The 115,343-nt window shown below is 57.5% G+C and carries 106 protein-coding genes and 1 tRNA gene (2 of these 107 cut by a window edge); 67 read left to right on the top strand and 40 right to left on the bottom strand.

The genetic code is table 11. From position 1 onward, the window contains the following. Together BLS30_RS00795 and BLS30_RS00790 are read left to right on the top strand one after the other, a co-directional pair. Window positions 1–659, top strand: the 3' portion of a protein-coding gene (locus BLS30_RS00795) for an FkbM family methyltransferase (RefSeq protein WP_090225928.1). The gene continues 91 nt to the left of window position 1, outside the view; the window shows 659 of its 750 coding nt (coding positions 92–750); its start codon lies off the left edge, out of view; its stop codon occupies window positions 657–659. Then, window positions 640–1,689, top strand: coding sequence for a hypothetical protein (locus tag BLS30_RS00790; RefSeq protein ID WP_090225926.1), 1,050 nt, complete (start codon window positions 640–642; stop codon window positions 1,687–1,689). The genes BLS30_RS00795 and BLS30_RS00790 overlap by 20 nt, the downstream gene beginning before the upstream one ends. 24 nt (window positions 1,690–1,713) lie before the next feature. On the opposite strand, the gene BLS30_RS00785 is transcribed toward BLS30_RS00790, so the two are convergent. Further along, on the bottom strand, window positions 1,714–2,604 hold the full coding sequence (locus BLS30_RS00785) for a TIGR01459 family HAD-type hydrolase (protein WP_090225922.1): 891 nt from the start codon (window positions 2,602–2,604) through the stop codon (window positions 1,714–1,716). 313 nt (window positions 2,605–2,917) lie between these two features. On the opposite strand from BLS30_RS00785, the gene BLS30_RS00780 reads away from it, so the two are divergent. The 8 genes from BLS30_RS00780 to BLS30_RS00745 all read left to right on the top strand — a co-directional run bounded on the left by BLS30_RS00780 (window position 2,918) and on the right by BLS30_RS00745 (window position 14,372). After that, window positions 2,918–3,724, top strand: a complete 807-nt coding sequence (locus BLS30_RS00780; protein ID WP_170832382.1) for an ABC transporter permease — start codon at window positions 2,918–2,920, stop codon at window positions 3,722–3,724. 12 nt (window positions 3,725–3,736) lie between these two features. Further along, window positions 3,737–4,903 carry an ABC transporter ATP-binding protein gene (locus tag BLS30_RS00775; protein ID WP_090225918.1) on the top strand — a complete coding sequence of 389 codons (1,167 nt, stop codon included), beginning with the start codon at window positions 3,737–3,739 and terminating at the stop codon, window positions 4,901–4,903. Between the two features lie 196 nt (window positions 4,904–5,099). After that, complete coding sequence (locus BLS30_RS00770; protein ID WP_139165272.1) at window positions 5,100–5,324, top strand: hypothetical protein; 225 nt, start codon at window positions 5,100–5,102, stop codon at window positions 5,322–5,324. A 282-nt stretch (window positions 5,325–5,606) separates the two neighbouring features. After that, window positions 5,607–5,975, top strand: a complete 369-nt coding sequence (locus BLS30_RS00765; protein ID WP_244512333.1) for a Crp/Fnr family transcriptional regulator — start codon at window positions 5,607–5,609, stop codon at window positions 5,973–5,975. A gap of 214 nt (window positions 5,976–6,189) precedes the next feature. Further along, complete coding sequence (aceE, locus tag BLS30_RS00760) at window positions 6,190–8,859, top strand: pyruvate dehydrogenase (acetyl-transferring), homodimeric type (protein ID WP_046478196.1); 2,670 nt, start codon at window positions 6,190–6,192, stop codon at window positions 8,857–8,859. 75 nt (window positions 8,860–8,934) lie between these two features. Further along, window positions 8,935–10,227: a dihydrolipoyllysine-residue acetyltransferase gene (aceF, locus tag BLS30_RS00755; protein ID WP_244466766.1), complete on the top strand. Its 1,293-nt coding sequence runs from the start codon at window positions 8,935–8,937 to the stop codon at window positions 10,225–10,227. Between the two features lie 20 nt (window positions 10,228–10,247). Next, window positions 10,248–12,035, top strand: a complete 1,788-nt coding sequence (gene lpdA / locus BLS30_RS00750; RefSeq protein WP_090225913.1) for a dihydrolipoyl dehydrogenase — start codon at window positions 10,248–10,250, stop codon at window positions 12,033–12,035. 45 nt (window positions 12,036–12,080) lie between these two features. Then, on the top strand, window positions 12,081–14,372 hold the full coding sequence (locus tag BLS30_RS00745; protein ID WP_090225910.1) for an NADP-dependent malic enzyme: 2,292 nt from the start codon (window positions 12,081–12,083) through the stop codon (window positions 14,370–14,372). A 19-nt stretch (window positions 14,373–14,391) separates the two neighbouring features. Here BLS30_RS00745 and infA read toward each other — a convergent pair whose 3' ends face one another. The 4 genes from infA to BLS30_RS18080 form a co-directional block, all read right to left on the bottom strand. Then, window positions 14,392–14,676 carry a translation initiation factor IF-1 gene (gene infA, locus BLS30_RS00740; protein WP_046478200.1) on the bottom strand — a complete coding sequence of 95 codons (285 nt, stop codon included), beginning with the start codon at window positions 14,674–14,676 and terminating at the stop codon, window positions 14,392–14,394. A gap of 100 nt (window positions 14,677–14,776) precedes the next feature. Next, a complete protein-coding gene (locus BLS30_RS00735; protein ID WP_046478201.1) occupies window positions 14,777–14,983 on the bottom strand; it encodes a cold-shock protein in 207 nt (68 codons plus the stop codon). A gap of 319 nt (window positions 14,984–15,302) precedes the next feature. Further along, window positions 15,303–15,716: a BA14K family protein gene (locus BLS30_RS00730; RefSeq protein ID WP_170832381.1), complete on the bottom strand. Its 414-nt coding sequence runs from the start codon at window positions 15,714–15,716 to the stop codon at window positions 15,303–15,305. A 279-nt stretch (window positions 15,717–15,995) separates the two neighbouring features. After that, window positions 15,996–16,550, bottom strand: coding sequence for a BA14K family protein (locus BLS30_RS18080; protein ID WP_170832380.1), 555 nt, complete (start codon window positions 16,548–16,550; stop codon window positions 15,996–15,998). A 493-nt stretch (window positions 16,551–17,043) separates the two neighbouring features. On the opposite strand from BLS30_RS18080, the gene BLS30_RS00715 reads away from it, so the two are divergent. After that, window positions 17,044–17,616 (top strand): hypothetical protein, encoded by a 573-nt coding sequence (locus tag BLS30_RS00715; RefSeq protein ID WP_139165271.1) that lies wholly within the window; start codon window positions 17,044–17,046, stop codon window positions 17,614–17,616. 20 nt (window positions 17,617–17,636) lie between these two features. Here BLS30_RS00715 and BLS30_RS00710 read toward each other — a convergent pair whose 3' ends face one another. The 3 genes from BLS30_RS00710 to hisC all read right to left on the bottom strand — a co-directional run bounded on the left by BLS30_RS00710 (window position 17,637) and on the right by hisC (window position 20,448). Beyond that, entirely contained in the window at window positions 17,637–18,308 is a 672-nt protein-coding gene (locus BLS30_RS00710) for a gamma-glutamylcyclotransferase (protein ID WP_342027526.1), read from the bottom strand. 65 nt (window positions 18,309–18,373) lie between these two features. After that, a complete protein-coding gene (locus BLS30_RS00705; protein WP_046478205.1) occupies window positions 18,374–19,318 on the bottom strand; it encodes a prephenate/arogenate dehydrogenase family protein in 945 nt (314 codons plus the stop codon). Beyond that, the gene (hisC, locus tag BLS30_RS00700; protein ID WP_046478206.1) at window positions 19,315–20,448 is read right to left on the bottom strand and encodes a histidinol-phosphate transaminase; all 1,134 of its coding nucleotides are present in this window, start codon (window positions 20,446–20,448) and stop codon (window positions 19,315–19,317) included. The genes BLS30_RS00705 and hisC overlap by 4 nt, the downstream gene beginning before the upstream one ends. Before the next feature lie 263 nt (window positions 20,449–20,711). On the opposite strand from hisC, the gene metX reads away from it, so the two are divergent. Further along, complete coding sequence (metX, locus tag BLS30_RS00695; RefSeq protein ID WP_090225899.1) at window positions 20,712–21,905, top strand: homoserine O-acetyltransferase MetX; 1,194 nt, start codon at window positions 20,712–20,714, stop codon at window positions 21,903–21,905. 31 nt (window positions 21,906–21,936) lie between these two features. Next, window positions 21,937–22,581 carry a methionine biosynthesis protein MetW gene (gene metW, locus BLS30_RS00690; protein WP_046478208.1) on the top strand — a complete coding sequence of 215 codons (645 nt, stop codon included), beginning with the start codon at window positions 21,937–21,939 and terminating at the stop codon, window positions 22,579–22,581. Window positions 22,582–22,592: 11 nt separating this feature from the next. Here the strand turns inward: metW and BLS30_RS00685 are convergent, their stop codons facing one another. Continuing rightward, window positions 22,593–23,351 (bottom strand): class I SAM-dependent methyltransferase, encoded by a 759-nt coding sequence (locus BLS30_RS00685; protein ID WP_046480236.1) that lies wholly within the window; start codon window positions 23,349–23,351, stop codon window positions 22,593–22,595. A 251-nt stretch (window positions 23,352–23,602) separates the two neighbouring features. On the opposite strand from BLS30_RS00685, the gene gloB reads away from it, so the two are divergent. The 3 genes from gloB (at window position 23,603) to BLS30_RS00670 (ending at window position 27,242) form a co-directional block, all read left to right on the top strand. After that, a complete protein-coding gene (gloB, locus tag BLS30_RS00680; protein ID WP_046478210.1) occupies window positions 23,603–24,373 on the top strand; it encodes a hydroxyacylglutathione hydrolase in 771 nt (256 codons plus the stop codon). Window positions 24,374–24,416: 43 nt separating this feature from the next. Continuing rightward, window positions 24,417–24,884, top strand: coding sequence for a cupin domain-containing protein (locus BLS30_RS00675; protein WP_090225896.1), 468 nt, complete (start codon window positions 24,417–24,419; stop codon window positions 24,882–24,884). A 330-nt stretch (window positions 24,885–25,214) separates the two neighbouring features. Beyond that, a complete protein-coding gene (locus tag BLS30_RS00670) occupies window positions 25,215–27,242 on the top strand; it encodes an NYN domain-containing protein (protein WP_090225893.1) in 2,028 nt (675 codons plus the stop codon). A 245-nt stretch (window positions 27,243–27,487) separates the two neighbouring features. Here the strand turns inward: BLS30_RS00670 and BLS30_RS00665 are convergent, their stop codons facing one another. Then, window positions 27,488–28,063, bottom strand: a complete 576-nt coding sequence (locus BLS30_RS00665) for a L,D-transpeptidase (RefSeq protein WP_046478213.1) — start codon at window positions 28,061–28,063, stop codon at window positions 27,488–27,490. Between the two features lie 278 nt (window positions 28,064–28,341). Then, a complete protein-coding gene (locus tag BLS30_RS00660; RefSeq protein ID WP_076605310.1) occupies window positions 28,342–29,559 on the bottom strand; it encodes an OpgC family protein in 1,218 nt (405 codons plus the stop codon). A gap of 535 nt (window positions 29,560–30,094) precedes the next feature. Between BLS30_RS00660 and mutS the strand changes: the two genes are divergently transcribed. From mutS to pnp, 27 genes are all read left to right on the top strand, one after another. Next, window positions 30,095–32,911, top strand: a complete 2,817-nt coding sequence (mutS, locus tag BLS30_RS00655) for a DNA mismatch repair protein MutS (protein ID WP_090225889.1) — start codon at window positions 30,095–30,097, stop codon at window positions 32,909–32,911. An 81-nt stretch (window positions 32,912–32,992) separates the two neighbouring features. Further along, entirely contained in the window at window positions 32,993–35,770 is a 2,778-nt protein-coding gene (locus tag BLS30_RS00650) for a [protein-PII] uridylyltransferase (protein ID WP_090225887.1), read from the top strand. Window positions 35,771–35,905: 135 nt separating this feature from the next. Continuing rightward, window positions 35,906–37,483 (top strand): murein biosynthesis integral membrane protein MurJ, encoded by a 1,578-nt coding sequence (murJ, locus tag BLS30_RS00645; RefSeq protein WP_090225883.1) that lies wholly within the window; start codon window positions 35,906–35,908, stop codon window positions 37,481–37,483. A gap of 103 nt (window positions 37,484–37,586) precedes the next feature. Continuing rightward, window positions 37,587–38,624, top strand: a complete 1,038-nt coding sequence (gene trpS, locus BLS30_RS00640) for a tryptophan--tRNA ligase (protein ID WP_090225881.1) — start codon at window positions 37,587–37,589, stop codon at window positions 38,622–38,624. An 86-nt stretch (window positions 38,625–38,710) separates the two neighbouring features. Beyond that, window positions 38,711–39,214 (top strand): universal stress protein, encoded by a 504-nt coding sequence (locus tag BLS30_RS00635; RefSeq protein WP_046478218.1) that lies wholly within the window; start codon window positions 38,711–38,713, stop codon window positions 39,212–39,214. 181 nt (window positions 39,215–39,395) lie between these two features. After that, a complete protein-coding gene (locus BLS30_RS00630; RefSeq protein WP_090225878.1) occupies window positions 39,396–39,950 on the top strand; it encodes a NifU family protein in 555 nt (184 codons plus the stop codon). A 114-nt stretch (window positions 39,951–40,064) separates the two neighbouring features. Beyond that, window positions 40,065–40,661: a malonic semialdehyde reductase gene (locus BLS30_RS00625; RefSeq protein ID WP_046478220.1), complete on the top strand. Its 597-nt coding sequence runs from the start codon at window positions 40,065–40,067 to the stop codon at window positions 40,659–40,661. A gap of 94 nt (window positions 40,662–40,755) precedes the next feature. After that, window positions 40,756–41,451, top strand: a complete 696-nt coding sequence (gene tsaB / locus BLS30_RS00620; protein ID WP_090225876.1) for a tRNA (adenosine(37)-N6)-threonylcarbamoyltransferase complex dimerization subunit type 1 TsaB — start codon at window positions 40,756–40,758, stop codon at window positions 41,449–41,451. Then, entirely contained in the window at window positions 41,448–41,948 is a 501-nt protein-coding gene (locus tag BLS30_RS00615) for a GNAT family N-acetyltransferase (protein ID WP_046478222.1), read from the top strand. Before tsaB ends, BLS30_RS00615 begins: the two co-directional genes overlap by 4 nt. A gap of 149 nt (window positions 41,949–42,097) precedes the next feature. Then, on the top strand, window positions 42,098–43,030 hold the full coding sequence (olsA, locus tag BLS30_RS00610; protein ID WP_090225873.1) for a lyso-ornithine lipid O-acyltransferase: 933 nt from the start codon (window positions 42,098–42,100) through the stop codon (window positions 43,028–43,030). 267 nt (window positions 43,031–43,297) lie between these two features. Continuing rightward, on the top strand, window positions 43,298–44,659 hold the full coding sequence (gene miaB / locus BLS30_RS00605; RefSeq protein WP_090225870.1) for a tRNA (N6-isopentenyl adenosine(37)-C2)-methylthiotransferase MiaB: 1,362 nt from the start codon (window positions 43,298–43,300) through the stop codon (window positions 44,657–44,659). 120 nt (window positions 44,660–44,779) lie between these two features. Then, window positions 44,780–45,793: a PhoH family protein gene (locus tag BLS30_RS00600; RefSeq protein WP_170832379.1), complete on the top strand. Its 1,014-nt coding sequence runs from the start codon at window positions 44,780–44,782 to the stop codon at window positions 45,791–45,793. Continuing rightward, a complete protein-coding gene (gene ybeY, locus BLS30_RS00595; protein WP_090225868.1) occupies window positions 45,790–46,365 on the top strand; it encodes an rRNA maturation RNase YbeY in 576 nt (191 codons plus the stop codon). Before BLS30_RS00600 ends, ybeY begins: the two co-directional genes overlap by 4 nt. Window positions 46,366–46,445: 80 nt before the next feature. Next, a complete protein-coding gene (locus BLS30_RS00590; protein WP_090225865.1) occupies window positions 46,446–47,516 on the top strand; it encodes a hemolysin family protein in 1,071 nt (356 codons plus the stop codon). An 84-nt stretch (window positions 47,517–47,600) separates the two neighbouring features. Beyond that, window positions 47,601–49,262, top strand: coding sequence for an apolipoprotein N-acyltransferase (gene lnt, locus BLS30_RS00585; protein ID WP_244512332.1), 1,662 nt, complete (start codon window positions 47,601–47,603; stop codon window positions 49,260–49,262). Window positions 49,263–49,495: 233 nt separating this feature from the next. Continuing rightward, window positions 49,496–49,948: a helix-turn-helix domain-containing protein gene (locus BLS30_RS00580; protein ID WP_090225862.1), complete on the top strand. Its 453-nt coding sequence runs from the start codon at window positions 49,496–49,498 to the stop codon at window positions 49,946–49,948. 98 nt (window positions 49,949–50,046) lie between these two features. Then, window positions 50,047–51,258, top strand: a complete 1,212-nt coding sequence (gene metK, locus BLS30_RS00575; RefSeq protein WP_046478227.1) for a methionine adenosyltransferase — start codon at window positions 50,047–50,049, stop codon at window positions 51,256–51,258. Window positions 51,259–51,414: 156 nt separating this feature from the next. After that, complete coding sequence (trmB, locus tag BLS30_RS00570) at window positions 51,415–52,125, top strand: tRNA (guanosine(46)-N7)-methyltransferase TrmB (RefSeq protein ID WP_090225860.1); 711 nt, start codon at window positions 51,415–51,417, stop codon at window positions 52,123–52,125. 186 nt (window positions 52,126–52,311) lie between these two features. Then, entirely contained in the window at window positions 52,312–52,938 is a 627-nt protein-coding gene (gene rimP, locus BLS30_RS00565) for a ribosome maturation factor RimP (RefSeq protein WP_046478229.1), read from the top strand. A gap of 5 nt (window positions 52,939–52,943) precedes the next feature. Then, entirely contained in the window at window positions 52,944–54,665 is a 1,722-nt protein-coding gene (nusA, locus tag BLS30_RS00560; protein WP_076605311.1) for a transcription termination factor NusA, read from the top strand. 36 nt (window positions 54,666–54,701) lie between these two features. After that, complete coding sequence (locus tag BLS30_RS00555; protein WP_244512331.1) at window positions 54,702–55,397, top strand: RNA-binding protein; 696 nt, start codon at window positions 54,702–54,704, stop codon at window positions 55,395–55,397. Then, window positions 55,394–55,597 carry a hypothetical protein gene (locus tag BLS30_RS00550; protein WP_046478231.1) on the top strand — a complete coding sequence of 68 codons (204 nt, stop codon included), beginning with the start codon at window positions 55,394–55,396 and terminating at the stop codon, window positions 55,595–55,597. The genes BLS30_RS00555 and BLS30_RS00550 overlap by 4 nt, the downstream gene beginning before the upstream one ends. Before the next feature lie 59 nt (window positions 55,598–55,656). Then, window positions 55,657–58,485, top strand: coding sequence for a translation initiation factor IF-2 (gene infB / locus BLS30_RS00545; RefSeq protein WP_090225857.1), 2,829 nt, complete (start codon window positions 55,657–55,659; stop codon window positions 58,483–58,485). 148 nt (window positions 58,486–58,633) lie between these two features. After that, window positions 58,634–59,041 (top strand): 30S ribosome-binding factor RbfA, encoded by a 408-nt coding sequence (gene rbfA / locus BLS30_RS00540; protein WP_046480242.1) that lies wholly within the window; start codon window positions 58,634–58,636, stop codon window positions 59,039–59,041. A gap of 59 nt (window positions 59,042–59,100) precedes the next feature. Continuing rightward, on the top strand, window positions 59,101–60,024 hold the full coding sequence (gene truB / locus BLS30_RS00535) for a tRNA pseudouridine(55) synthase TruB (RefSeq protein WP_090225854.1): 924 nt from the start codon (window positions 59,101–59,103) through the stop codon (window positions 60,022–60,024). Window positions 60,025–60,259: 235 nt separating this feature from the next. Next, entirely contained in the window at window positions 60,260–60,529 is a 270-nt protein-coding gene (gene rpsO / locus BLS30_RS00530; protein WP_046478234.1) for a 30S ribosomal protein S15, read from the top strand. 303 nt (window positions 60,530–60,832) lie between these two features. Further along, entirely contained in the window at window positions 60,833–63,022 is a 2,190-nt protein-coding gene (gene pnp / locus BLS30_RS00525; protein WP_046478235.1) for a polyribonucleotide nucleotidyltransferase, read from the top strand. A 109-nt stretch (window positions 63,023–63,131) separates the two neighbouring features. On the opposite strand, the gene BLS30_RS00520 is transcribed toward pnp, so the two are convergent. The 5 genes from BLS30_RS00520 to fabA all read right to left on the bottom strand — a co-directional run bounded on the left by BLS30_RS00520 (window position 63,132) and on the right by fabA (window position 67,672). Then, the gene (locus tag BLS30_RS00520) at window positions 63,132–63,740 is read right to left on the bottom strand and encodes a hypothetical protein (protein WP_139165270.1); all 609 of its coding nucleotides are present in this window, start codon (window positions 63,738–63,740) and stop codon (window positions 63,132–63,134) included. 138 nt (window positions 63,741–63,878) lie between these two features. Then, window positions 63,879–64,751 carry a glutamate racemase gene (locus BLS30_RS00515; protein WP_046478237.1) on the bottom strand — a complete coding sequence of 291 codons (873 nt, stop codon included), beginning with the start codon at window positions 64,749–64,751 and terminating at the stop codon, window positions 63,879–63,881. Window positions 64,752–64,805: 54 nt separating this feature from the next. Then, entirely contained in the window at window positions 64,806–65,675 is an 870-nt protein-coding gene (fabI, locus tag BLS30_RS00510) for an enoyl-ACP reductase FabI (RefSeq protein ID WP_090227259.1), read from the bottom strand. Between the two features lie 134 nt (window positions 65,676–65,809). Then, window positions 65,810–67,042 carry a beta-ketoacyl-ACP synthase I gene (gene fabB / locus BLS30_RS00505; protein WP_090225852.1) on the bottom strand — a complete coding sequence of 411 codons (1,233 nt, stop codon included), beginning with the start codon at window positions 67,040–67,042 and terminating at the stop codon, window positions 65,810–65,812. Between the two features lie 93 nt (window positions 67,043–67,135). Further along, window positions 67,136–67,672, bottom strand: a complete 537-nt coding sequence (fabA, locus tag BLS30_RS00500) for a 3-hydroxyacyl-[acyl-carrier-protein] dehydratase FabA (protein WP_090225849.1) — start codon at window positions 67,670–67,672, stop codon at window positions 67,136–67,138. A 354-nt stretch (window positions 67,673–68,026) separates the two neighbouring features. Here fabA and irrA point away from each other — a divergent pair, with 354 nt between their 5' ends. Continuing rightward, window positions 68,027–68,440, top strand: coding sequence for an iron response transcriptional regulator IrrA (gene irrA, locus BLS30_RS00495; RefSeq protein WP_046478240.1), 414 nt, complete (start codon window positions 68,027–68,029; stop codon window positions 68,438–68,440). A gap of 37 nt (window positions 68,441–68,477) precedes the next feature. Here the strand turns inward: irrA and BLS30_RS00490 are convergent, their stop codons facing one another. After that, on the bottom strand, window positions 68,478–68,966 hold the full coding sequence (locus tag BLS30_RS00490; RefSeq protein WP_046480244.1) for an SH3 domain-containing protein: 489 nt from the start codon (window positions 68,964–68,966) through the stop codon (window positions 68,478–68,480). Window positions 68,967–69,289: 323 nt separating this feature from the next. Between BLS30_RS00490 and BLS30_RS00485 the strand changes: the two genes are divergently transcribed. Next, complete coding sequence (locus BLS30_RS00485; RefSeq protein WP_090225844.1) at window positions 69,290–70,288, top strand: 2-hydroxyacid dehydrogenase; 999 nt, start codon at window positions 69,290–69,292, stop codon at window positions 70,286–70,288. Between the two features lie 31 nt (window positions 70,289–70,319). Here BLS30_RS00485 and BLS30_RS00480 read toward each other — a convergent pair whose 3' ends face one another. Together BLS30_RS00480 and BLS30_RS00475 are read right to left on the bottom strand one after the other, a co-directional pair. Continuing rightward, window positions 70,320–71,156 carry a HesA/MoeB/ThiF family protein gene (locus BLS30_RS00480; protein WP_090225841.1) on the bottom strand — a complete coding sequence of 279 codons (837 nt, stop codon included), beginning with the start codon at window positions 71,154–71,156 and terminating at the stop codon, window positions 70,320–70,322. 136 nt (window positions 71,157–71,292) lie between these two features. Continuing rightward, a complete protein-coding gene (locus BLS30_RS00475) occupies window positions 71,293–72,300 on the bottom strand; it encodes an NAD-dependent epimerase (RefSeq protein WP_090225837.1) in 1,008 nt (335 codons plus the stop codon). 302 nt (window positions 72,301–72,602) lie between these two features. Between BLS30_RS00475 and BLS30_RS00470 the strand changes: the two genes are divergently transcribed. Further along, window positions 72,603–73,433, top strand: coding sequence for a hypothetical protein (locus tag BLS30_RS00470; protein ID WP_139165269.1), 831 nt, complete (start codon window positions 72,603–72,605; stop codon window positions 73,431–73,433). Between the two features lie 131 nt (window positions 73,434–73,564). On the opposite strand, the gene BLS30_RS00465 is transcribed toward BLS30_RS00470, so the two are convergent. Beyond that, a complete protein-coding gene (locus BLS30_RS00465) occupies window positions 73,565–74,311 on the bottom strand; it encodes an RlmE family RNA methyltransferase (protein WP_076605312.1) in 747 nt (248 codons plus the stop codon). Window positions 74,312–74,357: 46 nt separating this feature from the next. Then, window positions 74,358–75,659: a Ppx/GppA phosphatase family protein gene (locus tag BLS30_RS00460; RefSeq protein WP_244512330.1), complete on the bottom strand. Its 1,302-nt coding sequence runs from the start codon at window positions 75,657–75,659 to the stop codon at window positions 74,358–74,360. Window positions 75,660–75,888: 229 nt separating this feature from the next. Here BLS30_RS00460 and BLS30_RS00455 point away from each other — a divergent pair, with 229 nt between their 5' ends. The 3 genes from BLS30_RS00455 (at window position 75,889) to BLS30_RS00445 (ending at window position 78,010) form a co-directional block, all read left to right on the top strand. After that, a complete protein-coding gene (locus tag BLS30_RS00455; protein ID WP_244512329.1) occupies window positions 75,889–76,686 on the top strand; it encodes a M15 family metallopeptidase in 798 nt (265 codons plus the stop codon). 100 nt (window positions 76,687–76,786) lie between these two features. Then, window positions 76,787–76,860 (top strand) — tRNA-Gln (locus BLS30_RS00450). A gap of 274 nt (window positions 76,861–77,134) precedes the next feature. Next, complete coding sequence (locus tag BLS30_RS00445) at window positions 77,135–78,010, top strand: hypothetical protein (protein ID WP_170832378.1); 876 nt, start codon at window positions 77,135–77,137, stop codon at window positions 78,008–78,010. 51 nt (window positions 78,011–78,061) lie between these two features. On the opposite strand, the gene BLS30_RS00440 is transcribed toward BLS30_RS00445, so the two are convergent. From BLS30_RS00440 to BLS30_RS00420, 5 genes are all read right to left on the bottom strand, one after another. Beyond that, window positions 78,062–78,532 (bottom strand): nuclear transport factor 2 family protein, encoded by a 471-nt coding sequence (locus BLS30_RS00440; RefSeq protein WP_090225830.1) that lies wholly within the window; start codon window positions 78,530–78,532, stop codon window positions 78,062–78,064. A 99-nt stretch (window positions 78,533–78,631) separates the two neighbouring features. Beyond that, window positions 78,632–79,072: a cyanase gene (gene cynS, locus BLS30_RS00435; protein ID WP_090225827.1), complete on the bottom strand. Its 441-nt coding sequence runs from the start codon at window positions 79,070–79,072 to the stop codon at window positions 78,632–78,634. Between the two features lie 38 nt (window positions 79,073–79,110). After that, window positions 79,111–80,022 carry an ABC transporter ATP-binding protein gene (locus BLS30_RS00430; protein ID WP_090225823.1) on the bottom strand — a complete coding sequence of 304 codons (912 nt, stop codon included), beginning with the start codon at window positions 80,020–80,022 and terminating at the stop codon, window positions 79,111–79,113. A 31-nt stretch (window positions 80,023–80,053) separates the two neighbouring features. Beyond that, on the bottom strand, window positions 80,054–80,884 hold the full coding sequence (gene ntrB / locus BLS30_RS00425) for a nitrate ABC transporter permease (protein ID WP_046480251.1): 831 nt from the start codon (window positions 80,882–80,884) through the stop codon (window positions 80,054–80,056). A 4-nt stretch (window positions 80,885–80,888) separates the two neighbouring features. Then, window positions 80,889–82,010 carry a CmpA/NrtA family ABC transporter substrate-binding protein gene (locus tag BLS30_RS00420; protein WP_425284131.1) on the bottom strand — a complete coding sequence of 374 codons (1,122 nt, stop codon included), beginning with the start codon at window positions 82,008–82,010 and terminating at the stop codon, window positions 80,889–80,891. Between the two features lie 513 nt (window positions 82,011–82,523). On the opposite strand from BLS30_RS00420, the gene BLS30_RS00415 reads away from it, so the two are divergent. After that, window positions 82,524–84,464 (top strand): sigma 54-interacting transcriptional regulator, encoded by a 1,941-nt coding sequence (locus BLS30_RS00415; RefSeq protein WP_090225820.1) that lies wholly within the window; start codon window positions 82,524–82,526, stop codon window positions 84,462–84,464. Window positions 84,465–84,468: 4 nt separating this feature from the next. Here the strand turns inward: BLS30_RS00415 and BLS30_RS00410 are convergent, their stop codons facing one another. Next, complete coding sequence (locus tag BLS30_RS00410; protein WP_090225816.1) at window positions 84,469–85,047, bottom strand: glutathione S-transferase; 579 nt, start codon at window positions 85,045–85,047, stop codon at window positions 84,469–84,471. Between the two features lie 191 nt (window positions 85,048–85,238). Here BLS30_RS00410 and BLS30_RS00405 point away from each other — a divergent pair, with 191 nt between their 5' ends. The 3 genes from BLS30_RS00405 to BLS30_RS00395 all read left to right on the top strand — a co-directional run bounded on the left by BLS30_RS00405 (window position 85,239) and on the right by BLS30_RS00395 (window position 88,888). Continuing rightward, the gene (locus tag BLS30_RS00405) at window positions 85,239–86,672 is read left to right on the top strand and encodes a multicopper oxidase family protein (protein ID WP_170832377.1); all 1,434 of its coding nucleotides are present in this window, start codon (window positions 85,239–85,241) and stop codon (window positions 86,670–86,672) included. 262 nt (window positions 86,673–86,934) lie between these two features. Further along, window positions 86,935–87,504, top strand: coding sequence for a TRAP transporter small permease subunit (locus BLS30_RS00400; protein ID WP_046478254.1), 570 nt, complete (start codon window positions 86,935–86,937; stop codon window positions 87,502–87,504). A 1-nt stretch (window position 87,505) separates the two neighbouring features. After that, on the top strand, window positions 87,506–88,888 hold the full coding sequence (locus BLS30_RS00395; RefSeq protein ID WP_046478255.1) for a TRAP transporter large permease: 1,383 nt from the start codon (window positions 87,506–87,508) through the stop codon (window positions 88,886–88,888). Here BLS30_RS00395 and BLS30_RS00390 read toward each other — a convergent pair. Next, window positions 88,885–89,823 carry a LysR family transcriptional regulator gene (locus tag BLS30_RS00390; protein WP_046478256.1) on the bottom strand — a complete coding sequence of 313 codons (939 nt, stop codon included), beginning with the start codon at window positions 89,821–89,823 and terminating at the stop codon, window positions 88,885–88,887. The genes BLS30_RS00395 and BLS30_RS00390 overlap by 4 nt on opposite strands. Continuing rightward, window positions 89,820–90,446: a carboxymuconolactone decarboxylase family protein gene (locus BLS30_RS00385; RefSeq protein WP_052743852.1), complete on the bottom strand. Its 627-nt coding sequence runs from the start codon at window positions 90,444–90,446 to the stop codon at window positions 89,820–89,822. The genes BLS30_RS00390 and BLS30_RS00385 overlap by 4 nt, the downstream gene beginning before the upstream one ends. A 277-nt stretch (window positions 90,447–90,723) precedes the next feature. Here BLS30_RS00385 and BLS30_RS00380 point away from each other — a divergent pair, with 277 nt between their 5' ends. The 5 genes from BLS30_RS00380 (at window position 90,724) to BLS30_RS00360 (ending at window position 96,268) form a co-directional block, all read left to right on the top strand. Next, window positions 90,724–91,824 (top strand): TRAP transporter substrate-binding protein, encoded by a 1,101-nt coding sequence (locus BLS30_RS00380; protein WP_046478257.1) that lies wholly within the window; start codon window positions 90,724–90,726, stop codon window positions 91,822–91,824. A gap of 189 nt (window positions 91,825–92,013) precedes the next feature. Beyond that, window positions 92,014–93,042: a PDR/VanB family oxidoreductase gene (locus tag BLS30_RS00375; protein WP_052743853.1), complete on the top strand. Its 1,029-nt coding sequence runs from the start codon at window positions 92,014–92,016 to the stop codon at window positions 93,040–93,042. A gap of 61 nt (window positions 93,043–93,103) precedes the next feature. After that, a complete protein-coding gene (locus BLS30_RS00370) occupies window positions 93,104–94,228 on the top strand; it encodes a Rieske 2Fe-2S domain-containing protein (RefSeq protein WP_046478258.1) in 1,125 nt (374 codons plus the stop codon). Window positions 94,229–94,256: 28 nt separating this feature from the next. Then, window positions 94,257–95,471 (top strand): CaiB/BaiF CoA transferase family protein, encoded by a 1,215-nt coding sequence (locus BLS30_RS00365; protein ID WP_046478259.1) that lies wholly within the window; start codon window positions 94,257–94,259, stop codon window positions 95,469–95,471. A gap of 44 nt (window positions 95,472–95,515) precedes the next feature. After that, window positions 95,516–96,268, top strand: coding sequence for an enoyl-CoA hydratase/isomerase family protein (locus tag BLS30_RS00360; RefSeq protein ID WP_052743854.1), 753 nt, complete (start codon window positions 95,516–95,518; stop codon window positions 96,266–96,268). A gap of 38 nt (window positions 96,269–96,306) precedes the next feature. On the opposite strand, the gene BLS30_RS00355 is transcribed toward BLS30_RS00360, so the two are convergent. From BLS30_RS00355 to BLS30_RS00345, 3 genes are all read right to left on the bottom strand, one after another. Beyond that, the gene (locus tag BLS30_RS00355) at window positions 96,307–97,680 is read right to left on the bottom strand and encodes a cation-efflux pump (protein ID WP_046480256.1); all 1,374 of its coding nucleotides are present in this window, start codon (window positions 97,678–97,680) and stop codon (window positions 96,307–96,309) included. Between the two features lie 154 nt (window positions 97,681–97,834). Continuing rightward, the gene (locus BLS30_RS00350) at window positions 97,835–98,764 is read right to left on the bottom strand and encodes an AEC family transporter (protein WP_046478260.1); all 930 of its coding nucleotides are present in this window, start codon (window positions 98,762–98,764) and stop codon (window positions 97,835–97,837) included. Between the two features lie 64 nt (window positions 98,765–98,828). Continuing rightward, window positions 98,829–100,208 (bottom strand): L-serine ammonia-lyase, encoded by a 1,380-nt coding sequence (locus tag BLS30_RS00345; RefSeq protein WP_090225810.1) that lies wholly within the window; start codon window positions 100,206–100,208, stop codon window positions 98,829–98,831. A gap of 390 nt (window positions 100,209–100,598) precedes the next feature. Between BLS30_RS00345 and BLS30_RS00340 the strand changes: the two genes are divergently transcribed. Continuing rightward, on the top strand, window positions 100,599–101,432 hold the full coding sequence (locus BLS30_RS00340; protein WP_090225808.1) for a GntR family transcriptional regulator: 834 nt from the start codon (window positions 100,599–100,601) through the stop codon (window positions 101,430–101,432). Window positions 101,433–101,438: 6 nt separating this feature from the next. Here the strand turns inward: BLS30_RS00340 and BLS30_RS00335 are convergent, their stop codons facing one another. Further along, complete coding sequence (locus BLS30_RS00335; protein WP_090225805.1) at window positions 101,439–103,010, bottom strand: bifunctional aminoglycoside phosphotransferase/ATP-binding protein; 1,572 nt, start codon at window positions 103,008–103,010, stop codon at window positions 101,439–101,441. A gap of 285 nt (window positions 103,011–103,295) precedes the next feature. Here BLS30_RS00335 and BLS30_RS00330 point away from each other — a divergent pair, with 285 nt between their 5' ends. Continuing rightward, window positions 103,296–103,730, top strand: coding sequence for a DUF3775 domain-containing protein (locus BLS30_RS00330; protein ID WP_090225802.1), 435 nt, complete (start codon window positions 103,296–103,298; stop codon window positions 103,728–103,730). 106 nt (window positions 103,731–103,836) lie between these two features. Here BLS30_RS00330 and BLS30_RS00325 read toward each other — a convergent pair whose 3' ends face one another. Continuing rightward, entirely contained in the window at window positions 103,837–104,613 is a 777-nt protein-coding gene (locus BLS30_RS00325) for a ferredoxin--NADP reductase (protein WP_046480257.1), read from the bottom strand. Between the two features lie 137 nt (window positions 104,614–104,750). On the opposite strand from BLS30_RS00325, the gene BLS30_RS00320 reads away from it, so the two are divergent. Beyond that, window positions 104,751–105,041, top strand: a complete 291-nt coding sequence (locus BLS30_RS00320) for a hypothetical protein (protein WP_090225800.1) — start codon at window positions 104,751–104,753, stop codon at window positions 105,039–105,041. On the opposite strand, the gene BLS30_RS00315 is transcribed toward BLS30_RS00320, so the two are convergent. After that, window positions 105,019–105,663 carry a L,D-transpeptidase gene (locus tag BLS30_RS00315; protein ID WP_244512328.1) on the bottom strand — a complete coding sequence of 215 codons (645 nt, stop codon included), beginning with the start codon at window positions 105,661–105,663 and terminating at the stop codon, window positions 105,019–105,021. The two genes, BLS30_RS00320 and BLS30_RS00315, sit on opposite strands and share 23 nt — an antisense overlap. A gap of 767 nt (window positions 105,664–106,430) precedes the next feature. Here BLS30_RS00315 and BLS30_RS18270 point away from each other — a divergent pair. Then, complete coding sequence (locus BLS30_RS18270; RefSeq protein WP_244512327.1) at window positions 106,431–106,928, top strand: C40 family peptidase; 498 nt, start codon at window positions 106,431–106,433, stop codon at window positions 106,926–106,928. 177 nt (window positions 106,929–107,105) lie between these two features. Further along, window positions 107,106–107,300, top strand: a complete 195-nt coding sequence (locus tag BLS30_RS00305) for a hypothetical protein (RefSeq protein WP_046478266.1) — start codon at window positions 107,106–107,108, stop codon at window positions 107,298–107,300. A 49-nt stretch (window positions 107,301–107,349) separates the two neighbouring features. On the opposite strand, the gene BLS30_RS00300 is transcribed toward BLS30_RS00305, so the two are convergent. From BLS30_RS00300 to BLS30_RS00285, 4 genes are all read right to left on the bottom strand, one after another. Beyond that, complete coding sequence (locus BLS30_RS00300) at window positions 107,350–108,540, bottom strand: NAD(P)/FAD-dependent oxidoreductase (protein ID WP_090227248.1); 1,191 nt, start codon at window positions 108,538–108,540, stop codon at window positions 107,350–107,352. Then, a complete protein-coding gene (locus BLS30_RS00295) occupies window positions 108,540–108,809 on the bottom strand; it encodes a thioredoxin domain-containing protein (protein ID WP_046478267.1) in 270 nt (89 codons plus the stop codon). Before BLS30_RS00295 ends, BLS30_RS00300 begins: the two co-directional genes overlap by 1 nt. A gap of 255 nt (window positions 108,810–109,064) precedes the next feature. Beyond that, the gene (locus BLS30_RS00290) at window positions 109,065–109,541 is read right to left on the bottom strand and encodes a YtoQ family protein (RefSeq protein WP_090225797.1); all 477 of its coding nucleotides are present in this window, start codon (window positions 109,539–109,541) and stop codon (window positions 109,065–109,067) included. Window positions 109,542–109,693: 152 nt separating this feature from the next. Then, window positions 109,694–109,972: a YrhK family protein gene (locus BLS30_RS00285; protein WP_076605313.1), complete on the bottom strand. Its 279-nt coding sequence runs from the start codon at window positions 109,970–109,972 to the stop codon at window positions 109,694–109,696. 384 nt (window positions 109,973–110,356) lie between these two features. Here BLS30_RS00285 and BLS30_RS00275 point away from each other — a divergent pair, with 384 nt between their 5' ends. Continuing rightward, on the top strand, window positions 110,357–110,719 hold the full coding sequence (locus tag BLS30_RS00275) for an ArsR/SmtB family transcription factor (RefSeq protein WP_090225795.1): 363 nt from the start codon (window positions 110,357–110,359) through the stop codon (window positions 110,717–110,719). Next, window positions 110,712–111,254: an arsenate reductase ArsC gene (locus tag BLS30_RS00270; protein ID WP_170832376.1), complete on the top strand. Its 543-nt coding sequence runs from the start codon at window positions 110,712–110,714 to the stop codon at window positions 111,252–111,254. Before BLS30_RS00275 ends, BLS30_RS00270 begins: the two co-directional genes overlap by 8 nt. A gap of 63 nt (window positions 111,255–111,317) precedes the next feature. On the opposite strand, the gene BLS30_RS00265 is transcribed toward BLS30_RS00270, so the two are convergent. Continuing rightward, window positions 111,318–114,767, bottom strand: coding sequence for an acyl-[ACP]--phospholipid O-acyltransferase (locus BLS30_RS00265; RefSeq protein WP_090225792.1), 3,450 nt, complete (start codon window positions 114,765–114,767; stop codon window positions 111,318–111,320). 309 nt (window positions 114,768–115,076) lie between these two features. On the opposite strand from BLS30_RS00265, the gene thiS reads away from it, so the two are divergent. Both thiS and BLS30_RS00255 read left to right on the top strand, forming a co-directional pair. Next, window positions 115,077–115,298, top strand: a complete 222-nt coding sequence (thiS, locus tag BLS30_RS00260) for a sulfur carrier protein ThiS (RefSeq protein ID WP_244466767.1) — start codon at window positions 115,077–115,079, stop codon at window positions 115,296–115,298. Between the two features lie 24 nt (window positions 115,299–115,322). Next, window positions 115,323–115,343, top strand: partial view of a thiazole synthase gene (locus BLS30_RS00255; RefSeq protein WP_046480262.1) — the 5' end (the start) only. Its footprint extends 825 nt past the window's final position; 21 of the gene's 846 nt are visible here — the first part of the coding sequence; the start codon lies at window positions 115,323–115,325; the stop codon falls past the right edge of the window.

Raw genomic sequence — 115,343 nt, 5'->3', positions numbered from 1 at the left:
CCACGTTCATCTCTGAAGGAGACTTGGCCTTTGATGTGGGTGCGCATGTTGGGGACCGCACAGGCGTCTTTCGGAGCCTTGGAGCTCGTGTCGTCGCGCTGGAACCCCAGCCCCTCCCCGGTCGCGCCCTGCGGTTGATCTATGCCCGCGATCCGGACGTAACCATTGTCTCCGCCGCAGCCGCCGACCATGACGGAACCGTTCGCATGCACGTCAATACGGCGAACCCGACGGTTTCAACCGCCTCAGGTGATTTTCTCGCCCAGGCCGAGGGAGCAGCAGGCTGGGAGGGACAGACATGGGATCAGGTCATTGAGGTCCGTGCAGTGACGCTTGATCACCTGATCGACCGGTATGGACACCCAGCCTTCATAAAGATTGACGTCGAAGGTTTTGAGGACCGTGTTCTGGCGGGACTGTCGGAGCCTGTGCCCGCGCTTTCGTTTGAATTCACGACCATCGATCGTGACGTTGCTTGCCGCGGCTTGGAACGGCTCGCGGCCCTTGGACCTTACCGCTACGACATAGCCCTAGGTGAGACGCAGCAACTGACGTTTGGCGAGGGCCGTGAGCTGGATGCGCGAACCATGGCTGCTCACGTGCGTGCATTGCCCCACGAGGTTAATTCCGGAGACATCTATGCCAGGCTCGCAAATTAAGATCGAGGCGCCGGTGAGGTTTATGTTCCTCCTGGCGACCGCGCTGATCTCCGGAGCTGTTGCGGTTAAAGCCGCTTCGCTAGACATGCTCGGGGTAAAGGTCGAGAACCTGAGCGAGCCGGTCCTATGCGCCGAAAAGGATAACGTCACGCTGACCTTTGCTTCGCCCGACGTGAAGCAGTTCCGCATCGAAGCAGCGCATCCGGCCTACATCAACGCTCTGCAGAGCGACAGCTTTCAGCCGGACTGGACTGCGTGCGACTTTGCAGAGGAGGCGTTGAGCCAGCCGCCGCCACCACGCAAGGTGACACTCTATGAGGGCATTGATGTTTGGATTACCGGATACACGTTTCCGAATTTTTGGCGGGACCGTAAGGTTCCGGTCCGGGTTGGTGACAAGGTTGATGATGGCTTTCACCTGATCCAGGTGTGGGTACGCCGCAATGAGCGCTCAGAGGAGGTTCTCGTGCTTTATCCGCCGGACGGATACTGGCGAGCACGCCCTTTGCCTCCGAAGCATCTTGGCTGGAGCGCCTATGGTTCATCGTTCCTCGTCGGGCCGGTCAAACAAGACGGCCGGCCGGTCGTAGATCTCGATGAAGTGACGTTCGACCCGGAAACGCTGACGTTCAATCTAAAGTTCTCGGGAGGCGGCAGCGCTAAGTTGAAGATCAGCCGTCTGGACAACAACGCACAGGTCATTGATGTGACTTTCGATAAGCCGATAACGGATCATCCCTTTGCCGCGTTACGCTCCATGTACGTGACCCGCTTCAATAATGACGCCGCCGACGTCGCGGTTCTGGAGAAGGGGGCAAAATCCTGGCTGGAAGAACCTGTCATGTCCTTCTCGGGCGCGAAGAGCGCAACAGACGTCTGGCTCGGCCGCAATGACTTTTCGCGTCACAATACGTCTGCGCCAGATATGGTGTTGGAAGCGTTCTCTGACGGTACGAAGCAGCCAAAGGATTGGGAACGGTCAGTCACCCATTCCGAAATATCTCGCCGAGAGCATCCTCCCGTCGAGTAGCGCGCGCTGCATTTTGGGACGGCTTTACCAAGCTAAAAACGGCATCGCGGCGACGGCGTTGGGCGACGCACCGTGAAGCAAGCCGTCCAGCCGGTCGCGGCAAATCACACCATCCGACATGGTATCTTCGCGGTGTATGCCGCCAGCAATAAACAGCGCGTCGACGCCGAAAATCTCTGCGGCTTTTAAATCCGTGCGCACGGCATCGCCGATCCCTAAAATCCGCTCCTTCGCGATCGACGCGTCACGTAGCTTTTCCGCGAGGCCATGCGCTGAGCCGTAGGCAGAGATGTAAGGTTTGCCCGCCCAGTAAACGTCTCCGCCAAGGTGCGCGTAAAGATCAGCAATAGCACCTGCGCATAGGTACAGCCGCCCCCCGACATCGACGACGAGATCCGGATTCGCACACACAAATGGTAGGTCCCGTGCCCGGGCTTGCTCGAGTATGGGCAAATAGCTTTCGGCCGTCTCGTGAATGTCGTCGTCAAGGCCGGAGCACAAAATGGCGTCTGCATCTTCGAGCGATGAGAATCGTGCCGGTACGGCCTCGAACAGTGCTGCGTCTCGATCGCGCGGGCCAATCGTATAAACCTGCCGATAAGACTGATCCCGCAGATGTGTGAGCGCGATATCACCGGAAGATACGATCGCGTCCCATGCTGTCCGCGAGAGCTTCCGGGAGTCGAGCATCGCCGCAACCTGATGATTGGGGACGGGCGCGTTGGAAACCAGAATGACGGTGCCGCCGGCGCGGCGAAACTTGTTGAGCGCGTCGTCGGCCGCCGGCAAAGCCTTGAAGCCGTCATGCACGACCCCCCACACGTCGCAGAAGAGGACGTCATAACGCGCGAGAAGGTCTTCCGCACGATTGAGCACGGGGACGGGAGCACGCTCCGCAGCGGTACCGTTTTGCATGAGTGGAATAAGGCCTTTCCTAGAACTGCAATGTGAGCGCCTGCCCGGATAGCTTTTAAATAGGCCACCCGCGGCGGCGTGGCCTGTTTCACCTTGCCGCAGCACTAGCGCCATTTAGGCACCTCCACGCAAGTGGAGACCTAAACTGCCTAAACTTCGCGAACGGTTGATTTCGCTCTAGCCGTTAACGAGAATTTCTGCATGCTGATCTTTCGCTGTGCAACGTTTCTCTCGAAGCGCTTCCAGAGAAAAGCCGGCACTTCGCTTAGCGGGCATGAGAGATGGGCACCAACAATGCCAAAGGGTGCGACCCATGACGAAGATGCACGAGCATGACCGATTGGGCAGGGTACGACGTTCCGTCGGCTTGGATCGCCTGCGCTACATCTATCATCTGACGGCATTGCGCATTCACAGCGAGATCAGAAACTACAGTCTCGGGTTTCTCTGGTGGTTTCTTGATCCGTTGATCAATACCGCGATCCTCTATGTGGTCACGGCCGTAATTCTCCAAATGCGCAATGAGGATACGGCACTCAATATTCTCATCGGCCTGCTCGTTTTTCGCTTCCTGCAGTCGGCGATCACAAAGGGGGCGGGCTCCTTGCGTCCGGCATTCAAGCTCTCGGAGCGGCTCTATGTGCCCAAGTATGTTTTCGTTATCAGCGATGTTTTGGCGGAGGCGTTTAAGTTTGTTATTGGCACGACCTTTGTCATCGCTCTCCTTTGGCTTTTAGGCGGCGGGGATGTTTCGGCCCCGCAGGTTCTTATCGTAACCGCAGTCGCGTTCCTGTTTAGCCTCGCATGTGCGTCGTTGGTCTCTGTTGCCGCCGGTCTGGTCCGTGATGTCCAGGTCGCCATCCAGTACGCGTTTCGGCTGCTGTTTTTTGTTTCCGGTACTTTCTTTAGTCTCGAACAGGTTCCGACAGAGTGGCAAACCACATTTCTGCTGAACCCCTTTGCGCTGTTGATCCAGGAATACCGGGTGGCGCTGATGCTGCCGGAACAATTGAACTACGCGTTCCTCGTCTTGTTGATGGCGGTTTCACTCATTCTGCTAGCGTTCGGTCAGTGGATACTCATCCGTTATGACCGCGTGCTGCCGAAATATGTGATTTGAGGGGGCAATAACGTGAGGGGGGGAAAGCCGAAGAAAGAAGAAGTGACGTCCGGGAGACCGCGCGAACTTAGCGCAAACGATATCGCTCAAGGCCTAGCCGTACGCGTGACGCGTATGGGCGTGAAGTTACCGTTAGGACGGGGCGCGTCGCGTTTGTGGGGGCGGCGCCACTGGGCGTTGCGTGACATCAACTTCGAAGTTCAGCGCGGCGAAGCGATCGGCGTTCTCGGCAACAACGGCAGCGGGAAATCGAGTCTTCTCCGCGCCATCGCAGGCATCATTTCTCCGGACGAAGGAGAGATCGGCGTGGCGCCGGATCTGTCGGCCGCCATACTCTCACCCGGGGCTGGCTTCCAACCCCACCTGACCGGCCGGGAAAATGTTTACAATTCGTCGCTCTATCAAGGGCATCTCCCCAAGACGGTGGTTTCAAAGTTTCAGGAAATCGTGGAGTTCGCTGGCATTGGTGCGTGGGTGGACCAACCCGTTGCAACCTATTCGGCTGGGATGCGGCTTCGCCTTGGGTTCAGCCTCGCGCTTCATCTTCCGCCGGATGTTTTGATGATCGACGAGACACTCTCTGCCGGAGACACTGCGTTCCGGGCTAGAGCGAAGGAGTTGATCGAACAGCTGATATCGAGTGAACGTACCGTTCTTATTGTTTCGCACAATGCCGATACCCTGCGCGGTCTGTGTACGAAAGGGGTGGTTCTGGATCGGGGTCGTCAGATCGCTGTTTGCGATATTAGCGAAGCCATTGAAACCAGCCAATCCATCTCATTGCAACGCGAGACACCGTCGCTTGCGATTAGGGGCGGATGTTCTCAAGCTAGCAAAGTCACTCAAGAGCTATTGGCACTTCAAAAACAGTTAGGTGCACTGCAAACAAAAGCGATGATGCAGGCGCAAGCGGTTCGTGAGTCTACCGAAGGCTACGTCGCAGCGCTCGAGGAGGTCATCCAGTTTGAGAAAAAGAGGACAGAGCGAGGCCGCGACGTTGCGCCTCCGTCATCTGGAGTAGCGCATGCTACTCAGACCAATGAGAAAGTTTACAGAAAACTGCACGACACCAAGGCCCAACGGCGGGAAGCCCTCGCTGAGGAACAGCGCTTGGACATGCAGTTGGCCGATTTGCGCGAGCACTTAGCCGGCCTGCAGGGGCAACTCAAAGGGCTTTGAGCCTACTTCCAGAGTTTTCTGTCGGCCAATATAATTTTTTTTGGCCCTCAATTCATACCAAAAAGCCCGAATTACGGGCATTTCGGAGAGATAGATAAAATTCGAGCGAAACTTGCACGGCTTAGCTAGCGTGATCGCAATTTGGCACTGTTACAAAGGCAGCATAGCAGACATAAAAAAATACAGGGCACGTCAAATGAGTAACGGTTCAGTAATGCGTCTCCTGGCCAAGCGCCAGGGCGAGGTTAGCGAGTGGCTCGAGAACGAGTCGCCCTACACGATGTTCGATCAGAAACATCTCGAATCCGGCACAGCTGAGCAGGCCTACTGGCACTACGGCTATGTTTCGGCGATCAACGATGTCATGCGCCTTCTCGGCGAGACATCCACGTCCGAAGGAAATTCACGCAGCTCCCACTGAGCGTTGCGTGCTGCGTTGTTGGGGCGGTCAGAAGATGATTCTGATCAGTCAGCGCAGCACGCTCGCCAGATGGGTCGATGAGGGTAACCGCATCTGCGACTACGGTTGCGCAGGCTGGGATAAGTGGCCGGCGCGAACGATTTTTTAGCATGCCTGTAAACTGCCGCACGTTCCGCTCTCCAGACGTGCGGCCTTTTTTGCTGGCCGCGTTATCGGGGCAGCACTAAAGTTCACGATCGGCTGGTCTTGCATTCATCGCCAGCCATGTCGGACAATACCGCCATGTATTTCGATTTTGATCATATGGAGCGGCTCGGAGCCCGTTCCCACTCGTTCGATGCCGGTGAGAAAATCTTCCTACAGAATGAGCACGGCAACGTCTTATACGTTGTGCGCACCGGCCGGGTCGAAGTCATCACGTTTGGCAAAGTTCTCGAAAAAGTTGGCGCAAACGGCATCGTCGGCGAGATCGCGTTTGTCGATGGTGGACCGCGCAGCGCCGCGGCGCTGGCGTCTGAGAAAACCGACGTCATGGTTCTCGACAAGGATGCCTTTTTCGCGATCATCCGCGAAGATCCGGATTTCGCGCTTCATGTCATGCGCGTGATGGCTGAGAGATTGCGCCGCCTTAACCTGGTTGGGCATCACTGATGTCTACACAACACCGCGCCACGTGCCGTAACGCGACCTGCACAGCAGGGTTGCGCGAGAAGATATGTTTCCGGCTCGCCGCCTCTGTATATAAGGCCAGCACAAGCCTATAGTATGATCACATCACGAGCCGCCGTTCGTTAGATGTCGGAGGGCCCCTGCAGCCGCAATGTGCTGGCGCGCGTTCGTGCCGATTGCCGTTTGGAGAATTTGAATGTCGAACGAGTACGAAACGGACCCCGCCGAAACCCGCGAATGGGTGGACGCGATCAATTCAGTGATTGCCTTTGAGGGGTCCGGTCGCGCCGACGATATTCTTGAGCACGTCGTCGCCACAGCGCGCCGCTCAGGTGCCAAGCTGCCCTTTGCCGCCAACACGGCATATATCAACACGATCCCGGTCGGTGAGCAGCCCGAGTATCCTGGTGTTTATACGCTCGAGCACCGCCTCCGTGCCGCAATCCGCTGGAACGCTGCCGCGATCGTCCTAAAAGCCAACAAGGAATCTAGCGAACTCGGCGGCCACATTGCGAGCTTCCAGTCCGCGGCGACGCTCTACGACACCGGATTCATGCACTTCTGGCACGCTCCCAGCGAAATGCACGGGGGCGATCTAATTATGGTGCAGGGGCACTCATCGCCTGGCATCTATGCCCGCGCCTTTATCGAGGGGCGTCTCACGGAAGAGCAGCTCCTGAATTTCCGTCAGGAGACGGATGGCAAGGGCCTGTCGTCCTATCCACATCCTTGGTTGATGCCTGATTTCTGGCAGTTCCCGACGGTGTCGATGGGATTGGGGCCGCTGATGGCAATTTATCAGGCGCGCTTTCTGAAATACCTGCATTGCCGCGGCTTGGCCGATACCGAGAACCGTAAGGTTTGGGTGTTCTGCGGCGATGGCGAGATGGACGAGCCCGAGAGTCTTGGAGCCATCACGCTGGCGGGCCGTGAAAAGCTCGACAACCTCATCTTTGTCGTCAACTGCAACCTGCAGCGGCTCGATGGGCCGGTCCGGGGCAACGGTAAGATCATTCAGGAGTTGGAGGCGGATTTCCGTGGCTCCGGCTGGAATGTGATCAAATGCATTTGGGGCTCTCAGTGGGATGAGCTTCTGGCTGTCGATCACACAGGGCGTCTGCGCCAGCTCATGGAAGAATGTGTCGACGGCGAGTACCAGGACTTCAAGTCGAAGAACGGCGCCTATATCCGCGAGAAATTCTTTGGCCGGTATCCTGAAACCGCGGCGATGGTTGCGGATTGGTCCGATGCCAAGATCTGGAAGCTGACGCGCGGTGGCCACGACTCGCGCAAGGTCTACGCCGCTTACAAGGCCGCTGTCAGCAGCAAGGGGATGCCGACGGTGATCCTCGCCAAAACCGTCAAGGGTTATGGCATGGGGTCTGCTGGCGAAGGGCAGATGATTACTCACCAGCAGAAGAAGATGGGCCGCGCGGACCTGATGCAGTTCCGTGACCGCTTTGAGGTCCCGGTCAGCGATGATGAAATCGATGAGATCCCGTTCGTACGGTTTGCCGAAGATTCCGAAGAGATGCGCTACATGCGCGAGCGGCGCGAAGCACTGGGCGGCTATCTGCCCGTGCGCCGCCCAAAATCTGATGTTGAGCTTCAGGTGCCACCATTGTCGGCCTTTGAAACACAACTCAAGGGCTCGGGCGAAGGCCGGCAGGTCTCTACGACAATGGCGTTCGTACGCATCCTGAATACGCTCTTGCGCGACAAATCCCTAGGCAAGCGGGTCGTACCGATCGTGCCCGATGAAAGCCGCACCTTCGGCATGGAAGGCATGTTCCGTCAGTTCGGCATTTTCTCCCAGGCCGGGCAGCTCTATAGCCCGCAGGATGCCGACCAGCTTATGTACTACAAGGAAGACAAGACCGGTCAGATGCTCCAGGAGGGCATCAACGAACCCGGAGCCATGTCGAGCTGGATCGCGGCGGCGACGAGCTATTCGACGTCCAATTGCCCGATGATCCCATTTTACATTTACTACTCCATGTTCGGCTTCCAGAGGGTCGGTGACCTTGCCTGGGCAGCGGGCGACATGCGCGCGCGTGGTTTCTTGATTGGCGGCACATCGGGGCGGACGACGCTCAACGGTGAAGGCCTCCAACACCAGGATGGCCACAGCCACATTCTCTCGTCCACGATCCCCAACTGCGTCTCCTACGACCCAACGTACGCTTACGAACTCGCCGTTATCATCCAGAACGGCCTAAAGCGCATGATCGGTGACCAGGAAGACGTGTTCCATTACATCACCGTTCTCAACGAGAACTACGAACACCCCGCGATGCCGGAAGGCGCTGAAGAGGGGATCATTAAGGGCATCTACTTGCTCAAGGCCGCTGATCCAGAGGCCAAGGGCTTTAAGGTGCAGCTGATGGGCTGCGGGGCGATCCTCCGTGAAGTCATCGCAGGCGCCGAACTCCTTGAGAAGGACTTCGGTATTTCGGCTGATATCTGGTCTGTAACAAGCTTCACCGAACTCGGCCGCGAAGCCAGAGCCATCGAACGTTGGAACATGCTTCATCCCTTGGAGCCTGCGCGCGTGCCGTTCGTCACTGAAACACTCGCCGGACGCGGTGAAGGCCCCTTCATCGCAGCGACCGACTACACCAAGGCATTCGCGGACCAGATCGGAGACTTTGTGCCAGGCGCCTATCGCGTGCTGGGGACCGATGGTTTCGGGCGTTCGGATTTCCGGCGCAAGCTTCGCCGTCACTTCGAGGTGGACCGCCACTTCGTCGCTGTCTCGGCGTTGAAAGCGCTGGCGGACGAAAACAAGGTGCCCTCTACCAAGGTCGCCGAGGCGATCAAGAAGTACGGCATTGATCCCGAAAAGCCCGATCCCGCTACCGTTTAGTTCCGATCCGTTTCCATCATCGGCCCTTTCGGCCGAACCTCACACAATCGCCCGTCAATGAAAGGCCAGCAGCCAGTGTCCCTGATTGATGTAAAGGTCCCAGACATTGGTGACTTCCAAGACATTCCAGTGATCGAAGTTTTGGTGAAACCAGGTGACGAGGTTTCGCCGGAAGACCCGCTCGTAACGCTGGAAAGCGACAAGGCGACGATGGAAGTCCCCTCTCCCGCAGCAGGCAAAGTCGTCGAAGTTCTTGTAAACATCGGCGACAAGGTCAGCGAAGGCAGCGCCATTATCAAGCTGGAGTCGGCAGCTGATGTCGCAAGTGCGGGCGGCAAGGCACCCAAGCAGAGCGCTGCCCCCCCTCCACCTGCGCCTGAGGTGGTCACACCGCCCGCTTCGCAGAAAACTGAACCGTCCACACCGCCCCCATCCGGCGGCGCCTCTTCGAGCGGACTGCCACCACCGATGGACTTCGGCGGAGTTCATGCAAGCCCGTCGGTCCGTCGGCTGGCTCGTGAGCTTGGTGTCGACCTGACCCAACTGAAGGGCACAGGCGAAAAAGGCCGGGTAACGAAGGACGACGTCAAACGGGCGCTGGCGGGTGCACCGGACGCGGGTATGTCCGGCCGCGGTATTCCCGATATTCCGGCTCAGGATTTCTCCAAATACGGAGAGATCGAAACCATCCCCCTGACACGCCTGCGGAAGCTTTCCGGACCCGCACTGCATCGCGCTTGGCTCAACATTCCGCACGTCACGCATACAGATGAAGCGGACATCACTGATCTCGAAAACTACCGTAAGACGATTGACGCGGCTGCCAAGGAGAAAGGCTACCGCGTTACCTTGCTCGCCTTCCTCATGAAGGCGGCGGTCGTCGCGCTTAAGGCGTATCCGACGTTCAATGCGTCTCTGAGCCCGACCAAAGACTCCTTGATCCTTAAGAAATACTACCACTTGGGCATCGCGGTCGATACGCCGGACGGCCTCGTTGTGCCTGTGATCAAGGACGTTGATCGCAAAGGCATCATGGAGTTGTCGCAGGAGCTGAGCGAAGTCTCCGCCCGCATGCGCGACGGCAAGATAACGCCTGCGGACATCCAGGGCGCAACGTTCTCGATTTCGAGTTTAGGCGGTATCGGCGGCACGAATTTCACGCCGATCGTCAATGCACCGGAAGTGGCAATCCTCGGTGTTGTTCGCGCGGCGATGAAGCCCGTTTGGGATGGGGCCGAATTTAAGCCGCGCCTGATGTTGCCGCTCTGCGTGTCCTACGACCATCGCGTTATCGACGGGGCCTTGGCCGCGCGCTTCACCAGAAAATTTGCGGACGTACTTGCCGATGTCCGTCAGCTCGTTCTCTGACGAACATCCCGGAGACCACAATGGCTAAAGAGACCGTCAAAGAAGTTCGTATTCCCGATATCGGCGACTTTAGCGATGTTCCCGTTATCGAAATCCTGGTGAAGCCCGGCGACACGGTTCAGCCGGAAGATCCGCTCATCGTCCTGGAAAGCGACAAGGCGACGATGGATATCCCGGCTCCAGAAGCCGGCACCGTTGCCGAGGTCAAGGTGGCAGTCGGCGACAAGGTGAGCAAAGGCTCAGTAATCCTGACGCTGAATGCGTCCGGAGAAGCAGCCGAAGCAAAGCCGGCAAAGGAAGCAGGTACTCCCGAAAAGGCATCGACCGCTGCGAGCCCTGAAGCCACAACTCCGGCACCAGCCGCTGCAACATCTGAATATGCGGGCAAAGCCGACGTCACCTGCCAAATGGTTGTGCTCGGTTCTGGACCAGGGGGGTACTCGGCGGCTTTCCGCGCAGCCGATCTTGGGATGGAAACGGTTCTGATTGAACGCTGGCCGGTTCTGGGGGGCGTTTGCCTCAACGTCGGGTGCATTCCCTCCAAGGCGCTGCTACACACGACCGCCGTGATGGAGGAGGCCCAAGCCCTCAGTGCACACGGGATCAAATTCGCCGCGCCCAAGATCGACCTACAGGTTCTGCGGGAACACAAAGATAAGGTCGTCTCTAAACTGACGACCGGCCTCGGCGGCATGGCTAAGGCACGTAAAGTCACGGTTGTGACGGGAAGTGGTCGCTTCCTTGATCCGTATCACATTGAAGTCGCTTTGAGTGATGGATCGGGCACCAAGATCGTAAAGTTTGAAAAGGCGATCATCGCGGCGGGTTCGGAAGCGGTAAAGCTGCCCTTCCTCCCCGAGGATCCGCGTATCGTCGATTCCACCGGCGCTCTTGAACTCCGCAAGATCCCCAAAAAGATGCTGGTGATCGGCGGTGGCATTATTGGCCTTGAGATGGCGACGGTCTATTCCGCGCTGGGCGCGCGCCTGGAATGCGTTGAGATGCTCGACGGGCTGATGCTTGGCGCTGACCGCGATCTGGTCAAGGTGTGGGAAAAGAAGAACGCCCATCGGTTCGATGCCATTATGCTTGAGACAAAAACGGTGTCTGCCGCCGCCAAGAAGGACGGAATCCACGTCACCTTTGAAGGCAAGAACGCGCCAAAGGATCCGCAGGTCTATGACATGGTGCTTGTCGCAGTGGGCCGCAGTCCGAACGGAAAACGCATCGATGCCGACAAGGCTGGCATCTCTGTCGATGAGCGCGGCTTTATCGCGGCCAACAAGCAGATGCAGACTAATGTCGCGCATATATATGCCATTGGCGATATTGCCGGGGGACCGATGCTGGCCCATAAGGCTGTCCACGAAGGCCACGTGGCCGCCGAGTCAGCAGCAGGCAAGCCGAGTTATTTCGATGCGCGTCAGATACCCGCCGTCGCCTACACCGATCCAGAAATCGCCTGGGCGGGGCTCACGGAGGCCGAAGCAAAGCAGAAGGGGATCAAGTTTACCAAGGCGGTATTCCCCTGGGCAGCTTCGGGCCGCGCCATCGCGAACGGACGCGATGAAGGTTTTACAAAGCTGATGTTCGATGTAGATGACCACCGGATTATTGGTGGAGGCATCGTTGGCACCCATGCCGGTGATCTGATTAGCGAGGTCGCTTTGGCAGTTGAAATGGGCGCTGATGCTGTCGACATCGCAAAAACGATTCATCCCCACCCGACGCTTTCCGAGTCCATTGGTATGGCTGCGGAGGTCTTCGAGGGGACTTGTACCGATCTACCTCCGGCGCGAAAGCGCTGAACCGGCGGCTAATCACCGACCGGTAGCCCACCTAAAGGGAGCCACATGGACGAGAAGCTTGCCGCCGCGGCGCTTGATTATCACCGCCGTCCGAAGCCGGGAAAGATCTCGATACAACCGACCAAAGATCTGACGAACCAGCTGGATCTGTCGCTCGCGTATTCGCCCGGCGTTGCCTACGTCTGTCTTGCAATCAAGGATGAGCCCGCCGAAGCCGCGACCCTGACAGCGCGGTCAAATCTGGTTGGCGTTATCACCAACGGGACGGCCGTGCTCGGCCTCGGGAACATCGGGCCGCTGGCCGGCAAGCCCGTGATGGAAGGCAAAGGCTGCCTGTTCAAGAAATTCGCCGGTATCGATGTGTTCGACATTGAGGTCGCCGAGAACGATGCCGACCGTCTGGTCGAGATCATCGCGTCGATGGAACCCACCTTCGGTGGCATCAACCTCGAAGACATCAAGGCCCCGGAGTGTTTCATCGTTGAGCGCAAGCTCCGAGAACGTATGAACATTCCTGTCTTCCACGACGACCAGCATGGTACGGCCATCATCGTTGCGGCTGCCGTCACGAACGCATTGAAACTAGTCGGCAAGAAGATTGAGGACGTCAAGCTGGCGGGCTCAGGCGCTGGCGCCGCGGCCCTCGCATGTCTGGACTTGCTCGTCAATCTTGGTCTCAAGCGTGAAAATATCACGATCTCCGACATCAAGGGCGTTGTCTACAAAGGCCGCACCGAACTGATGGACGAGTACAAGGAGCGGTTCGCGCAGGAAACCGAAGCCCGAACGCTGGCCGAAATACTGCCCGGAGCTGACATCTTCCTAGGTCTGTCTGCAGGGGGAGTCCTGAAGCCGGAAATGTTGACGGAGATGGCGGACAAGCCAATCATCATGGCCCTGGCCAACCCCGAACCGGAAATACGCCCGGAACTCGCAAAGGCGGTACGCCCCGATGTCCTGATCTGCACTGGCCGGTCAGACTATCCCAATCAGGTCAATAATGTTCTTTGCTTTCCGTTTATCTTCCGCGGCGCTCTTGATGTCGGCGCAACCGGAATCACCGAGGAAATGAAGGTGGCCGCCGTCAAAGCCATCGCGGAACTGGCACAAGCGGAAACCTCAGACATTGTCGCCAGCGCCTACGGGGCGGAGCCGCAGTCGTTTGGGCCGGAATACCTCATTCCGACGCCATTCGACCCGCGGCTTATCGAACGTATTGCTCCCGCCGTCGCCAAAGCAGCGATGGATTCGGGCGTTGCCGCACGACCGCTCGTAGACCTCGAAGCCTATCGCTTCAGCTTATCGCGCTTTGTCTATCGGTCCGGCCCGAGCATGAAGCCGGTTCTGGATGCGGCCAAGCGTGAAAAGAAGCGCCTGATTTTCGCAGAGGGCGACGATGAACGCGTTCTGCGGGCAGCTCAGACGGTCGTCGACGAGGACATGGGGTATCCCGTTTTCGTCGGTGCCCAGGAGGAAATCAACAAACACATTAGGTCGTTGGGCCTTAGGCTCGCCGCCGGCAAGGATTGCGAGATTATCGATCCCTCTTCCGATCCGCGCCAAGCCGAGATTGAAAGTGCGTATTGCGAGTTGATGCACGGGCAAGGCCAGAGCGAGGCGTCTGCGCGTCAGACAATCCGTGCGAACCCGACCCTGATTGCCGCGATGTACCTGCGCCGCGATTTTGCCGATGCGATGTTGTGCGGCGTGCGCGGAACCTACGATGAGCATATCTCGTGTATTCGCGAAGTAATCGGCACGAGACAAGGTGTGAACACGCTTGCTGCGCTCAACATGCTGATGCTGACGGATCGGCAGCTCTTTGTCTGCGATACCTACGTCAATCGCCAGCCGACAACCGAGCAAATCGTAGAAATGACGTTGTTGGCCGCCGAGGAACTGAAAGACTTCGGATTGACGCCGAGCGTGGCGTTGCTTTCACATTCAAGCTTCGGCAGTTCGGATACGCCGGAAGCTCGCGTAATGCGCGAAGCCGTTGCCATTCTCGATCGCAGAGCGCCGGAACTCGAAGTTGATGGCGAGATGCGCGCTGATGCGGCGTTGTCTATGGCGTTGCTGGGGCAGGTGTCACCAGACTCCCGGCTCAAGCACGATGCCAATCTATTGGTTATGCCGAATGTCGATGCCGCCAATATTGCCTACAACCTGATCAAGATGACAGCAGGCAACGGGGTGACAGTGGGACCTATTCTACTCGGGACAGCCAAGCCGGCGCACGTGTTGGAGTCCACGGCAACAGTAAGACGTGTCGTAAACATGGCCGCCTTGGCCGCTGTGGAAGCGGCCAAGGCGGCCACGAAGAAAGCTTCGCAATGATGTAAAGCTCTTGCGACTACTAGCGGCGGCGTTGTCCACCACCTGGCGGGCCGCCGGCTCCCGCAGACGGCGGAGCCGATCTCGCATCCTTATGTCGGAAGTTGATCCGTCCCTTGGTGAGATCGTAGGGTGTCATCTCGATCGTGACGCGGTCACCAGCCAGGATGCGAATTCGATTTTTCTTCATGCGTCCGGACGTATAGGCGACAACTTCGTGCCCATTGTCTAATATCACCCGACAGCGGGCATCGGGAAGAACTTCGTCCACGACGCCTTCGAATTCGAGCATCTCTTCTTTGGCCATCAAGTCTCCTAATTCTCAATATTTGCGTACAACCGATAATGGGGAGAGCAGTTGCTGCCCTCCCCGCTTAGTTGGCCTGACCTGAGACGGTCTAGACGAATTATTCGGCGCGCAAATTGACAGCTGCGTATTTGCCGTTACGGCCCTTTTCGAGCTCGTAGGCGACCTTCTGACCTTCGTTCAGAGTCGCCATACCGGCACGTTCCACCGCCGAAATATGAACGAAAACGTCGTTTCCGCCATCGTCCGGCTGAATGAAGCCGTAGCCTTTTTGCGTGTTGAACCACTTAACGGTTCCATTCGCCATGACTGCCTCCAAAAGCGTATGGCATTTCCCAGAAGCGGGATTGCTCCCGGGGATCAAATCGCGCGATGGAGACGTCTAGTGCAGGCCGTGTAGTGCCGTGTAGTAGAGTGTACCAAGGCGTATTCGATGGCGCGTATATGGCCCGAAATACAGCGAAGCGCAAGAGTTTTGCAGCATCCAGGGGCATAGTTCGGCCTCAAGTTATAGCGTGCCAAAGTAATTGTGCTGCAGTGCAAATTCGAAAATAATCATAGAAAGGCCGGACCTTAGAGCCCGGCCTTTCGACTCAGATTACAATTGGTAAATCGAAGGTGAACGATCAGCGTAGATACGGACAAACTCGAGTTTCACCACCATAGGTCGTATATGTGCCCGTTCGGCGATCAAAAGAACGAAAACGGTCTTCGCATCGCTCAATGGCCGAAGAACTGGCGCGGCCTTCGCGAATAGCTCCCGCGATCAGCGCTCCAGCAATAACACCTCCGATAATAGCTGCCCCGCGATTACGGTGCCGGTGTCGCCAGCCGTGCCGGTGTCCCCCTCGATGGTGCCGCCATCCGCGCCCCCGATGCCGCACCTGGACGACGCCGGAATTGCTATCGTTGGCGACGGCGTGGTTGAGCTGCTGAAGACCGGAGCTTACGGGGACCGCAGTCGCCGGCGAACTTATGCCTGCACCTGCGAGCCCGAGAGCAACTATACTAGCCATCAGTGACTTATACTTGAGTGTCATGTCATCTCCTTCGTAATTTGTGTCGTCGCACGCTGGCGTTCGACACATGCGACAGACTTTGACGCTGCTGCCGCTTCAAGGAGGCAACGAAAGAGGGAAGCTTCTGTTCCATGATTAATGGTATACGGAGCTAGCTCGCATCATTGTGAGGTCGGCGTACCGATGCTGCGAGACGGCAGATGTACTTGCCGCAGCGCCGTGACTTGAAGAAAGAATTCGGGCCCGCGTCGGGCCGGGTTCCGGACGAGACGCGGGCCAGTCTACCAGCCGTTGAACAAATCAGCGCAGATACGGACATACGCGCTTTTCGCCGCTGTATGTCGTGTACTTTCCAGTCCGAGGATTGAAAGAGCGGAACCGTTCTTCACAACGCGCGACGGCAGATGATGCACTCACGACATTCGGAGCATAGCCATAGTCGTCATAGTCATCGTAGTAATCGTCATAATAACCGTAGCCGCCTCCATACACTATGGGACCGCCATACCAATAGGGACCGCGCCAACCGTGGCCGCCATGCCTGTGGTGACCGCCACCGCCGTGCCACATGCCTCCATGCGGAACATTCGGGCCGCCAATGTGGCCGCCATGTCCGCCGCCACCCATGTGGCCGCCGCCTCCGTGACCTCCTCCACCGTGGCCCCCGCCACCACCGCCGTGACCTCCACCGCCACTGCGGACTTGGATCACGTTAAAACTGTTGGCGCCCCCGCCAGGGGTACTTAGGTTCGTTAGTCCGCCAGCAGGAGCTGCCAGAGCTTGCGCGCTCACCCCTGCGCCAAGAATACCCAAGGCAAAAACGCTGGCGATCAGCGATTTTGGTTTGAACGACATAATCTACTCCTTCGTTCTGATCCGCTTCGCGGGCGCAAATTGCAGCGGGGCGAATGCGGAGAATGGAGGGATAACTAATCTTCTAGATACGACGTTCCAGGTTTTGACTTGGGGGAGATTGTCCTCCCGAGAACCAAATTAGAAGATCTAACTACATAATTTGACTTATGTATTTCCGAGTGAGGTCTCCCTGGTGACACGGTTCGGTTTGCGATCAAACTCGTGTGACTTTTCTTTGAGCTTTTCGTCACGGGGGCGCCGGCATGCAGACGCTCAGTTGAGCGAGATAAAGGTTGAATGTTTTTAGAGTTTCTACCGCTTGAGCATTATTGATTGTAGCCGCGAGGTTCCTTCCCCCCTGCTGCCCGAATATTCAGCACAGTACTGCCAATCAAGCAGGCACAACCTCCACGCTTTTATGAAAAAACATTCAAAATTAAGCCCTTAACAATTGGCATATGTTTTGCCACGAAATCGCCGACGAGGGCGTGTTATGGCGAGGGACGATATGTTCAATTGGCTGTTGCGAAAAAAGAAAAGCCAACCGGCTAAGGCTCAGCCTAAGCCCACTGAAACTGTAGCTAAGCCCAAACTTACGCCTGCGGAATCCGCTCCAATGGCACCGGCAGCGGTGCTGGCGACTGAGCCGGTGGTACCTGAGAAGCCAGCCGAGGTGAGGCCAGAACCCGCCGTTGCCGAGGCTCCGGCTCCGGCCGTCGCTGAGACGCCCTCACCGACACCATCGGAAGCTGAGCCATCTGTCGCCCCTCAGGCTCGGCCAGCATGCGCAGGCATCAGTAGAACAAAGCGTTTGCTCGTACTTGATCGTTCGCCTGTTGAAATCATGCCATCTGCCGGAGCTACTGTCGTCGAACATGCCGGGAGGCGAAAACGCAGTGGCGTATTGGTTAGAGTTCGCGCCGATGGCAGACGCCTACTGGCGAAAGTCGGACCAGCGGGTGGCATTCGCGCTTACACCTTGAGATACGACGGGGCCTACCGCCTGGAGGGGGTGGTCGATGCCCGCGCGCCGGAACTTACGCTGGCGCGCGGGCATGATCAGTAAAATCGCTTTGCGCGAGCAAACTAATCTTGGCGGATCTTTTGGCGGTAGATAAAGCGGCGGCGCTCCGACAGGCGTAGGGGCTGGCGTACGCGGAACTGATTGCGGACCGCCCGGCTGAGGCTTGTCACGTGTGGGCATTGAGCGCCATTGATTGTCTGGCGCGATGCGACGAGCGGCCCGATTAAGGCGAGCAGGCGCTCCAATTGGCGCTCGCGAATGCCTAGGTCGCTCAAATGCGACATGGTGTTGAGCACATAAGTGATGTTGTCACCTGATGTCCCACACGCGCCTCGGATCAGTCGAGCCTGGATCTGGAGCGGCAACCGTGATGCGTAGCTGGGATGTGCGCGTTCGACGACGTAAGTAAGCGCGTGCACGTGCTGACGTTGTGTGTTGAGCAGAGTAATTGGCAACCGCACCTCGCGGTAGACGCCGCTGACCTGTTCGCGCTCACGTAGATAGGCGAGTGTCGCCGGGACATCTTCTTCAGCGATTTGGAAGGCCATGCCTTCGCAGGCCCCACCGCGATCAAGCCCGAGCACGAGCCCGGGCCGTGTCTCGCAGCCACGATGGTGCATGGAGAAAACACAGAACGACCGGCTAAATCCGACAAGGCGAGCGTGTTCGGCTCGTTGGAACCGGAACCCCGGCCGCCACATCAACGATCCGTAACCGAACACCCAAAGACTCAAATCTCTCCCCGGTCCTTCTTGTTGCTCACGTAAACCATCCGAATGAGGATCCGGTGTCCACGTTGTCAGCGTTGGTCGCTACCCATTCCGGTTGTCTTTCTAGCACGGCCGAAATCGGGTGCGGAGGTATCCTGCCCGGCTTCGATGATGCCGCGCCGCATCGCACGGGCGTTGGTGAAGAGCTTGAACAGAGTGTCGCCGTCACCGTAGCGGATCGCCTTTTGCAGTTCGGAAAGATCTTCGGTGAAACGCCCGAGCATCTCAAGGACCGCTTCGCGATTGTTGAGGAAAATATCGCGCCACATCGTCGGATCGGAGGCAGCAATACGGGTAAAATCGCGAAAGCCGCTGGCGGAGAATTTGATCACCTCCCGGTCCGCGACCCGCTCCAGATGTGCAGCGGTGTTCACGATATTGTAGGCGATCAAGTGCGGCACATGGCTGGTGATGGCGAGCACCATATCATGATGCTCCGGGTCCATGATCTCTACGTTCGCCCCAAGCTTTTGCCAGAACGTCGTGAGCTTGCGTAGGGCTCCTGCGTCCGTTTCAGGCACCGGCGTCAGGATCGTCCACCGCCCATCGAAGAGTTCGGCAAAACCCGACTCCGGCCCGGACTCCTCGGTACCGGCGATCGGATGACCAGGTATGAAATGTACCCCTTGGGGTACAGAGGGAGCCACATCACGCACAATCGCAGCTTTCACGGAGCCGACATCGGTCAAAATCGCACCGGGTTTGAGATGAGCCCCGATCTCCTGAGCTAGTGCCCCGCATACCCCGACAGGTGCGCAGAGAACAATGAGATCGGCACCGCGAACGGCCTCTGCAGCAGAGCCAAACCCTTTGTCGATCACGCCGATTTTGAGCGCTTTCGCGAGGGTCTCCGGCGTCCGCGCGGATCCCACGATGGACTTCGCCAATCCCGCGCGGCGCGTAGCATGGCTGATGGAGGAACCGATCAGCCCAAGCCCGATCAGCGCCACCTTGTCGAACAACGGGGCACTCATTTGCGCAAAGCCTCTTGCGGGTGGAGTTCGTCCTTTGCGGCCCTCGTCACGATCTCTTTGAGAGCCTCAACGACGGCGCGGTTTTCAGCTTCTGTTCCAACCGTCATACGAAGAGCATTCGGCAATCCATACCCCGCAACCCGGCGCAGGATGATACCTTTCCCCTTGAGCGCATCATCTGCGGCGCTGGCCGTAAGCCCGGCAATCCCATCGAAATGGATCAAAAGAAAGTTCGCAACGCTTGGCGTGACTTTGAAACCTAACGCCGAAACCTCCTCCGTAAGCCAAGCGAGCCAGCGATCGTTATGCATGATCGCCGCTTCCATGTGGGCTTGGTCAGAGATTGCGGCAACGCCCGCAGCAATAGCGGGTGCGGATACGTTGAACGGCCCGCGAATCCGGTTGAGCACGTCCGCGATGTCTTCTGGGCAATAGGCCCAGCCGAGCCGTAGTGCGGCTAGGCCGTGAATCTTCGAGAACGTGCGGGTCATCACAGTGTTCGCGGTGGTCGCGACCAGTTCGAGACCGGCTTCGTAATCGTTGCGCCGAACATACTCCGCATAGGCGCCGTCGAGCACCAGGACGACATTTTGCGGAAGGTCCGCGCGGAGCCGTCGCACGTCCTTAATAGGAATGTATGTGCCGGTCGGATTATTAGGATTGGCCAGAAACACGATCCGCGTCTTATCCGTGACGCAATCCAGAATGGCATCGACGTCGCACGTAAAGTCGCGTTCGGCCGCGACGACGGGTGTGCCGCCGTTTGCCCGGATCGCGATGGGATATACGAGAAACCCGTGCTCCGTATAGATGCCCTCGTCGCCGGCGCCCAGATACGCGCTGGTAACCAGATTCAAAAGCTCATCCGACCCGGCGCCGCAGACGATGCGATCAGGGTTGAGGCCATAACGCGCGCCGATCGCGGACCGAAGTGCCGAAGCCGACCCGTCCGGATAGCGTTCAAGACTGTCGGCGGCGGCCCGAAAAGCGGCGACAGCAGTCGGACTTGGCCCGAGCGGCGTCTCGTTCGAGGAGAGCTTGATTGGCTTCACATTGCCTATAGTGCGGCTTTCACCAGGCACATAAGCACTGATATCCAGGATTCCTGGCTTGGGTTGCGGCGCGGTCATGCGTTTTTTAACTTAGGTTGGCAATTCGGGTTTGGTGGCTTCTGCCCCTTGCGCCGGCTCTGACAGCCAAGCGATAAAGGGTGGCCATCGGCCGGGTACAGTTGATAGGCCTCGACATTCGCGAACGCAAAGAAAAGTTGACATTGGGCTGTCCGGCCTAGCAAACGTCGCGAACCGGAACCACTTTCGGATAAATCATGCAGACACCTCCCCATAGCCAACGAGCCTTGGGAGCAGAATTAACGGCCTCAGGACATAGCGGAATGACGGCACCCTTAAAGCACATCCCGGAAGAAAACGCGGCTGCCAAGGCCCGTGCGCATATGCTTGCGCCGGAGTGCGAAGTGTTGACCATCCCGGACTCTGAGCCGTTGAAGCTGGACGGGGAAAAGCTGCTTGCGCCGTTCTCTATTGCCTACAAGACCTATGGGCAGCTCAATGCCGACAAATCCAACGCCATTTTGATCTGTCACGCGCTGACGGCCGATCAGTACGTGGCAAGCCGTCATCCGGTCACTGGGAAGCCGGGTTGGTGGGAAAGACTGGTCGGGCCGGGTAAACCAATCGACACCGACCGCTTCTTCATTATCTGCCCGAATATTCTCGGGGGCTGCATGGGCTCCACCGGCCCCGCATCAATAGATCCCAAGACGGGGCACCCCTACGGCCTGAACTTCCCTGTCATCACCATTGGCGACATGGTCAACGCACAAGTGCGTCTTATTGATCATCTCGGCATCGACCAACTGTTTGCGGTCGTCGGCGGTTCGATGGGCGGTATGCAGGTGCTCGGTTGGTGCTCCCGTCATATGGAGCGGGTGTACTCGGCGATCCCTATCGCGACGGCCGCTTGGCATTCGTCGCAGAACATTGCGTTTCACGAGGTCGGTCGCCAAGCTGTTATGGCGGACCCAAATTGGTGCGGCGGCAACTACTACGAGAAGGGACTGGTGCCGCGCAACGGATTGGGCGTGGCCCGCATGGCGGCGCATATCACTTACCTCTCGGAAGACGCGTTGCACGAAAAGTTTGGCCGCAACCTCCAGAATAGGTCCGAGCGGACGTTTTCGTTCGATGCCGATTTCCAGGTGGAGAGCTACCTGCGCCACCAGGGCTCCACCTTTGTCGATCGGTTTGACGCCAACAGCTATCTCTACATCACACGGGCGATGGACTACTTTGATCTCGCCGCTGAGCATGGCGACGTGTTGGCCAACGCCTTCCGTGGAACGCAGACGCGGTTTTGCGTCGTGTCCTTCACGTCCGACTGGCTCTACCCGACGCGGGAAAGTCGCGACATAGTTCAGGCATTGAACGCCGTCGCGGCCAACGTCTCATTCGTTGAAATCGACTCCATCAAAGGGCATGACGCCTTCCTGCTGGAGGAGCCGGAATTTGCCGCGACCGTTGAAGGTTTCATAAATTCCTGCGCCAAGCGGCGCGGGCTCGCGCGCTAAAGCTCGAGAACACGGGGAAACAGTTTAATCGATGTCATCTGCCCATGCGGATTACGAGCCGACCCATCGCGTCGACCACTTGTTGATTGCGGAAATGGTGACACCGGGAAGCCGAGTCCTGGATGTCGGCTGCGGTGACGGCGCTCTCTTACATCTTCTGACCGAGACAAAAGACGTTGATGCACGCGGCGTCGAACTCGCACGCGATAAGGTCAATGCGTGCGTGACGCGTGGGCTATCGGTGATCCAAGGTGACGCCGATATCGATCTCGACGACTATCCCGATCAAGCGTTCGATTATGCGGTCCTCAGTTTGACGATCCAGGCCACGCAGTATCCGAAAGCTGTGCTGGAGAATTTGGTGCGTATCGGACGGCACGCCATTGTGTCGTTTCCGAATTTTGGGCACTGGCGCATTCGCACGGATCTGCTGCTCTACGGTCGTATGCCGCGCACGCGGAATCTGCCCGAGCCTTGGTATCTCAGCCCCGACGCACACTTGTGTACGATCCGCGATTTCTACGATCTCTGCGAAACGATCGACGCGGACGTCGAAGAGGCGGTCGCATTCAACAGCGCGGGCCGCCGACTACCGATCAAGAGGTCCTTAAGTCTCCAGAACCTGCTGGGAGAAAAGGCCGTCTTTCGATTGAAGAAAGCACAGCCGGCGCGGTGAAATCGGGTGGTTCAGGTATCGGTTTGCGACTTGTCCGAGCGCTTCGCTCCGGCGAGTTGACCCGGAACAGGGACCAGATCAGCCAATATCCGGGCCTTTCGAACTTTACCAATAGGCGCCACAAGCTGCTTGCTAGCTTCAACGATAATGACGCCGGCAAAGCCTGGCGTGATGCGTGCGCCCATGCGTTCCCACGCCACAGCTGTGCGCAAGAGCGTATCGCGGCTGAATGGCGGCACGTAGAGTGCTTCACCCCATTCAATGGGTGTAAAGAGCGCGTCCTTAAGCATTGTTTCGACCTGCCCACGGCTGTAGGGGCGCCCAAAGCCGAAAGGGGTTCGGTCGGTGCGGGCCCACATTCCGCGCCGATTGGGGACGATCATCAGCAACCGACCTTCTGGCGCGAGCACACGCCACATTTCGCGCAGCACCGGGCGCACACGCCCAGCCATCTCGAGCCCATGGACCACCAATAGCCGGTCGACGGAATTGTCCGGTAACGGAAGCATCTCTTCATCGATCAAGACCGATTGCTTGAGACCTTCGCGGGGCCAGACCAGCGCGCCTTGCGGCCCCGGCATCAGCGCGCCGATACGTCGGGCCTCGCCGCGAAAAGCACCCAGATATGGAATGGGATAACCGAGTCCGATCATGGTCCCCGAGGTGCCGTTGCGCCAGCGTGCACGAATACGTCCGGCGATCAGCCTCCGGACCACTTGTCCGAGCGGACTCGCATAGAAATCTCTCAGTACTGCGACGTCGATGTGCATGTAGGCATCAACCAAAAACGATGTCGGACGATCCGCTTACAACGGCGTCGAAATGAATTGATATGATTCGTCCCTGACGATTCGACCCTAAGACATGGAATGATGCACGATTTCAACGCGATGGCGAGCATGTGAGCTGTCTTTTGCTTGGAACAACAGCATCAGCCATAGTGTTTCCAGCTCAAAAGCAAGGTCGTCGAGCCGTTCGAAGTCGGCTCGATGATTGGCGAATAACACTGAAGGAAGCCGCCGTGACCAACCTTGAAACATATCAATTTCCCTGCCGTAGCGATAACTATGGCGTTCTGGTACATGATCCGGCCACCGGGTTGACCGCTTCTATCGACGCGCCGGACGCTGCAGCCGTCGAACAAGCTCTCGATCACACGGGCTGGCGTCTGACCCATATTTTTACAACGCATCATCACGCGGACCACACCGGGGGCAACGTCGTTCTCAAAGCGACGCACGAGTGTGAAATCATCGGCCCACGGGACGAAGCACAGAAAATCCCGGGTCTCGACAGACCCGTCGGTGGCGGTGAAACATTTCGCTTCGGCGATTTTGACGTGTCGGTTCTCGCGACACCCGGGCACACACTGGGCCACATCAGCTATCATATTCCTGCAGCCAAGCTAGCATTCGTCGGCGATACGATGTTCGCGATGGGGTGCGGCCGTGTCTTCGAAGGTGATGCCAAGATGATGTGGGCGTCCCTGGCCAAACTTCGTGGCTTACCCAAAGACACCGTTGTCTTCTGCGGCCATGAGTACACGTTGTCCAATGCCCAGTTCGCACGCACGATTGAGCCGGACAATAAGGCGCTCGAAGTGCGCGCGAAAGAGGTAGAGGCTTTGCGTAAGGACAAGAAACCGACGCTGCCAACCACGATTGAAGCCGAGCTCGAAACCAATCCGTTCCTGCGTGCCTGCGAGCCTGAGCTCAAAGCGGCAATCGGAATGAGTGACGACGAGGACTGGCAGGTGTTTGCCGAAGTCCGTACCCGCAAGGACAACGCCTGAAGGCGGGGCAAGCCGGGCCACGAAGATTGGGGAGGGCGAGGCGATGGACGGATTAACCGCCGACGAAATCATTGTGCTGTTGGGACTGGAGCCGCATCCCGAGGGGGGGCATTTTCGCGAAACCTATCGTGACCCTGCGGGTGTCGCACCATTTCGTGGGGGAGAGCGTGCGGCTTCTACGGCAATCTACTTTCTCCTGCGTGCGGGCGAGGTGTCCCGATGGCACACCGTCGATGCTGCTGAGGTCTGGCATCACTATGCCGGCGCACCGCTAGAGCTGGGCATTGCTCCACCGGATGGCGCGGCGACACGCACGATCCTGGGTAAGAATTTAGCTGCTGGTGAGCGCCCCCAAGGCGTTGTGCCGGCAGGTCATTGGCAACAGGCGCGGAGCCTGGGAACGTTCTCACTTGTTGGTTGCACCGTTGCACCCGGATTTGAGTTTTCCAGCTTCGTCATGGCACCCGAAGGTTTCGAACCGGGGAGCGAATCGCCTAGTGGCGCAGCTTAGGCATGACGAGAATGTTCCTGCACAGAGTTTTCCACGGGTTGTTCAGCTCAATTATAGTATGTAAGCCTCTGAAAAATATGAATTTTAAATATGGTCTTTAGGGGCTGTACGTGTGTGGCTGGCAGCGCCTTGTTCCGCATGTCCGACTCATAAAGACTGGATTGTGAGGGTTTCAGGGCCAGATGGCGAAGGGGCTGGAAGGTAGCGCGCTGAGTGCTGCTAATTGCCCCGTCACATCCGTTCCGGTCCGGCGTAGTGCATGTGTAGTACACCGGATTTGAGCGAGTGGCCCGAAGCGAAAAGTGTATCGCTAGCGGGGGCGGGTGTCGCATGAATCGGGAGTTTAAAGGGTCGTTGCTCAGTACGGTGTTCGTTGACTACGACAACATCTATCTGTCGTTGAAGCGAAAGAGTGAGGAAGCGGCTGTTCGGTTCGCAAAGGACGCCAGCCGCTGGGTTCAGGCGATCGCTTCTGGCAAACTGATCACGCCGACCAATGGCGTTTCTCTGGATATGCCACGTCGCATCGTGATGAACCGCTGCTACGGTAATCCGGTGCCACGACGGAACGCACAGGACAACGCGACGGATATGAATTCCTTCCCGTTTGTTCGCCACCACTATCTCCGCGCGGGTTTTGAAGTCATCGACTGCCCTCCGCTCACAGCTCAGCTGAAGAACTCGGCAGACATCCGCATGGTTATGGATGTCCGCGACTACCTGCTTCACGACACGTACTTCGACGAATTCATCATCTTGTCGGGAGACGCCGACTTCACTCCGTTGCTGCACCGTCTGCGTCAGCACGCGCGCCGCACCGTCGTATACGCGAACGACTATACGGCCGCGCCTTACACTGCGATTAGCGACGGTGAAGTGCGTGAAAGCGATCTTATCGCATTTCTAATGGAGGGAAGCGCCGAGGCGGAACCGAGCCCGGCAGCCGTCGCTCGCGCGGCGCCCCAAAAGGGGCTGCCAAGCCCCGAGATGCTGGCCGACGCCCGTAAGGCAATCATCGGCGAGGTGCTCGCAACGGTCCGCTCCGCTAGTCAGCCGGTTTTGCTGGAATCTCTGGCCGATCGCGCTGTGCGCGCGCTGGGGCACGAGCGCACTGTCGGTTCGGCTTGGGGCGGAGCTGGAAGCTTCCGCGATCTTCTGGCTGGCGCTTTACCAGCCGGCATCAAGCTGTCTGATTCTGCACCGTTTTACGTCTACGACACAAGCCGTCAGCTCTCACCGGCCCCCAGATCACACGCTGAGGAACGGCAAGAACAGCCACGCCAGCAGTTGCGTGCGGAGCCACGGTTCGATCAGTTGCCTGAAGGCTTCAGCGAGATACCACTCGACCGTGGCCAATCGGGAATGGCGGCTCACCACGCGCCTGAGCGTGAACCCGCACCCGCACAGCAGCCACGCCAGCGTTATTTGCCCGCTGCACAACCGACGTATGACGACCGCGCCCCGGCGCAGGACCGTCATGCGCCTGCACCTCGGGCACAGGCGCCGGCATCACGGCAACCTGCACCATCGCCACAACATCAGGATGCGGGGCGGCATGATGCCCGCCAGGACGCCGTGCGCCCGCAGTCTGGTCAGGTGGAGAGTGCGGAAAGCGCTTCATCTCTACAGCAGTCGATCGCACGTATTCATGAAGCCTGCCAGGCGCCTCCCCTATCGCCTCCCGAATACCGTGCGCTGTTCGATGTCATGGCGAAGGAAATCGAGACGAACGGCCTGACGGGCGCACGCACGCTGGTAAACATCTGCGACCGTGCACGCGAACTCGGCATTGAACTTCGCAAGGATGATGCACGCTTCATTCTCGAAGTTGTGAGCGAAGCTGACCCCTGGTTTGAACAAGGGGCTTCTGCAAGCCTGTTTGCGAGCCGCTTCCGCAACTTCGTCGTAGCGCGTTGCAAACGCCAAGGCCTGCAGTTGACCGCCGCCGAACTTGACCTCATCGAGGCATGGTTCACTGGAGGCGGGCAGCGCGAAGCGGTGCAACGTCCTTCCGGATCGGGAGCGCCACCTTCTGGTGCGGCACCATCGTCGGGAGAGAATCCTCCTGGTTCGATGCGGGGTGCGCCAGCCCCGTCCGCGCCGCAGTACGCTGATGCTGACCATCAATATCAGGCGAGCAGCCGGCAGATGGCGCCGGCCGATGCGTGGTGGCCCGAGGGCCGGGGAAATGAACGCCAGCTGGATTATCGCCAGAACGAGCGCCCTGCTGAGCGGTCCATGGCCGGGTCGCCGAGCACCGGTTACGGTGTAAGCGGCGCGGACCGTTATAGCGAATTCGCCGGAGTCGAGACGGAAGAGGAGTTTCCGCGCATCGTAAGAGGACGTTTGCGGGGCTGATCCCACTTAAGAAACTCCATCGCCAGAAGGCGGGTAAATTCCAGACGAGTGGTGCCTCACAGCGCTGCTCGTCTTTTAGTGGGAGCGATCGCCCCTTCCGTTTGCCCACGACGCAGATACAGCCCCCAGGGGGCCCATCAGGACCTCAAAAAGAAACGGCGCACCGTTTTAACGATGCGCCGTTATGAACTATCGAGAAATGCTACTGAAAGCGATGCCAACAGCTGAAAGCAGCTGGCTTTGCTTTAGGTCGTGAAGCGCTTCCAGGTGACCGTCACGCGTGTGCCTACGGGAACGCGCGGATAAAGATCGAGGACGTCTTCATTGTACATCCGGATGCAGCCCTTTGAGACAGCCGTGCCGATCGTCCAAGGCGCGTCAGTACCGTGAATGCGATAGAGGCTGGAACCCAGGTAGAGTGCGCGGACGCCCAGCGGGTTAAGCGGATGTCCGCCGGGAACGTGCACAGGTAGCTTGGGGTTCTCGCGGCGCATCTGAGGCGTTGGTGTCCAACCGGGATTGACGCGCTTTTGCGAGACGCTGGTTACACCAGACCAACGGCTCTGTTCGCGAGGAACGGCAATTGGATAGCTGATCGCCTCACCGCGCCGATGGATCCAATAGAGCTTTCGATCACCAAAGCTAACGATGATCTGACCGGGCGAGTATTTGGGTGAGAACGAAACCGTATCGCGATAGCCGCCACTCCACAGGAAAGAAAAGAGATCCTGGGCGTTCGCAGCGCTCGAAGCTAGCGCTACCATTGTCAGAGACAGCGCAGCTGAGACCAACGCACGGCCCCCTTTGGTGAAGCATTTCATGATCCAAATCCCCGTCTTTGTACGACGTCAACGTCAAATTGACCTGTAATTTCGCCGAGACGATACCGTCCGGGCGAGCAGAAACGTTGCGCCTACGACATTGCAGCCTCTGAAGCTGCACGACAACCGGCAGGCGACAGAAACCGCGCCATAATCGATCTCGAGCGGGCAACAGTTTGACGGATGTAGTAGAGCCGCAACACTCTGGGGCCAGTCTTGGCCCGATTCGGTATAATATTTATTAACTATATCGGCACTCTAGCGACGTGCGCGCGACGCTACTCCACCGGCTGCACCAATGGCCTGGAGAGGGGCGGTGCAGTCTGCGGAAGGTGCTGCGCGACATTGGCGGTCGGAATGCTGACAGCGCGCACGGCTTTTCGCCCCTGCACGTTCTTGAACCATGCAACAACGTAGGCGGTCGCCAGCAATATCGCGCAGCCTGAAAGGTTGACAAGCGCATATGTCGCGAAGTTCCGGCCAATCAGATTGAGCGCGACGCCACTCAGAAGGGACAGCAGCAAGCCGACCATGAATGTCGCGAGTGCCTGCTGGCCAACCAATTGACAGATCGCCACGAAACGTCCTCTGAGATTGGCCCCGCGATCACCAGCCAACGCATAAGCGAGATAGGCGACGCAAAGGAAGTGCACATAGCGCAAAGCGCTGGCGTGCGTTTTGTCTGTCAGCGGTGATAGCGCCTTGGCTGCAGCCTTCAAAACATCGACGTTACGAACAAGCGGCCAATAGGCGAGCGGAATCGTGAGCAAGACGACGACGGCAGCGATTGTCATAAGTCGCCGATTAACCGGGGGGACGGGGAGCCATCCGCGCGCAAAAGCAAAGCCAGTGAAAAATACAAGCTGCCACGCGAAGGGATTAAAGAACCATTCCCGGTCAGACCAGGGCTCGGCACTAAGTTCGATCCAATTGAGATTTGCGGCGGTCCAGCTGAGCACCATAGCAGAGAATACATAGACGGGGCCGAGCTTCGAGAGCGCAATCACCACCGGTATCATGGCGAGAAGCACCAGATACATCGGCAGGATATCGAACATGTTGGGGACATATGTAAGTGTCAGAAGTCCCGGCAAGTTGGTCGAGAGATCGTTGACAAACCGAGCCAGATTCAGACCGATCACGTAATCCGCGCCGGCCCCTAGCCATTTGTCGACCATCATCATCGCCGCCAGAGCGACGAAGAAAATCCCAATGTGCGCCCAGTAGACCTGCCAGCAGCGATAGGCGACACGCGCTGTCCCAATGCTGAAGCCGTGCTGATCGTAGCTGCGTCCGAAGGCAAGAGCCGATGCTATCCCGGAGCAGAAGACAAACACTTCGGCGGCATCGGCGAAGCCGAACCGTCCCGGCATGAAATCGCTCCACGCGTTCATCGGCACATGGCCAATGTAAATGGCGAACATCGCGAGGCCCCGGAAGAAATCGAGCCTCAAATCGCGCGGCGCCGCCGGCTGGGAGGTGAAAGCGATCGACATGATGGTGTCTGGTCTGCCTGAAGCTGCGTCTGTCACCGCCCGCGGGGCGGGCGTCGAAACGATGTTGAATGTCCCGATGGATGCGACGCGCCAACGAAGTCGGCATTTGCTCCATGTCGTGTGATTCAATTACACGTTAAAATTGTGTCATTGCGATGGAATGGATTGCAAAAAATGTAGGCATTTTCTCCACTTAGAGATAACTCAAGGGAAAATTTCCATCCCTGAAGACTCTCCTCCAAAGGTGACACAGGAGAATTCGGACGCGCCAATATCGCGCGCCGCGCGCCGCACCAATGCGACACAAACGACAGCGCGTTGACGGGATGGACAACTCGGAGAGCATGTTGCTGCAATCGGAATGAGACCGCACGCTGTGGGATGTCGAGCCGGTTATCGTCGGACAACGTTCGCAAACCTGGAAAACCCACCGTTTTGACGAGGGAAAACCCTAGCTGCCCTTTTCAATAGACGTTGGCTCGGGCTATGGCTGCGCGTCTATGTTCGGCCCCTTTGAGACGATCCTTGCGCCAAAATGTCAGCACGTAACGACAAAACCTCGAAGCAAGACCGTGGGCCTTCCGCATCCGGTCCCGGCAAAGCCGTCGTTACCGAAGCGACGCCATCGATGGCGCAATACCTTGAGATCAAGACGGCAAATCCCGACAGCCTGCTCTGGTATCGGATGGGCGATTTCTATGAGCTGTTTTTCGAAGACGCTGTCGTTGCATCCGAGGCCTTGGGCATTGTTCTCACCAAACGCGGAAAGCATTTGGGCGAAGATATCCCGATGTGCGGCGTTCCTGTCCACAAGGCGGATGATTATCTCCAACGGTTGATCAAGTTCGGCTATCGCGTCGCGGTCTGTGAGCAGCTTGAAGATCCAGCGGAAGCCCGCAAGCGCGGCGCCAAGGCCGTCGTGCGTCGCGATGTGGTTCGGCTTGTAACGCCGGGAACGCTGACAGAAGAAACACTGCTCGATGCGCGCGCGCGGAATTTCTTGACCGCGCTTGCGCTGATCCCGCTGGCGCAGCGAGGTGCTGACGGAGCCAGCGTCGCGTTGGCCTCACTCGATATCTCAACGGGTGAGTTTGAAGTTGGATCGACGCTGAGCGGAGACCTTGCCGGCGAGTTGGTGCGCTTAAGTCCGCGCGAAATACTCGTCTCCGACAGAGACGACGCCGATGAGACCTGCAAACAAGCCGTCGCGATTTCTGGGGCCGCCGTCACACCCGTGGCCGGCGCGTTCTATGATCACCGCGCCGGCGAGCGCGAACTGAAAGCCAAGCTGGGTGTCGCGGAACTTGGCGGGTTTGGTACGTTTTCGCGCGCCGAATTGGCAACCATCGGCGCGCTCTTGAAATACGTCGATCTTACCCAGATCGGCAAAAAGCCGCTGATACGGCCGCCCAAACGCGCCAGCGCGCAGGATATTCTTCTGATCGATGCAGCCAGCCGGGCAAGCCTGGAGCTGACAAAGGCGACAAACGGAGACAAGCGCGGCAGTCTGCTGCACGCCATCGACCGCACGGTGACGGGACCCGGTGCACGCGAACTGGCGGCTCGTTTGGCGGCACCTCTGCGTGATGTCGGCATCATTAATGCGCGTCTTGATGCCGTCGGGTATCTCGTCGAGGCGTCCGCGTTGCGCACGGACTTGCGGAATAGCTTGCGAAGCGCGCCTGATATCGCGCGCGCGTTGTCACGGCTGTCGTTCGGCCGCGGCGGCCCACGTGATCTCGGCGCCGTGCGCGATGGACTATCCGCAGCGCAAGCGTGTGGGCGCTTGTTGGAAGCAAAGTCCGGGACCATCGGATTGCCGAATGAACTGCAAGCGATAGCGGAACGCCTCGCGGCTGCACCGGCTGCCTTGCGTGAAGAACTTGAAAATGCGCTGAATGAAGAATTGCCGCTTCTGAAACGCGACGGCGGCTTCATCCGCGAGGGCTACAGCACAGACCTCGATGAAGCGCGCCGTCTTAAAGAAACCGGGCGTCAGGTGATGCTCGAACTGGAAGCGCGCTATCAGCAGCAGTCTGGCGTGAAGACCCTCAAGGTGCGCCACAACAACATTCTTGGCTATTTCATCGAGGTCGGCCAAGCCAGCGCTCAGCCGCTGATGCAGCCGCCACACTCCGATGTCTTTCGTCATCGGCAGACAATGGCCAACGCCATTCGGTTCACCACGGAGGAACTGATCGCGACCGAAGGCAAGATCGCGACGGCGGGAGAACGTGCGACGAGCCTGGAGCAGGCGATCTTTACCGACCTCGCCCGTCGCGCCGACGAAGCTGAAGTTCCACTGGCAGCCGTCGCCGCGGCACTCGCTGAACTGGACGTAGCGACGGCTTTGTCTGATATCGCGGAGGACGAAGGCTACACCCGCCCGCTGATCGAAGAAGGCACGGCTCTTGAGATCCGAGGCGGCAGGCATCCGGTCGTGGAGCAGGCGCTCAAGTCGGAGCGCCAAGGGCCCTTCATTGAGAATGATTGTCTCCTGGGGGATGGGGCTGCAGGCGAGCAGCAGCAATCCGATGGTGAGGGTGGATCAGAGCTCAGGGCCGCGCGGATCTGGCTGCTCACCGGTCCGAACATGGCGGGTAAGTCGACGTTCTTGCGCCAAAACGCGCTCATATGTCTGATGGCCCAAATGGGAGCTTTCGTTCCCGCGCGTTACGCCCGCATCGGAGTGCTCGACCGTCTTTTCTCGCGTGTCGGTGCCGCTGACGATCTCGCGCGCGGTCGTTCGACCTTCATGGTCGAAATGGTCGAAACAGCTGCGATACTCAATTGCGCCACGCCGTCTTCGCTCGTCATTCTCGATGAGATCGGCCGCGGTACGGCAACGTTTGATGGTCTGTCGATAGCCTGGGCCGCTATTGAATACCTGCACGAGGTTTGCCGCTCCCGCACCTTGTTCGCCACGCACTATCATGAGCTGACCGTTTTGCCGGAGCGGCTGCAAGAGGTCGCTAACGTCACTATCGAGGTGAAGGAATGGCGGGATGAAATCGTCTTTCTGCACAAGGTGCGGCCCGGCGCAGCGGATGGGTCTTACGGCATCCAGGTTGCCAAGCTGGCAGGCCTGCCCCCTCAGGTGACCGAGCGCGCCGCCGAAGTGCTGGCGATGCTCGAAGATGCTGAACGGCGGGGAAGCAACTCACCGGAAGCGATCTTGGATGAATTGCCTCTTTTTGCGGCAAGTCGCGCAGTGGCTGACAAGGGCGAGGGTGCTCGAAGGTCCGCCGTGGAAGAAGCTTTGGATCGCATAGATCCCGATGAATTGAGCCCACGCGCGGCACTCGAAAAGATCTATCAGCTGAAGTCTCTTTGCCGTGATGATGATGCGTGAGCGCCAGCTGCGAGATCTTTACGGGAAGTAGAGCACGTAAAAGTCTTCTCTCTCGGGTCATAACCCTCTAAATCTCGCGCTATGGATACAGTCATAGCCCCAACTTCGGTTGCAGAACGATTTGACAAAGTCGCGGTGCGTGCTGCGCTTGAGGTCTTGATCGAACGCCACGGCGGCTTGGAAGCGGCCCACAACGACATCGTCCAGCACCTGAAGGACATGTCGCAGGTCGCGCGCGCCCACCTTCGCGCACAATTGGAGCGCGATGGCGATGGGCGCCGCTGTGCAGCCAACCTTTGCCTGTTTCAAGACGACCTTATCTGCATGCTGTTTGAGCTGCTGACGTCGCTGGAACTAAAGGGACGCAAGCAGACCGCCGCAGACCGTATGGCCGTTGTCGCCACGGGTGGCTATGGCCGAGGTCTGTTGGCCCCCGGCTCAGATATCGATCTGCTCTTTCTGATTCATTCTTCCCGCAAGGCGCGCGGTGGCGTCCCCGAACAGATGCTCTACATCCTTTGGGACATGGGCTTCAAAGTCGGCCATGCGACGCGAACAGTGTCGCAATGCGTTGCGCTGGCGCGGACAGACATGACCATCGCCACGTCATTGCTGGATTCGCGGTTCCTGCTGGGGGACGCGCAGCTGTTCGCAGAGCTTGAAGAGCGCTTCCAGGATGAGCTCCGCTCAATGCAGCGCACATTCATAGACGCCAAGATGGCGGAACGTGATGCCCGGCATGCGCGCTCCGGCGATGCCCGGTATCGCGTGGAACCAAACATCAAAGACGGCAAAGGCGGTCTGCGCGACCTGCACACACTGCATTGGCTCTCGCGCACGATTTACGGTGAGGATGTTGGTGAGAAGACAGTCGCAGCGGGAATTTTTACTGATGAGGAAGTCGCGACATTCAAACGTTGTGAAGATTTTCTCTGGACCATCCGCTGCTTCCTGCATTTCTTGACTGGCCGTCCTGAAGAACGTCTGACGTTCGACGTTCAGCCTCAGATGGCAGAATGGCTCGGGTACAAGAAGCATGGCGGCCTGCGCGCGACCGAGCGCTTCATGAAGCACTACTTTCTGGTCGCCAAGGAAGTCGGTGATCTCACAACGTTGCTGTGTGGCGCGCTGGAAATGCAGCAACATAAGACCGCGCCCAGCATCAGCGAGATTATGAGCCCGCTGAACTGGAAGGTTCGCAGGCAAATCCGCCAGCGAACCGACTTCCGAGTCGATAACGACCGCATGAACGTTGCCGATCCGCAGGCCTTTGAGCGCGACCCTGTAAACATCCTCAGGCTCTTCGCGCAGGCGGCAAAGACCAACACGTTCCTTCATCCAGATGCCATTCGGCTGCTACGCCAATCGCTCCGGCTGATCGACGATAAGGTGCGCAACGATCCGGAAGCCAATCGAATATTCCTGGAGTTGCTTTGCGACGACCCGTATCCGGGAATCACGCTACGGCGGATGAATGACGCCGCTGTGCTGGGTCGCTTCATCCCGGCGTTCCGGCGCGTTGTCGGAATGATGCAGTTCAATATGTACCATCACTTCACGGTGGATGAGCACCTGATCCGTACCGTGCAAATGCTGACGGACATTGAGCAAGGTGGCGCTGCTAACGAGCTGCCTCTGGCGACTCCGATGTTCGAGACGATTCTGAACCGCCGTGTGCTGTTCGTCGCAGCATTTCTGCACGACATCGGCAAAGGCCGTCGTGACGACCATTCCATAGTCGGAGCGCGAATTGCCCGCGAACTTTGTCCGCGGCTGGGCTTGAGTGCGGCCGAAACCGACACGGTTGCCTGGTTGATCGAAGAACATCTCACCATGAGCAACATCGCGCAAAGTCGCGATATCTCCGATCCCAAGACCATTAGAGACTTTGCTGATGTCGTAAAAAGTCCGGAGCGATTGAAGCTGCTCTTGCTGCTGACTGTCGCTGACGTCCGTGCCGTAGGCCCAGGCACTTGGAACGGCTGGAAGGGCCAGCTGTTGCGGACACTCTATTACGAGACCGAGCTGCTCCTTTCTGGAGGTTACGGGCAGACCGGCCATCGTGAGCGGATCTCCGAAGCACAAGAAGGCGTGCGCGCGGCGCTCCTGGATGAGGGGTGGACCCCAGAAAAGATCGAAAGCGTAACCGGTCGCTTCTATGACGACTACTGGCACCGCTATGAGGTTCCGCGGCAGGTCGAACACGCTCGGATGATGGCAAGGACGGACGGCTCCGACGACAAGCTCGCATTCCACTACACGACGGATGAGTTCACGGCGGTGACGGAGCTAACCATCCTGGCGCCGAACCACGCCCGCCTGTTGTCACTGTTCGCGGGCGCATGCGCCGCCACAGGGGCCAACATCGTCGGCGCTCAGATTTCGTCAACGCGCGATGGTTATGCGCTCGATAGTTTCTTGCTTCAGCGGGAGCTGCAAAGCGACGAGGATGAAAAGCGGCGCGCGGATCGTATCGGACAGTTGATCCGGCGCGTGCTGCGCGGCGAGATGCGCCTGCGGCCGATGTTGTCCAAGCGGCGCCCAGCTGAGCACCGTCTGGATGCCTTTAGCGTCGAACCCGAAGTGATGATCAACAATGCGCTGTCGGACGACTTCACGGTGATTGAAGTCGCGGGACTTGATCGCCCCGGCCTGCTCTATGATCTCACCAACGCTCTGTCGGATCTGAACCTCGATATTTCGTCGGCTCACATCACGACATTCGGCGAAAAGGCCGTGGACGTGTTTTACGTAACCGACCTCGTCGGCAAAAAGGTGACGGCACCAACCCGCCAACAGAGCATAACCGAGCGGCTGACGGAGCTGCTGGCACAAGATGACCCACCGCCGGTGACTTAGACCACCTAGCCGCCTCGACACAAAAAAAAGCGCGTCCCGAAAGCAACATTTTCTCCCGTCATCAAGGTGATTGTGACAGCCTGGCGTGCAACGTCCCTTGCACAGGGCACGCCTCCGGGATATTGCGCTGGCCTCATGCTGTATCGTTCTTTCGTGACTGTTGGCGGCTTGACGATGGTCAGCCGTATTCTCGGTTTCGCCCGGGATATTCTGATCGCCGCCGCCCTCGGTTCCGGTGCGATTGCGGACGCTTTTTTTGTCGCTTTCAGATTTCCCAATCTCTTCAGGCGCTTGTTCGCCGAAGGAGCATTCAACGCGGCATTTGTCCCGTTGTTTGCAAAACGCCTTCAGGGCGAAGGGGCCGACGCGGCGAAGACATTCGCGGAAGAAGCAATGTCAGTCCTGCTTATCACGCTGCTCGCATTCTCCGCGATCTGCATGTTGGCGATGCCGTGGCTGATGCTCATTCTTGCGCCGGGGTTTGTCGCCGATCCCGACAAGTATGATCTTGCCGTTCTTCTCACACAGATCGCATTCCCGTACCTTCTATGTATGTCGCTGGTCGCGTTGCTGTCCGGCATTCTCAATTCCATGCATCGGTATTGGGTTGCGGCGGCTGCACCGATTCTGCTCAACATCGTTCTGATCGCCGCCATCTCGCTGGCGATCGCGCTGGGTTACTCTCAGAAACCGGGCGCAGGTATCATTCTCGCCATCGGCGTCTTCATTGCCGGTATCGCCCAGACAATATTGCTTTGGGTTGCTGTGCGTCGAGCCGGCATGCGTTTGTCGCTGCGCCGACCCCGCCTTACTCCGGGCGTCAAACGCCTGATTGGCCTGGGTATCCCTGGACTGATCTCTGGTGGCATAACGCAGATCAACATTGTCGTGGGAACGGTAATCGCCTCGATGCAGGCTGGCGCCGTCTCATATCTCTATTACGCGGATCGCCTCTATCAGCTCCCGCTAGGGATTGTTGGCGTCGCCATCGGTGTTGTCTTGCTCCCTGATCTGTCCCGACGTCTGCAAGCCGGCGATCATCGCGCGGCCATGGATAGCCAGAACCGGTCACTAGAGTTCGGCCTGATGTTGACGCTGCCTGCGGCGGTTGCACTCGCGGTGGCTGCAGAGCCCATCATCCGTGTTCTCTTCGAGCGCGGCGCGTTTTCCCCATCCGATACCGCAGCAACCGCGCCCGCTCTCGCGGCGTTTGCCTGCGGTTTGCCAGGTTTCGTGCTGATCAAGGTCTTCCAGCCGGCCTTTTTTGCGCGTGAAGACACCAAAACTCCGATGCGCTACGCGGCCTTCAACATGATCATAAACGTCGCGGGATCGTTGGCGCTGTTCTACGCTTTTGCCCAGATGGGTTATCACCCGCACGTGGGCATTGCACTGGCAACGTCGCTTGCAGGCTGGATTAACGCCCTGCTTCTATGGGCAACACTAAGCCGCGCTGGCAATTTTCAGGCGGACCGTCGTCTCCTGCGGAACTTGCCACTGATCATTCTCGCCAGCATCATCATGGGTGCTGCCGTGTGGTTCGCCTTGGGGCCGTTGGCGCCTTATTTCTCGGCGGCCACTCCGATCTATCTGCAACTCTCGGCGCTTGCTGGGTTGGTAGGCTTAGGAGCTGTCGTCTTCTTCGGAACGGTCCTGTTGACCGGGGTATTAAGCCCCTCGCAGTTCGTCAGAAAACTCCGGCGGGCCTCCTGAGTTTTGGCGATCATCCAGGATTCTGTGGCATCGACCGGGCTCAAGACTTGCGCTGCCTTGGCAGCCGCGCGATAACCGCGCTCCGAATCTAGGGAACCCGATAATGCCGTTTGAAGAGCGCGTCTTCTCCGGGATGCAGCCGACGGGCAGTTTGCACCTCGGCAACTATCTTGGAGCCATGCTGCAGTGGATCGAGCTGCAAAAAACCCATCAGTGCATCTATTGCGTCGTCGACATGCACGCCATCACAGTGTGGCAGGATCCGGCGGAGCTGCGCCAGGCCATCCGTAAGGTGACGGCCGCATATATGGCTGCCGGGCTCGATCCGAAAACGAGCATTTTGTTCAACCAGAGCCAGGTCGCAGCCCATGCGGAGCTGGCATGGGTATTCAATTGTATTGCCCGCCTGGGTTGGCTCAACCGCATGACCCAGTTCAAGGAGAAGGCGGGCAAGGACCGCGAGAACGCTTCTGTGGGTCTGTTCGCCTATCCCAACCTGATGGCCGCCGACATCCTCGTGTACAAGGCGACGCATGTTCCGGTCGGCGACGACCAGAAGCAGCATCTAGAACTGGCGCGTGATATCGCCGGTAAATTCAACAATGACTACAACACCGAGATCCGCGCTCGTGGATTTGATGATGGCGAGTTTTTCCCGTTGCCTGAGCCCGTAATCACCGGACCAGCCACGCGCGTGATGAGCCTGCGTGATGGCACCAAGAAGATGTCGAAATCCGACCCATCGGATTTGTCACGCATAAACCTGACGGACGATGCGGACACCATCGCCAAGAAGGTGAGAAAGGCGAAGACAGATCCTGAGCCGCTCCCTTCTGAAGCTGCGGGTTTGCAGGGTCGCCCTGAGGCAGAAAACCTGATCGGTATTTTCGCAGCGTTATCTGGTTCGAGTAAGGATACGGTGTTGGCGGAGTATGGTGGCCGTCAGTTTTCTGAATTCAAGGCAAACTTAGCCGAGCTAAGCGTTGCAAAGCTCGGTCCGCTTGGAGCGGAGATAAACCGGCTTACGAGCGATCCGGCAGAGATCGACAAAATATTGGCTGACGGCGCTGCACGCGCCGCGGCTATCGCCGCACCGATTATGGGCGACGTGAAGGACATTGTGGGCTTTATTCGCTCTTAGGCATCGTTGCGCACGCTGTATAAAAGCGGCTTGCAAATTGAAGACTTGGTCCGTTGTGGCCACGACTATGAGATGGCAGCATAAGCATGATGAAAAAACGCCTTTCATTCGAAGCCGGCCACCGGCGCAAATTTCTCCTCGTCATAGACAACTCCGAGGAAGTCAACGCGGCGTTGTATTACGCGGCAAGCCGTGTGCAGCATTCTGGCGGTTCGATCGTCATGCTGTACGTCATTCAGCCGCAGGAATTTCAACACTGGATGGGCGTGCGTCAGGTCCACATTGAAGAAGAAACTGCCAAAGCAAAGGCGCTCTTCCGCCTCTTTCGTCGCAAGCTCAATCAATCCGGCTTCGAAGACGTGTCGACCGAAGAGGTCATCGGCGAGGGTAATGAGGCTGAAGAGATCGTCCGCGTCATTGACGAAGATGAGGACATCGCCATCCTTGTTCTCGGCGCCGCTACCGGATCGGACGGTCCAGGCCCGCTCGTTTCCTCCCTGGCATCTGGCTCCACCGGGGGACCCTTCCCTATTCCTGCAACGATCGTTCCAGGAAGTCTGACCCTTGAAGAGATCAAATCACTCGCCTAAGCGTGTGATTTTGATGGTCGAATGGGAGTTTTCGGGTTGCGGTTCTCTCCGCAGGTATCGACTTTTTCCATCATCTCGTCTATCTAAGACTAGAATAATTCTAATAACTGCCGTGCAGGCCGGATCGACGTAAGTTATGATAACGTCGGCGCACGGCCATAAATCGGGAGACGATGGACCCATGTTTATCCAGACCGAGCTAACGCCGAACCCCGCAACGCTAAAGTTCATCCCCGGCAGGCAGGTCCTGGCATCCGGTACGGCCGATTATCGGGACCGCGCCGAAACCACAGGGTCGCCGCTTGCTCAGAGGCTGTTTGAAATCGACGGTGTGGACGGCGTTTTCTTCGGCGCCGACTTTATCTCCGTGACCAAGGGCGAAGGCGATTGGCAGCATCTCAAGCCGATGGTCCTTGGCGCGATCATGGAGCACTATATGTCGGATGCTCAGGTCGTAGAAAGTGAAGCCGGCAATGATTCAGCTGTCGGTAGCTACGATCCGAAGGACGAGGAAATAGTTGCTACCATTCGTGACCTTTTGGAAACGCGTGTTCGCCCTGCCGTTGCGCAGGACGGTGGTGACATCACATTTTCCGGGTTCCGCGACGGCGTCGTCTATCTACATATGCGAGGAGCCTGCGCCGGCTGCCCGTCATCAACAGCGACGCTGCGCCATGGCATTGAGAATTTGTTGCGGCATTTCTGCCCAGAGGTTCAGGAAGTTCAGGCGGTCTAGCCTCTCACAGGCAACGGCCTGTCCTGGAAGGAAGTTTGGGAGGCCCCGTCAGATTGGCGGGGCTTTTCGTTTATCAGTCCTACGATCGAAACAACTGGCCTGAGGTGATCCGCTTTGACGCAGAAAAACCCGCTTGAAGACGCCGCGCTCGACCAACTTTTCCTGTCTGCCAGAACCCACAACAAGTGGCAGGATAAGGAGGTGTCCAACGAGGTTCTGGAACGTCTCGTTGACATCGCAAAAATGGGGCCGACCAGCGCCAACTGTTCACCGGCGCGCTTCCTGTTCGTGAAGTCGGATCAAGCAAAGCAGCGGTTGAAACCGTATCTGTCCTCCGGCAACGCCGAAAAGACGATGCAGGCTCCCGTGTGTGTGATTATTGGCTACGATCTCGAATTTTATGAACAGCTACCAAAACTCTTTCCGCACACGGATGCTCGGAGTTGGTTCACCGGCAAAGAGTCTAAAATTCAAGAAACGGCATTTCGCAACGGTTCGCTTCAGGGAGCCTATATGATCCTCGCGGCGCGAGCACTGGGCCTCGATTGTGGCCCCATGTCCGGTTTCGATAACGCGGGCGTTGATAAGGAATTCTTCGCCGGCACAAATACGAAGTCGAACTTCCTTTGCAATATCGGCTATGGCGACCCCACGGGGCTTCGCCCAAGAGGACCGCGTCTCGCATTTGCCGAGATGGCACAGATCATTTGATAGGCAACCTGCACGATCATAGACAGCCGAAATCATTCTATTCGCCGTGCGAAACAGGTGAATTCCGAATTCGGAGAGTATAGGCTCTCCTCCTATGAATATTCTGGCCTTTGATACGTGCCTTGATGCCTGTTCCGCTGCCGTCTTCTCCGACGGCGGCGAAGGCGTGCGCGCGTGCGCGTTCGAACCGATGGCGACAGGTCAGGCGGAACGTTTGATTCCTATGATCTCTGAGGTCGTCGACACGGCCGGACTTACGTTCGAGGATGTCGATCGGATTGCTGTAACCGTTGGGCCTGGGACGTTCACCGGCACGCGCATAGCGATAGCAGCAGCACGCGCATTGGCGCTGGCGATGAATGTTCCAGTCGTGACCGCCACGAGCCTTGCTGTCGTTGCACAGCAAGTTGCCCGGCATCTGAACAATATGCCGGACGTGGCAGCAATCGCAGTCGCCGCCGACGCGCGTCGCGGACAGGTCTATTGGCAGCGCTTTTCGCGTGGCGGTGGACTTGCAGCGCTCTGCGAACCTCAAGTCCTCACCCCCGAAGAGGCAGCCAGCCAGGCCACAGAGGGAATTTATGCCTTGGCAGGCTCCGCGGCGGATGCCGTCGCTCGTCACGCGCCTGCAAAGTATCGGGTGTTTGCTTCAATTGAGCTGCCTCGCGCCGAGGACTTGGCAGCAATGGCACCTCATATTCTACCCGCTGGTTCGCCGAACCCACTTTATTTGCGGCCGGCTGACGCAAAGCCTCAAGTCGGCAAATCAATAGCCCGAGTTACGATATGATGTCCGATGATCAGTATCAGCTGGATTTTAAGAACCTAAGTCTTCTGTGGGTCGAGGCCGAGGGGGCAGCTGAAGTTTCCAGCATGCACGCAGGCTTGTTCGATCCAGCCTGGAGCGAGGAGAGCCTGCGTAACTTATTGGCCTCACCTGGCGCCACGGCGCTTGTGGCCAAGCTGCGGTTGCACCCGGAAAACCCTCCGGCGCCAGCTGGGTTTATCATCGGTCGCATAGCAGCCGATGAAGCAGAAATTCTGACCCTTGGAGTATGTGCGCCTTTCCAGCGGCGAGGTATTGCCAAACGTCTCGTTGAAGGCTTGATGCGCGCCGTAGCCGCCGGCGGTGGTGAACGCCTTCATCTGGAGGTCGCCGCTGATAATGTCGCCGCGATTGCCCTCTATGAGAGACTAGGTTTTGAGCAGATCGGTCTGCGCAAGAATTATTACCAGCGTAGTGATGGGACCTCCTGCGATGCTCTGACTTTGTCTTGTAGTCTGTGATGCGCAGGCGATAGACGTGGTCAGACCCACTGGCCTATAACCAATTACGATAAACCCGATTCCACGGAGTTCGGCATGCCGATGGCCGAAACCACAACTTGGCCCTTTGCGCGCGGCATTTGCTGCGGCGCCCAACCTGCGAACGTCCCATGAGTTGGCTCCGCGCCAGCAATATCCTGGTATTGTTTATGGGGCTGACATTGCCGTTGATGCCGCTACAGGCGGTATTTGTCCGGTTCAGCCCGCGTTACGCGAGGCGCTTCCCCAGTTGGTACCATAAAAAAGTTTGTCGGCTGCTGGGCTTGCGGGTTCAGGTCGAAGGCAATATTGCGCGCGACAACCCTGTACTTATCGTATCAAACCACACGTCCTGGCTCGACATCCCCGTCATTTCCTCGGTCGCGCCGGTCTCCTTCATCGCGAAGAAGGAAGTCGGCGCTTGGCCATTCGTTTCCTCATTGGCGAAATTGCAGCGAACGATATTTATCGATCGCGAGCGGCGCGCATCTGTGGGGGACACCACAGAGGAAATCCTGACAAGACTACGTGCGGGGGACTCGCTCGTGCTCTTCGCCGAAGGGACATCGAGTGATGGCAACCGCGTCTTACCGTTCAAGACGTCGTTGTTTGCCGCAGCAAAGCCTTCCGCGTTGCGTGCCGCTATCCGGCGCGACAAAGAGGACGCGACCAGCGCGCCCGCGGCTGGGAGTTCGCCGGAGAACCGTCAGGTTCTCGTGCAAACGCTCACCATTGCTTACACACGGTTGCACGGCATCCCTTTGTCACGCGCAGACCGGCCGCTGGTGGGCTGGTATGGCGATATGGACATGGCGCCGCACGCTTGGCAGCTGTTGCAGGCTGGACCGATAGATGCCGTGATCAAGATTGGGCGGCCGGTACCGCTCGATGCCTTCATGGACCGCAAAGCGCTCGCCAAATACAGCGAGGAAGAAATCCGCAAGGAACACGTACGCATCATGCGCGGTGTAACGTCCGACGAGTTGCTCGAACCAGCCCAAACGCCATCCGAGGCTGAGGGTGCTTCTCCGCCACAGTCGGAAGCGAAACGTAGTTACGGGTAAGAAACGTCGGCGTTTCAGCGTGCCCTGCGACAAACACACGCTATTCACCACCTCAATTCGGGTGCATTGCACCAACAAATTCTTTGTGTCACTAAATCCTTGGTGACGACCGTCACAATGAGGGCAAAGACCTGTTTTCACGGGAATTTACCCATCACAGGATCGTCATGGAAGACCCGGCGCAAAGCGCTGCAATACTGGAAAATATAAGGGTGCGACGTGTCCAAGCTGACGGAGTTTAATTCTGACTCTGACGGAGAGTGCACAATGCCGGGGACCAAGAAGGTCTTCGTAAAGACGTTCGGTTGCCAGATGAACGTCTACGACTCCGAACGGATGACCGAAGCTTTGGCGCAGTACGGCTATACCGTGGCCGATACGCCGGAATCCGCTGAACTCATTGTTTTGAATACGTGTCACATCCGCGAAAAAGCGGCGGAGAAGGTCTATTCCGATCTCGGACGCATCCGTGAAGTGAAGGAAGAACGGCGCCAGGCTGGTCAGAACACCGTCGTCGCCGTAGCCGGTTGCGTCGCTCAGGCCGAGGGATCTGAGATTATCGCCCGCGCGCCGGTCGTTGATCTCGTGATAGGCCCGCAAAGCTATCACCGTCTGCCTGAACTCGTTTTCCGAGCGCAAAGCGAATCCCGGCGCATTGTCGAGGTGGCTTTTCCAGAAGAGGACAAGTTCGCGAATCTTCCTGCGCGTGCGGCCACGGTTCCTGGAACTCAAATCGCACCCGCGTCGGCATTCCTTACGATTCAGGAGGGTTGCGATAAATTCTGTACGTTCTGCGTCGTACCCTACACGCGAGGTATGGAGTATTCGCGTCCGGTCGCCGCGATCGTCGCGGAAGCGGAAAGCCTCGTCGCGCGTGGCGTTCGCGAGCTGACGTTGCTGGGTCAAAACGTAAACGCCTACCACGGCGAAGGACCCGACGGAGCCACATGTTCGCTTGCCGGGTTGATAAATCGCCTAGCCGAAATCGATGGCCTTGAGCGCTTGCGTTACACGACCAGCCACCCCAACGATATGAGCGAAGATTTGTTTGCGGCCCACCGGGATCAGGAAAAACTGATGCCGTACCTACACCTGCCTTTTCAGTCAGGCAGCGACCGCATTCTGGCCGCCATGAACCGCAAACACACCGCGGATGACTACCGTCGCGTGATCGAGCGCCTGCGCAAAGTCCGGCCGGACATCGCATTGTCCACCGATATCATTGTGGGCTTTCCGAGTGAAACGCAGGAAGATTTCGACGCAACGCTTGCGCTCGTCGAGGAAATTGGTTTCGCCCAGGCCTTCTCATTCAAATATTCTGCCCGCCCTGGTACACCGGCTGCAAAAATTGCAGAACAGGTGCCCGAAGGCGTCAAGACCGAGCGCCTCCATCGCCTTCAGGAACGTCTTGAAGCTCAGGCATCGCGTTTCAATGAGGGCTGTGTTGGCAAAATAGTGCAGGTGCTGTTTGAACGTCCAGGCCGTCAGGCGGGACAGCTCGTTGGTCGTTCGCCGTATCTGCAACCCGTTCATGTTGAAGGGGCTCCAGAATACCTCGGACGTGTCATTCCAGTGGAAATCTCAGCCGCCGGCATGAAGTCGTTGTCGGGTGTCATACGAGCTGCTTGAAAGCGGAGTATGAATGTCCACCTATCAGGTTGATTCGGAATCGCGGCCAGTTATGCTAGCAACTGAAGAACTGGGTGGTTGTGAAGCCAACGTAAGGGCCGGGCATGGGAGACCTCTAATTTGACAGGCTTTCGCGGGCAATCCGTGACCGGGCCTGGGCGCGCCCAAAGATCGCAAGGCGTTTCCAAACGCATCGTCGTGCCCTTTGAAGACAATCGCTTCCTGACACAGTTGTTGGGAGAGTTCGATTGTCACCTAGCTCTTATTGAGGATCGCCTTGGCGTAGAGGCGCATGCTCATGGCAACGTCATCATTCTGACAGGCTCGGAGCCAGCAGTCGGGTTGGCCCGAGACGTTCTGGAACAGCTTTATCGGCGTATCGCGAATGGCGAACCGATCGGCGCGGGCGATTTCGATGGCCTAATCCGCCATGCCAGGCAGGAAACACCAGCAACGGATGGACAAGCTCAGATCGCGACCCGCCGTCGTGTCGTCAAGGCGCGGACACCCGCCCAAAGCACCTATATGCGCGCGATGGAACGTGTCGATCTGGTGTTCGGGATTGGCCCTGCGGGCACGGGAAAAACCTATCTTGCCGTCGCCTATGCCGCCCACTGCCTGGAGCGTGGACTCGTTGAACGCTTGATCCTGTCGCGCCCAGCCGTAGAGGCAGGTGAGCGTCTGGGGTTTCTGCCCGGCGACATGCGCGACAAGGTCGACCCCTATTTGCGTCCCCTATACGATGCGCTTTATGATCTGCTGCCGCCCGAGAAGGTTGAGCGCGACATCGAGACGGGTGTCATCGAAGTCGCTCCACTCGCTTTCATGCGCGGCCGAACGCTCGCCAACGCTTTCGTTATTCTGGATGAAGCGCAGAATACGACGAGCATGCAGATGAAGATGTTTCTGACCCGTTTGGGAGAGAACGCAAAAATGGTCGTCACAGGCGACCCAAGTCAGATTGATCTACCGCCAGGGCAAACGTCCGGGTTGGAAGAGGCAGTTCGTCTCCTGCAAGACGTCGAAGGCATTCAGTCAATCCGGTTTTCCAATACGGATGTCGTGCGCCGCGATCTCGTGGCGCGCATTGTAACTGCGTACGATAAGGCCTCTGAGGGCCAGCGCCCGCGATGAACGATCCCTGCGACAGTAGACGCTCAAGCGAAGGCAGCGAGCAAGACGGCAGCGAACCTCCTAGTCCAGCTGCGCAGACTATTGAACTCGATGTCGTGCACGAAGCTGGTGATTGGTCCAGCGTTCCCGATATCGACAACATCATACGTCGTGCTGCCCAAGCCGCAGCAACAGAGCCCGAAGCAGAGCTTGCAGGGGCCAGTGCCGCATTGGCTCTATCTTCCGATGAGCATGTAGCCACGCTCAATGCTGCCTATCGTGGAAAGTCAAGCCCTACCAACGTTTTGTCGTTCCCTGTCGCTTCAGGCCTCCCTGTTGGAAGCGGAGCGCAGCGTTTTATTGGCGATATCGTGCTCGCTGCAGAAACGGTGGCGGCCGAAGCCGTAGCCATGCGCATTCCGACAAGCCACCATCTTCAGCATCTGGTTGTCCATGGTCTCCTCCATCTCGTGGGTTTCGATCATGAAACCGACGAAGAGGCGACACGCATGGAAGCACTTGAAACGCGCATTCTGGCGACACTCGATATCGCTGATCCATATGCGCCCATCGAAGCCGATTCCGAAGAATGAAGACGCACACCTGACGTGCTGAGCACGTCCGAGCATCATGAACTCAGTGTGCGATTGTATTGGAAAATAGTGATACGGAAATGAGTACCGACGACACGACAAGCACCAACGGCGACGCGACGTCCACATCTGACGATGCTCGAAGTTCGACGGCCTTTGGATGGTTTAACACTCTGCGCTCACGGCTTGGACTGCCGGGCGGCCAAACACTGCGTGACACGCTTGAATACGCATTGCAGGGCGAGGCAGGACCGAGCGATTCCTTCAGTGCGCAGGAACGGCAGATGCTGCTGCGTTTGCTGCATTTCAGTGCCAGTCGCGTCGAAGACATCATGGTGCCACGTGCCGATATCATCGCGATCGACGAAAGCGACTCCATTGCCGATCTGCTCGAGACGTTCGAGCGCGCGGGCGTCTCTCGCGTTCCCTTGTTCGCAGAGACACTCGATGATCCGCGCGGAATGGTCCACATCAAGGATTTCTTCCGTTGGGTCATGACCGAAGCCGGCCGAGAGGTTACACCGCCTGCGCCAGAGGCCGCAGACAGTGCGAGTGGAGATCCATCTGAAGAAGCGCTGTCATCCACGGTTGCCAGTCTCAATCTAGGCACCATAGATTTGACCCGGCCTGTCTCGGTTGCTCGGATCAAACGCCCGGTTCTGTATGTGCCTCCGTCCATGCCCGCTATGAACCTGCTTATCAAAATGCAATCAACGCGTATTCACATGGCGCTTGTCGTCGATGAGTACGGAGGCACGGATGGCCTCGTGACGATTGAAGATTTGGTTGAGCAGATCGTCGGCGATATCGAAGACGAACACGACGAGGCCGAAGTTCCCAACATCACCGAAGATCCGAAGCTGGGCCTTGTGGCGTCTGCACGCGCGCCGGTCGCAGAGCTGGAAAAACTCCTCGACCGTAAGATTTTGTCGAGCGAAGAAGAGGAAGAGATCGATACGCTCGGCGGCTTGGTGTTCACGATCGTGGGGCGTGTCCCAGCGAGAGGGGAACTTGTCAAACATCACTCCGGCCTGGAGTTCGAGGTGCTGGACGCTGATCCGCGCCGCGTCAAGAAGCTGAAAATTCACGTTCCTGTTGCGGAAGCCGACTCCGAGCCGAGTCCTGCGACCGCGTCCGTCGGCGAAAGCTAACCGTCCGTGACGGGGAGCGAAACAATCGATCGTCCGCAGCGGAGCGCGCGTAAGCCACCTCGTGTCCTTCGGCGATTGGCCTCTGTGGCTAAGGTTGTCAGAGAAGCCGTAGGATGGCGCCGCCGTGGCATCGCGTTTCTCGCAGGAGCCCTATCGGTGCTCGCCATGGCACCATTCTTCCTCTGGCCGGTACTGTTCTTCACTCTTCCAGTTTTGATCTGGTTGATCGATGGAACATCTGATCAAGCGCTTGCACATGCTGAGGCTGACAAAGCGACACACACGCGGGCATGGCGCACGAGCTTGAAGAGGGCAGCGTTCGACGGCTGGTGGTTTGGCTTCGGTTACTTCTTCTTCGGATTGTTTTGGATCGGCGAAGCATTCTTGGTGGAAGCGCACATCTTCGGATGGCTTTTGCCCGTTGCCGTTACGCTTATGCCAGCGGGCCTTGCGCTGTTCACCGCGGTGACAGCAGCTGCGGCGCGAAGCTTCTGGGTGCCCGGACTATCCCGCGTTGCGGTTTTGGCTGTCGCCTTCGGTGTCGGGGAATGGCTGAGAGGTCATATCTTCACAGGCTTCCCCTGGAACGTGCTGGGCTATGCGTTAACACAGCCGTTGTATTTGATGCAGTCTACGGCCGTGTTCGGCATCTACGGATTGACATTGCTCACTGTGTTGATTGCCGCGACACCGGTGATCGTACTGGCCGACCCACGCACCCCGCGTCCCGGAGCGAAAATTGTCGCGCTCACCGTGGCGCCTTTAGCTGCACTATTCATCTATGGAGCACTGGTCCTCGCTCCAGGTCCCAATTCGTTTGTGGACGGCGTAAAATTGCGCATCGTACAGCCGAGCATTCCTCAGCACGAAAAATGGTTGGCGAGCGAGCAGCCACGAATTTTCGCAGAACATCTGCGTCTGTCGCGCATTTCCGAATCTGGAAAACAGGATGATTTAGAAGGCGTTACGCATGTCTTCTGGCCAGAGGCCGCGATGCCTTTTCTACCACTTTCAACGCCGGACGCGCTTTCTGCAATTGGCACGTTATTGCCTGCAAACACATTTCTCGTAGCAGGCGCGTTGCGCTTGGAAAAGGCCAGCGTTGGTGATGAGTTGCGGCCAAGTACGCTCCCTAAGCGTCAGGTTTATAATTCGATCATCGCTTTTGGACCTGAGGGGGAGACGCGGGCAATCTATGACAAGATTCATCTCGTGCCATTTGGAGAGTATCTGCCCGCTCAAGAATTCCTCGAAGCCATTGGTTTGGAAAGTTTGACGCGGATCCGCGGCGGTTTTTCAATTGGCTCTACGCCACGTCCCTTAGTTTCCGTGCCGGGGCTTCCGCCTTTCTCTCCATTGATTTGTTACGAAGCGATTTTTCCCGCAGCAGTTGTTCAAGGCGAGGATCGTCCAGCTCTACTTGTGAATGCGACCAACGATGGCTGGTTTGGTAATACGACGGGCCCGCACCAGCATTTACATCAAGCGCGTTTGCGCGCGGTTGAAGAAGGCGTGGCCCTATTACGCGTCGCCAATAACGGTATATCCGCTGTGATCGATCCGTTCGGTCGTATTATTGGAAAGCTCGATCTTAACGAGGTCGGAACACTCGATACGCAGCTTCCCCAGCCACGCCCTGCAACCATTTATGCTCAATATGGCGACGGTCTATTTTTACTTTGCGTGCTCGCGTTGAGCCTAACGACGTGGATTATTGTCCAGTATAATCGCTATGCGGCACGATAAGACGTGTCAAAGGTGTGGCTTCACAGCACCGCTTCTACCATGAAACGCAACTTTCATAGTAAGGAATGACCACATCTTGGCACGATTTTGCCGAAGTGGGTGGCATTGATGCACTCTATAGTATAGATCACCCAACAAATAAGAAAGCTTAAATTGTTTGAGCGTGGTCCGTCCTGCTTACTGACGCGATCGTGCTGTAGGCTGTAAGGTAAACTTTGGAGCCGGTATTTCGCATGGGCAACGATTTTAATAACAAGAATACTGTGGAGGAAGAGCGCAATGCGCGCCGGGCGAACCCGATAGACGTTCATGTCGGTGCTCGTGTCAGATTACGGCGTATGCTGCTGGGGATGAGCCAGGAAAAACTTGGCGAACGATTGGGACTGACTTTCCAGCAGATTCAAAAATACGAGAAGGGTGTAAATCGCATTGGCGCAAGTCGGTTGTTCGACATGGCGCGCGTTCTAGGGGTGCCGGTTCAGTTCTTTTATGACGAGGTGCCAAATGGAGATTCTGCAGAAGCCACAGGCATGGCGGACGCGTCCGCGGAGTATGTGCCGGATCTCATTACGACCCGCGAAGGCTTTGAGCTCAACAAGGCGTTCGCTCGCATTCCGGACGCGCGCGTTCGACGTGCTGTTGTCGAGCTAGTTCGCTCGCTGGCGAACGAAGAATCGCAGGACTGAGACGTCCTGCGACAAGGCCCCGTTTCAGGGGCTAGCCTTGACCCGTCCCTAAAACCTTGCGACAAGGCCCGCAACTTCCCATCGAAAATGAAATGCAAATGGAGGGAGCGAGCTTGGCACGCACATCCTATTTATTTACCAGTGAATCGGTCTCTGAAGGTCATCCGGACAAGGTCTGCGATCGTATCTCTGATGAGATCGTCGATCTTTTTTACCGTGAAGGGCCCAAGGCAGGCATCGATCCCTGGTCGATTCGTGCCGCGTGCGAGACATTGGCGACGACCAACCAGGTAATCGTTGCCGGCGAGACGCGTGGGCCGTCCACGGTCACCACCGAAATGATCAGCGCGAAGATTCGCGAAGCGATCAAAGACATCGGGTACGAGCAGGAAGGCTTCCACTGGGCCAACACGAACATTGATGTTCTATTGCATCCGCAGTCCGCTGACATCGCAGTTGGCGTCGATGCAGCCGGCAACAAGGACGAAGGTGCCGGCGACCAAGGCATCATGTTCGGGTATGCCTGCCGTGAAACGCCGGAGCTGATGCCGGCACCGATCTACTACAGCCACAAGATTCTTGAGGTTCTGGCAAAGGCGCGCAAAGCGAAAGAGGGTGCCGCTGCTAAGCTTGGACCGGATGCGAAAAGCCAAGTGACCGTGCGTTACGAAAACGGCAAGCCCGTTGCTGTCACGCAGATCGTTTTGTCGACGCAGCACATCGATCCTGATCTCACGTCCAAACAGGTACGTGAAATCGTCGAGCCCTATATCCTCAAGACTCTTCCCGCTGAGTGGGTGTCGAACGATACCGTCTGGCACGTAAACCCAACGGGTAAGTTCGTGATCGGCGGCCCGGATGGTGACTGTGGTCTCACGGGACGTAAGATCATCGTCGATACCTATGGCGGCGCGGCGCCCCATGGCGGCGGCGCGTTCTCGGGCAAAGATCCGACGAAGGTGGACCGCTCGGCTGCGTATGCGGCACGTTATCTGGCAAAGAACGTCGTGGCGGCGGAACTCGCAGAGCGCTGCACCATCCAGCTGTCCTACGCAATCGGCGTTGCCGAGCCACTGTCGATCTACGTCGACACGCATGGCACAGGCAAGGTGGATGAAGCCCAATTGGAAAAGGTTCTCCGCGAAGTCATGAAGCTGACGCCGCGCGGCATCCGCGAGCACCTGAACCTGAACAACCCGATCTATGCTCGCACGGCAGCTTATGGCCATTTTGGCCGTGCACCAGACGATCAGGGTGGCTTCACGTGGGAAAAAGACGATCTTGCCGCAGCCATTAAGTCGGCGCTGTAAATCCAGCCGGCTTAATCTGTCGAACGAACCTGGACGGCCGCAGCGCATGCGTTGCGGCCGTTTTGTTCTATTTTTAGAGAGAAATAGAAATTCACGCGTTCAGCTGTGTTGATGAAACCGAATTCTCCAAACAATTGCGCAACGTAGGTCGGGGCGATGGGCGAAACCACACAAAAGGGTGAAGGAATTCCAGCTGATCTCCGTTCCTTCGGCCGTCGACGTGGGCGGACGCTAAGTCCGCGCCAACAACAGCTCATGCGAGAACTGCTGCCCAGGTTGGCTCTCGAAGTCACCCAACCGAGGCCTCGGTCACTAACAGAGCTCTTTTCCGCGAATGTCGGTGAAGTTTGGCTAGAGATCGGTTTCGGCGGGGCGGAACACTTGATCTGGCAGGCGGCCCATCATCCCTCTGTTGGTTTGATAGGTTGCGAACCGTTCGAGGACGGCGTCGTCAAGGCTTTGACGGCCATTGAGGAGAATGAACTCCAAAATATTCGTTTGTATGTCGATGATGCGCGCGAGGTTTTGCGTTGGCTTCCACCGGCCAGCATCAACCGAACGTTTATCTTATTTCCAGATCCCTGGCCGAAGCGGCGGCATCATAAGCGCCGTTTGGTGTCCGCATCTCTGATCTCGGAGCTGGCACGGGTCATGGCGGCAGGGGGCGAGTTACGGATCGCCACCGATATTGGCGACTATGCCCGCACAGCGCTCATCGCTTTGCAAGACAGCCCGTTTTCTTGGCAAGCGGCGAGCCCTCAAGACTGGCGCCTACGCCCCGACGACTGGCCATCGACCCGCTACCAAGCAAAAGCCCTCCGTGAAGGTCGGCGATGCTATTTCTTCCGCTTTCTGCGAAATGCTTGAGCAAGTACAGCCGCAGACTGCTTATTTTGTGCCATCAAAATGTTCAAAAAACTTCACAAGGCGCTTGCAAGTGCCTAAGTCTTCACGTAGTCTTGAATTGCTCATGATCATCTCAACTCTGGGAGTGGGCCCTCTGGGTCCGCTCTTTTTGTTTTGGGAATGGCATTTGGGAATTAGCGACAGTATTTGACGAGGGCCTCTGTGGCGGGCGATACGAGCGCGTCGCGCGAGCGCTTTTTCCGGGAGACAGGATTGGCAGCGGCAGTGGCCGAACTTGCTGAACCAGTCCTGGAGGATCTTGGTTTCCGGCTCGTGCGAGTACACATACAAGGACGTGAAGGCAAGATCGTTCAGATCATGGCCGAACGCCCCGACGGTACAATTACGGTGAATGATTGCGAGACGATCTCTCGCCAGCTATCACCGCTGCTGGATGTTCACGACGTTATCTCAGGCAGCTATCGCTTGGAGATTTCTTCGCCCGGGATTGATAGACCTCTCGTGCGTCCATCCGATTTTGAGGACTGGGCTGATCACGAGGCGAAGGTCGAACTGAGCGAAATGGTGGACGGCCGCAAACGCTTCCGTGGGCGGCTTGAAGGCTTCGAGGATGGTGAGATCCGTATGGAGGTCGATCTTCCTGAGGTTGGTCCGACGGTTGTTGGCTTTCCGGTTTCGCTGGTGAGCGATGCCAAGCTGGTCTTGACGGATGAACTTGTGCGCGAAGCCTTGCGTCGGGCGAAGAAGTCAAGGCAAACAGACGATGCCGGTAACGACGTAGGTCCCGGCGACGAAGTGGATTTGGAGGACTAGGCAACATGGCGATGGCAGGTATCAGCGCCAACCGTCTCGAACTCTTGCAGATTGCAGACGCTGTCGCCCGCGAGAAATCGATCGATCGAACGATCGTGATCCAGGCGATGGAAGATGCGATCCAGAAGGCGGCAAAGTCCCGTTACGGCGCGGAAAACGATATCCGCTGTACGATCGATCCCAAGACTGGCGAGACGAAGCTCTCCCGTGTGATCACGGTCGTCGAGAACGTCGAAAATGACTCGACTGAAATTTCGGTACAGGGCGCACAACGCCGTCAGCCGGGCGCCGTAGCTGGCGACCTGATCGTTGAGCCGCTGCCGCCGTTGGACTTCGGCCGTGTCGCTGCGCAGAACGCCAAGCAGGTGATCGTCCAGAAGGTTCGTGAAGCCGAGCGTGAGCGCCAATACGGCGAATACAAGGATCGCATCGGCGAAATCGTCAACGGTACCGTAAAGCGCGTCGAGTACGGCAACGTCATCATCGATCTCGGACGCGCCGAGGCCATCATCCGTCGCGACGAGATGATCCCGCGTGAAAATTTCCGTTACGGAGACCGTGCACGCGCCTACATCTACGATGTGCGTCAGGAACAACGCGGCCCGCAGATTTTCCTGTCGCGTGCGCGCCCTGAATTCATGTCGAAGCTGTTCGCGCAGGAAGTGCCTGAAATCTACGACGGCATTGTGGAGATCAAATCGGTTGCTCGCGACCCCGGGTCACGTGCGAAGATCGCGGTTATTTCCAAGGATTCGTCCATTGATCCGGTCGGCGCTTGCGTCGGTATGCGCGGTTCGCGCGTCCAGGCGGTTGTCAATGAACTGCAGGGCGAGAAGGTCGACATCATTCAGTGGCGTCCCGATCCCGCAGAGTTCATCGTTAACGCGCTCGCGCCTGCAGAAGTGAGCAAGGTCGTCCTCGACGAAGATACCGACAAGATCGAGGTCGTGGTCCCGGAAAATCAGCTCTCACTGGCGATCGGCCGTCGCGGTCAGAACGTGCGTCTTGCGTCGCAGTTGACGGGCTGGGATATCGATATCCTCACGGAGCAGGAAGAAAGCGAACGCCGCCAGAAGGAATTTGTCGAGCGGTCCAACATGTTCATGGACCAACTCGATGTTGACGAGGTGATCGCGCAGCTATTGGTGACCGAAGGCTTCGCCTCGATTGAGGAGGTCGCTTACGTCGATCTCTCCGAAATCGCACATATCGAAGGCTTCGATGAGCATACCGCGAACGAGATCCAGACACGTGCGCGCGATTTTCTTGAGCGTATCGAGAATGAGCGTGATGCGCGTCGTCGCGAGCTCGGTGTCGCCGATGAACTCGGCCAGGTTTCTGGCGTAACGAGCGCCATGCTGGTCGCGTTTGGTGAAAACGGCATCAAGACCGTCGAAGATTTGGCCGACTGCGCCACAGATGACCTCGTCGGCTGGGTCGAGCGTAAGCGCGAAAAAGATAGCGAGCCGGTGCGCCACAAGGGAATCCTTGATGGCATGGAGATCGGACGCACAGAGGCTGAAGAACTGATTATGGCAGCCCGCGTTCAGGCAGGCTGGATCAGTGCGGAAGACCTCGCATCATCTGCTGAGCCGGAAGAAGAGGCTGAAGAAGCCGCGCCTTCCGAAGCAGATGCACAGGCGCAAGAAATTGAAGCCGTTTTCTCTTCAGGTACACCTAAGCCTGCAGGCAAAACGAATGCCGGCGATGCCGGTTCGTCCGACTAGGGCGATGGAGATGTTCAACGATTGGAGCAGCAACGCGTGGTCGCAAATGAACGGCCAGACATTCGAGAGGCCAGCCGGATGGAAGGGAAAGACCTCTTCCGTCAATGCGCCCTCACGCGTTCTGAGCGGGTAACCGGCGATCTGATCCGATTTGTCGCCGGCCCTGGCGACACTATATATCCTGATCTGACACATAAATTGCCTGGTCGCGGCGTATGGATTACGGCCGATAGGGAAAGTATCTCCGCTGCCGTTAAAGCACGTGCTTTTGCCCGAAGCCTAAAGCGTAAGGTGGAAGTTTCCGAAGATCTTCCCGGTTTGGTTGAGCGTCAATTGACGCAGCGCGTTGTCGAAGCCCTCGCGCTCGCCAACAAGGCAGGCCTCGTTGTTTGTGGCTTCGATAAGATAAATACGCGGTTGGAACGCGAACGCATCGCGACTCTGGTACACGGAGCTGATGCTGCCCGCGACGGTTGTGACAAGTTGGATCGCAAGTATACCGCTATCGCGGCGGACCGTGGCTTTAAGCCAATCATCATTGATATTCTGACAATTGATGAAATCGGCTTGGCCATGGGGCGCTCAAATGTGGTACATGCTGCCCTCACACCCGGAGGGGCGGCGAAGCGATTTGTGGGCGAAGCTGAAAGATTAGCCCGCTACCGTCGAGGCATTGCCCCTCCTGTAACCGCTAAAGCAGCTTCTGGCGAAGCAAAGGTTGGTTCGCCATGATAGGCTGCAAAGAATTGATTGGCTCTCGCGCAGGGGTTATTCCGAGCCCGAGCCCGAATACCGGCAGCGAAACGCTGCGGATCAAGACCCCGGCACTTCTACTATGGGGAGACTATTTCCGCCCTGTGGTGCCGACCAGAACCGATGACGCGATCATCATACGGCAACGCTATTGCCAAACGCGCAACGGCGTACCGTGACACGATCTTAGATCACGCCGCGGATTGAGATCACACGAAGAGAGTTGAACGGATATCGAATGACGGACACGAAAGACTCCACCGACAAGACCATTCGAGGTGGGCGCAAACAGCTCTCTCTACAACGCACCGTCGAGTCCGGTCATGTTCGGCAGAGTTTCAGCCATGGCCGCTCGAAGGCCGTCGTGGTGGAGAAGCGCAAATCGCGCAAGCTCGCTACGCCAGGTCCACAAGGCGCAGAAGAGATAACACCGGCGACCCCGCAGCAGCCAGCCGCGCCTGTAGCGCGCAAGCCGGCCAGCGCACCGCCGCGTCCTGCACCAAGTGCTGATACGGCGTCTGGTGACAAGCTATCCAGCAGCGAAGTTGAAGCTCGTCAGCGCGCTTTGCAGGCGGCTAAGGCGGCACAAGATGCTGAGGAGGCTGAGCGAAAGGCGCGCGAAGAAAGCCAGGCTAAGGCGGAAAAAGAGTCGGAAGCGGCTAAAGAGCCTGTCGCCGAAAAAAGCGAACAGCCGACGGCAGCACCAGAAGCTGTACCCGAGCCTGTAGAGGTCGCTGCGGAACCTGCGCCACCAGCTGTCGAAGAAGTAAAGAGTGCGCCCGCACCTGAACCGGCGAAGCCTGCGCCTCCGGCTCGCGAACAGCCACGCGCAAAAAGCTCGGCCGCACCGGCGAGGAAGAGCGACGGCCCGCAGCGCGGGGAAGGGCGGCCATCGGGTAGGTCTTCCGAAGGCGATGCGCCTGCACGTCAGCGCGCGCCACGCTCGCTCGACACGCAGTTCCAGCCGCGCGAGCGCGGCAAGCCGAAAGAAATTAGATTGCCCGGTCCGCCTCGCGGTCAGGCCGATGGAGGTGATGAGCCGATCGTCGCCAAGCCGCAGCGTGCGCAACGGCCAGCTCCCGCTCCGCAACAACAGCAGATGGAGGACGAGGACGGTCGCAACAAGCGTGGCGGCAAGCCATCGCGTACAGCGACACGCACCGGTGATGAACGTCGTGAGCGCGGTAAGCTGACGGTTGATCAGCTTCTTAATCGCGAAAACCGCGAACGTTCGCTTGCATCTCTGAAGCGTAAGCGCGAACGCGAGAAGCTGAAGGCGATGGGTATCGCTCAGCCGCGCGAAAAGATTGCGCGTGAGGTGATTATTCCTGAAGTGATTACTATTCAGGAACTCGCCAACCGCATGGCCGAACGCGCCGTCGATCTCATCAAGTACCTGATGAAGCAGGGCGAGATGCATAAGATCAACGACGTGATCGACGCCGACACGGCGGAACTGCTCGTCTCCGAGTTTGGTCATACGTCAAAGCGCGTTTCCGAAGCCGACGTTGAAGAGGGCTTTATCGGTGAAACAGATGCCGATGAGACACTCGTGCAGCGTGCTCCCGTAGTCACTATTATGGGGCACGTCGACCACGGTAAAACCTCGCTTCTCGACGCTATCCGGAAGGCGAATGTCGTCTCGGGAGAAGCTGGCGGTATCACGCAGCATATCGGCGCGTATCAGGTTGAGACGGGCTCCGGCCAGAAAATCACGTTCATCGATACGCCAGGCCACGCAGCCTTCACGGCCATGCGTGCACGCGGCGCCAAGGTCACGGATATCGTCGTGCTGGTCGTTGCTGCCGACGATGGTGTGATGCCTCAGACCATCGAGGCGATCAACCATGCCAAGGCTGCGGATGTGCCGATGATCGTGGCTATCAATAAGATTGATAAGCCGCAGGCCGATCCCAACCGCGTCCGCACGGAGCTGCTGCAGCACGAGGTTGTTGTCGAAACCATGTCGGGTGAGACACTCGAAGTTGAGGTTTCCGCGCTGAAGCAAATGAACCTCGACAAACTACTCGAGGCTATCGCTCTGCAGGCTGAAATTCTTGATCTCAAGGCCAATCCCGAGCGCAATGCGGAAGGTATTGTCATCGAGGCTAAGCTCGAACGCGGTCGTGGTCCGGTAGGCACCGTTCTCGTTCAGCGCGGTACGTTGGCCGTTGGTGACATCGTCGTTGCCGGCACCGCATGGGGCCGCGTCCGCGCGTTGATTGACGATCGCGGAAAGAACGTCGCTAAGGCGGGCCCGTCTGTTCCTGTCGAGGTTTTGGGCTTCGATGCGGCGCCTGAAGCAGGTGATCAGTTCGCCGTTGTTGAGAACGAAGCTCGTGCCCGCGAGATCACCGACTATCGTGTTCGCAAACGGCGCGAAAAGTTGGGCTCCGCTGGGTCGCCGCGTACGCTTGAGCAAATGATGCAAACGCTCAAGGACGAAGCGGGCAAGAAAGAGTTTCCGCTCGTCATCAAGGGTGACGTGCAAGGCTCTATCGAAGCCATCGCGGGCGCTCTCAAGAAGATGGGCACCGACGAGGTCGAAGCGCGTATCGTGCACTCCGGCGTTGGCGGTATCACAGAGTCCGACGTCGTTTTGGCGAACGCCTCGAACGCTGTCATTTTTGGCTTCAACGTTCGCGCCAACGCCCAAGCCAAACAGGCCGCCGATAGTCAGGGTGTCGAGATCCGCTACTACAACATCATCTACGACCTCGTTGATGACGTTAAGGCGGCGATGTCCGGTCTGCTTGAGCCGACGATCCGCGAAATATTCCTTGGAAATGCGGAGATCCTACAGGTCTTCAATATCACTAAGGTCGGCAAAGTGGCTGGCTGCCGTGTAACGGAAGGCAAGGTTGAGCGCGGAGCCAAAGTTCGCCTGATCCGCGACAACGTCGTTATCCATGAGGGCAGCCTGTCAATCCTGAAGCGCTTCAAGGATGACGTGAAGGAAGTTCCCGTAGGTCAGGAATGCGGTATGTCCTTCGCGAATTATCAGGACCTACGCGAGGGCGACGTGATCGAGTGCTTCCAGGTCGAGACACTGGCTCGCACCCTGTAGTCACATCCGATCGCTTGGCGATCGTTTGGGGTCGGGCCGGCTGACGGCACGACCCCTTTGACGTCATAGCGGCAATGCTTGTCCCGCCGCGATGTCATGGATGAAGTTGACCGGCACGGCTGGTCTTCGACCCGTCAACGGAACTGATATGGCGAAACGATCCTCCAAATCTCCCGCCGGAGCGGGCCCGTCGCAAAGGCAGTTGCGCGTTGGAGAAATGATCCGGCATGCGATAGCCGAGATGCTAACGCGCGGTGAGATTCACGACGACGTCCTCGGGGCACATGTCATCACGGTTCCTGAGGTTCGTATGTCACCGGACCTGAAGCTTGCGACGATATTCGTCATGCCGCTTGGCGGTGGCGAGGCGATGGAACCTGTTCTTGCCGCGCTCGATCGGAATAAGAGGTTTTTACGTGGCGAGATTGCGCATGCCGTTAACTTGAAGTATGCCCCGGAACTCCGTTTCCGTGCTGACCGGAGCTTTGATGAAGCGCTGCGTATCGACGAGTTGCTGCACAGCCCCACCGTCCGACGGGACCTGGAAAACGACTGAGCATTAGTCTTCAACGCGCGGCTGGATATTTCACTCTCGGCCGATCAGCAGAGCACCATATGGCACGAAGAAAGAAAGGTAGGGCGGTCAACGGTTGGCTCGTCCTCGACAAGCCGCTCGGTCGCACGTCGACCCAAGCGCTGGGCGCAGTGAAACGCCTGTTCGATGCACAGAAGGCAGGCCATGCCGGGACACTCGATCCGTTGGCAACAGGTATCCTGCCGATCGCTTTCGGTGAAGCAACGAAGACCGTGTCCTATGCCGTTGATGGTGAGAAGGCATATCGTTTTACTGTGACCTGGGGGAACGAGCGCACGACGGACGATACGGAAGGCGAGATCGTAGCAAGCTCCGAGACGCGCCCCTCCGTTGCTGAGATCGAAGCGCTGTTGCCGCAATTCACAGGCGAAATCAGCCAGGTACCGCCGCAATTCTCAGCGATCAAGGTGGCAGGAAACCGCGCTTACGATCTCGCCCGAGACGGCGAGGTTGTCGAGCTGCAGCCGCGCATTGTTAACATTGACGATCTACGTCTGCTTGGCGCGGTCGATGCGAACTCCGCGATTTTTGAAGCGGAGTGCGGCAAGGGGACCTATGTGCGGGCGATCGCGCGCGACCTCGGACGGGCCTTGGGCTGCTATGGCCATGTAAGTGAGCTCCGGCGCCTTGCCGTCGGCTCATTTACGGAGGAAGAAGCCGTTTCCATGGATGAGCTTGTGGCCGCCCACGAGGAAGGCGGAGCGGAAGCGTTGGACTCATATCTCCAACCCGTCGAGTCGGCCCTCGAAGACCTAACGGAACTCTCCGTAACCCCTTCGGACGCGTCTGAACTGGCCCGTGGCAAGACCATACTTCTGCGCGGTCGCGACGCTCCCGTGTTCACAGGCGGGTTTTTCGCCATGTGCAAGGGACAGCTCGTCGCCATCGGTGACGCGGAAAAAGGTCAACTCAGGCCGAACCGCGTCTTCAATCTAGGGCGGTGATCATCTTATCGTTAATTTGATTGCCCTGCGACGCAGCTTTACCGGGAATCAAGGCCGCAGGTGCATCGAAAGATGCTGGTCACGAGCGCGTATTCGTGTATAAAGCCCCCAACGACGCGGGTCCCATGGGCCCGCGTTGTATGTTTGTGACCCAGCTGGACGACATCCCGGCTGTGGCCGCCTAGGGAAAGCTCTGAAGCTTTCCGTATCTTCTCGAATTGAAAGGACGATCCCGATGTCGATTACGGCAGAACGCAAGGCCGAACTCGTAAAGGAGTTCGGAACGAAAGAAGGCGATACCGGTTCTCCAGAAGTTCAGATCGCTATTCTGACCTCACGCATCACTTACCTTACTGAGCACTTCAAGACCCACAAGAAAGACAACCATTCACGTCGTGGTCTGCTCAAAATGGTAAGCCAGCGGCGCCATCTCCTGGACTATGTCAAGGCTAAGGACGTTTCTCGCTATCAGAAGCTCATCGAACGCCTCGGCATCCGCCGTTAATTTGCGCGTTTTATCGCGCGCGGCTTGGCCTAGGGCGCAAATTTTGACACGTCCGCTCATGTGGGATGCTGCCGTCAGGTCTGGCGGCAGCATCTACCGCCCGAGCATGTCCAAGTGCGAATTCTACAAACACCAACATTTGTGCGGTTCGCTTTTCAGTGAACTTTTTGTGCCTGCAACGCGGGACGGTCTCGGCCGCTCCGCGATAGGGCGCGCCTTGTGACTGGAAACTTTTTGCTATCGCTGAAAATGCGCTAGAACCGCGCTCGTACGAAACAAAGACCGAAACGAAAGACGAAAAGCATGTTCGACATTCATCGCGTGGAAATTGACTGGGGGGGGCGTCCGCTGCGCCTCGAGACGGGCCACATGGCGCGCCAGGCCGACGCCGCCGTTTATGCACAGTACGGTGAGACCAGCGTGCTCGCGACCGTAGTCGCTGCCAAGCAGCCCAAGCCGGGCATCGACTTTTTCCCGTTGACCGTAAATTACCAGGAAAAGACCTACGCGGCCGGCAAGATCCCCGGTGGTTATTTCAAACGCGAAGGCCGGCCGACGGAAAAGGAAACGTTGACGTCGCGGCTCATTGACCGCCCCATTCGCCCGCTGTTCGTGCAGGGCTTCAAAAACGAAGTTCAGGTCATCGTCACCGTTCTTTCCCACGACATGGAGAACGATCCTGACGTTCTCGGCATGGTCGCTGCGTCTGCAGCGCTGACGCTGTCCGGCGTTCCCTTCCTCGGGCCGATCGCTGCGGCACGCGTTGGTCGCATCAATGGTGAGCTTGTCCTCAATCCCATGCTGGACGAGATGGCCGAAAGCGAGCTGGATCTCGTGATCGCAGGCACCGAAGACGCGGTCATGATGGTCGAGTCTGAAGCCAAGGAACTGGGCGAAGACGTTATGCTAAAGGCCGTGATGTTCGGCCATGAGCATTTCCAGCCGGTCATCCAGGCCATCATCAAGCTGGCTGAGACTGCCGCCAAGGAACCCTGGGACATCACGCTTCCCGACACGGGCAAGTACAAGGAAGCTGTCCGCGCCATTGCTGAGGCAGATCTAAAGGTTGCCTTCTCGACCCCCGAGAAGCAAAAGCGCAACGACATGGTTGCCGCCGTCAAGGAAAAGGTCTTCGCGGAAATCGAAGTTCCTGAAGATGCGCCTGAAGACAAGGGTCTGCTTGCCAGCGCATTCAAAGCGCTCGAGTCCGACATCATGCGCTCATCCGTGGTCGACACGGGGCATCGCATCGACGGACGCGATCTTAAGACGGTTCGCCCGATCATGTCGGAGGTTGATGTTCTGCCGCGTACGCATGGCTCCGCGCTGTTCACGCGTGGTGAGACCCAGGCTCTGGTCGTGGCGACACTTGGCACCGGTGAAGACGAGCAGTTTGTGGATTCGCTCGAAGGAACGCGCAAGGAGCGCTTCCTGCTTCACTATAACTTCCCCCCCTACTCCGTGGGTGAAACGGGCCGTATGGGGAGCCCCGGCCGTCGTGAAATCGGTCACGGCAAGCTCGCATGGCGCGCCGTGCATCCTCTGATGCCGACGGCGGAGGAATTCCCCTACACCATCCGCGTGGTGTCCGAAATCACCGAAAGTAACGGGTCGTCTTCGATGGCGACGGTGTGCGGCACGTCCTTGGCACTTATGGACGCTGGCGTCCCGCTCAAGTCGCCCGTCGCCGGTATTGCCATGGGCTTGATCAAGGAAGGCGACAAGTTCGCCGTTCTCTCCGACATTCTCGGCGACGAAGACCACCTCGGCGATATGGACTTCAAAGTCGCGGGTACGACCAACGGCGTCACTTCGCTTCAGATGGACATCAAGATTACCGGCATCACGGAAGAGATTATGCGGGTGGCACTTGATCAGGCCAGAGATGGCCGCATGCATATCCTTCAAGAGATGTCGAAGGCTCTGACGGATGCGCGTTCGGAACTGGGCGAACATGCTCCACGTATCGAAACGATCCAGATCCCGACGGACAAGATCCGCGAAGTCATCGGTTCGGGTGGCTCGGTTATTCGTTCGATCGTCGAAGAGTCGGGCGCCAAGATCGATATCAATGACGACGGCACGGTGAAGATCGCAGCCGCTAAGCGTGAGTCGATTGAAGCAGCCTTGAGCCGCATCCGCTCCATCACCACCGAGCCTGAGGTTGGCACGATCTACAAGGGTAAGGTCGTTAAGGTTATGGACTTCGGTGCCTTTGTGAACTTCTTCGGCGCCCGCGATGGTCTGGTTCACATTTCGCAACTGAGCCAGGGTCGTCCTGAAACCGTCAGTGAAGTGGTCAAGGAAGGTCAGGAAGTTTACGTCAAACTCCTTGGCTTCGACGACCGTGGCAAGGTTCGCCTGTCCATGAAGGTTGTCGATCAGTCCACGGGCCAGGAAATTCCCCGTGCTGAAGGCGAAGCTGAAGATACAGGCGGCGGAGACCGCGGAGATCGTCCGCGTCGTGACCGTCGCCCGCGCCGCGATGCGTAAGCCTTCTCGATAAAAGAATAAAAAAGCGCCGTTGAAATCCAACGGCGCTTTTTTCTTGGAAATGTTACGGCCCCAGCGGCTGATCCTTTGTTCGCCACCCGCCAGATGTTTATCGGTTCCTGGGTGAGCCGAAGGGCATAGGTTCGCCGCGAAGCAGCCACGTATCGAGCCACGCATAGTTTTCGTTGACGTCGATGGTATCGTTTTTAGAGGCTAGACCGGTGCGGGAACTGCTTTCGAAAGGCGATTGGCGTTCCCCATCTTCACAAAAACCCTTCGGTGCGGCAGCGACATCCACATACGCTGCTAACAACGGCGACAGAATGGGCTCTCCCTGCGTTTGCTCGAAAAGCCAAGTTTTGCCGAAGCACGTGATGATCGAAACTGAAGTCTGATCCAGGGCTTCGTAAGCTAACGCGTCGAGACCAGCATCGCTATCCGCGGGAGGCAGTGTCCCGTCAAATGCAACTGTGGTTGCGTACAGACACACATTACTGCCCGTTCGCCACGCGTGCGCGCTGACTGCGGCACCAGCAAAATCACGCGTGTAGAATCGCTGGGGTGTGCCATACCGCATGAGATCATTGAGCATGTCGTGATAGACTAGCGAGAAAGACATCCGCGCTGATAGGCGTTGTTCCCAGCTCCAGTCTTTTGAGGCTTCCAGTAAGGTCTCCGGTTGCCCGCTCCGTATCGTGAGTATCTGCCATTTGGGCATCGTCACCGCCACATTTCACCGTTCCCGCACCGATTGTAGACAAAGACCAGGTGGGCTTGTCGAGCCCTTTCGCTTACAATCGTTCAGTTCAAGTGAAGCGCGCCGGATATGCAACGCAATTGTGGCAAGGAAGCAAGCCTAGGAACGTGTGTACTCTAATGCAGATTCGAAGGATGGAGCATCTGGCCAGAAAACTTGGGCCAGCGAGCTGGCCTCCCGCGCATTGCCCGTCGTCATGAGGCGGACATGGGATTGATTCGCTATGGAGGAACTATCAGCGACAAAATGCGGACGACGGTGAAGATAATCTTCGAGACTATCAGCGACGATCTGCGGCTGGGACAGAATGCGCGTGAATGGGGGCAGATGACGCGCGAAGAGATGCTCCACCAAAGGAAAATGCGTGCAACCTAAAATCGCACGATGCGGCGGCGTGTCGTGGGTCTGGGACAGTAAACCGGCTACCCCCTCTTGCACCAGAGCATCCAGTTCCGCTTCTGGCGCCTCGTGCTCAATCGCTCCAGCTAAGTTCGCGCAAATCTGCTGCACGACCACGACTTTTGGGCAGCGTTTGCGAATCTCTTCTCTGTAGACGTTCGAAGAAATTGTTCTGGTGGTGCCGAACACGGCAATGATGTCGGTATTGTACTTCTGCGGATATTGCGGGGCTGTAACGGCCCAGGGTGTCTGCGTCGCAGCTTCCACCGTCGGCGCAACGATGCCCAGGATGTTGTGTCCGCCCCATTGGGACTTCGGCAGCCAATTCTGCTGAAGCTGCCGGGCAGCCACTGCCGTTGCGGTATTACAGCCCAAGATGACGAGACGCGCACCAAGCCGAAACAGCGTCTCGACACCTTGACGCGTCAGGTCCACGACCTCCTCGGACGACCGGTTGCCGTAGGGTACGTGAGCATGATCGCCGAGGTACGTGAACGAAATCTGAGGGAACCGCGCCGCGAGTTCGCGCAGCACAGTCAGTCCCCCCAACCCTGAATCGAAGACCCCGATCATTGAAGCGTTCTGCGCTCGCCGTGACGATGCGTCAAGTTACTAGCAATTGGAGCCTTATTCGGCCGCTTCCGAAGGTGACCGGCCGGCGGCATCTGCATCTGCTTCTTGCTCCTTAAGAGCTTCGAGCGTCGGCATTGCCACTGTGCTATAGCCGCAGTCGACGAAGTGAACTTCGCCCGTTACCGCGCCTCCCATGTCGGACAGCAGATAAAGCGCCGAGCCGCCGACTTCGTCGAGCGTTGGCGTGCGCCGCAAAGGCGAATGATCGCGCTGATAGTTGAAAATTACGCGCGCATCCGAAATGCCGGCGCCGGCAAGAGTTCGCATTGGCCCCGCCGACACGGCGTTGACACGAATGCCTTGCGGGCCCAGGTCGGCCGCGAGATATCGTACCGAGGCTTCCAGCGCAGCCTTAGCGACGCCCATCACGTTGTAGGACGGCACCCATCGCGTCGCCCCACCATACGTAAGCGTAAGCAACGATCCGCCGTTTGGCATCAGCTCTGCGGCCCGCTTCGCGATTTCAGTGAAGGAGAAGCACGAGATAACCATGGTATTCACGAAGTTATCACGCGTCGTATCCGCGTATCGGCCATGCAACTCACGGCGGTCAGAAAAAGCCAACGCATGAACGATAAAGTCCAGGCTGCCCCAGGTTTTTTTGATTTCTTCAAAAACCTTATCGACACTATCGAGATCACTGACATCGCAAGGCACAATGATCTTAGAGCCCACCGATTCAGCCAGGGGAATGGCGCGGCGCCCGAACGCCTCTCCTTGATAGGTAAAGGCCAGATCCGCACCCTGCCCGGCCAATACCCGTGCAATGCCCCATGCGATCGAGCGATCATTAGCGACGCCCATGACAAGGCCACGTTTGCCCGCAAGCAAAGGACCGGGTTTTGCAAAATCAGTCTGGGTCATGCGAGCCCTTCTTTCTGCGCCCGCGGCGCGTCCAACAGTGTCGAACCAGCCAGTGCCGGTAGTGTCGCGTTTCATGTCGGACGAACCTCTAAGCAGGGACCTGATGTCCCCCTATCGCCGCGACATAAGTGAGATCAGGTTTCGTAGCGGCGGAACACCAGACTCGCATTTGTTCCGCCAAAACCGAAACTGTTCGACATTACACAGTTAAGCGTTACGTCGTCCAACCTCTGGCGCGCGATCGGCACCCCTTCGAACTCAGGGTCTAATTCGTCGATATTTGCACTTTCGCAAACAAAGCCGGCATTCATCATTAAGAGTGAATAGATGGCTTCCTGCACCCCGACAGCACCCATCGAGTGACCGGTGAGTGATTTTGTCGCCGAGATGTGGGGGATATTCTCTCCGAAAACGGCGCGAATGGCATCAATTTCGCGTGCGTCACCCACCGGTGTGGAAGTGGCATGTGGATTAATATAATCGATATCGCAGCCCAGGCCTTTACCATCAAGGCCTTGCATCGCCAGTTTCATGCACCGCGCCGCGCCCTCGCCTGAGGGGGCAACCATATCAAAGCCGTCCGAAGTGGCCCCGTAACCGACAAGTTCGCCATAAATCTTGGCGCCGCGCGCACGGGCGTGTCCCAGCTCCTCAAGCACCAGCATGCCGGCGCCCCCTGCGATCACAAAGCCGTCTCTATTCTTGTCATAGGCCCGGCTTGCACGTTGAGGAGCATCGTTGTGGCCGGACGACATCGCGCCCATCGCGTCGAAAAGGACGGACAGGGTCCAGTCCAGCTCTTCGCAGCCACCGGCGAACATGATGTCCTGCTTGCCCCAGGCGATATGCTCTGCAGCATTGCCAATGCAATGCGCTGACGTCGAGCATGCCGAGGAGATTGAGTAATTTACACCCTTGATCTCAAAACTCGTCGCGAGAACCGCTGAAGGCCCCGAGCACATTGCCTTCGGGACCTCGAATGGTCCGACCTTTTTCGGGCCACGTTCCTGGGTCGTCTGAGCAGCACGTACGATCGCGACCGTGGAAGGGCCGCCCGCACCAACAATAATGCCGGTACGCTCATTGACGACCTCGGAGGACTCAAGACCGGCATCGCGAATGGCCTGATCCATAGCGATGTAATTCCAGCCGACGCCGGCCTCCATGAAGCGCTTCGGCTTACGGGGGACCTGGGTTTCCCAGTCTATATTCGGCGCCCCGTGAACGTGGCAGCGGAACCCGAGTTCGGCATATTTGTCTGCCCTGACGACGCCGGATTTGGCCTCGCGCAAAGACGCAAGGACCTCCTGGGTGTTGTTCCCGATTGAGGAAACGATGCCCATCCCGGTGACGACGACGCGTCTCATCAAAATCCCTTTCCCTCACGGAGCCCATGCATTGAAGAGGCCCCGGATTTGAATTGGTGTCGCAGTTTTGGAGCGGGGCTCCACGGGCGGAGTTTATGCCCCCGCTACCGCGTCCCCTGTCTCGAACAGTCCGACACGCAGGTCGCTGGCTGTATAGATAGTTTGTCCGTCGGCTTTTAGGGTTCCATCGGCGATGGCCAACTTCAGCTTACGTAAAATAACCCGCTTTAAATCGACGATGTACTCCACGCGTTGCACGGTTGGCACCACCATTCCGGTGAACTTCACTTCGCCAACGCCAAGAGCGCGGCCGCGTCCTGGGGCGCCGAGCCAACCCAGAAAGAAACCAGTCATCTGCCACAGCGCATCAAGTCCCAGGCACCCCGGCATGACCGGGTCACCTTCAAAATGGCATTTGAAGAACCAGTCGAGCTTCGGATTGCCTGCCACTTTGAGTTCGGCCACGATTTGGCCTTTGCCGTGCGCGCCGCCGGTTTCAGAGATCGAAGTTATGCGATCAAACATCAACATGGGCGGGAGCGGAAGCTGGGCATTGCCCGGTCCGAACAGTTCTCCGCGTCCGCAGGCGATCAGATCGTCGTAGTCAAAGTTTGGTCGCCGCTCAGCCATGGGCCTCGTTTCGAATCCCCCGTAGTTGTTTCATTAACCTGCCGCTTGTGGCGCGCACCAAGAAGGCGCCGACGCACATGGGGTCAATCTGGTAACACACTCACCAAGACCTTCAAATGGCAAACGGTTGGGTCGTCAAGGTGCTTTAACCTTCCGCTAACTGTCTGTAGAACGCGGCCAAGTTGCAGGACGTAACGCTTGCAGATATATTAAGCAGAGCATTCTATACCGCTTAGCTGGGCAAAAGCCGTCTAAGATTACGTGCTTGGGGCGTCTGTGCGAAAGTGGCAGGATGCCCCATTGTACGACGAAACCTAAGGAACTCGCCTCGCGCGAGGTAGTGATAACGCAGATATGCGCACGGAAGCCGACCGCTACATAGAAAAGATTCTTCGCCAAGCAGGGCTAAGGCCAACGCGTCAACGTGTTGCGCTCGCTCAACTGCTTTTTTGCGGGCAAGATCGCCACGTCACGGCTGAATTGCTTCATGACGAGGTTGAGAAGGCGGGCGAGCAAGTTTCTTTGGCGACGGTGTACAACACGCTACATCAATTCAAGCGTGCCGGGCTGCTGCGCGAATTGGCGATCGACAGTACAAAGACCTACTTCGATACCAACACCTCGAATCACAACCATTACTTCCTAGAGCCGGAAGGTGTTCTGGTGGACATCCCCAGCCATTCGATTCGGGTCGACGGACTCCCGGAACCGCCGGAAGGCACAAAGATTTCTCACATCGACGTAATTGTGCGCCTCGTGAAAGAATAAGTCGTCACACTCAGTGCAGAAAGCGGAAGATATTCCGCTATTTAATGATTTCATCGGGGTAAACACCCCACAGCTTCTTCTGCGCGACGTACCCCCGATACTTGTCGACGGAAACGAAGCACCACTCGCCGTCGCATTCATGAATGTCCGCGACGACACCCGCTTCAACCATCGCTACCGGTCTCGAACCCTCACTTTCTCGAGACGCAAGTGCAACCTGAGGCCGTTCTTGGGATGACTTTACATCCCAAGGAAGAATCTGTGCCGTTCGGCGCCCGGAGAGAAGCGACCCTAGGACCCATCCCGTCGTTCCTTCTGCATCGCGCACCTGCCGCCAGCCCTCGAATTCTTTGATGATTTCAACGGGAAGGCCCGCTCGGCGAAAGACCCAGGATGTGGGGTAGTCCGTGCCTGGTCCCTTGCGAAGGTTAACGCGGTTGGACTTCAGGCTGACAAAGCGCGGAACCTTAAACTGCGTTCCGCCTTCTTGGGCAGCCGCAGATCCGGCAAAAAGGCCTCCAGCCATCAGGGCCACGGAGAGGAGGAAGGCGGTGGAGACGCCGAATCGGCCGTGCCGTTTGATTCGCGAACCGCTGTTTCGCGCTGTTGTCCCGCTTGCTCGTGCCCGCATTTTAATTCTGACTTCTCCTTGAAAGCGCGTACATGGTGAGGAACCTGCCACCAATCCAGTGTTTAAGCTCAATCTGTCCGCTAGCTTTGTCATTGCGATGACCATCTGTTAGAGAAGGCCGATCCGACTTTCGGACCTACCGACGGCGCCCGTGTCGACCGCGACATTCAAGCCCATCGCGCGACCCGGAAGCTAAACCTCCGACCAGCAAGACACCCATGCCCAACAGCCCCAAAAAGCCCGTTGTCATCGTTACGCGCAAGTTGCCAGAGGTCGTCGAGACCCGCATGCGTGAATTGTTTGAAGCCCACTTGAACGTTGCCGACGAGCCGATGTCGCAAGCGGAGCTTGTCGAGGCGGTCAAAACGGCTGACGTTCTCGTGCCGACGGTGACCGATCGGATTGATCGGGCCGTGATTTCTCAGGCGGGTGAAAAGCTGAAGCTTATCGCAAACTTCGGTACTGGCGTCGATAACATCGATCTTGATACAGCCCGCAACCGCGGCATTACCGTGACCAATACGCCAGGTGTATTGACCGAGGATACCGCCGACATGACCATGGCGCTGATCCTCGCCGTCCCCAGGCGTCTCGCTGAAGCGACGCAGTATCTGAAAGATCCTGCGAACGAGTGGCACGGATGGTCGCCAACCTGGATGCTCGGCCATCGCATCTATGGCAAACGGTTGGGAATCATCGGAATGGGGCGCATCGGAAGTGCCGTGGCACGGCGCGCCAAGGCGTTCGGGCTGCAGATCCACTATCACAATCGCCGCCGGCTGCCTGAGGAGATCGAACAGGAATACGAGGCGACCTACTGGGATAGCCTGGACCAGATGCTGGCGCGCATGGACATTATTTCTGTGAACTGCCCGCACACCCCGGCGACCTACCATCTTCTCTCTGCACGCCGGCTCCGGCTGATGAAGCCGACGGCTTACATCGTCAATACAGCGCGCGGTGAGGTGATTGATGAAAACGAGCTGGCACGATTAGTTGAAGCCGAAGCAATTGCTGGGGCCGGCCTCGACGTATTTGAGCACGAGCCTGCCGTGAACCCGAAGTTGCTGCGCTCAAGCCGCGTTGTCGCGTTACCGCATATGGGGTCGGCGACGCTGGAAGGCCGCGTCGACATGGGTGAAAAGGTCATCATCAACATCAAGACGTTCATGGACGGTCACAATCCGCCTGACCGTGTCCATCCTGCGATGTTCTGAGGCCTTTTCGGAACGATCGAAGCTGAATGCGCTACGTGGCGGCACAGGCCGCGGTAGCTTCTGTGCCATCATGCATCGAAAGGTCGATGATGGTCGGATTTTTGCCCGAGAGCTCATTCTCGGGATCCCAGCCGATTGAGACGCTCTCAACACGTGATCCCAGGGCATCGTAGATCAACAAGCGGCCGGCCAGGGTCTCACCGGCACCGGTGATCTCCTTGAGGACTTCGGTTGCCTGCAGAGTACCAATGACGCCAACGACGGCTCCAAGGACGCCGACCTCGGAGCAGTTCGCTACCGTTCCCGGTGGTGGAGCCTCGGGGAAAATGCAGCGGTAGCTCGGCCAAGGTGTCCCGTCCGGCCGCTTCTCGTGCGGCTTGAGTGTCGTCACATAGCCGTCGAATGGCCCAACAGCACCGAACACCAACGTCTTGCGTGCAAAATAGCAGGCGTCAGAGACTAGATAGCGTGTTGCGAAATTATCCGAGCCATCACACACCAAGTCGAACTGCTCAATGATTTGCAGTGCGTTGTCCGATGTCAGTCGAAAATTGAATGTCTCGACGTCGACATGCGGATTGAGACGGTTGATAGTCTTGCGGGCGCTTTCGACCTTCGGCACGCCGACGTCTGCTGTGTCATGGACGATCTGGCGCTGAAGATTGTCGAGCGAGACGATATCGTCATCGATAAGGCCGATCGTACCAACGCCTGCCGCCGCGAGATAAAGCGCGATTGGCGAGCCTAATCCACCCGCGCCGATAAGAAGAACCCGCGCTTTCTTGAGCTGTTGCTGCCCTGGTCCCCCAACATCCTTGAGTACCAGATGGCGCTTGTAACGCTGAATTTCCTCAGGAGTGAGTGCCATTGATCCGTGTCCATCATGATAGAGCCTGACGTGCGGGGTAGGGCACACGCACGTCCTTCAGGCCGGTCTCGTTAAACACTAGCATCTGTGATCAAAAAATGCGCTAGGCCTTGCTCTATGACGGAACTCGGCGGTCTTACTGGGCGTAGTAGTCGCGATACCAGGTTACGAATTTCTCGATTCCGGCTTCCAGTGGTGTTGCGGGAGCAAAGCCCACATCCCGGGCCAAGTCATCCACGTCGGCAAACGTTTTTTCCACGTCGCCTGCCTGCATGGGTAACATGATCTTTTCAGCTGTCTTGCCAAGAGAGCGTTCAATAGCAGCCACGAAGTCGAGCAACGCGATGGGTTCGTGATTGCCGATATTATAAAGTCTGTAGGGTGCGGAAGATGTAGCGGGATCAGGCGCCGACCCAGACCATTGTGAGTTGGGCTGCGCGATGGAATGCATCGTTCGCACGACCCCTTCGACAATGTCGTCAATGTAGGTAAAGTCGCGCGCGTGGTGCCCGTGATTGAATATTTCGATGGGCTCGCCTGCGAGTATTTTGCGGGTGAACAGGAACAGCGCCATGTCGGGGCGCCCCCAGGGTCCGTAGACTGTGAAAAAACGGAGCCCGGTTACCGGAATGCGGTAAAGGTGCGCATAAGTATGCGCCATGAGTTCGTTGGACTTCTTGGTGGCGGCATAGAGACTCAACGGATGGTCGACGTTCTGATGCACCGAGAAGGGAACGCTTTCATTAGCCCCATAAACAGAGCTCGATGACGCGTAGACCAAATGCCCGACTTGGGTTTGTCGGCATCCTTCAAGGATATTCATGAATCCAACGACGTTTGAATCGATGTAGGCATTCGGATTCTTAAGTGAGTAACGTACGCCCGCCTGAGCGGCGAGATGAACAACGCGATCGAAATTATGCGCGCCAAAAAGCTCAGCCATGCTTGCGCGGTCGGCAATATCCAGCCGCAGGAAAGAAAAGCGTTCATGCGGCTTGAGCTGAGCCAGCCGGGCCTGCTTCAGCGACGGATCGTAGTAATCGTTTAGATTATCAAGACCAATGACGTCATGACCCTCGTCGAGTAATCGCCGCGCTACAAAATACCCGATAAAGCCGGCGGCTCCAGTCACGAGAATCTTCACGTCCTAACTCCTGAATAGATGAGATTGCTATATAGCTTACAACCGCAGGCGGTTATGTGATGCTCGACACGAGTTTGTAAACGCATTCATGCCTGAGTAGAGGGCGTTGCGGCACTTATATGCTTTGCGTGTACGTCGATCGCCTTTTTCGGGCAATAGGCAGCGTTTTCGCAACTAGAATCAAAAATACATGCCGCTCACGAAGGCAAAGCCTTTTCCCGTCAGCTATGAAACGCCGAATCATGGTTTCCTGGCTCTCAACTGGGATCCGGATCAACATTCTGCGAGCTAAAGAAAGAGCCGTGAAACCTTCACAACCATCCGGACCGACGGAATCGCGCGTCTGGTATGCGCACGACCTTGTCGTGCCAGAGAAGCGCGAAACCAAGGTGCGCGAGTCGGCGGTCGCTGCGGCCGCCCGACAGGCGTTGGAATCTACAAATTCCATGCCGGTGCGCACGCGGCGTCCGCGGCGCGCGCTTTGGCTTGCCGGTGTGGGGCTCGCCGGAGCAACGGCGGCCCTGATGATGATCCCCTGGTCTCCAGAGCCAAACGATGGGCCAGCAACGGCGACAGGCACATCCTCGGGTGTAGACGTCGCTTCCATTAAAGAAAAGGTTCCAGTCGACGTCGGCGACACCGATAAGCCTGCGGCCCCGGCGATCATAGCTGTCGAAAAAGATCCCCCTGTCGCTCAGCCTGCCAATCAGGATCTGGCTACAGCACCCCGTCCGGCAACCGACCGTACGCCGCCCGAAACAGGATCGCTCGGTCAGCCACGGGTTGCTGGCTATACAGCGACCAATGCTGATCCCGCGGAAACTGAAAATCTAGGCGGCGTAGATCCCAGCCAGCTGCCAGTTACTATCGCGCGTCCCGATAGCGATGCGGGCGAGATCAGGTCGAGCCGCGCGGCTCCTGAAATCGACGTGATAGAGATGGAAGACGAAAAAGGCGAGACCAGTAACAAGAATGGCTCGTCTTCCAGAAGCGCTGGCCGTCAAAGAAAGGTTCAGGCGCGCGCCAACAAGCAAGCGGCCGAGTATTATGAGACCGGCGACTGTGCAATGCCGTCCTGGGCGTGGCGTGTGTTTGGATTTAGTGAGCCGGTCAAGCGCAAGCCATCCTGCTGAGAGCAGAAACACGTATCATCATAAAAACCGGAATTATGCCCGCTACGGCTCCCATCGCGGGCGATGTCTTTTTTGAGGAACCGTCTGGTCAGCTGTCAAATTCGGGGCCGCTCGGCCCGTTGCGAAAAGTACTAGTTGTCCGCGTCTTCTGCTTTCTTGTCTCCGCGAAAGCCTGTCGCAAGAACATACAGTTCCGCAGAGTCTGAGCGGCTGGCTGGCGGCTTGATGTGACGCACGGTTTTGAAGTTGCGCTTTAGAAGGTCAAGCAGATCGCGTTCCGCCCCACCTTGGAAAACCTTGCAGAGAAAGGCGCCATCAGGGCTTAGGACATCGCACGCAAAGTGCGCAGCCGCTTCGGCAAGTCCCATAATGCGTAAGTGGTCAGTACGCGTATGTCCCACAGTCGGCGCTGCCATATCAGACATGACAACATCGGCTGCTCCGTCTCGCAGCATGGACTTTAGCCGATCTTCCGCGTCTTCGTCCGTAAAGTCCATTTTGACGAAGTCCACGCCAGGGAGCGGTTCGACATCCAGGTAGTCGATGGCAACCACCTGGCCGCGCTTGTCACCTTGCCCGTCTAAAGCCTTCACACGGTCCGCGGCGATCTGGCTCCAGCCTCCTGGCGCTGCCCCGAGATCGATCACCCGCTGGCCGGGTTTGAGGATTCGGTGCTTGTCATCGATTTCCAAGAGCTTGTAAGCGGCGCGCGAGCGCATGCCCTCACGTTTGGCCGCGGCCACATAAGGATCATTGAGCTGACGTTCGAGCCATCGAGCAGACGATGTTGAGCGCTTTCGCGCGGTCTTCACACGAACATGCAATTGGCGCTGCCCGCCTGTCGGGCCGGTAATCCCGCCGCTGCCTTTCTTCGCCAAGGAGTGACCTCGTCTAGCAAGTGCTTTTAAGAGTTAAGATGTGCTGTCAGCGATGCTGGCGCCCGCGCCGTCGCCGTGTCCGGTAGACACCGTCTTCTATCATCAATGTGGTCAGGATGCCTTCGCGTAACCCGCGATCGGCAACCCGCAATCGTTCACAGGGCCACAACCGTATCAGGGCCTCGAGGATAGCGCAGCCGGCGAGCACGAGATCCGCTCGGTCGCGCCCGATGCAGGGCTGGGCAACGCGCTCCTCGTAACTGCTACCGACGAGCTTGTAGGTGATGTCGCGTGCTTCTGCGACTGAGAGCCAGCATCCGTCGACCCGATTGCGATCATAACGCGGCAAGCCCATCTGGATGCCTGCAATGGTCGTCACCGTACCTGACGTGCCGAGCAGATGCGCCGGACGATCACGCAACAGGGGCGCGAATTGGTACTTATCTTCGAAGGGGCGGAGCAAGTTGCTGACGTGTTCGACCATCGCTTCGAAGCGTTCCGACGTGACGAACCGTCCGCCAAATCTTTCAGCAAGCGTCACAACACCGACCGGCAAAGACGTCCATGCAGCCATATGGTTCTGTGCATCGATCCGATCCGCGCCGCGCGAACGCTTGCGTGTTGCACCCGATAGATTGAGCCAGATCAGTTCGGAAGAACCGCCGCCGATGTCGAAAACGAGAACGTAGTCAGATCGGTCATCGATCAGCGAGGCGCAGCCGGAGACGGCGAGACGTGCCTCGACTTCGGGGGTGAGCACTTCAATATCGAGACCGAGGCGCTCCTTAACACGCGCGAGGAAATCCGGACCGTTGCTCGCAAATCGGCAAGCCTCCGTCGCGACGAGACGAGCGCGGCGGACACCATGGCGGTTGAGCTTGGAGCCACAGACTTTGAGTGCGTCCATCGTCCGGCGCATGGCTGGTTCCGAAAGCGTACCGCATTGCGAGACACCCTCACCAAGCCGAATGATGCGTGAAAAAGAATCTACAACGCGAAATCCGCGGCGTGTTGGCCGGGCCAACAATAGGCGGCAATTGTTCGTGCCGAGATCGAGAGCGCCGTAAACTTGCTCAACCGTCTCCTGGCGGGCGCCGCGGTTTAACGCGCGCTCGTTGGCGTTGCCATTCAGACAAGCTTGCTTCTTTTGATCACGAACGCAATCCAGCGCGGCTGTTCGAGGTTCTGGCGCGGGGGAGCCAGTAAGCAAATGGCGCACATCGAGCGTCCTTACGTCGACGGGCTCGCGTTCATGGTGCAGAGGACCTGCAGATACAGATTTTCGCGCCGGGACTTTCTCGTCCACGGACGCAGGGCGGGGCTCTCCCTCGTCTTTAAAATCCTCCACCGCTTTATCTCCAGTGTCTGGCGCTGGCTCCGAAACAACCCGTGCTGTAGGGCACAGGCAGTCGGAGGAAGTTGCGTCATCAGACAGCCGTCTGGATTCGTCTTGAACTGAGTGTAGCAGGTCGCAAGGAGTGGTAAAGCAGGATGCCTGACTTTGTACTCGGTAGGCTGAAAAGCGGTAGTATCAAGCGTGTGAACGCCTAATGATTGAGTAAAGTATAGAAGTATCAATGAATTACGTTGTCATGTTTCTCATGGTTGCGGTGCTTCAGGCTCTGGCGACCACCGCGAATTGCGGCGTCGAGGGGGCGCAGACCCTTAAAGAAATTTCGGGACGGCTAATTGAGACGTACCAAGATTATATTGATGGCGCAGACGAAACGACACTCATTTGGCGGGATGGTACGCGCATGCCGCTTGATGTGGAGCCGAAACCTCCAGGCAGCGCCGAATGGCTTGAAAAACCGAGCGTCGCCGACATGCTACGCGTGCCTTATCCGCTCGGCCAACTCGCGCAGCCACCCCATGCTGGTGCCGATCCAGGGCGGGCACGGAACCAAGCCTTCTTTCGAAAAGTGTACGGGGACTGTCGGTCCGGTGCGGTGAATAAGGAGCTCGTCGACGTTATTTGGCTTCCCAAGAAGTCTAGTCAGCGGCTTCGCGTCACGCGCATAAATGGGGTTGCAGAGCAATTGCAGCGGGTCAGCGACGAGCTAGATAAGCTCTCGTCAAAGTTCGATAAGTTCCTGATCCCCTCAGCAGGAACGTACAATTGCCGTGTTATCGCCGGGACCGATCGCATCTCGGCGCACGGTTACGGCATCGCCATCGACATCGCCATAAAGCATACGGATTATTGGCGCTGGGCAAAGCCGGCCAGCGGTGCGTCCCCACGGTACCGCAACCGAATTCCATACGAAATCGTCGAGATCTTCGAACGTCATGGCTTCATATGGGGCGGAAAATGGCACCACTTCGACACCATGCACTTCGAATATCGCCCGGAATTGCTGCCGATTGCGCGATAGCGCGAAGGGATAGTGCATTCTCCGCACGCCGCTGGTTGCGCCCCGCGTCCGGAATTGTTATATGCCTCGCTCCATTGCGAAGCGCCGTTTCTGGCGCCGTTGGGGAATAGGTTAACGGTAGACCCACGGACTCTGACTCCGTTAGTCCTGGTTCGAATCCAGGTTCCCCAGCCACTTTGTCTTTCCACGCAAATTATCAGGGTTGGACGGCGATGAACTTTGCTCGTTTTGAGCGCCGCCAGTTCCGACCGATATTCCCCCTCACAAACCGAACTTTTACCCCTTTGCGCCAACATCTAGGCCGCAGATTTCGGCCTCCTGTGCATGATCACACTGCCGCCGTTCTGTTCCGGCATAGGGTAAAAGAGGATGCGTGCCGCGGGCTACCATGCATTTCAGCATGATCGAGCGTTGGCCTAACGAGCACGGGGAACACGAAGGACAAAACGTGCTGCGACTGAACCCCTTTGTTGCTTCCGGTATAATTCTGGTATTGACGTCTCCGGCGTTTGCCACGGAGACGCCTCCAGTTCTCGTCGAAGAGCCAAAGTTGGTGGCGGCGCCCATGCGATCAATCGAGATTTCGCAGGATCTGGCGGAAAAGGTCGGCCAGAAGGTTTGGCTGAATGAATCCGGTGGGGATCGTGAGGCGATCACCGCCTGGAACACGACCGAGGATTTTGCCTCTCTCGGCATCGGCCATTTCATCTGGTTTTCCGAGGGGCTTGATACGCGGTTCAGGGAGAGCTTTCCAGCGATGCTGGAGTTCTTGCGCAGCCGTGGAGCGAAGCCGCCGGCGTGGCTGGACGTTTCGCCTGTGCCACCCTGTCCTTGGAAGACGCAGCAGGAATTCCGCCGCGAGTTCTACTCGCCGAAAATGACGAGCCTGCGCAGGTTCCTCCTGGAGACCGTGGATCTACAAGTCCAGTATCTTGCGCAGCGTACGAAGGCAGCGCTCCCGAAGATTTTGGACAGCCTGCCGAATGCGGACGACCGCCTTCACGTGCGCCGTCAGTTCTATAGGCTTGTCGGAGTTTCACAGGATCTCTACCCGCTGATCGACTACATAAATTTCAAGGGCGAAGGCATCAGCGATAAAGAGACGTTTCCCAATCGGCGCACCGGTGAACCCGAAGGCTGGGGTTTGAAAGACGTCCTCCTTGCAATGAATGGGACGTCGGAAGATCCTAAGCAGGTGCTCGCCGAATTTGCAGATGCCGCCCGCTTTGCTTTGAAGCGCCGGATCTCCAACAATCCACCCGACAAGAGATGGCAGCGTGGCTGGCTTGCCCGCGTGGAAACCTATCGCCACCCTCTGCGATAAGCGGCCGGAACCGCGGCAGCAGGAGGCATCTGCCGCGGAGCGCTTACTTAATTAAAGGCCGAGATCGCTGAGACTCGGATGATCGTCTGGCCGGCGGCCCTGTGGCCAGTGATATTTGCGCTCGCTTTCAGCGATCGGGAGATCGTTGATGCTCGCGATGCGGCGCGCCATCAGGCCGTCGTCACTAAACTCCCAATTCTCGTTGCCATAAGCGCGGTACCACTGCCCTGAATCGTCACGCCACTCATATGCGAAGCGCACAGCAATCCGGTTTCCGTCGAACGCCCAGAGCTCCTTGATCAGCCGGTATTCGAGTTCGCGGGCCCACTTGCGCGTCAGGAACGCCTGAACGGCTTCGCGTCCTTTGATGAATTCAGCACGATTGCGCCAAACGGTGTCTGGCGTGTAGGCGAGCGAGACTTTCTCGGGATCTCGCGTGTTCCACGCATCTTCGGCCATTCGGACTTTTTGAGCCGCGGTTTCAGCGGTGAAGGGAGGCAAGGGAGGTCGCATGACGTGCATCCTAAATTCGGGCGATAGAAAGTGAGCATCAAAGGCAATTAGGCAAAAAAAGAGAGCGAGACAGAACCCGCTCCCCTCGTTTCTAACGTGATTAGGAACTTACCAATTCTTGTAGGGCAGGAATTTGCCGCTCATCTTGATCTCGATGCGGTCACCCTTCGGATCAGGGATTTTCTCGACATACATCTCAAAGTCGATCGCGCTCATGATCCCGTCGCCACCCTTCTCCTGGATGAGTTCTTTAAGTGTCTGACCGTAGACGCCGACGATTTCGTACAGACGATAAATGCACGGATCTGTCGGAATGGACTGCTCGAACATCTTCGTCGGAAATTCCGCGAGGACGGGACCAGCCTCTTGCGGAAGGCCGAGATGGGTGGCGAGTTTATCGGCTTTGTCACGCGGCATAGAGTTCATGCCAAGGCACGCGGAAGTCGTGAACACTTCGGACATGCCGATCGCTTCAGCCATGCTGGCCCAGGTGATGCCAGTTTGCTTCTTCTTCGCCAGAATCATTTCGGTGACTTCGGCTTTATTCATTGTCGTTTTCCTCGACGGTTGTTGATCTTGGGGAGCGCTTAAACCGCGACCGACACCAGCGGGCGCGGCGAAGTAGGGCGGCCGTCGGACTGGACCTCATCCAAAGCGGGCCGGACAGTGATCGGGCTATTCGTTGAACCATCGGACTGTGAGCCCGAGAGCTTCTTGGACCGATTGGTCAGGAAATCCACGAGGTGGTTGCGGATCTTGTAGTAACCGGGATCATGAATGATCTCTCCGCGTTGCCGCGGCCGCGGAATATCAACCACCACGCTTTCGGCGATGCGCGCGTAGGGCCCGTTGGTCATGAGAAGAATACGGTCGGCGAGAAGGATGGCTTCATCGACGTCGTGCGTGATCATGAAGACGGTTTGCTCGGAGCTGGACCAGATGCGGGTCAACTCGTCTTGGATCGTGCCGCGCGTAAGCGCATCGAGCGCACCGAACGGTTCGTCAAGCAGCAACAGTTTCGGCTGGATAGCAAACGCTCGCGCAATCGAAACACGCTGCCGCATGCCGCCGGAGAGCTGAGCCGGTTTGCGGTGCTCGGCTCCCCCAGTCAGCCCCACGAGCCCCAAAAACTTTTGCGAATGCTCGTAGACCTGTGCGCGTGTCCACTGAGGATGCCGTGCACGAACGCCGAACATGACGTTCTTAAGTGCTGAAAGCCACGGCAGGAGTGAATAGTTCTGAAACACGACGCCGCGTTCCAGGCTCGGTCCGGAAATCTCCTTGCCATCCATGATGATGCCGCCCTCGGTGGGCTCATCGAGCCCGGCGAGGATGTTCATGATCGTGGACTTGCCGCAGCCGGAGTGGCCGATGATGCAGACAAACTCGCCGCGCTTGATAGTGAAGTCTGCGTTCTCGAAAACCGTTAGGGGCTGGCCGTCTTTGGGGCCCGGAAAACGTTTGGCGAGTTGGGAGACTTCTATGAATGACCTGCTCATGAAGCTTATCCTTTTCGTTCGTCCGGCCGATTTATTCTTGGAACCGCACGGCCTTCTGAAGTTGCCCGAAGGCGGCGTCTAAGAGCATGCCTACGACCCCGATCATCAGGATCGAAAAGATCACGCTCGTCAGGTCGAGGTTGTTCCACTCATTCCAGACGTAGTAGCCAATGCCTGTACCGCCCACGAGCATCTCCGCCGCGACGATGACGAGCCAAGCGATGCCGATTGAAATCCGCATGCCGGTCACGATCGTCGGAGCTGCCGCCGGCAAAATGACGAGAAAGGCGGTCTTGAGAGGTGAAAGCTGATGTGTCCGCGCGACGTTCACCCAGTCCTTGCGCACACCCGCCACGCCGAACGCTGTATTGATGAGCATCGGCCAGATCGAACAGATGAAGATTACGAAAATGGCTGAGGCCTGGCTGTCCTGAATGATGAACAGGGCGAGAGGCATCCAAGCCAAGGGTGAGATAGGCCGCAGCACTTGGATGAATGGATCGAGCGCCTTGTACATCAGGGGCGACATCCCGATCAGAAACCCGATCGGGATTGCCACGAGTGCCGCCAGGAAGTAGCCGGTCAGCACGCGGTAGAGTGAATACCCAATCTGGATACCAATGCCTTTGTCGTTTGGGCCGTTGTCGTAAAACGGCTTCGACAGTTCGGAGACAGCTTTCTCGATCACCGCCGAAGGCGGAGGGACGCGCGCCTGCTGCCCCCCGCCACCGGTCATAAGTTCGTATTCGGAAAGCTCTCCCGAAGATTGTGAGTTCGGCGTCGCAAGTTCCCAAATGCCGAGCGTAGCGACGAGCATCAGAACGGAAAGCAGCACGGCCTTTAAGTTGTCTGCGATCGCCATGGCATCAGACCCCGCGCTTGATCGGGAAGCTGGCGACATACTCTTCCGGCTTTTCAGGATCGAACGTCTTGCCCATGATCGTGTAGCTCTCGTAGGTCTTGTCGGGCACAGGCATCCCGAGATCCTTCATGAGCTTGCCGCAGTCGGCCGTCAGATAGACCTGCTCTGCGATCTTCTTGTAGTCGACATCGCCTTCGATATAGCCCCAACGCTTCATCTGGGTGAGGATCCACACGCCCATGGAGTGCCACGGGAACGGATCGAAATCGATGCGATCGGGGACGTTTTTGACATTGCCGAGACCGTCAGCGTAGCGGCCGGTCATGACCTGCTCGATGACGGGCACGGGCTGATTGAGATAGTTCGCGGGAGCGATCGCAGTCGAAATTTCTTTGCGATTATCCTTGTTGCTGGCGTACTGCGTAGCGTCGACCAGGGCCTTCAACAGGTTGCCGTAGGTGTTGGGTAGCTTCGTCGCGAATTCCTGCGAGCAAGCGAAAGCGCAGCAAGGATGTCCGTCCCAGATTTCCTTCGTGAGAATATGGATGAAGCCAACTTTTTCCCAAACCGCGCGCTGATTGAATGGGTCGGGCGAGAGGTAGCCGTCGAGATTGCCGGCGCGCAGGTTGGCCACCATTTCGGGCGGCGGAACGACACGGATCTGAATATCCTTGTCGGGATCGAGACCTGCTTCGGCCACGTAGTAGCGCAGCAGGAAGTTGTGCATCGAGTACTCGAACGGAACCCCAAACTTGAAGCCCTTCCATTGTTTCGGGTCGTTCTTGTCTTTGTGATCGTTGTGCAGGACGATCGCCTGCCCGTTGATGTTCTCAACTGCCGGCATGATGAAAGGCGTCGCTGTGGAACCCGCACCCATGGTGATGGCGAGCGGCATAGGCGTCAGCATGTGAGAGGCGTCGTATTCGCCGTTGAGAGACTTGTCTCTGGCAACGGCCCAGCCCGCCGTCTTGATCACATCAACATCGAGGCCATACTTCTCATAGAACCCAAGTGGTTTAGCCATGATGATCGGCGTCGCACAGGTGATGGGAACAAAGCCGACCTTGAGTTTCGCCTTTTCCGGTTTGCCAAGTTCATCGAGAATGGCAGCCTTCGCAGCGTCCATGGGAAACACGGCTGCGATCGCAGCTGCGAGAGCGGAACCGCCGAGCAGGCCGGCGAAGGATCGGCGTGATAGTTCGTTGTGACCGAAGACGGAGCGGACGACAGCGCTTTCGATGGCGCGCTCAAGAGCTTCTTCGTTGTTTTGAGGAGCGCTCGCGTTGGCGGCACTGTCATGATGATGACCCGAGGTCCCACATTCAGAACAACTACAACCTTTGCCGTGACGTAGATCCAGGTTGGATCGTAGGGATTGCCTAGGCTCTTTGTTGTCATGGACGACACTCCATCGTTGCTGTTCGTCGGGGATCCGACCTCCGAAACTGGTTAACCTCTCAGCAAGACGTGTGCCAAAACTCGAGATGAGAAAAATTACATTTGAAATCAGTATGATGGGTGGAGGCCGCAGGGTGCGGATGGGTGTTATCTAAATTCATAAATTATCAGTTTTCAAAATCAAATTATGAATTTAAAAAATAGAAATCGAGTTTTATGCTCTTCGGCAGGGGGCTTTGTCATGAATGTAATCCCAACCGATATCCTCGGAGCGGAAGCTTCTCCGGGTTTGGCTGACGATCCCGCGGCGCGGCTGCTTCTTACGGGGTTTGAAGCATCACCCCAGGCACAATTAATCATCTTCCCGTTGGAGAATGCAGTTCTGCGTGCCAACGAGGCTGCCTGCCGCTTTTTTGGGCTGACACGCGCTGAACTCCTGACGACGAGAGTAAGCGACCTTTACCCGGACTCCTTCGGCGAGCTGCACGTGGCCTCGGAAGCGGCGATGGTAAAGGGCCATACGATTTCGCGAGACCTCGTCGCAAAGGCAGAAGAGGATGCGCCGAAGTCGGTGGAGCACGAGTTTGTGGCCTGCGGAACAGGCAGGGGCGCCGTGCTGATCCTCAAAATTCATGATCTCGACGCCATGCAGCGGCGTGCGGTGGATAACGAAGCCAACGTCACAATTCGTCGTGGTCTGGAAGAGTGGCGCAAAGCCGAGCGGATCTTTCGCGAAATCGAGCAGCGCAATCAGCTCATTCTGTCCGCCGCGGGTGAGGGCATCTATGGCGTGGACGACAACGGCATTACGACGTTCGTAAATCCAGCGGCTGAAAGAATGTTGGGATGGACTGCGGAAGAGCTGATCGGACGCAAGATCCACGACGTCGTTCACTCCAAGCATGCGGACGGCTCGCGTTATCCGGTGGAATGCTGCCCTATCTACAATGCGTTCAGGGAATGCGTCGTGACCTGCGTCGATGACGAGGTGTTCTGGCGCAAGGACGGCAAGCCCCTGTGGATCGAATACACGTCGACGCCGCTCATGCAGGATGGCCGCTCCATCGGCGCTGTCGTGATCTTTCGCGATATATCCGAACGCAAGAGCAATGAAGATAAGCTCATGAAGGCGCTTGATGAGAACGCTGCCCTGCGTGAGCGGCTGGAAAAGGAAAACGCCTACCTGCAGGAAGAAATTCTCACGCATTCGAACCACCACGAAATTCTGGGGACGTCGGCTGGTACGATGCGCATCATTCGCCAGATCGACGTCGTTGCGCCGACGGACGCCAACGTTCTGATCACTGGGGAGAGCGGAACGGGCAAGGAGCTGGTCGCGGTCGCGATTCATAAGGCGTCAGCACGGAAGAACCGTCCGTTAATTCGTGTGAACTGCGCGGCAATTCCACGTGAACTGTTTGAAAGTGAATTCTTCGGGCACGTTAAAGGCGCGTTCTCCGGCGCATTGCGTGACCGCGTCGGTCGCTTCGAACTGGCCGATGGCGGAACCCTCTTTCTCGACGAGGTGGGCGAGATCCCGATCGACCTCCAGTCGAAGCTCCTGCGCGTGCTGCAGGAGGGCTATTTCGAACGGGTAGGTGAGGAGCACACGCGCGGCGTCGATGTTCGCATTATCGCCGCGACGAACCGTGATCTTGAGAAGGAGGTGTTGGCGGGGCGCTTCCGCGAAGATCTGTTCTTCCGTCTCAATGTGTTTCCCATAGAGTGCCAGCCGCTACGGAAGCGGCCGGAAGATATAGCAACGCTGGCTCAAAACTTCCTGAGCGTCAGTTGCCGGCGAATGAATATATCTGAGCCACGTATGACCCGCGCCGACATGGAGGCCTTGCAACGCTACAATTGGCCGGGTAATGCGCGTGAACTCCAGAACGTCATGGAGCGGGCCGCGATTTTGTCGACGCGGGGCAAATTGCAGCTCAACCTTCCGGGAAGAACAGATACGCCGAAAGAGGTGCGCGCGCCCGCCAAGGCAGCGACATCTGTCGATGAAGATCGGATACTGACGGCGCAGGAATTGGATGAGCTTGAAAGAAGCAATCTGGAACGTGCCCTTATGGCGAGCCAAGGGCGGGTGTCGGGCGCAGGTGGCGCTGCCGAGCGTCTCCAGATAAATCCGCAAACGCTCTACTCGAAACTGCGCAAGCTTCAGCTCAAGATCTAAGTGCTTAAACCTTCGTCGCCAGCATCGAAGGACGCGTGCTAACCTCTTCCAGCCAGGGCCCCAAACCAGGCTGGAGGCTACGCCAATCGAGCTCCTTCAGCCGCAAGTCCAAATAGGCGAGCGCGCAGGCCAAGCCAATATCGCCCAGGTCGAAGCGGCCGGACGGCGGAGTTGGTACCCTGGGCAAGGCGCGGGTGATAGCGTTACGCTGCCTTTCAAGCCAGGAATGCCACTGGAACTCAACGGGACGGCGCCCTTCCAGAACCGATGCCACTGTGGCATCCTTCAGCCCTTGGGCTATTCCTGCGCGCGTAAGGACTTCCAGCCTGTTCGGCTGAACGAGCGAAGGCGCGGCACTAATGTTGTCCAGATATTCGCATATGGTCGTGCTCTCAGTGATGACGCCATCTTCTTTCGTCGCAAGTGTGGGAACCTTGCAGAATGGCGACACCGCAAGCAGGTCCTCCGGGTCCTTCCAGGGATTGACCTCCACAAGTTCGAACGCATCCACGAGCCCCTTCTCATGTGCAACCACGAGCACTTTGCGAGCGTATGGCGAGGTAGGGCTGTAAAACAACTTCATCTAGGGGATCCTGTGGCAAGGCACTGACTGAATGTGCGGGCAGAGCCGGATTTACAAGCCGCTTGATGCCACCTTCGAACTCGCAATGCAAAGTCTGGAGTGACGCCTCAATACCTGACCGCGAAATTCGGCTAAACTGCAGAATAACGTTATATTGGCAAGAGCTGGCGGCACCCGCAGTGCGCGGAGGGATGATGCGCTTCACGATCACGCGACGACAATTCACTGGGGGTGCCTCGGCTTTTGCCGCTGCGACAGTCTTGGCGGGGTCGCTGAAAGCGCAACAGCCTTCCACAAATGAACAGGTACGGCGATTAACCGCTAAGCTGGGTGAAGCCGAACTGTTGGAGACAGATGCGCCGCGCACGCCGATCTGGGGCTACGAGGGCCATGTGCCTGGGCCTGAATTGCGCGTTGCGCAGGGCAAACCAGTCGCCATTGATCTCGTCAATTCGCTGCCTCAGCCGACGACAATCCACTGGCACGGCATTCGGATCGATAACAGCATGGACGGCGTTGCAGGGCTCACGCAAACCCCGGTCACTCCGGGCGAAACTTTCGCGTACCGCTTCTCGCCACCTGATGCCGGCACCTATTGGTATCATCCGCATAACCGGACCTGGGAGCAGTTGGCACGCGGTCTTTATGGCCCATTCATCGTTGAAGAGCAGCAGCCACCGCCCTGTGATCAAGATCTGGTCCTGATGATCGATGACTGGCGCCTCGGGGACAACGGTCACATCGACGAGGCGTCCCTTGGAAGCATGCACGACATTTCGCATGCGGGACGACTGGGCAACGTCCTGACGCTCAACGGGCGCGGCGAACAGGATATCCCGGTACGCGCTGGGCAGCGCCTGCGCCTACGGCTCATCAATGCTGCCAACGCACGCATTATCGGGATTACGTTCGAGGGACATGTCCCGATGGTGATCGCGCTCGATGGGCAGCCATTAGATCGTCCGTTTGCGCCGGGCAATAACCTCGTACGCCTAGCCCCTGCACAACGCGCAGATCTTATTTTGGATTGCGACCAGGACGTCGGGGCGCAGACTTCGATCCTGGCCGATACCGGTCGGGAGAAGTTGCGTATTGGCCGTTTTGTCTATCATAAGGAAAAGCGCGAACGGCCGAATATCCTGACCGACATTCCTTTACTGCCCCAAAACCCGATGCCGGTCGCATTGGACCTCGATCGTGCCATCAACGTAGATCTTGAGATGACCGGCGGTGCGATGTCGGCGTTTGAAGCCGCCGAGTACAAAGGTAAGCGCTATGGTGCGCGCGAGCTGGTCCGCGAGCATCATAAAATTTGGGCATTCAACGGAATTGTTGGAATGCCCCAATCGCCGTTGATGCAGATACCGCTTGGGAAAACGGTAAAAGTACGCATTGTCAATCGTACGGCTTGGCCGCACGCGATGCACTTCCATGGCCATCACGTAAAGGAGGTCGCGCACGCGCGGCGAACGCCTCTACCCTATTGGCGCGATACGATTTTGATGGAGCGCGGTGAAGAGGTAACGGTCGCCTTCCTGGCGCATAATCCGGGACGCTGGATGCTTCACTGCCATATGCTTGAGCATCAAGCCGGCGGTATGAGCAGCTGGTACGAGGTCGCGTAAGCCTTCATGACTCTAAAGCGCGGGACGCTCACCAATACAGAATTCCTGTTGAATCCTTATTCAATAAATTCGTTTGAGTTGATGGGTCGTCTTTGCGACTGTCGACCCAAACTGAATTCGGTTTCCATTTCGGGGCTGGATTGCGACGTGCGTCTGTGCTGAAAACGCTGGGCTTTGATCCAGGTGGCAACATGATGCGCACTAAAATTATAGAGCTTGAAAAAGCCGGTTAGGGTGGAAGCGCTTTGGGTTTCGGGGGGACATGGAAGGTCTTGCTGCGGCGGTAACCGCCATAGAGTGGTTTAACGAACGCGTTGGTCGCGTCATCTCGTGGCTCAGCATATTACTAGTCTTCAACACGTGCCTAGTCGCTGTGCTGCGATATGGGTTCAGTCTGGGCTGGGTTTGGCTGCAGGAAGTTTACTTGTGGACCCACGCCATCATCTTCCTTTTGGCATCGGGTTACACGCTTCTCCACGACGGGCACGTCCGCATTGACGTCTTTTACGGCGCCGCGAGCCCAAAAACAAAAGCCCTGATCAACGGTTTCGGAACGCTCGCATTCCTGTTTCCGACACTCATTTTGATCTGGTGGGTCTCCTACCCTTATGTCGAGCTGTCCTGGAGCCGGCTTGAAGGCTCTCAGGAGGCTGGCGGATTAGCCGGCCTGTTCCTGCTTAAGAGCTGCATCCTTGCCTTCGTCGTCCTCGTTGGTCTTCAAGGCTTAGCGTTATTGCTGAGAAGCATCTTGGTGCTCCGTGGCGCCGAAGAATGGAGTCCGGATTTTAACGCCGCGCCTCAAGGCTCAGCTGCAGCTCATTCGGGGGAATAAGATGCCGACAAACGAACTTATGAGCATTCTGCTTCTCGTCGCAGTTTGCGCCGCCATGATGCTCGGCTTTCCCGTCGCCTTTACGTTGGCGGGAGTATCGGTTGTGTTTGCGTTCATCGGGGCTTCGATGGGCGTGTTCGATTTGTTCTTTTTCAACGCAATCCCTGGTCGCCTCTACGGCGTGATGAGCAACGAGGTTCTTGTTGCTGTACCGTTGTTTGTGTTCATGGGCGTGATGCTCGAACGCTCGCGGATTGCTGATGAACTCCTGGAAACGATGGGCCAATGCTTCGGCTCGTTGCGCGGTGGCCTAGGCATATCCGTAACCATCGTCGGCATGTTGCTGGCGGCCTCGACGGGCATTGTCGGAGCAACAGTTGTCACCATGGGGCTATTGAGCCTGCCTGCGATGTTGAAGGCAGGTTACGACCCCAAGCTGGCCTGCGGAACGGTCTGTGCCTCGGGCACGCTGGGTCAGATCATCCCCCCGTCGATTGCCTTGGTCGTGCTGGCTGACTCGCTATCTGGCGTATATGCGGAATCGCAGCTCGCAAAGGGCAATTTCATCGTCGAACCGTTCAGTGTCATCGATCTGTTCGCGGGCGCCTTGATCCCAGGGCTAATGCTGAGTAGTCTATACATCCTCTATCTCGTCTACATGGCTATCTTTAACCCTGAGACGAGCCCGGCATATTATCGCAAGGATGTCGGGCGGACGGAGCTGATCCTCAAGATCGCAAAGGCTCTCGTGCCACCGATCTTCCTTATCCTGGCAGTGCTCGGGTCCATCCTGGGAGGTCTGGCCACGCCAACAGAAGCAGCGTCATTCGGTGGCGTGGGGGCAACTCTGTTGGCTTTCCTTCGCGGGCAACTTAAGATCAGCGTATTGCGTGAGGTCGCAAGTTCAACGGCACGTATTTCCGCAATGGTGTTTGCGATCTTGATCGGCGCGTCGATCTTTTCGCTGACGTTCCGCGGCTTTGGCGGCGATCATTTGGTTCATGAGTTTCTGACGGGCCTACCGGGCGGGTTCTTCACCGCCATGCTCATTGTTATGCTTGTTATGTTCGTGATGGGCTTTGTGCTCGACTTTATCGAGATCGTTTTCATCGTTGTGCCCATCGTAGCACCAGCGCTTTTCATGGCCGATATCAGCCCTGTTTGGCTCGGCGTGATGATGGGTATCAACCTGCAGACGAGCTTCCTGACACCACCATTTGGTTGGGCGCTGTTCTATATCAGAGGCGTGACACCATCGTCGATCAAGACCACGACGATCTATCGGGGTGTGATGCCGTTTATCGCAATACAGATCCTGATGCTGGCCATCATCTGGACCTTCCCCGAAATTGCGACCTGGCTGCCGTCAGTCCTTTTGGGCTAAGACGCGGGTAAGGATGAACGTTTTTCCCGCCGGCCGGATTTGGCCGGCGGCACATCGGAAAAGTTACTCACCGCAGCGGCCAGTCGCGCAATTTTCCGCGCGACTGGTTGAATGCTGCCGATAGCCGTCGTTGCGGTGAATTCCACGCGAGGAACCGCCGGATCGGTTTCGAGGATCTTCAATCGTCCTGAATCGATCGTGTCCTGATGGCAGCGAGGCGGGAGCAGCGTTAAGCCGAGGCCAGCTGCTGCCAGCGAGGCAGCGACGCCGAAGCTTTTGCACGTATCTACGCGGCGGCAATAAGCGTCACCCGAGCGAAACCAATCTTCAATTGAGGTGTAGTGATACGACTCTCGCGATAAAGCGATGATCGGATATTCCTGCATAAGCTTGGGTGTGAGAACTGAATCCGGCACGCCAAGAGACGGACTGGCGACCCACGCGAAATCGACGTATCCGAGCGGCACCGGCGTCGTGCTATAGCCGGGAACACGACCGGGAATCAGGATGAGATCAAGTGAGCCCTGATTCAATCGCTCAATAAGATTATGGGTGAGCGCTTCGTCCAGCTCCACGGTGATGGATGGAAACCGCTCATGGATGAGCTTCATAAGCGCGGGAAGCCACGTGACCGAAATCATCTCAACGACACCGATACGCAAGATGCCGGTCGCGGCGTCTTCTGCCCCAATGGTTTGCTGAATTTCAACCGAAAGCCGCATCGCCTGTTCTGCGTAGGCCATTAGCTCGCGACCCTTGGCCGTCGGGCGCGCTGTGCGTTGACTTCGGTCGAAAAGTTCGACGCCCAAATCGCGCTCAAGCTCTATGATGCGCATGGAGACAGTAGATTGCGTTGCATTGAGCCGCTGAGCCGCCGAGCAGAAGCTACCCAGTTTGGCGGCCCAATAATACGTTTCCAATTGCTTGAAATTCATTGGGCTTCCTCGCGCGATGTTTTGTCGTTCGTACGCGCGGGCGATGTCGGCATACCTTCGCCAGCCTCCAATCCAGAGCCAGAGAGCATTGTCATGAGACTTGTCTCGGCGTCGATTTGCAGTGCCTGATTGAACTTGTTGAACAATGTGCACAAACCGATGCGCACGGTGAGTTCGACAATCTCCCGCTCGTCGAAATGCTTGGAGAGATCCTCAAATACGCTGTCCCTGATGCCCCAGGCTCGTTCGGACACAAGCCGCGCATAATCCCGTACGAGGCGTTCCTTCTCGCTGAGGCCGGGTACATCGGGCTCCAAAATGTTTTCGATGGTTTCAGGCTCTAGCCCGTGCGCAGCCAAGGCGGCTCCGTGATGTCCGACGCAATAAGGGCAAGCGTTGACGCGGCTCGTCGTAACCACAGCGATTTCAATCAGTCGTGGCGAGAGGCTTGGCGATGATCGTAAGGCCTCGATCAATCCATAGAGATGCCGAAACGCATCCGGTGAGTGGGCAAGCACGCGGACTTGGTTCGTGAAGTCGCGCGGAGGGGTTGAGAACGTTTTCCAAAGCGTTTGAAGGTCGGCCGGCAATGCCGACCCGTCTAATTCGCCCACGCGCGCCATGCGTTCAGCCTCCCCGATCTTCGCTGAAATGATTGGGTGTGTATTGACTGATTTTCATGGAACACCCCCGACGTTTCAATTTTATCCTATCAGATTTAATGGAGAGTCTAGATTGAAAATAATCGATTGTAGTGATGCGTTTCGTCTCCGATAGTGTTCGCATGGGATCGTCGAACGCTCCGCGACGCAGCGGCAGCGAGCGTCGGTTCCTGCAAAAAAGGGGGTGTCGTAAAGTAAGCGGGGCTCCCGATAAAAATGATTGTCGGAGGAAATACCCATGCATCGCAGGACATTCATGGTGTCTGCTGCAGCGACAACGGCTGCGGCAGCCGCTGCGACTTTCCCCAAGCCAGCAATTGCCCAAAACAAGCGTAAATGGCGGATGGTGACGACTTGGCAAAAGAACCTGCCAGGGCTCGGCACAGGAGCGCAGTACTTTGCGGATCAGGTGACCAAGTGCACCGGCGGACGTTTGTCCGTTGAGCTCTTCGCTGCCGGCGAAATCGTACCGGCATTTGAATCCATCGACGCGGTGAAGACGGGTACCGTCGAGATGGGCCATGGGTGCCCTTATTATTGGAAGGGCAAAGCACCCGCGGCTGAAATTGTCAGTAACTTCCCCTTCGGTCTGACCGCTCAGGAATACAATGCCTGGTATCACTTCGGCGGCGGTGAAAAGCTGTGCGATGAACTTTATGCCGATGCGTTTGGCTGCAAGTTCTTTCCCTGCGGTAACACCGGCGTGCAGCATCCGGGCTGGAGCCGCAAAGAGGTCAATACGCTCGACGACATTAAAGGTCTGAAGGTGCGTATGCCGGGTCTCGGTGGCGAGGTGATGAAGCGTCTCGGTGCCACCGTTGTTAACTTGCCGGCCAACGAAGTAACGACCGCGCTGGCCTCTGGTGCGATCGACTGGGTCGAGTGGAACAACCCTTACGGTGAAGCATCCTTGGGCTTCTGGCGCCACGCGAAGTACTACTACACCCCGGGCTGGCACGAGCCGGGAACAGTGCTCGAACTCTTCGTCAATAAGAAGCAGTGGGATTCGCTCGAAGACGATCTCAAAGCGATCGTTCAGCAATGTGCATTCTCTGCGAATGTTGTCATGTTGAGTGAATTCCAGGCGCGCTCTGGGCCCATCCTTGATCAGTTTGTGAACAAGCACGGCGTCGAGATCCGGAGGCTCAACGACGAGCAGATCACGAAACTCGGCGAAACGTCTGCTGAGGTTCTAAACGAGATCACGGAACGGGATGCGTTGGCGAAGAAGATCTTTGCCAGCATGAACAAGTTCCGTGGCGAGCAGAAAGCTTACACCACCGTTGCGGAAGGAGATTTCCTCCACGCACGTTCACTGAATTTCAGCTGGCCCGCCTAACGAGCTACTGATGCCGGTGCCCTGCAAAGCATGGCGTGCAGGGCGCCGGCCCTTATTTTACGGCGTTTTGGTGTCATGATGATCAAAAAAATTGATGATATTCGTTCTTTTAATATCGTTTGCGTCGATTGATGGGATGGGCGAGCATGAGCATGAAAGCAACACGGCTTATCACGCCGGAGGGTGGACATGCTTGAAGAGACGGACAGGTTTGAAAACGAGATGAATGAGACGTCAACGGATGACGATCTGGCACGGCGCAAGGAAAAGCGTACGGTACGTGTCGCTAAAATCGAAGACGTTGCAGAAGGCATAAAGACCTTTGAATTCGTCGCTTCTGATGAGACGCCGTTGGCTCCGTTTACGGCCGGCGCACACGTCGAAGTGCATTTGAAGGATGGAACCATTCGTTCCTATTCACTTTGCAACGATCCGGCGGAACGGCACCGGTACGTCATCGCAGTCCTGAAGGAAGAAAACGGCCGCGGCGGTTCGAAGTTGATGCATGAGGCAATCAGCGAGGGCGACTCGTTGGTGGTCAGCAATCCGCGCAATCACTTTCCTTTGGCTGGCCGGGAGGCACGCGCGCATCTGTTGTTGGCAGGTGGCATCGGCGTAACGCCAATGATGGCCATGATAGCGGAACTGGACGCCAAGGGTGCGCGGTGGTCGATGCACTACGCAACCCGCAGTCCCGAGCGGACAGCGTTTCTCAAGCAGCTCGCGCCTTACGTCGAGGCTGGCAAGGTCACGATCCATCACGATGGCGGGATACCTCAGAATGGGCTCGACATCAGAGCTCTTCTCTCCAACTACGAGATTGGAACGCACCTTTATTTCTGTGGTCCCCAGGGGTTCATGAACGCCTGTGGCGAATGCACGGAAGCGTGGCCACCCCATGCCGTCCACCGCGAATACTTCGCTTCAGCCGGCATTGAATACGATCAGTCGGAGAATGTGCCCTTCGAGGTCAAGATCAAGAGCACGGGGCAAACGTTGCCGGTTCCTTCCGATCGCTCAATTTCCGAAGTCCTGAAGGACGCCGGTTGCGTCGTCGATACCGACTGCGAGGATGGATACTGCGGCACCTGCATTACACGTTACCTCTCCGGTAATCCTGAGCATCGCGACACCGTTCTGAGCGACAAAGAGCGCAAGAGCTACGTGATGGTCTGCTGCGCGCGAGCCAAGGGCGGCGTGCTTGAATTGGATCTCTAACCGAGGCCCGGAGCTGCAAGTTACCCCAGAACAAAACAATAAACACGAGCGAGGAAACGAAATGACCGAACAGATTTTTGTGCGAGACTGCTGGTATGTTGCCGGGCTCTCGTCTGACTTTCCCAAAGAGAAGCTGACGGGGCACACGATCGCCAAACGTCCGATCGTGATGTGGCGAACGAAGGATGGCGATGTCGTTGCCTATGACGATCGCTGCTCTCATAAACGCTTTCCGCTGTCCAAGGGCCGCTTGATGGAAGATGGCACGCTCGAGTGCGCCTATCACGGTCTGCGCTATGACACGTCCGGCAAGTGCGTGATGATCCCGTCTCACCCCACCGGGCCTATCTCCCCGCAAGCCGTAGTCCGCGCGTTTCCTGTGATAGAGCAGGATGGCTTAGTTTGGATCTGGCCGGGTGATCCCGATAAGTCTGAAACACGCAAGCCGCCTCGCGTGCCTGAGGTTGGCGATGACAAATGGGAATCGATCTGCGTCGGCCCCATGACCGTCGACTCGAACTATCTGCTTCTGATCGAGAACCTGCTCGATATCACGCACTTCTATCCGCTGCACGATGGCAACATCGGTGATATCGCCAACAGCCGTATTCCGATCGAGTTGGAAGAGGGCGAAGTTGACGGCAACAAGTATGTAATGACCATTCGCAAGACCAACGACTACGCCCAGCCGCCCTACCTTGTAGATTGGTTCCACTACGATGTCGTTGACCGGCACCACACGCACTGCCTTATGAATCCTGGTGTTACGCGCGTGGTTATGCGCAACGCCCCTCCAGGCGAGCTCGCACCGCGTGAAGGCGACCAGGAATACCCCGGGGAGATGAACGTCGAGGGTGTTGAGCGTGGGTACGTGCTGATCCATACGCACACCCCGATTGATGAGCGTAACCACGTGTGGCGCATCATCATCAATTGCCCCGCACATCATATGTCCAAGGGTGATCCTTCCAAATCGACCGCGCGCCGCGCCTCTGAAATGTTCCCCGATGTGGCGGCAGAGGATCTCTGGGCGGTTGCTGAGCAACAGAAGATGTTTGAATACCCTGACGAGGGCTATTCTGAAGTCTTCCTCAAGCCGGATCTTGCCCTGCGTCGCGCACGTAAGATCTTCGCCGATATGCATCGCGAGGAGACGGCCGGTCGCCCAGCCGAAGCCGCGGAATAAGATTGCTTCGGCAAGGGGACAACAAGAAATGGCTAAGAGCAGAGGGCCCAACGGGCCACTCGCCGGAGTGAAGGTTCTTGAGTTCGGTCAAATCGCAGCGGGCCCGTTTACGGGCTCGCTGTTGGCCGACCTTGGAGCTGACGTCGTTAAGGTGGAAAATCCAGTCGGGGGCGACGGCATGCGCGGTTGGCCGCCATTGACGCCGAGCCCGGATGGCGAGGTCTACAGCGAGAACTTCGCTTCGCTTAATCGCAACAAGCGTTCTATCGCCGTCGACCTGAAGGACAAGCCGAGCATCGCGCACCTCAAGGAATTGATGGCTGCCAGCGATGTGATCATCGAGAACTTCCGCGCTGGCGTGTTGCGTCGGCTCGGGCTCGGCTATGATGAGGCCAGTCGCCTCAACCCTCGTCTCGTCTATTGCTCCATATCGGGTTTCGGGCAAACCGGCCCATATGCGCAGCGCGGTGCTTTCGACGTGACGGTGCAGGCTATGAGCGGCCTGATGAGCGTGACAGGAGAAGAGGGACGCCCGCCTGTAAAATGCGGCGTGCCGGTCGGCGACTTCTGCGCTGGTCTGTACGGGGCTTACACGATCCTCGCGGCCTTGATGCGTGCCCGCGAAACGGGTGAAGGGGCCTACATTGATTGCTCGATGCTGGGCTCGCTCGTCGGCGTTGCAGCGCTCCAGACCAGTGAGTTTTTCGGCACCGGTCGTGACGGGCGGCGCCTGGGCTCCGCGCATCCGCGCAACGCGCCTTACCAAGCCTATCGCGCCAGCGACGATTATTTCGTGATCGCCGCCGGTAACAATGAGCTTTGGAAGCAGGTTGCCGAAGCTGTCGGTTTGCCCGAGCTGACCGAAGATCCACGCTTCAAAACTCAGCTTGACCGCGCCCAAAATCAGGAGGCGTTGGCGGAAATCCTAAATACTCCGTTTTCCCAAAAGTCTGCGAGCGAGTGGCTCGAGGAGATGGATCGCCGCGGGGTCCCGTCGGCGCCCATCAACACCTATCGGGAGATCCTGGCTGATCCGCATGTCCGTGAAATGGGACTGATACATGAGTTGCGGTTGCCGAATGGCGTTCAGACGTGCACAACGGCTTATCCGGTGAAGATGACGGGATACGAGTTTGAGATCTCCCGTGAGCCTCCACAACTCGGTGCTCACACCGAAGAGGTATTCGAGGAGTGGCTCAGCTCGCCTGCACGCGTCGTGGCGCAGGGTGGAACCGGTCGTTGAAGCTCGGAAACTCCGAAACGCAACAGGAAAGCTAAGACCTGTCTATGACCATAGATGAACGGCTCGACGCGAACAGCGTCGAGGTTAGCAAGGACGGAACAACGACAACGCTGACGTTGTCACGGCCAGCCAAGCTCAACTCGCTCGATAGCGGTATTGTCGAAGAACTTCTCTCTGCGCTTGAAGTCTGCCGGGGCGACGGAACGCGTCTCGTCGTGTTCCGTGGCGCGGGTAAGGGCTTTTCGGGAGGTTTCGACTTTACTGGCCTGGAAGAACAGACAGAGGGCGATCTCGCTCTGCGCTTCTTGCGTGTTGAGGCACTTCTCCAGGCAGTGCACTATGCTCCGTTCGTGACGATGGCTCTTGTGCACGGACCCTGCTTCGGCGCAGCCGCCGATTTGGTCGCCTCGTGCACGCATCGTATCGCTGCGCCAGGCGCGCGCTTCCGCATGCCGGGCTTGCGTTTTGGTGTCGTGTTGGGCACGCGGCGATTGGCCGAAGTCATCGGCCGGGACAATGCCCGTGATGTGCTGTCGAAGTCCAAGATCTTGGAAGCTAACGAAGCTCTGCGCATCGGCTTCCTAACGGGAATTGCGGAACAGGATAACTGGCCGCAACTGGTGACAGAAGCAACGGAAGCCGCATCCATTCTGAGTGCGTCGCGACTGGAACGCGTCCTGCAACTGACGAACGACGATCGCCGGGATTCTGATCTCGCCGAATTAGCCCGCTCGGTCATGGAGCCGGGGCTCAAAACCCGAATTTCCGACTACATCGCCTCGATGAAGAAGAAATAAGCCGGCCGCTGCCTGCCGTCTCCGGGCAACGGGCATGCCTAAATCGCACGCTGCGGTTCGGCATGCCCGACAACCCGTACAACATCGGGATGGAGCGAACGTACACGCCGCTCCACTTCATCGACAGCCGTATGGGCATCGCTCACCAGCATGTCCGGCGGCAACCGGCAGTGGAAGTTCATGATAAGGCCAAGCTCGGTCGAGCGAATACGCACGTTGTGCACGTCCCGCACGACGCCGCCTTCATCGGCTGAAGCAATGAGCGAGTCTTTCAGCGTGCGATAGCGCTCGTCCGGGATTTCTTTGCCGGACAGCCAGTTCGCTGCCATGGGCTCGATGTGCGTATCGATTTCGATGTCATCGCCGAGTTCTTTGCGGATGGCGGCTTCGAGTTCGCTGGCGGCATCGTGAGCTTGGTCGACGCTGAGATCGGCTTGAACCTCGATGTCGACGCTGATCGAAAGCCGTCCGGCCACCCGTTGGATCGTCAGGCGATGGATGGCGGCGCCGAGATTCGCGGCAATCACGCGCAGGTGCGTTTCAATGGCTTCATCGTCGACCGCGCGCGGCTCTGCAACGACGATCACCTCGGCGTTGGGAAATTCATTCTGGACCGTTTCGACGATCTGAGCGTTTAGCGCCGAGACATGGTCAAGGGGAAGTGACCGGCTGACGGCGACAGCGAGTTCAACAAAGAGCGTCGCGCCTGCGCTACGTACACGGGTTCGCTCAACAGCCAGAACTTCAGGGATCCTTTCAACGTGCGCGGCAATGGCGCGGCTAGCCCCTTCAGGCGCCGTGTCAACCAGCGTGTCAAAAGTCTGACGCCCCAGCTTAAACGCCGCAAAAATAATGAAACAGGCCACAATGAGAGCTGCAACAGCATCAGCCGACATTTGCCCGAACGCGACGAAAATCATGCCGATTAGCACGACGCCGGAAGACAGCATATCCGAAAGGAAATGCAGCGCGTCCGCTTCGAGTGCCGGACTACCCGTGGCTTTAGCGACTTTACGGAGAGCCCGTACGCGCCAGAAGTCGACAATGATGGAGCCGACCAGAACGGCGATAGCCATCCAAGCGCCTTCAATGACGTGGGATTCACCGAGAAGCCGCTTGATCGCTTCATAAGCGATCCATCCGGCAGCGCCAAAAAGCAAAACGACCTGGAATAGCGCCGCCATGCTTTCCATTTTGCCGTGGCCGAAGTGATGGTCGTCATCGGCGGGTTTGTGGCTGACGCGGACGGCCCACCAAGTGATCAGGGTCGCGACAAAATCCGAGGAAGAATGAACGCCCTCCGAGATCAGACCGATACTGCCCGTCATGAAGCCGATCACAAACTTGACGATCGCCAAACCGCCGCTTGCCAGCACCGATATCAGGGCGACGTGCTCTTTTTCCTTTTGCATGACGTTGTCTCGTTGGCGGACAAGACAAACGATATCTGCCCGCATGTCATGGATTTCGGCTGACGGCGTGGCGGCCAGTCTGCTGATGTACGCTTATGCGCTATCTCAATAGCCTTTGTGAGCACTCAGGCAAGACCTTGTGGCACGTTGCGGACTACATAAATTGCCGGGCCAGCGTGAGGGTTAGAGGCATAGTGAGGAAAGCAAAGACGGTCTGCAGTGTCACGATCGCCGCCATGAGTGGCGCGTCTCCACCCATCTGCTTCGCGAATGTGTAAGACGAAGCAGATGTGGGCACCACGCCGAAAAGAAGCGCGACGACGGTCTCCATCTCGGAAAGGCCCATGAGAATAGCGAGCACCAGGATCGCAGCGGGGAATATGACGAGTTTTATAACGCAGGATATCAACATCGGGACGACGGCCGTCTCCAAGCCGCGCACACGAATATTGGCGCCTACGCAAAGTAGCATCACGGGCAGCGACGCATTCCCCAGAAGGGTTGCGGCCTCATTCAACACCGGGACAGGCCCGTCGGTCAGCATATTCGTCAGGACACCTAATCCGATCGCGATGATCAACGGGTTCCGTACGAGGTCCCGCAGGATATGCCGCGTTAAGCCCTTTTCCTCACCGTCGTGCAGCATGGCGACCATGGCCGTCACGATCGCTATATTCGTGACCGGAATGAGAAGGGCCGGAATGAGCGTCGCCAGCGCAAGCCCTGTCGGACCGTAGAGCGATCCAGCGACCGCCAAGGCGATGAACATGTTGTGGCGAACAGCGCCTTGCAGAAACGAAGTCCCCGCCGCCGGGGAAATCGTCATCACGCGCAAAACCAGCAGCGCGCAAACAAACACGACCGCAAACGATCCAAGGATCACAACGGCATACGAGCCGATAAGATCTGGCGAAAATTCGTTGGTAGAGGTCTTCTGAAACAATAGAGATGGAAGGAGCACCCAATAGACCAATCGGTCGTTCAGACTCCAGAACTCAAGGCTGGGGATGTCGCCCCTGCGCAGAATATGGCCAAGCACGATAAGGAGAAAAATCGGCGCAATGGCCACCAAAATTTCGAGCAAACGAAGGCTCCGCGCCGCTAAATGATCGTTACAGGTTCCCTCGCAACGGCAAAGTCGCGATGCTTCAGCAGGCTACGACGTTCACAGCCAACCCGCCCGTAGATGTTTCCTTATACTTGAGGCTCATGTCGAAGCCCGTCTGTCGCATTGTCTCAACGCACTTGTCCAATTCGACCACATGTGACCCATCTCCCTTGAGTGCAAGAGACGCAGCCGTCACAGCTTTAACAGCGCCGAACCCGTTGCGTTCGATGCACGGAACCTGCACCAATCCTTTCACGGGGTCGCAAGTCATGCCGAGATGATGTTCAAGTGCGATCTCTGCCGCGTTCTCAATCTGCTCGTTTGTGCCTCCAAGAACGGCGCACAAGCCTGCCGCCGCCATCGCGGAAGCGGAGCCCACCTCGCCCTGGCACCCGACTTCAGCTCCAGATATCGAAGCGTTGTGTTTGATTAGGCCTCCGATAGCAGCGGCGACCAGCAGAAAATCTCGCACGTCGCTCTGCTGCGCCCCGGGGCAAAACTCAAGATAATACCGGATCACTGCCGGAATAACGCCGGCCGCACCGTTCGTTGGGGCTGTCACGACCTGTCCGCCTGCAGCGTTCTCTTCGTTCACTGCCATGGCAAAGGTGGAAATCCAATCATTGATCTCATGTGCATAGAGAGCATTGGAGCGATGTTGACTTAATTTTTTATAGATGGCGCTGGCGCGGCGTTTGACGGCCAGCCCGCCCGGTAACGTCCCTTCAGTCGCGAGCCCACGGTCGATGCAATCGTTCATAACCGACCAGATTTTATCGAGCCGGTGCGTTAGCTCTTCTTCCCCGTTCAGGCAAAGCTCGTTGGCGCGCTTCATCTCAAGAATGCTCTTGCCCGACTCCTTGCCTAATCGAAGCATCTCCTGCGCGCTCTTGAATGGGAAAGGCTTCGGAATTGCGGGCTCTGTGCATAAGGTCACCCCGGCTTCAAGTTCGTCCGCAGTGAGCACGAAACCGCCGCCGATCGAATAATAGATCGTCGCGTGAATCTCCTGGCCGTCCTGATCGTAGGCATGAAGCCACAGGCCATTGGCGTGGCCCGGCAGGGCCGGACCATAATCAAAAACGATATCCACGGCCGGATCGAAACTGTACGTAGGCAGCCCAGGCGCACTAATTTGTTTTGTGCCGGAGATTGCTGCGAGCGTCGCCTCCGCGTGGTCGTAATCAAGCACCTCTGGCAAAAGACCGGCCAGCCCCAAGATGACAGCCCGGTCAGTCGCATGTCCTTTCCCGGTAAACGCAAGCGATCCGTAGAGCGTCACGCCAAGGCGGGCAACGCTTGTGCCCTTGCCTGTCCGCAATTCATCAAGGAACCGATTGGCAGCCACCATCGGCCCCATCGTGTGTGAACTCGACGGTCCGATGCCGATTTTAAAAATTTCAAGCACACTGATGAACATATGATCCCTCGAACGATGGCAGTGCGCACAAGGAGAACTCTGCCATAAATTCCGCTGGCCCGGAACTTTGCCAATTACCCAGAATGCGAGCCACTATCACGGCGGAGCTAGTAGATGCCAGTGAGGTGTCACTGAAGTGTGACAATGCCTCGCCGACACCAGCAAATTATTTAAGCGCTGGGCAAAAAATCTGCCAAACTGTGCATCTCCGCCCAGTGGGCTGCCAATTACATGTGCGGGTCTTATCCGTCCGTATCCGACACACGCATATTTGCGCGGATCGCCGACAAGGGTATTAAAGATCAACCGTCTTGATCTAAATCATACGTCTTTTTGGTATGCGTCTTTAGATTGCAGTATAGTTTCCATCACGAAAGACGGGTTATTGCTATGGCTGATACTGAAAATAATCTTGCGCAAAACCATGAGGTTACAGTGCCTTTTACGCGGTCTGATCAGCGTGACACCGCACGGTTTGACGTGCTCATACGCACCCTGTCAAATTTTTCTGCGGAAGCCGGCATCTCCAAAATTCAGGCTTTGGTGAATGCTATTTCAGAATTGATTGAGCGGGGGTACTGGCGTTCCGGAGACCGGCTCCCCACGGAAAAAGAACTGAGTCACGAGCTCAATATCAGTGTTGGCACAGTGCAGGCTGCAATGCGGGCTCTGCAGAATGCGAGCCTGGTAGAGCGGTCTCGGCGTTCTGGGACATTCGTTTCCCAAACGCGCGAACAAGGTTCAACAGTATGGTACTTCCGTTTTCGTAACCCGGATGGATCTGGGCTAATGCCCTGGGAAACCAGGGAACTTTTCGTCGAGGAAGTGAAAGAGAAAGGTGACTGGTCAAAATTTTTGGGGGAATCCCCGAGTTATGTGAAGATTTCGCGCGTGGTGTCGGTAGCGGATGAATTTCGGTTGTGGTCGGATCTTTATGTCGATGGCCAGCGTTTTCGTCCGATCCTCGATACACCTCCGGCAATTCTCGCTGGAAAAAATCTTCGGATTTTCTTGCATGAGCGGTTCAATGCCCCGACATTTCGTTCCACGCATCTGATTTCACGCTGCGAACTGGATCCGAAACAGGCAGAAATGTTGGGCTGCAAACCAGGTGAAGTGGCCATTAGAATAAAGGCCAGGAGCTTCACATTCCGTGATGCTCCAATCTCTTTTCACGATATCATTGTTCCACCGAACCGATTTGAACTCGAAGTCGGAAACTAATAAGCGCTAATTGTGCTGCGGCAATCCTATGATTTTGGCAGCACGCAAACGGACCTCGTCTGGGCCGGCGTCAACGTCTATATGCTGCCAGTCGACCACTCCTATATCGTAAGAAAGCTGTTGGTGGACGACTTGAACGTCAGCGTCTGAGGCGTCCCCTTCGCGCGCGGAAACGCGGGCATACAGAACATCAGCCGGCGCAGTTAGCCATAGGCCTAAGAATTCGGCGTCGGCTTTCCGGGCGCGCGCTTCAATGTCCCTGCGTTCGCTCTCCGTCGCGAAAACCGCATCGACGATAACTGAGTGGCCAGCTCTTAGAGCGCACTCGGCCTTATCTCCAAGCCGTTGATAAACGTGCGCCGTTACCTTTTCCGCATACGCAGACTCAGGCAGAGGCTCCTCCGGATCCCATTCGTACATGAGCTTGCGTTCCACGTCGCTGCGCAGATGCAGCGCGCCGGGAACAGGTTCGATGTCGGGCGCGAGCATGCGCGCTACCGTGGTTTTGCCCGTTCCAGATAATCCACCGACCACGATCAGACGAGCCCGGGGCGGCGTCAAAAACTGTCGGGAAAATGCAAAATACTGCCTTACATCGTCATCGATCGCAGCTGTCCGGTCTTGGGAGACATTGGCTTTTCTATCCAAACCCACCATCGCGCGTATCGCCGCCCGGCAGGATAAGAAGAACGGCAGAAGAGCTAGGCCCTCCAGGTGGCGAATGCCGGATTGATCCTGCAGATATTGATTGAAGAGCTGGCATGCGTGACGGCGCATACCTCGCCGGTAAAGGTCCATGAGCAGAAAGGCGAGGCCGTAGAGCACGTCGATCGTTGCCAGGGTCTCGTCAAATTCGAGTGCATCGAACAGCGTCGGCCCGCTTTCGAGAAGCACTATATTGCGCAAGTGCATGTCCCCATGACACCGCCGCACGAAGCCTTGGCGCGCCCGTTCTCGCATCAACGGCGTGGTCTCGCGGAGCGCCGCTGAAGCTGCAGCCCTGTAAGCTGCCACGTCGTCAACAGGGATCGGGCTGATGTCGCGGGTAAGTGCAGCGGTCACGTGCTCCAGGATGGTTTCAAAGCTCTTCGCTGGATCAACGTCTTTATGGACGGTGGCACTTCCGTGCGTGTCGACGATGTGATGGGCGAGCGGGACCATAAGCTTTTCATCGAGCTTCCCCGCGATAGCCATTTCATCCAAGAGCTGGCTTTGCTCGAAACGTCTCATGATCAGGACGTATTCAACGATCTCTCCTGCACCCTGCCAGGACAGCATCCCATCGGGCTGCCTAAGGATCGGGCAGACGCGAAGATAAAGTTCAGGAGCAATTCTTGTGTTGAGCTCGAACTCGCGATTGCAGGCCCTCAGCCGTTGGTCAAGCGTCGAAAAGTCGAGATAGGGAAGGCGTACGGCGCGTTTCATCTTGTAGGCATAGTCGCCGGCAAGGAAAACGATGGCCCCATGTGTATCGATGCGGTCGACGCCTTCCGGCGCAGGCGCATAGTTCGCCGGGTTTTCTAGAAACGCGATTACGTCCGCTTGGGCGCCATTCGCTTCCGGGACCGTTGAAGCCATTCTTGAGCTACCCTCCAGTGACAACGCTCGATGTCAGTCCGCAATCTTGCGGTCCACTGCTGCAAATCCGCGTTAACGGTCAAGCGTGACAGACGTTCCAAACAGAGATGTGAAACCACCAGACAAGATGAAACTCAACCAATTACGTCGTGGTGCGTTGTTTGGCTGAGTTCGCCTCATTGAGGTTTGGGAGGCGGGTAGCGCTTTGAGGTCGATCAAAGCCCGCAGCCGCTTCTTGAGGCAGAGCGTAGAAAGCTCTCGCATTGCTGCGTTAGGAGACGACACATGGACAGCAATCAGGTGGATCTCAATATCACACCCGAAAAAGTCGCTTATGTCATTATCAAGGCCCGCGAGTTCGACGCAAAAGTTGATTCCTGGAACGATCCGGATGCGAGCGACGAAAATGACGTCAGCGATGCAATACTGGAAAACCTCGCGAATGATCCGGTGCGCACCGAACTTGCGACCTTCATCGCCGAACTGAACGATGATGAGCAAGCCGAGCTCGTTGCCATAGCATGGGTCGGGCGCGGGACGTTTGAACCGGAAGAATTTGGCGAGGCGCTAAGGACTGCACGCGAAGAGCGTACGAACCCGACGGCGGATTATCTGCTGGGGCTTCCTCTGCTCGCGGACTACCTCACCAATGGGTTCGAAAACCTCGGATTTTCGATTGATGATGCCGAGGATGAGCTCACCAGAGGTGAAGTCATCTGAGGTGCGCCCGCCAATAGCGCTTCAGTAAAAAAGCGGTTCCGCTCCGGGCGAAACCGCTTCGACAAGCCTATGATAAGCGGCTCTCAGGTGCGCGTTTGTTCGATCGTCACTTTTCGACGAACGCCTTTTCGATCACATATTCGCCGGGCGTTCCGCTGTTCCCCTCGGTGAGGGACATATCTTCCAGAATTTGCGTCATTTCCCGAAGCATCTCGGGGCTGCCGCACAACATGGCGCGATCAAGTTCGGGGTCAATCGGTGGCAACGTGAGATCTGAGAACAGCTTTCCGCTGGTCACAAGATCGGTGATCCGGCCACGATTTTCGAAGGGCTCGCGGGTCACCGTAGGATAATAGATAAGCTGCCCCTGCACGAGTTCGCCGATGAACTCGTCCTCGGGAAGTTCTCTGCCGATCCGTTCGCTGTAAGCTAGCTCGGCCACCTGCCGGCAGCCATGCACGAGAACAACCTTCTCGAAACGTTCATACGTCGCAGGATCACGGATGATGCTCATGAATGGAGCAAGTCCGGTTCCCGTGCTGAACAAGAACAGATTTCGCCCTGGTTTAAGGTTATCGATAATAAGTGTGCCAACGGGCTTTTTCGACACCAGAATGCGGTCGCCTTCGCGGATGTGTTGAAGGCGCGAAGTCAACGGCCCGTCAGGAACTTTGATCGAAAAGAATTCCAGGGTCTCTTCGTAGTTTGGGCTGACGAGCGAATATGCGCGCATCAACGGCCGACCACCTTCTGTCTCAAGTCCCATCATCGTGAACTGTCCGTTCTCGAAGCGGAACGAGGGACTACGTGTCGTGGTGAAGCTGAACAGCGTGTCAGTCCAGTGGCGGACCGACAGAACGGTTTCTTCGTAAAAAGCGCTCACGATCGCATCTCCGATCACAGGTCTGGTGTTCAAGGGACCAGAACGGTTATCGACCAGATCCCCTAAAGAATTGCGTAGGTATTGGAAAGGCGCCCTCTTTGACGCGAAGGCTGGCCCTGTTTCCAGTGTTTCTCTGGATGGCAGAAGCTCTCAATACGCAAAATCAGTTAGCGTGTTTCGAGCCGCCGCCACCGTGGCCGTTTTTGAATAAGCATCATGTGCGCCCCTTTAACAGAACAGTCAACGGGCCCCTCGAGGCGCTCAATCGACGCAATTTCAGCGCGAATAGATTGAATCGTAAAAACGAATTTCATGCTTTGCCGTCGCGGGACAATACGCAGATCGTCAAGTTCGGCGGATCAGGGACGGTATTCCCGATCCGCCAACAAGAAAAAATTTTGCGTGTCACCGTGCCGCAACGCGCTTAGGTTGGAATTTTTTTCGCGTCACGATGACTTTTACGCCGATTTTTGTTCGGCTGTAGAGGTCCTTAACGTCCTCATTATACATTCGGATACAACCCGCAGAGACGGCTTCCCCAATTGTCCACGGAGCGTCCGTGCCGTGAATGCGATAGAGCGTGTCGCCAAGATAAAGGGCACGAACGCCCAACGGGTTCTGCGGATGACCACCTGGCACGTAACTCGGTAGTTTCGGATTCTTGCGGATCATGGACGGCGTTGGCCGCCACGATGGGTTGACCCGCTTCATGGTGACGGGAAGCGTTCCCTCCCAATTCGCGTATTTGGCAGGGGCGGTAATTGGGTATGAGGTTGCCTGCCCCCCTTCCTCAATCCGGTAAAGCCGACGATCACCAAAGCTGACAATGATTGTGCCTGCCGGGTACTCCGTATTTAGCCGGACAGTCTGTTTGCTGATCCGCGACTGAGCCATGCTATCGAAAAAACCTTGCGCGTGAACCTGAGGTGCAAGGAACGATGACGTTAGAGCTGCGAGAGCCGCGGCTGAGCACACCATCCGACGACTGATACGGGAACGGAAAGCGGGTGTGATGAGCGGCACGCTAATACGCTCAGGATGATACAACATGTGAAAGACCTCCGAGCGAAGGGCACAAATCCCCTCTCGCGGGCGTGGTGACCCGCCAAGTTGAAAATCAGATTGGGCGATAGAGTGAGCTAGACGTGGCGTCTCGGAGGGGGAGGCTCTGGTGCCAAGGTGAGCCCGCGCAGCGGTGCGCCAACCAGAAAATTCCAAGCTTGATCGTTGCGGGGCGCAGGAATGCTGAGCGGGGAGCCGGTGTTCAGTCCCGAGAATGTATGTGATGGGCACAACCCCAAACGACGACAACAGACTGAGCCATGCTCCGTATTGCCACTACGCAATTCGAGCGTGCGTGAATGGCAATTATAGGTTGTGGTGCCCGAAGCGTATGATGCTGGCGTCTGAGCTAGGATCAAGGTGACACAGCTCAGCAGCAGTACGAGCGCTAGTCCCGTCTGCAACCCAAGTCGCGACCAAGTAGTCTCGGTATTTCCGAGCCGCATCTGATGCATGCCCCCGCCCTGCGGCACTTCGAATATGACTCAGAATCGCCCGAATACGTGCCCGCGTCGAATGAAGTTATCTTCAAATCAGTGTTATGAAGCACGTTTACCTACAACCCGACGCTGCATCGGTCCCATGAAACGGGACAAATTATTGATTTTCCAGGTCACAGACGGTCAGGGCTCTACATTTACTCTACGGCGAGGCGTTTTGACGCGCTCACGACGTACCCTCACTTTTTCGCCTCAATGTTGGTGCCGGTGCGCTCCCGAAAAAAAACAACAGGTAGTAGGAGCGTAATGATGAACATGAAGATCTTTGCCGCGGTAGCGGGACTTCTAGTAGGCGCCGGTATTGGTCCGGCTTCTGCGCAAATGTCTACGGGGGGCATGTTCGATAAAGTCGATGGCCCATCTTACGCGAGATCTTCTGGTCGGAGTTCGCTGGGTGCAAACTTCGGCAATGTAAATTCCAAACCTCAGAAAAAAGCGCGGACATATTCTACGACCAAGGTCAGTGCCGCACCGATGGCGAGCCGTGGCGTAGGCCCACGTCCGTCGAGGTGGTGCGGCTGGTGGATGCGCACACAGTTGGGTGGCGGCCCTGAATTCAACGTTGCTTGGAACTGGCGCAAGTATGGCCGTCCGACGTCGCCGCAAGTCGGAGCAGTCGTCGTGTGGCGTCACCACGTCGGAATCATTACGGGTCGTGCCGCGAATGGTAAGTGGATCGTGAAGTCCGGCAACGATGGCGGAAAGGTCCGCGAGCGTGCCCGCTCCGTTTCGGGTGCGGTCTTCCGGATCTGACGCGTTACGGCGAAGCGTCCAGAGCCGAGACGCTTCCAGATTACCAGCAGGGCCGTTCTCGTAGGGCGGCCCCTTTCTCGTCCATGTTCTTGCTTAGCCTGCGCCAAAATAGATCTGGCGACGGATCATTCGGCCGCCCATAATGCGTTCTCATGCAAGGAAAGCTAGGGGCGCGGCATGGCGCAGCTAATCTATGAGGCCCGGATGGCGGGCCGTCTTCACCGGCTCGCGACCGATATCGACCTTGGTCCGGAGGCCTATATGGGGTTCGTGCGGTCCATGGAGGGATGGGAAGCAAAAGCTCTGGCGCGGTTAAAGCCGGAGCACTCGACATCCCTGACGTTTGTCCCGGCCACGCGCGTCAGCAGATGAGCCGCGTTAGGTTTTCAAATGAGAGCGTGCTTGAGCCCCGACAGACCGTTTAACCGGAGGCCGCCATCGAAGGCGTTGATTGAGACGGGGGCTGTTGCAAGGTTCGGCGGGCCTGCATGAAGGCGCGCGGCGTGTTGATCGCGTCAACGGCGAGAAGCTGCGGACCGCGCCAATAGGATACCGCAAAGGAGTTCGCCTTCGGATCGCCTTCAACTGAAACCCGGTCGTAACCATCTGAAAGGCCAGCAATCTGTAGCTTCACGTCGTACTGATCGGACCAGAACCACGGAACCGGATCATACCTGACCTCGTCTCCGCACATGGCCGTTGCTGCCGCACGTGCCTGATCGTTGGCATTCTGCACACTTTCAAGTCTCAAGTGGCGGCCGTAGCGCCGGGACGGGAAGCGCGTGCAGTCGCCAGCGGCAAAAACATGCGGCGCAACGCGGCAGGCCTCGTCGACAAAGATTCCATTGTCACAGGCAAGTCCGGCCTCGCGCGCAATCTGATCATTGGCCACCGCGCCAGCCGCGACGAGAACGAGGTCGGCGCTGATTACACTGCCATCATCCAGCATCACGCCCGTGGCGTCCGTGTCGCCCTCGATACGTTGCGCGCGGGCATTAAACCGTAGCGTAACACCATGACCTTCGTGTAGCTGTTTGAAGAAATCAGATAGCACTGGGCTGACGACACGCGACAGGAGGCGGTCCTGCTGTTCGAGCACGGTGACATCCTTGCCGAGCTTGATCAGTGACGCGGCGACTTCGAGGCCAATATACCCTCCGCCGATAATGACGACACGCTGCGCGTCCTCGAGGCCGGCGCCAAGGCGTTGCACATCCGCAATCGAATAGAGGGTGTGCACGCCCGCAAGCTCTTCGCCAGCGAGGTTGAGCCGCCGTGGCTGCGACCCTGTGGCGATGAGGAGCTGATGATATGCAAGTGTCTCGCCACCGGACAACGTCACATTCCGCGCCGTAACGTCGAGCTCGAGCGCCGTTTCACCGCGCCGGAAGTCCACGTCTGCCTTTTCAAGGAATGCTTCCCCTTGGAGCCAAAGCTGCTCCTCGGTTGCGTCCCCCGTCAGAAATTTTTTGGAGAGCGGTGGACGTTGATAGGGTAGGTGGGGTTCAGAACCGACAAGCACGATGCGCCGCCCGCATGAGAGGCCATGCAATGTTTCGATGGCGCGGGCCGCAGCTTGACCTGCGCCGACGATGACAATCGGCAAGCTCATCATGAAACTCCTAGGCGCTCAGCGACGAAATCAAGCCGGTCTTGGCCGAAGTACATTTCGCCATCTATGAGGAAGGTGAGGGAAACGAAGACGCCAACCCTAATAGCCTTGTTTGTAATGCGGTCAAACATCTCGGCTGTGGTTGGATCCCCCGCCGCTCGCAGAATACGTGCGCCGTCGTCAGGAAAACTTTCCCATAACAATCTGTTGAATGACGTCCGGCTGAAAGATGTCCTCAACGCCAAGATGGCGGAGAAACTCCCGAGCATCACGTCACCCGGTAAGCCGACGGAACGCGCGCATGATCGCAGATAAGGAACCGATGAGCAGGATCATTATTTTGAAGCGTCGAGCGGAGAGCCGGGTGAGTAGGTAATCGAAAAGGCGTTCGCGGAACGCTAGGTCGTCGAGCCATTTTCGTTGCTCATCGGAAGGGGCTTCTCGACCCTTCTGCAGCAGCAGACTTGACCTGCGTGCGCGGCTCGCAATTGAGAAACGCGCACGCCGGTCTCTTTCGCCACGCCTTACTCTGCGGCGGCCCTCGTGAGCTTCAGTTCGCCGGCGATGACGTACCGCAAGATGGCAACGATCTCATCGACAGTCCGTGCAACTGCCAAAGCCGCCGCGTCGACCTCTTTCAACGCATGCGCATTTTCCGGCTCGTGCATGATGATCATCGGCGTTCCGAGCGCGCTGGCATAGCCGGCATCAAAGGCCGCATTCCACTGCTTGTACTTGTCGCCGAAGCGCACAATCACGAGGTCGGCGTTCTCAATAAGCGTACGCGTGCGAATTGCGTTCATCTGCGCACCTTTGTGATCGTGCCAGAACTTGTTCGGTTCTGATCCAAGGATGGCGACGCCGCAATCGTCGGAATATTCGTGGTTTGTAACCGGTGCCGTGAACGAAACTGGCAAACCGGCAGCAAGCGCCTGGGACTCGATCTGCGCGCGCCAGTCGGTGTGGATTTCGCCCGAAAGATAGATGGTCCAGTGATCCATCGTTACTTACCTCCGCTGTCTGTTCTGCAGGGCACGCGCCGCCGGTTGGCAGGATTGGGGCGGGCATGTGCGTTGCGAAGCTTATGGCCCGATATCGCCGCGAGATCAAAGGCAGCTGTGTGTCGGTCAAACCTGAGCGTGAGTGTAAAGCGTCAGGGGATGCTTTCGGGAGCTGGAGGGATCTCCCCCATGCTCAGATATTTCAACTCGCGCAGCAATCGCAGCGTTGGCTTCAAAGCAAAGAAGGCAGAACCCACAACAAACAACCACGTTCCTACAAACATGGTGCTGTCCCAAAAGAAAAGAACGCTCCCGATGAGGAAGCAAAGCGCAGCCGTAAAATCGACGAACGTGTACCAGATCTCGAAGAGAATGTAGATGCGGATATGCTCGGCAGACCGGGTGCGGTTCTCGGGATTGAAAAGGTGCATCGGTGGGTCCCTCTGAATTGTGCTGTGCCCAAGGTGGAGCACGCGAAACGAGCGAATATCGTGATGGCGAGCGCGTCCCTTGGCCCCGCGATTTCAAATCCGTGCGTAAAATCGTTTGAACACCTGAAATTCTGGTCGCGCACAATTGCAATCGCAGACACGGTGTCCGGAAGCGTGTCAACGCAGTGTCGCATGCTCAGCAAACGCGATCGAGCCAGAGTGCGCGGCCTTCAGCGCGGCAGCCTAGGCGTTCGCAATAACCATCGCGAACGCCATCGCTGACCAGACGTCCTCGAACGCTCTCCAGCCTCCCGAACTGCTGAACGTCCCAGGTCTCTCAAAATAACAATTGAACAATTCAAGGATTATTGTAACAATGAAATTATGGAGACACAGGACGTAGTACGAGCGCTGTCAGCTCTGGCTCATGAAAGCCGACTCACGCTGTTCCGCCTGCTGGTGGCGCGCGGTCCGTCAGGGATGGCAGCTGGCGACATCGCCAAGGCCATCGGGGTCGGTCCGACGGCAATGTCATTTCACTTAAAGGAACTCGACCGCGCGGGCTTGCTGCGCTCCTGGCGCGATGGGCGTTACATCCGCTACGCGGTTCAGGTCGAAGGGGTACGTGCCCTGCTGACGTATCTCACAGAGGACTGCTGTGGCGGACACCCGAAACTATGCGGCGAAGGCTGGCAACCCGATCGTAATTTAGAATGCGTTTGTGAAGGAGAAGAGCGTCATGATTGATGAGAGGCCCTACAACGTGCTCTTCTTGTGCACGCACAATTCAGCACGCTCTGTTATCGGTGAGTGTTTGATGAACTCGCTCGGTCAGGGTGCATTTAACGCCTACAGCGCAGGAAGCGCCCCGGCAGGCCAGATCAATCCCTTTGCCATCAAGATTCTCAAAAATTACGGTCTCAAGACGGACGGGCTACGCTCTAAATCTTGGGATGAGTTTACAGAACCGGGCGCCCCGGAGTTTGATTTTGTCTTTACGCTTTGCGACGAGGCCGCCGCTGAAACATGCCCCGTCTGGCCGGGCAATCCTATAACGGAACATTGGGGTATGCCGGATCCCTCGCGCACGGAAGGCACTGATGGAAATAAGCTGGCTGCGTTCGCCAACACCTATAGCTTGCTCCATCATCATATTTCTAACTTCACCCAGCTCGCCAAGCAGGACCTCGACAACAAAAGTATGCGGCGGAAAGTGTCTGAACTCTCGGAGGATGTCCGCCGAAGGAATATTGCAGGCTTTGCAGAGAGCGACGGCCGATGAGGCGGCGCAAAGAGCGCAGCCTCAAGTGCATCTGACATTACAACGCTTGAGAGTTGTTCACCCTCAGGCCGCGTTAATATCAGCCAGACCGAGCCGCTCCTTCGCAAGCACCAGCGCTGCCGGATAGTCGGGTTTGCCGCTGCCAAGAAGCGGAACCGCTGAAACGACTAACACTTCTGCGGGGACCGAGAGCTCGTTGGCCCCGGAGGCACGAGCGTGCGCCAGGAATTCAGCGCGTGTGGCCTTGGCTTCGTTCGTCATCAGAATAAGCCGTTCGCCTTTGCGTTGATCGGGAAGCGCGACCACCACCGACGTGGCGCTGGGCCATAGCTCCGTTGCAAGCGCCTCGACGGCTGCAAGGGACACCATTTCCCCACCGATTTTGGCAAAGCGCTTGGCGCGGCCGCGAATGGTGATGAACCCGTTCTCGTCAATGGTGACGATGTCGCCTGTGTCGTGCCAGCCATTCTCCGGCGGTTCGAGAACGCCGGGATTACTCGCGTGCAGATAGCCGAGCATGACGTTGGGACCGCGAACGAATAGCCGCCCACCTTCTTCGATTCCGGGCACCGGTTCCAGCCGCGCCTCCATCAGAGGCGAAAGCCGGCCGACGGTTCCCGCCTTGTTGGCAAGGGGTGTGTTGATAGCCAGCACAGGTGCCGTCTCGGTAACGCCATAGCCTTCCAGAATGCGAACGCCGAACTTGTCCATGTAGAGCGAGCGTGTGCGATCTTTGATCGGCTCTGCGCCAGCGAGCACGAGACGCACGCGCGCGAAATCATAAGGATGCGCCGTACGCGCGTAGCCGTTGAGGAAGGTGTCGGTGCCGAACAGGATCGTCGCGTTGGTCTGATAAACGAGTTCCGGCACGATGCGGTAGTGCAGTGGCGTCGGATAGAGGAACACCGGCACGCCTGCCACGAGCGGCATCACGAGCCCCGCCGTAAGGCCGAACGAGTGGAAGACAGGCAGCACGTTGAACACGCGATCCTGACCGTTCACCGCAACGCGCGTGAGCGATTGCATCGCGTTGGCCAGCATATTTCGGTGAGACAGCACGACCCCTTTGGGAGCGCCTTCGCTGCCCGACGTAAACAGAATAACGGCGGGGGAGTCAGGCTTGCGTTTCACCTGCGGAGACGACCCCGCCATCACGCCGCAAAGTTTATCGCCCGCAGAGATGCTCGCGCGAACATCTTCCAGATAGATGATACGAGTATGCTCCGATAGCGAAGCAACGACGTCACCAAGGCGTGCCTTTTCGATAAACGCACGCGACGTGAGAATGACTTTGATCTTAGCGGCTTTGCAGGCAGAGATCAGATTGCTGCTGCCGGCGGTGAAATTGAGCATCGCCGGCACGCGACCGATCGTCTGTAGGGCAAAGAAGGTCACGGCCACACCAGCTGAGTTCGGCAGCAGCACACCGACGCTTTCGCCGATGCCAGCCAGCGGTTTCAGCTTGGCACCGAGCACTTGCGCTGACGTGATGAGCTTGGCGTAGGATAATTTCGTACCGAGCGGATCTTCGATCGCAGCGCGGCCCGTGTCGCGAGTTCTCCGGGCTTCCGCCAGAGCTTGGAACAGCGTCTGCTCCGTTGACGCAGTCGCGACGGCGGCCTCGACCATAATGTCCTGGAGCCGTGCCCCCGCCGATTGGCGTCGCGCGCGCCCTCTGAGGTCCTCCGGTACGTCCAGTTTGACGGGAGGCAGGATCGAGACGCGTGTCTTCGGCAACCACACCTTCTTCGTCTGCATGCGGTTCATGTAGCCGAATGGAGAGCGCTCGGGGCCGTCTATGCGTACCGGTACCACGATCGCGTCACTCTTATCGGCAATCATTGCGGTGCCGTCGTAGACCTTCATCAGTCCGCCGGTAACCGTTAAGCGGCCCTCCGGAAAGATGACCAGCGTCTCTCCATCTTTGACGTGAGCGATCAGGCTCCGCGCACCAAGCGGTCGCGTCGGATCGATGGACCAGGTTTTGGCGAGCGCGAGAAATGGCCTGATCCACCACGTCTGCGCCATCTGTGTGTCAATGGCATAGCCCGCGTGCCCCGGTAGAATGGAATAGAGGATCGGCGCGTCGAGGAAGGAGACATGATTGGGCGCGATAATGACTCGCTCGCCATCAGGTGGCAGATTTTCGAGCCCTGTTACTTCGAGGCCCAGCAGGCTTTTGAAAATGAAGCGCGCGACGTCTCGAACACCCTCACGCCCCCATGCGCGTAGAACCCCTACCGTCACGATGAGACCTGCGATGCCGACAATCGCAAACAGCATCGCGACCGTTGCACCATAGACTTGAGCGGCAAACACGGCGAGCGTGGCCAAGGACATGAAAGCCGCATTGAGAATGTTGACGGCAGCCACGACGCGCGCCCTGTGATCGGGCTTCGCCCACGCTTGAACGGCCGCGAACGCAGGTACGATGAACAACCCGCCGGCCGCGGCCAATGCGGCCAGATCGAACATCAAGCGCACGCCGGAAAACGTCTTGAGCAGGTCGCTGGGCGAAAGCGGCACAGGCGCCGGTGTCATCGCCGAAGCAACCCACGCGATATCGAGAGAGAACAGGCCCATGAGAAGAGCGCCAATCGGCACCAACGCGAGATTGGGGTGCATGTGGCTCGCCCGGGCTGCCAAAAACGAGCCGATCGCGATGCCGACGACGAAGACAATAAGGCCGAGGGTGACGACATGTTCGGTGCCGTTGACGACATCTTTTACGAGGGTGGGGAGCAAGGACAATGCAACAATCCCGGCCGTCCAAAACCACGACGTGATCAGGCCGCCGATCCATAGGCGCCGTTCCGCGTGCAATTCCCATAGAAGCCGGAAAGTCGATGAGAGCGGGTTGGGCGTAATCCGCAGATCGTGCTGCCCGCCCGTTGGTTTGATCCATTTGGCCGTCAACCATCCGCACAACGCGAACGAGACGATCAGAAGGGCGACCACCCACTCTGGAACAACAGCCTGTCCTGCTTCGCTGGTCATCGCATAGCCGCCGGCAATGGTGCCGCCGAGGATGGCAAGGAACGTGGCACCTTCCACCAAGGCGTTGGCCGCCGGCAACTCCTTGATCTGCAGATGGTCGGGTAGAATGCCGTATTTAATCGGTCCGAAAAGCGCCGCCATGCTCCCAAACAGGAAAAGCGCGGAGAACAATACCGGTATCGACCAGCGGGCAATATCCGGATCAGTGCTGCCGCTCATCACAAAGCCAACGGCGGCCAGGACGGCGATCGGGAATTCGGCGAGCTTGATGGCGACCGCCACTTTGGCCTTGTCATACTTATCGGCGAGCTCCCCGCCTAAAGCGGAGAGGAAGAAGAATGGCACCACCAGCACGGCACCGGCCAACGTCACGAGCGAAGCCCCGGAATCCGCGCCGATCTTGAAAAGCACCAGGATCACCAGTGCGTTCTTGATGAAATTGTCATTCAGCGCCGACAGGAACTGGCACCAGAACAAGGGTGCGAAACGGCGGGAAGTCATGAGGTCGCTAAACATTTTTAGTGTCCTGTCAGGCAACGAACGCGGCTGCAATGCACCAAGAGAGGCGGATGCTGAAGACAGCTTTGCGCTCGAACATGTTGAAAGGACGGCTCCGAATGGGCACCGCCCCGACCCCCTACTGTCTTCCGTCTTGACCGCAATAGCAGCCCGGGTTCATGTCCCGCCAGCGCAAGATTTGCTTCGGTAGAAAATTTACCGCAGATTTGGCCTGCGCGCGGTGGTATGCCAAGGTGCATCCACCCTTCAAAGACCCGCAACAAGAGCAATATTCTAGTCGTGAAGCACGACCAAGAGGAGACGACGTTGCTTGCAATCACTACCCCCGGCATCCACGTGTCGGTTAACGGCTCCGACGTAGAAACCGGCGCCGCTGATTTGGCGGCCTTGATTGTGGAGCTTGATTTTGTCGATGAACGCGTCGCTACGGCGGTGAATGGTGAGTTTGTGCGGCGCGAGGCACGCAGCTCAGTCCGACTGACCCCAGGGGACCGCATAGAAATTCTGTCCGCTCGCCAGGGTGGTTGAGGACAAGGCTCGCAGATGACCGTTATGAATACGACGACCCACAGG

This window comes from Filomicrobium insigne (assembly GCF_900104305.1).
Classification (GTDB): Bacteria; Pseudomonadota; Alphaproteobacteria; order Rhizobiales; family Hyphomicrobiaceae; genus Filomicrobium; species Filomicrobium insigne.
Note: the sequence above shows the minus strand (reverse complement) of the source record. Positions and strands in the feature narration are given on the sequence as shown.

Excerpts from the sequence above, each read along its gene's own strand:
- BLS30_RS00790 (WP_090225926.1), top strand. The coding sequence starts at position 640 with ATGCCAGGCTCGCAAATTAAGATCGAGGCGCCGGTGAGGTTTATGTTC.
- BLS30_RS00785 (WP_090225922.1), bottom strand. The coding sequence starts at position 2,604 with ATGCAAAACGGTACCGCTGCGGAGCGTGCTCCCGTCCCCGTGCTCAAT.
- BLS30_RS00780 (WP_170832382.1), top strand. The coding sequence starts at position 2,918 with ATGACGAAGATGCACGAGCATGACCGATTGGGCAGGGTACGACGTTCC.
- BLS30_RS00770 (WP_139165272.1), top strand. The coding sequence starts at position 5,100 with ATGAGTAACGGTTCAGTAATGCGTCTCCTGGCCAAGCGCCAGGGCGAG.
- BLS30_RS00765 (WP_244512333.1), top strand. The coding sequence starts at position 5,607 with ATGTATTTCGATTTTGATCATATGGAGCGGCTCGGAGCCCGTTCCCAC.
- aceE (WP_046478196.1), top strand. The coding sequence starts at position 6,190 with ATGTCGAACGAGTACGAAACGGACCCCGCCGAAACCCGCGAATGGGTG.
- lpdA (WP_090225913.1), top strand. The coding sequence starts at position 10,248 with ATGGCTAAAGAGACCGTCAAAGAAGTTCGTATTCCCGATATCGGCGAC.
- BLS30_RS00745 (WP_090225910.1), top strand. The coding sequence starts at position 12,081 with ATGGACGAGAAGCTTGCCGCCGCGGCGCTTGATTATCACCGCCGTCCG.
- infA (WP_046478200.1), bottom strand. The coding sequence starts at position 14,676 with ATGGCCAAAGAAGAGATGCTCGAATTCGAAGGCGTCGTGGACGAAGTT.
- BLS30_RS00735 (WP_046478201.1), bottom strand. The coding sequence starts at position 14,983 with ATGGCGAATGGAACCGTTAAGTGGTTCAACACGCAAAAAGGCTACGGC.
- BLS30_RS00730 (WP_170832381.1), bottom strand. The coding sequence starts at position 15,716 with ATGACACTCAAGTATAAGTCACTGATGGCTAGTATAGTTGCTCTCGGG.
- BLS30_RS18080 (WP_170832380.1), bottom strand. The coding sequence starts at position 16,550 with ATGTCGTTCAAACCAAAATCGCTGATCGCCAGCGTTTTTGCCTTGGGT.
- BLS30_RS00715 (WP_139165271.1), top strand. The coding sequence starts at position 17,044 with ATGGCGAGGGACGATATGTTCAATTGGCTGTTGCGAAAAAAGAAAAGC.
- BLS30_RS00705 (WP_046478205.1), bottom strand. The coding sequence starts at position 19,318 with ATGAGTGCCCCGTTGTTCGACAAGGTGGCGCTGATCGGGCTTGGGCTG.
- hisC (WP_046478206.1), bottom strand. The coding sequence starts at position 20,448 with ATGACCGCGCCGCAACCCAAGCCAGGAATCCTGGATATCAGTGCTTAT.
- metX (WP_090225899.1), top strand. The coding sequence starts at position 20,712 with ATGACGGCACCCTTAAAGCACATCCCGGAAGAAAACGCGGCTGCCAAG.
- metW (WP_046478208.1), top strand. The coding sequence starts at position 21,937 with ATGTCATCTGCCCATGCGGATTACGAGCCGACCCATCGCGTCGACCAC.
- BLS30_RS00685 (WP_046480236.1), bottom strand. The coding sequence starts at position 23,351 with ATGCACATCGACGTCGCAGTACTGAGAGATTTCTATGCGAGTCCGCTC.
- BLS30_RS00675 (WP_090225896.1), top strand. The coding sequence starts at position 24,417 with ATGGACGGATTAACCGCCGACGAAATCATTGTGCTGTTGGGACTGGAG.
- BLS30_RS00670 (WP_090225893.1), top strand. The coding sequence starts at position 25,215 with ATGAATCGGGAGTTTAAAGGGTCGTTGCTCAGTACGGTGTTCGTTGAC.
- BLS30_RS00665 (WP_046478213.1), bottom strand. The coding sequence starts at position 28,063 with ATGAAATGCTTCACCAAAGGGGGCCGTGCGTTGGTCTCAGCTGCGCTG.
- BLS30_RS00660 (WP_076605310.1), bottom strand. The coding sequence starts at position 29,559 with ATGTCGATCGCTTTCACCTCCCAGCCGGCGGCGCCGCGCGATTTGAGG.
- mutS (WP_090225889.1), top strand. The coding sequence starts at position 30,095 with ATGTCAGCACGTAACGACAAAACCTCGAAGCAAGACCGTGGGCCTTCC.
- BLS30_RS00650 (WP_090225887.1), top strand. The coding sequence starts at position 32,993 with ATGGATACAGTCATAGCCCCAACTTCGGTTGCAGAACGATTTGACAAA.
- murJ (WP_090225883.1), top strand. The coding sequence starts at position 35,906 with ATGCTGTATCGTTCTTTCGTGACTGTTGGCGGCTTGACGATGGTCAGC.
- trpS (WP_090225881.1), top strand. The coding sequence starts at position 37,587 with ATGCCGTTTGAAGAGCGCGTCTTCTCCGGGATGCAGCCGACGGGCAGT.
- BLS30_RS00635 (WP_046478218.1), top strand. The coding sequence starts at position 38,711 with ATGATGAAAAAACGCCTTTCATTCGAAGCCGGCCACCGGCGCAAATTT.
- BLS30_RS00630 (WP_090225878.1), top strand. The coding sequence starts at position 39,396 with ATGTTTATCCAGACCGAGCTAACGCCGAACCCCGCAACGCTAAAGTTC.
- tsaB (WP_090225876.1), top strand. The coding sequence starts at position 40,756 with ATGAATATTCTGGCCTTTGATACGTGCCTTGATGCCTGTTCCGCTGCC.
- BLS30_RS00615 (WP_046478222.1), top strand. The coding sequence starts at position 41,448 with ATGATGTCCGATGATCAGTATCAGCTGGATTTTAAGAACCTAAGTCTT.
- olsA (WP_090225873.1), top strand. The coding sequence starts at position 42,098 with ATGAGTTGGCTCCGCGCCAGCAATATCCTGGTATTGTTTATGGGGCTG.
- miaB (WP_090225870.1), top strand. The coding sequence starts at position 43,298 with ATGCCGGGGACCAAGAAGGTCTTCGTAAAGACGTTCGGTTGCCAGATG.
- ybeY (WP_090225868.1), top strand. The coding sequence starts at position 45,790 with ATGAACGATCCCTGCGACAGTAGACGCTCAAGCGAAGGCAGCGAGCAA.
- BLS30_RS00590 (WP_090225865.1), top strand. The coding sequence starts at position 46,446 with ATGAGTACCGACGACACGACAAGCACCAACGGCGACGCGACGTCCACA.
- BLS30_RS00580 (WP_090225862.1), top strand. The coding sequence starts at position 49,496 with ATGGGCAACGATTTTAATAACAAGAATACTGTGGAGGAAGAGCGCAAT.
- metK (WP_046478227.1), top strand. The coding sequence starts at position 50,047 with ATGGAGGGAGCGAGCTTGGCACGCACATCCTATTTATTTACCAGTGAA.
- trmB (WP_090225860.1), top strand. The coding sequence starts at position 51,415 with ATGGGCGAAACCACACAAAAGGGTGAAGGAATTCCAGCTGATCTCCGT.
- nusA (WP_076605311.1), top strand. The coding sequence starts at position 52,944 with ATGGCGATGGCAGGTATCAGCGCCAACCGTCTCGAACTCTTGCAGATT.
- BLS30_RS00550 (WP_046478231.1), top strand. The coding sequence starts at position 55,394 with ATGATAGGCTGCAAAGAATTGATTGGCTCTCGCGCAGGGGTTATTCCG.
- infB (WP_090225857.1), top strand. The coding sequence starts at position 55,657 with ATGACGGACACGAAAGACTCCACCGACAAGACCATTCGAGGTGGGCGC.
- rbfA (WP_046480242.1), top strand. The coding sequence starts at position 58,634 with ATGGCGAAACGATCCTCCAAATCTCCCGCCGGAGCGGGCCCGTCGCAA.
- truB (WP_090225854.1), top strand. The coding sequence starts at position 59,101 with ATGGCACGAAGAAAGAAAGGTAGGGCGGTCAACGGTTGGCTCGTCCTC.
- rpsO (WP_046478234.1), top strand. The coding sequence starts at position 60,260 with ATGTCGATTACGGCAGAACGCAAGGCCGAACTCGTAAAGGAGTTCGGA.
- pnp (WP_046478235.1), top strand. The coding sequence starts at position 60,833 with ATGTTCGACATTCATCGCGTGGAAATTGACTGGGGGGGGCGTCCGCTG.
- BLS30_RS00520 (WP_139165270.1), bottom strand. The coding sequence starts at position 63,740 with ATGCCCAAATGGCAGATACTCACGATACGGAGCGGGCAACCGGAGACC.
- BLS30_RS00515 (WP_046478237.1), bottom strand. The coding sequence starts at position 64,751 with ATGATCGGGGTCTTCGATTCAGGGTTGGGGGGACTGACTGTGCTGCGC.
- fabI (WP_090227259.1), bottom strand. The coding sequence starts at position 65,675 with ATGACCCAGACTGATTTTGCAAAACCCGGTCCTTTGCTTGCGGGCAAA.
- fabB (WP_090225852.1), bottom strand. The coding sequence starts at position 67,042 with ATGAGACGCGTCGTCGTCACCGGGATGGGCATCGTTTCCTCAATCGGG.
- fabA (WP_090225849.1), bottom strand. The coding sequence starts at position 67,672 with ATGGCTGAGCGGCGACCAAACTTTGACTACGACGATCTGATCGCCTGC.
- irrA (WP_046478240.1), top strand. The coding sequence starts at position 68,027 with ATGCGCACGGAAGCCGACCGCTACATAGAAAAGATTCTTCGCCAAGCA.
- BLS30_RS00490 (WP_046480244.1), bottom strand. The coding sequence starts at position 68,966 with ATGGCTGGAGGCCTTTTTGCCGGATCTGCGGCTGCCCAAGAAGGCGGA.
- BLS30_RS00485 (WP_090225844.1), top strand. The coding sequence starts at position 69,290 with ATGCCCAACAGCCCCAAAAAGCCCGTTGTCATCGTTACGCGCAAGTTG.
- BLS30_RS00480 (WP_090225841.1), bottom strand. The coding sequence starts at position 71,156 with ATGGCACTCACTCCTGAGGAAATTCAGCGTTACAAGCGCCATCTGGTA.
- BLS30_RS00455 (WP_244512329.1), top strand. The coding sequence starts at position 75,889 with ATGAATTACGTTGTCATGTTTCTCATGGTTGCGGTGCTTCAGGCTCTG.
- BLS30_RS00440 (WP_090225830.1), bottom strand. The coding sequence starts at position 78,532 with ATGCACGTCATGCGACCTCCCTTGCCTCCCTTCACCGCTGAAACCGCG.
- cynS (WP_090225827.1), bottom strand. The coding sequence starts at position 79,072 with ATGAATAAAGCCGAAGTCACCGAAATGATTCTGGCGAAGAAGAAGCAA.
- BLS30_RS00430 (WP_090225823.1), bottom strand. The coding sequence starts at position 80,022 with ATGAGCAGGTCATTCATAGAAGTCTCCCAACTCGCCAAACGTTTTCCG.
- ntrB (WP_046480251.1), bottom strand. The coding sequence starts at position 80,884 with ATGGCGATCGCAGACAACTTAAAGGCCGTGCTGCTTTCCGTTCTGATG.
- BLS30_RS00420 (WP_425284131.1), bottom strand. The coding sequence starts at position 82,010 with ATGGACGCTGCGAAGGCTGCCATTCTCGATGAACTTGGCAAACCGGAA.
- BLS30_RS00415 (WP_090225820.1), top strand. The coding sequence starts at position 82,524 with ATGAATGTAATCCCAACCGATATCCTCGGAGCGGAAGCTTCTCCGGGT.
- BLS30_RS00410 (WP_090225816.1), bottom strand. The coding sequence starts at position 85,047 with ATGAAGTTGTTTTACAGCCCTACCTCGCCATACGCTCGCAAAGTGCTC.
- BLS30_RS00405 (WP_170832377.1), top strand. The coding sequence starts at position 85,239 with ATGATGCGCTTCACGATCACGCGACGACAATTCACTGGGGGTGCCTCG.
- BLS30_RS00400 (WP_046478254.1), top strand. The coding sequence starts at position 86,935 with ATGGAAGGTCTTGCTGCGGCGGTAACCGCCATAGAGTGGTTTAACGAA.
- BLS30_RS00395 (WP_046478255.1), top strand. The coding sequence starts at position 87,506 with ATGCCGACAAACGAACTTATGAGCATTCTGCTTCTCGTCGCAGTTTGC.
- BLS30_RS00390 (WP_046478256.1), bottom strand. The coding sequence starts at position 89,823 with ATGAATTTCAAGCAATTGGAAACGTATTATTGGGCCGCCAAACTGGGT.
- BLS30_RS00385 (WP_052743852.1), bottom strand. The coding sequence starts at position 90,446 with ATGGCGCGCGTGGGCGAATTAGACGGGTCGGCATTGCCGGCCGACCTT.
- BLS30_RS00380 (WP_046478257.1), top strand. The coding sequence starts at position 90,724 with ATGCATCGCAGGACATTCATGGTGTCTGCTGCAGCGACAACGGCTGCG.
- BLS30_RS00375 (WP_052743853.1), top strand. The coding sequence starts at position 92,014 with ATGCTTGAAGAGACGGACAGGTTTGAAAACGAGATGAATGAGACGTCA.
- BLS30_RS00370 (WP_046478258.1), top strand. The coding sequence starts at position 93,104 with ATGACCGAACAGATTTTTGTGCGAGACTGCTGGTATGTTGCCGGGCTC.
- BLS30_RS00365 (WP_046478259.1), top strand. The coding sequence starts at position 94,257 with ATGGCTAAGAGCAGAGGGCCCAACGGGCCACTCGCCGGAGTGAAGGTT.
- BLS30_RS00360 (WP_052743854.1), top strand. The coding sequence starts at position 95,516 with ATGACCATAGATGAACGGCTCGACGCGAACAGCGTCGAGGTTAGCAAG.
- BLS30_RS00355 (WP_046480256.1), bottom strand. The coding sequence starts at position 97,680 with ATGCAAAAGGAAAAAGAGCACGTCGCCCTGATATCGGTGCTGGCAAGC.
- BLS30_RS00345 (WP_090225810.1), bottom strand. The coding sequence starts at position 100,208 with ATGTTCATCAGTGTGCTTGAAATTTTTAAAATCGGCATCGGACCGTCG.
- BLS30_RS00340 (WP_090225808.1), top strand. The coding sequence starts at position 100,599 with ATGGCTGATACTGAAAATAATCTTGCGCAAAACCATGAGGTTACAGTG.
- BLS30_RS00335 (WP_090225805.1), bottom strand. The coding sequence starts at position 103,010 with ATGGCTTCAACGGTCCCGGAAGCGAATGGCGCCCAAGCGGACGTAATC.
- BLS30_RS00330 (WP_090225802.1), top strand. The coding sequence starts at position 103,296 with ATGGACAGCAATCAGGTGGATCTCAATATCACACCCGAAAAAGTCGCT.
- BLS30_RS00320 (WP_090225800.1), top strand. The coding sequence starts at position 104,751 with ATGGCAGAAGCTCTCAATACGCAAAATCAGTTAGCGTGTTTCGAGCCG.
- BLS30_RS00315 (WP_244512328.1), bottom strand. The coding sequence starts at position 105,663 with ATGTTGTATCATCCTGAGCGTATTAGCGTGCCGCTCATCACACCCGCT.
- BLS30_RS18270 (WP_244512327.1), top strand. The coding sequence starts at position 106,431 with ATGAAGATCTTTGCCGCGGTAGCGGGACTTCTAGTAGGCGCCGGTATT.
- BLS30_RS00305 (WP_046478266.1), top strand. The coding sequence starts at position 107,106 with ATGGCGCAGCTAATCTATGAGGCCCGGATGGCGGGCCGTCTTCACCGG.
- BLS30_RS00300 (WP_090227248.1), bottom strand. The coding sequence starts at position 108,540 with ATGAGCTTGCCGATTGTCATCGTCGGCGCAGGTCAAGCTGCGGCCCGC.
- BLS30_RS00295 (WP_046478267.1), bottom strand. The coding sequence starts at position 108,809 with ATGCTCGGGAGTTTCTCCGCCATCTTGGCGTTGAGGACATCTTTCAGC.
- BLS30_RS00290 (WP_090225797.1), bottom strand. The coding sequence starts at position 109,541 with ATGGATCACTGGACCATCTATCTTTCGGGCGAAATCCACACCGACTGG.
- BLS30_RS00285 (WP_076605313.1), bottom strand. The coding sequence starts at position 109,972 with ATGCACCTTTTCAATCCCGAGAACCGCACCCGGTCTGCCGAGCATATC.
- BLS30_RS00275 (WP_090225795.1), top strand. The coding sequence starts at position 110,357 with ATGGAGACACAGGACGTAGTACGAGCGCTGTCAGCTCTGGCTCATGAA.
- BLS30_RS00270 (WP_170832376.1), top strand. The coding sequence starts at position 110,712 with ATGATTGATGAGAGGCCCTACAACGTGCTCTTCTTGTGCACGCACAAT.
- BLS30_RS00265 (WP_090225792.1), bottom strand. The coding sequence starts at position 114,767 with ATGTTTAGCGACCTCATGACTTCCCGCCGTTTCGCACCCTTGTTCTGG.